Below are 112821 nucleotides of genomic sequence, written 5' to 3' on the forward strand. Positions count from 1 at the left end.
GCGGTCCTGTCCCCCACGCTCGTGTGCGAAATCGGCGCTGTATTCGGGGCGGCTAAAGTACGCCTGATCCGGGGACACATGCCGTTCAGTCATGTGCCGGTGTACGTGGTTGATGCGCCCTATTTCTATCGACGCAGCGGCAGTCCCTATCAGAGCAGCTCCGGAGTCGAGTGGCCCGACAATCTGCAACGTTTCGCCTTGCTCGGCTGGGTTGCGGCACAGCTTGCTGCGGGCGAGCTGGATGCGGGCTGGCTGCCAGACGTCGTCCACGCTCATGACTGGCATGCGGCAATGGCCTGTGCGTATATCGCCCAGCACTTGCCAACCCGAGCTGCCCGGGTGTTTACGGTGCATAACCTGGCCTATCAAGGCCTGTTCTCGCTGAACGACTTCCATTTGCTCGGTCTGCCGGGGCGCTTTGCCGCACCCAGCGCACTCGAATACCACGGCCAGCTTTCTTTCATGAAAGCCGGTCTGAAATTCGCGAACGCCATCACTACGGTAAGCACCAGTTATGCCCGCGAGATTGCTACGCCGGAGTTCGGCTGTGGTCTGGAAGGTGTGATCCAGAGTCGTGCCGGCTGTGTTTTCGGAGTACTCAATGGCGTGGACTACGCGGTATGGAATCCGGAACACGATACCGGCATTGCCGCGCCTTACTCTGCCGATCAGCTTGACGGCAAAGCCTTGTGCAAAGCCGGGTTGCAAGCCGAGATGGGGCTGACACAGGACGCAAAAGCACTCCTGTTTGGGGTCGTCAGCCGTCTGACTTCACAGAAGGGGCTCGATCTGGTCCTCGCCGCATTGCCAGCCCTGTTGCAGGCTGGCGCTCAAATTGTCGTGCAGGGGAGCGGTGACAGCGCGCTTGAGACCGCATTCATTGAGGCTGCCAAAAATCATCCGCGGCAGATTGCCGTACGCATTGCCTATGACGAGGCTCTGGCCCATCGCATTATCAGCGGCGCAGACAGTCTGCTCATGCCTTCTCGTTTCGAACCCTGCGGTCTCACTCAGTTATATGCCTTGCGCTACGGCTGCTTACCCTTGGTACGCCATGTAGGCGGCCTGGCCGACACCGTCGTCAATGCCAGCGCAGCCCATCTTGAAGCAGATCAGGCGACAGGATTCTGTTTTGTCGAAGCCAGTGCCCATGCCCTGAGTGTTGCCATGCACCAAGCAATCAAACTCTATCAGCAACCGGGTGTCTGGCAAAAAATCATGCGTCGGGCGATGCAGCAGGAGTTCTCCTGGGATGTGGCAGCCAGAAGCTATCTGGATCTGTACAAAAGACTGACAGAAACAATGCGATTGCCGGTCAGCCCATAGCCTTCATGAGGAGAGGCTCCAAGCATTGCAGCGCAGTGATTTGAAAACCGCCGCCAGCGGCCTCTTCACAAACATCGCTCTGGATGATTCGTAAAATGGAGGTTTGGGCCTGGGCCCATCCATCTTTCGCCTGTCACGGCGCTTTTCGAAGTCAGAAACGCAAAAATGCCGGTCATTGAAAGTGACCGGCATTTTTTTAGACAAACCCTTAAAGTACAAAGCAAAAAGCCCAGTCTTTCGACCGGGCTTTTTACTGAAGGTATTGGGTTGCGGGGACAGGATTTGAACCTGTGACCTTCGGGTTATGAGCCCGACGAGCTGCCAGACTGCTCCACCCCGCGTCAGAGAAAGAAGATTATGCGCTACAACCTTCTAAAAATCAAGAACTAATTTGGTGCCGCTTGTCTGACTCGAACAGACGACCTACCGCTTACAAGGCGGTTGCTCTACCAACTGAGCTAAAGCGGCACTGCATGCCTGACCAAGGCAAAAACAACCAGAAGTCCAATCAGGGCGCGGATTATAGCTCATCTTTGGGATTCATCATGCACCTTCGCATGTTATCTTCGTCTCCTCTGAATCAGGAGATTCGATTTCATGTTGTCTGCGCAACGCTCTGCCCCTTTGCGCGTCCTGTTCGTTGAAGATGATGAGAACGACGCCCTGCTTCTTGCGCGCCATCTGCGCAAGGAGGGCTATATGCTGGAAAGCCGCCAGGTAAATGCCCTGGACGCACTGGAAAAAGCGCTCGGCGAAGCTGATTGGGATGTAGTGATATCGGATTATTCCTTGCCCGGTTTTTCAGCAGTGGAAGCCTTGAAGACGGTTCAGGACTACATGGCCGACATTCCCTTCATCGTCGTTTCGGGAATGCTGGACGAAGCAACTGCTTGCGCCATGATGCAGGCGGGAGCGCAGGATTATCTGAGCAAGGACAAGCTGGATCGGCTTGCTCCCGTAATTGACCGTGAACGCAGCGAAGCCCAGATCCGCCGCGAACGACGCATGGCACTGGAGGCCGTACGGGCCAACGACGAACGTTTCCGCGCTTTGGCCGCGAATGTCCCGGGGGTTTTGTTCCAGATGCAGGCCGCGCTGACGGGCAACCTGCGCTTTCTGTATGTGAGCGAAGCCAGCCAGATGCTGCTGGGAGTATCGTCAGAAGCACTTCTGTTGCGCCCGGATCCACTTCTTGGACTGATTACCGAGGATGACCGCGCCGGCTTCTGCTCTGCGCTGGAGCAGGCTGGTTCGCGCAGCGCCACCCTGAACTGGGAAGGTCGCGTACTGCTGCCAGGAGGTGATCTGAAATGGATCAACATCCGCTGCTCACCCCGCTATCTTGATGATGGCGTCACCTTGTGGGAAGGCGTGATGTGGAACATAACCCAGAGTCGTCGCGCCGAGGCAGAATTGCGCGACTCACGCGCCCAGCTCGCCGAACTGTCGGAGCACCTGCAACGCATCAAGGAAGATGAGCGGGATCGGATAGCCCGCGACATACACGATGTGCTCGGGGGTACCCTCGTGGGCATCAAAATATCGGCCAAGCTTTTGGCAGGCAAACTTGAACAGGACGAGGCTCTGAAAAAGCGCGTGCGCGACATCGAAACCATGCTGGACGAAGCCATCACAACGGCCGGCCGGGTTGCTCGCGAGTTGCGTCCAGGCATTCTGAAGGAGTTCGGGCTGGCCGCTGCAGTTGAAAGCTTTGCAGAAGACTTCACGCACCGCGCCGGGGTTCCCTGCGCGGTACTGTGTGCAGACCACGACATCGAAACCGATGAAGACACGGCATTGGCGCTGTTCAGAACCTATCAGGAGGCGCTGACGAATGTAACCAAACATGCCCAGGCCAGTCACGTTGAAGTGCGCCTGACGCAGGAGTACGACGAGATCGTGCTTGAGATCAGCGACGATGGTCGCGGGCTTCAGCCCGAGGATCTGCTCAAGCCGAAATCTTTTGGCCTGCGCGGCATTCGTGAGCGACTCACGGTATTGGGTGGCAGCATGGAATTAATGGTGCGGGAACCCCATGGCACAACCATGGTGTTACGCGCACCGCTAGGGGGGCGACGCCCTGAACTGGATGCGGACTCGGCCGCAGTTTCCGATAGACAGGCTACAGCCTGAAGGAATGGATGTCATGACAGAAAAGATTCGTGTACTGATTGCTGACGACCACGCCATCATCCGCCAGGGACTCAAACAGATTCTTTCGGACACCGAGGATCTGGAGGTTACTGGCGAGGCCGATGGCGGAGTCCCTGCGGTACAGATGATCCGCGAGCATCAATATGACGTGGTGCTGATGGATGTTTCCATGCCGGACCGCAACGGCATTGATTCGCTGAAAATGATCAGGAAGGAAAACCCGCGTCTGCCCGTGCTGATGCTGAGCATGCACCCCGAAGAGCAGTACGCCATCCGGGCGCTCCGCGCCGGGGCCGCCGGCTACCTGTCAAAGCAAGGAGCGCCGGAGCAACTGGTTACAGCCATCCGTCAGGTTGCCAGTGGCAAGAAATTCGTCAGTGCTGCCGTTGCCGAAGAACTCGCCAATTCCATCGGTGAAGACTTTGACAAGCCTGCGCACGAGAAGCTCTCTGACCGCGAATACCAGACCCTGTGCATGATTTCATCGGGCAAGACACTGACCCAGATCGCCGAGCAACTGAATCTGAGCGTCAAGACGGTCAGCGTTTACCGTGCCCGTTTGCTGGAAAAAATGAAGCTGCGCAACAATGCGGAATTGACCCACTACGGTCTCAAGCACGGACTGGTAGAGTAAATTGACTTTTCTGCGGGAACGCTGCTTTCTTCTGAGACGCGGAACTGGCAACCGGGACGCGCTCGACAACCATGGCTGACTTCACCTCTCCTTCTGAAATCGCTCGCGAAGTCTTTCGCCGCCTGACCGCACGCCGCATCCAGCCAACGCCTGAAAATTTCAGCGAGCTCTATCACCAGATCTCGGGCGTCCCGCCGGAAGAGCCCTTCCCGGACCGCCATCTGCGCCAGGTTGCAGCGGCCCTGCCCCGTGCAACCCCCGAACAATTGCGTCTGGCACGACAGTTTGAAACGGCTTTTTCCGAGCATAACTGGCAGTCGTTCAAGCAACAGCTGATCGTCCTGCTCTCCTCGCAGGAAACCGAACCACTGGCATGGGCAGCCCTGATTCGCGATCTGCAGGCCCAGTCCGAGCGCCGCCAGATGGGCCTCAGCAGCGTGACCAAGCACGAGGCACTGAACCGTGTTCTGGAGAGCAGCGCCAGCGATCAGGAGGCGTTGTTCTCCCGCCTGCAGGGTTTGGTCAAGGGCTGGGCTCAACTCCCCTCTGCAGGCAGCAATATAGAAGTCGACACGGAGTCCCCCACCCCTACGGTTACGGCCACAGCGCTCACCCAGAGAACTGTGCCGACCGATCTGACCCAAGCTCCCGAGCTGTGGCGCGACCTGATTGCCGATACGCTGGAGAGCGCGGTCGGCATGCTGCTCATTGACACGCCCGAACTCGCCAAGGAAGCCACTGCACTCGCAAAACTGCTGCGTGATCCGGCCACGGGCGAGAGCGAAGATTTTTCGGCGCGGCTGCGTCAGTTCTCCTACAAGGTGCAATGGGTCGCTCAGGATCAGAGTTACATCCGTAGCGCCTTGCTCAATCTGCTGCGCCTGATCATCGAGAACATCGGCGAACTGGTCATTGAAGACAAATACCTGCAGGGCCAGATGGCCGTGTTGATGGAACTGTTCTCACGCCCACTCGACAAGGGCGTGCTGGAAGAACTCGGCGAGCGTCTGCGCGACGTAATCTACAAGCAGGGCACCATCAAACGCAGCCTGAACGAAGCACAAAACCGTCTGCGCGACATGCTCGCGCATTTTGTCGAACGCCTCGGCGAACTCGCCGAGTCCACCGGCAGCTACCACGGCAAGGTCAGCGCTTTTGCCGAACAGATCACCAAGGCGTCCAGTCTGAACGAACTGGCCGGACTGGTTGACGAAATCGTCAAGGAAACGAAGCTGGTTGAAAACAGCGCCCGCCACTCACAGGAAGAGCTTCAGAGCCTGCGCATTACCGTGGATCAGGCCAACAAGGAAATTGCCCGCCTGGAAGGCGAGCTGGAAACGGCCAGCGAGATGGTCCGCCACGACCCGCTGACGGGCACGCTCAACCGCAAGGGTCTGGACGAAATGCTTGCCCGCGAAACGGCACGCATGCAGCGCCGCGGCAGCAAGCTGAGCCTGGCCCTGCTGGACGTAGACGACTTCAAGAAACTCAACGACAGCCTTGGTCACACTACCGGTGACGAGGCACTCAAGCATCTGGCACTGGTGATCCGCGAAAACATCCGTCCGCAAGACTCCGCCGGACGCTACGGCGGCGAAGAATTCCTGATCCTGCTGCCGGACACCGGCCTGGAGGACGGCATCACCGCCATGCGTCGCCTGCAGCGCGAGCTGACCAAACGCATCTTCCTGCACGACAACAGGAAGGTACTGATCACCTTCAGCGCGGGGGTCACCGAAATGCGTCCGGATGAAACCGTCCATACCGCGATCGATCGTGCTGACAAGGCCATGTACAAAGCCAAGAACGCTGGCAAAAATCGCGTCGAAGGAAACTAGACCAGGCCCGGAACCCGATTCTGGCATGGTTCTTCAGGCAGGCACTTCCAAGAACTGCGCACAGCAAGCCTCTTCAGGCTAGCTGCTCCATCAGCCTCGCCACGCTTGGCTCTGCAGCCCCCTCTATCCGCACGACCTTCTGTCGGGAGCTCTCCCCGCTCAGCAGCATCACCGCCGCTTTCGGCACCCCCATGAACTTCGCCAGAAACGCCAGCAGGCAGGCATTCGCCTTGCCGTCCACGGGCGGCGCAGCAAGCCGGATCTTCAATGCGTCACCGTGCAAACCAGCAAACTCGGTCCGCTTCGCACCGGGCTGCACGTGCAGGCTGAGCGTCAGCACGCCATCGGGCTGACGGCGAAGCGGATGCACAAAGCCACTCACACGAAGAGCAAGCGAGCGACCCCGCCCTGCAGATTGTTGAGCATATACAGCAGAATCTGCAGCACCAGCAGCAAGAGCAGCGGCGAAAGATCCACGCCAGAGATAGGCGGCAGGATGCGCCGGAATGGCGCCAGGAAGGGGCGTGTCAACGCATTGATCGGACCGGCAAAAGGCGAATACGGATTCACCCAGGACAGGATCGCTCCCAGCAGCACCACGCCAAGCAACAGATACAAAGCAGAACGCAGCAACTCGAAGGCTCCGATGATCAGAACTCCGGTCATCAGCGGCAGCGGCTGGCCGAGACTGTGCCCTCCCAGCAGCGCCAGCAGCAACGCCAGCAAAGCCTGCAGCAGCCAGGCTGGCAGCAGCGCACTCAGGTCCAGCTTGCCAATGCTTGGGACTATTTTCTGAAACGGCAACACCGCCCAGTTGGTCGTTGCCAGGACGAACTGGCCAAGCTGGCTGACGAAAGAAATACGCATGAAGCGCATTGCCGTGCGCACCAGCAGCAGCATGGTAAAAAACCCGAACACGGCACTCAGGATCATTGACAGGATATCCAGCAGCATACGTTCTCCTCAGGCCTCGTCGCGACCAAGCTGGTCGCCCATTTCCGCGCCGCGCGCCGCCGCAGCGGCCAGCGCACGCGCCACCAGCGCCGGAAAACCGTCGTCCGCCATGCTCTGCAGCGCCGCGGCCGTGGTGCCGCCCTTGGACGTCACCCGCTCACGCAGCACGGCAGGCGATTCCGGACTTTGCGCCGCCAATGCCGAAGCCCCGACCAGAGTCTCGATCGCCAGCTGCCGCGCGGTATCCGGCGGCAGGCCAAGTGCCTCCCCTCCGGCCTGCAAGGCTTCGATGAAGTGGAATACATAGGCCGGTCCGCTGCCAGAAAGCGCGGTTACCGCATCCATCTGGGCTTCTTCGCTCAACCAGACACTGCTGCCCACCGCCGCCATGATGCGGCTGACGGCTTGGCGCCCGGCCTCGGCCACGCTGGCATCCGCATACAGGCCGGTCACGCCCTGCCCGATCAGCGCCGGGGTGTTCGGCATCGCCCGCACCAGCGTGGTGTAGCCGCCCAGCCAGCGCGACAGATCGGCCAGGCGCAAGCCCGCCGCAATGCTCACCACCAGCTGGCGCGTCAGTTGCCCCGCAAACGGGCTCAGGGCCTCGCGCATCTGCTGGGGTTTCACCGCCAGCATCAGCACATCGCAATCCAGCGCGGCCGTGTCCAGCTGTGCCACAGCACGCACGCCGAAATCCGTTTGCAAACGGGTACGCGCCGCCTCATACAGCTCCACAACCTGAATGTCCGCCGCCGCAAAACCCTGCTTGAGCAGCCCGCCAATGAGCGCGGAAGCCATGTTGCCGCCGCCAAGGAAAGTGATTTTCATGTGTTGGTTCGTCAAACGAAATGAATGGAGTGAATCATCACGAAGCGGGCTTCGCCGGCCGGCCACCAAAGATGGCCGTGCCGACCCGCACCAGCGTTGAGCCTGCGGCGATGGCCTGCGCCATATCGGCAGACATGCCCATCGACAGGGTGCCCAGCGGCACATCCAGCTCTCGCTGCAACTGGTCGCGCAGCTCGACCAGCAGCCGGAACCGGCTGGCCAGCAGATGCTCATCCTCGCTCGGCTCGGGAATGCACATCAAGCCGCGCAGATGCAGGCGGGGCAAGGCCACCACGCCACGCGCCAGCGCCAGCAGATCTTCTGGAGCAACACCACTCTTGCTGGCTTCGCCGCTGACATTGACCTGCAAACACACGTTCAGCGGCGGCAGCTGCGCGTCACGCTGCTCCGCCAGACGCTGGGCGATTTTCAACCGGTCGATCGAGTGGACCCAGTGGAAATGCTCTGCCACCAGACGCGTTTTGTTGCTCTGCAAGGGGCCGATGAAGTGCCAGACAAGATCCGGCAGCTCCGTCAGTGCCACGACTTTTTCGACACCTTCCTGCACGTAGTTTTCGCCAAAATCGCGCTGTCCGGCAGTGTAAGCTTCGCGCACAGCCTCCGCAGGCCAGGTCTTGGAGACAGCCAGCAGATGCACAGAATCCGGATTTCGCCCGCTTTTCCGCTCGGCGGTGTCCATCTGGGCACGAACAGCTTTCAGGTTTTCGGCAATGCCGGGCATATAATTGGCTGAGTTAATCGGCGAAAAGGCCGAAAAAGTATAACAGTCCGCAGCAGACCCTCTTTGCCTCTGGAACCGTATTCACCATGGAAATCACCGAGCTGCTCGCCTTCTCCGTCAAGAACAAGGCATCCGACTTGCACCTTTCGGCCGGCCTGCCGCCGATGATCCGGGTCAATGGCGACATCCGCCGCATCAATCTGCCGCCGCTGGAGCACAAAGACGTGCACGCCATGGTGTACGACATCATGAACGACAGCCAGCGCAAGCAGTACGAGGAATTCCTCGAGTGCGACTTCTCGTTTGCCGTACCGAATCTGGCCCGTTTCCGGGTTAACGCCTTCGTTCAGGAACGCGGTGCCGGTGCTGTATTCCGGACCATTCCCTCCAAGGTGCTGACCCTTGAAGATCTGAACTGCCCGAAGGTGTTCAAGGAAATTTCCGACCAGCCGCGCGGCATCGTGCTGGTGACCGGCCCCACCGGTTCGGGCAAATCCACCACGCTGGCGGCGATGGTCGATTACGTCAACGAAAACCAGTATGCCCACATCCTCACCATTGAGGATCCGATCGAATTCGTGCACACCAGCAAGCGCTGTCTGATCAACCAGCGCGAAGTGCACCGCGACACCCACTCCTTCTCCAACGCGCTGCGCTCCGCACTGCGGGAAGATCCGGACGTGATCCTGGTGGGCGAACTGCGCGATCTGGAAACCATCCGCCTCGCCATGACCGCGGCGGAAACCGGCCACCTCGTGTTCGGCACGCTGCACACCTCCTCTGCCGCCAAGACGGTTGACCGCGTGGTCGACGTGTTCCCGGCGGAAGAAAAGGAAATGATCCGCGCCATGTTGTCGGAATCACTGCGTGCGGTGATCTCGCAAACCCTGCTCAAGACCAAGGACGGCACAGGTCGCGTCGCCGCCCACGAAATCATGATCGGCACCCCCGCGATCCGCAACCTAATCCGCGAAAACAAGGTCGCGCAGATGTACTCCTCGATCCAGACCGGCATGCAATACGGCATGCAGACCCTGGACCAGAACCTGCAGGACCTCGTGCGGCGCAACATCGTTTCTTCAGGCGAAGCCCGCGTACGCGCCTCCAACAAGGATCTTTTCCCGGGCGCCTGAGCTCTTCGACAACGCTTTGACTTGATGTCGGGCCATTCGGCCCGACAGTTACGGAGGCAGCATGGAACGCGACCAGGCACTCAAGTTTGTGCAGGATCTGCTCAAACTGATGGTCACCAAAAAAGGTTCTGACCTTTTCATCACCGCTGGCTTCCCGCCCGCGATCAAGATCGACGGCAAGATCGTGCCGCAATCCAATCAGATTCTCAGCCCGCAGCACACGCAGGACATTGCACGCGCAGTGATGAACGACAAGCAGGCGGCCGAGTTTGAATCCACCAAGGAATGCAACTTCGCCATTTCGCCGTCGGGCATCGGGCGTTTCCGCATGAACGCCTTCGTCCAGCAAGGCCGCATCGGCCTGATCGCACGGACCATCGCGGCGCGCATCCCGACTCTGGATGAACTGGGCATGCCACCGATTCTGCGCGAAATTGCCATGTCCAAGCGCGGTCTGGTGATCTTCGTCGGCGGTACCGGTACCGGTAAATCCACCTCGCTGGCTGCGCTGGTTGATTACCGCAACGAGCACACCTACGGCCACATCATCACCCTGGAAGACCCGATCGAGTACGTACACACCCACAAGAACTGCGTCATCACGCAGCGTGAAGTCGGACTGGATACCGAAACCTGGGAGGCTGGCCTGAAGAACACCCTGCGCCAGGCGCCGGACGTGATCCTGATGGGCGAAATCCGCGACCGCGAAACCATGGACTACGGCATCGCCTTCGCCGAAACCGGTCACCTTTGCCTGGCAACGCTGCACGCCAACAGCGCCAACCAGGCCATCGACCGGATCATCAACTTCTTCCCGGAAGAGCGTCGCGCACAGTTGCTGATGGATCTGTCGCTGAACCTGCGCGCGCTGGTTTCGCAACGCCTGCTGCCGCGCAAGGAAAGCAAGGGCCGCGTGCCAGCCATCGAGGTGATGCTGAATTCGCCACTGATCAGCGACCTGATCTTCAAGGGCGAAGTCACCGAGCTGAAGGATGTGATGAAACGCTCGCGCGAAATCGGCATGCAGACCTTCGATCAGGCCCTGTTCGATCTGTACGAAGCCGGCCTGATCAACTTTGAAGACGCGCTGCGCAATGCAGACTCGGTCAATGACCTGCGTCTGCAGATCAAGCTCAACAGCAAGCACGGCGACAAGGATCTGCTGGCTGGCGTACAGAATCTGGACATCATCTAGTTTCTGCCGCTTCAAAAAAGCAAAGGCCGCGCGGGCATCACCGCTGCGGCCTTTTTATTGGCAGGCTGAAAAAGCGCATGTAACGGATGTCTTCGGGCATGCCTCCCGGAAAGCTCCGCCCAGCGGTCGTTTCGAGCAAGGCTGCCTAGAGAAGTCCGCCCTATGCGGCTCTTCAGCCATCAAGCCTTTGCGTTCGTTCGCGGTTCTGCCCGGCCACAAGTTTGAATTCAAACACCCGGCAATCCAGATCGCCATTCATCAGCGGCGTGCGCTTGCTGGCCTTCAGGCCGATGAGCTTGGCCATCTCCAGATCGGCCGTAATGAAATAGGCATTCCAGCCGGCAAACCCGCGCTTGAGCGCATCACCCAGCTTGGGATAGAACTCGGCCAGCTCGTCGCCGGAAGACAGGCGCACGCCGTAAGGCGGGTTGCAGACGATCACGCCGGCATCGTCCGGCGCCTGCAGATCAAGCACGTCGCAAACCAGCAGTTCGACCTTGCCGGCCAGACCCGCCGCTTCCAGATTGGCCTCGGCACTGCGAATCTGGCGCGGGTCGATATCCGCGCCAAAAATCGGCAGCTCCGGCGCCTGCTTCTGGCGCTGCTGGGCGGCCTTGCGAATGCCCTGCCAGAGTTCGGCATCGAAATGACGGAATTTCTCGAAGGCAAAAGACCGACCCAGACCCGGCGCAATATCCAGCGCCATCTGCGCCGCTTCGATCAGGAAAGTGCCGCTGCCGCACATCGGGTCAAGCAACGTCTGGCCGGGCAGCCAGCCGCTGAGCTTGAGGATGCCGGCGGCGAGGTTTTCCTTGATCGAAGCCTCGACCTTGGCGCGCTTGAAGCCGCGCTTGTAGAGCGGCTCGCCGGAGGTATCCAGATACAGCGTGCAGGTATCCTCGGTGAGGAAGGCATGGATGCGCATGTCCGGCGACACCGTGTCGACATCCGGCCGGCCACCCTTGATAGCGCGGAAATGGTCGCAGATCCCGTCCTTGATGCGCAGGGTGACGAAGTTCAGGCTCTTCAGTGGTGACTTGATCGAGGTGACGTTGATACGGATCGGATTGATCGTGTCAAACGAACGCGCCCAGGTCACGGCACTGGCGAGACGATAGATTTCCTCCTCGCTGCGATAGCGCGTGAAGCCCACCTTCCACAACAGACGCGTAGCGAGGCGACTTTCGAGATTGACGCGATAGGCATACGCCCAGTCGCCCTCGCTGGCGACACCGCCGTGAGTGATGTCGACGCGGCTGGCGCCACAGGCCTGCAGCTCTTCGGCGAGCAGGTGTTCGAGGCCACGCGGGCATGGGGCGAAAAAGGTTTCGGACATATCAGATAGAAAGGCTAAAAATGGAGTGAAGTGAAACGGAACGGTTCTGGCAAGGCGCGCCGCCGCAGGCAGTACGAGCAGGTACGACAAGGCGGCGCAACGACGTCAGAAACATTTTTGGCCTTTCTAGAAAGGTTTGGTGATGACAAGAATCAGGATAGCGACGAGGAAAAACACTGGCACTTCATTGAACCAGCGATACCAGACATGACTGCGCGTGTTGCGGCGCGCGGCAAAATCGCGCAGCAGGCGCGTGCACCAGCCGTCGTAACCCGAAAGCAGAAGCACCAGACCGAGCTTGACCCACAGCCAGTGCTGCGACCACCAGAGTCCGGAATTATCCAGACCGTTCGAGAACGTGATCGACAAGCCCGCCAGCCAGGTGCCGACATGCAGCGGAATCGAGAAACGCTTGAGGCGTTGCGCCATGCCCAGCAGGCGGTCGTATTCCGCCACGCTGTCAGCCGGCACCGCGGCCAGATTCACATAGAGGCGCGGCAGGTAGAAGAGCGCCGCAAACCAGCTGATCACGAAAAACACGTGCAGAGCCTTGACCCACAGATACAGCATCATCGATTTCCTTGTTGTTGCAATCCAGCACGCGCGGCCCGCAAGCCATCGCGCACATCCGCGAAACGCGGCGTCCAGCGCAGTTCGCGCTTGATTCGTGCATTATCCAGCCGGCGCGATTCGCTCATGAAACTCATCGTCATCGGCGACAGGTGCGCCGTGCATTCGGCACGACTGGCACGCGGCGGACGGGGCAGCCCGAAGATATCCGCCATTGCGTCGTAGTAATCGCCCATCGCGAGGACCGAATCGTCGCACACATTGAACACGCGCAGGCGCGGTCCGCGAAACAGGGCCAAGCCACAGGCCCGGGCCAGATCATCGGCATGGATGTGGTTGGTGAACACATCATCCTCCGGCCGCAAGACCGGTTCGTCGCGCTCAAGGCGTGCCAGCGACAGGCGCTCCGCCGCATAGATGCCCGGCGCGCGCAGGATGCGCAAGGCGCAGCCCTGACGGATCGCAAAGGCCCGCAGGCGCAGCTCGGCCGCCACCCGCCGCTGGCCGCGGGCGCTTTGCGGGTGAACCGGACGATGCTCGGAAACCCGCGCCCCGCCACAATCTCCATACACCCCGCTGGTAGACACATACACGATGCGCCTCAGCGGGCCACCTGCCTGAAGAAGCATGCCCAGCAAGCGCTTCAGGCGCGGGTCATCAGCGCCCTCATTCGGCGGCGGCGCGCAGAGTAGCAAGGCTTCGGCCAGACCGGCGAGCCGGCGCAGACTGCCTGGCTCATCCAGATCACCCATGACCGGCACAGCCCCGGCCGCGCGCCAGGCCGCAGCCGCTTCGGCACGCCGCACCAAGGCGTATACGCGAAAGCGCTGCCGCAACCAGGGCATGGCGCGCCAGGCCACGTCGCCCGCACCGATGATGAGAAGTCGTTCCATGGCAGGATTATCCCATGACCACTCGTCCGGATTGACCCATCAGGCAGGGCTTGGGCGATAATCCAGCCCATTCCCGTTTCAGTGCATGCCCCATGTCCTTCAAGGTAACCCTGCAGCCCAGCGGCCGCCCTTTCACAGCGCAAGCCGATACATCCCTTCTGCAAGCGGCCCTGGATGCCGAACTGCTGGTGCCCTACGGCTGCCGCGACGGTGCCTGTGGCGCCTGCAAGGCCAAAATTCTCGAAGGCCAGGTCGACCACGGCAAGAGCCCCTTCACGACCCTGCCCGAAACCGACCGCGCTGCGGGCATGGCCCTGATGTGCTGTGCCCATGCCCGCAGCGATCTATCCATTGAATGCCGCGACGTACGCTCGGCGCACGACATCCCTGTGCGCAAGCTGCCCTGCCGCGTACAAAACCTCGAAAAGCTCGCCCCGGACGTGATGCTGCTGCGCCTGCGCCTGCCGCCCAGCGAGGTCTTCCAGTTCCTGCCGGGTCAGTACGTTGACTTCATGCTCGCCGACGGCCAGCGCCGCAGTTTCTCGATTGCCAGCGCTGCCCACGCCGACAACAGCCTGGAACTGCATGTCCGCCTGATTCCCGGCGGGCAGTTCACCAGTCATGTGTTCAGTGCCATGAAGGAACGCGACATCCTGCGTATCGAGGGGCCACTGGGCAGTTTTTCGCTGCGCGAAGACAATACGGCCCCCGTCGTGTTTCTGGCGGGGGGCACCGGTTTCGCGCCGATCAAGGCCATCATCGAAGACCTGATCGCCCGCGAAATCGAGCGTCCCATCACCCTGTACTGGGGGGCGCGCGAGCGCAGCGGCCTCTATCTGCATGAGCTGGCTGAACGCTGGGCACGGCAACGCGCAGATTTCCGCTACGTCCCTGTCATTTCGGAGCAACCGCCGGAAGGCTGGTCCGGCCGGACCGGACTGGTGCATCATGCTGCCATGCAGGATATCCCCGACATGTCCGGCCATCAGGTGTATGCCTGCGGCGCGCCGGCCATGATCGATTCTGCAAAAAAGGATTTCAGCGAACGCTGTGGATTGCCGTTAAGTTCCTTCTATGCAGACGCTTTCACCTTTTCCGCCAATAACCCGGTCTGACAGGGAGTCACACTCATGAGTACCGGAGTCCTGATCACCCGCGAGCCCGTCGTCAACCAGCAACGCGCGATCACCGCCAACCGCCTGATCGTGCACGCACCGAACATCGCTACCGCCCTCCAGACGTTGGAAGGCCTGCGCCCGCACTGGCCGACCGTGCATCCGGTCTTCATCAGTTTCGGGCGCCTCGTGCCCACCGCCGAACTGCTCGCATGGCAAGCCCCCGAGAGCGCCCTGATCGAGATCCCCGCGCCAGCCCTGCAGTACCCGCAGATTCAGGAACTGGTCGGCCAGCTCAATCAGGCAGGCGTACCGCTGGCACTCTCCTGGTATCAGCCAGGCGCCCAATGGCCGGCCGAGGTGGACTGCCGCTTCTCGCTGGCAGACTCCAACAAGGTCAGCTCTCCAATGGGCGCGCCGGGGCTGCCACTGGCCTGGGGACTGGCCGATGTACCGGCTTTTGAAAAAGCCGTGCTGCAGGGTTACACCGGCGCGGCCGGTTGGTTCTTCCTGAAGGGCGTCACGCCCGCCAAACAGCTCGCGCCCTCGCACGCCCAGATCGTGCGTCTGCTCAATCTGGTACGCAACGACGCAGACATCACCGAGATCGAAACAGCCCTCAAGCAGGATGTCTCCCTGCCCTACAAGCTACTGCGCTACATCAACTCCGCCGGCTTCGGCCTGATGGTCGAGGTGCAATCCTTCCGCCATGCCGTCACCATTCTCGGCCGCGACAAGCTCAACAAGTGGCTGTCACTGCTGCTCGTCTCCGCCAGCAAGGACCCTGCGGCCCCGGCCGTGATGCAGGCGGCGATTGCGCGCGGGCGGATGATGGAAATTCTCGGAGCGCATTTCTTCGACAAGGCCCAGCTCGACAACCTGTTCATCACCGGCGCCTTCTCCCTGCTGGATGTGTTGCTCGGCACCGGCATCGACACCGTGCTCGAACAGATGACCCTGCCCGAAGCTATCGGCGAAGCCCTGCTGACCGGAGAGGGCGTCTATGCGTCACTGCTCAAGCTGGCGATCACGTCTGAATCCTTCCTGCCTGACCAGATGCGCGCCCAGACCGATGCACTGGGCCTGAGCGATCAGCAGGTTTCAGAGGCCCTGCTGCAGGCGGTCGCATTTGCCGATGCGCTGAGTTTTGGCTGATTTCCCTCTGCCAGCACGACAAAGGGCGCCACGGCGCCCTTTTCTTTGCCTGCCTGAAGAGCCGCATGCAGCCTTCCTCCGCGGCACACCCGCCTGAAGAAGACCGCGGCTAGCCAATCTTCGGCTCGCCATGCTGGAGATCCGCGCTGGATGAGGCTTTTCAGGCCTTCATGGGTAACCATCCGGATTCGCGCTCTGCCAGCGCCAGGAATCCGCACACATTTCCTCAATCCCGCGCTCGGCGCGCCAGCCCAGCTTGTCGGCCGCCATCGCCGGGTCGGCATAACACTGCGCCACATCACCGCTACGCCGGGCAACGATCTCGAAAGGCACCGGCTTGCCGCTGACCTTCTCAAACGCCCTGACCACATCGAGCACCGAATAACCCATGCCGGTGCCGAGATTGACGGTCAGCACGCCCGGGTGCTGCGCCAGATAGTCCAGCGCCTTGACGTGGCCGATCGCCAGATCGACAACGTGGATGTAGTCGCGCACGCCGGTGCCGTCCGGCGTCGCGTAGTCGCCGCCGAAGACCGAGAGCTTCGCCCGCTTGCCCACCGCAACTTGCGAGACGAAGGGCATCAGGTTGTTCGGCATGCCGTTCGGGTCTTCGCCGATGCGCCCCGAAGGATGCGCGCCGACCGGGTTGAAGTAGCGCAGCAGCGCCACGCGCCATTCCTTGTCCACTGCGGCGAGGTCGCTCAGCACGAACTCCATCATCCACTTGGTGCGGCCGTAGGGATTGGTCGGGCCGGTCGGGAAGTCCTCGCGAATCGGCACGCTGGCCGGATCGCCATACACCGTCGCCGAAGAGCTGAAGACCAGCGTCTTCACGCCCGCCTCGTTCATCGCCTCGGCCAGCGCCACCGTACCGGCAATGTTGTTCTCGTAATACATCAGCGGCTTGGCCACCGACTCGCCGACCGCCTTGAGCGCCGCGAAATGGATCACCGCGTCGATCTTGTGCGCGGCAAACACCTCGCGCATCGCCACGCGATCGCGCACGTCGACCTGATGGAAACCCGCCAGCTTGCGCCCGGCCAGCTCCTCGACACGGCGCAGCGATTCGGCCTTGCTGTTGCACAGGTTGTCGACCACCACCACCTCATGGCCGCTGGCGAGCAGCTCGACGCAGGTGTGGGAGCCGATGTAGCCGGCGCCGCCGGTGACGAGAACAGTCGTCATCGCTCACATCCTTCAGGCGTAGGATTCACACTGCACGAACTTCTGCCCAACTTGGTCCTTGGCCGAGAGCTGCGGGGTGATGCCTTCGAGCGGCCAGTGCACGCCGACGATGGGGTCGTTCCAGGCGAGGCAGCGCTCGTGCTCGGGCGCGTAATAGTCGGTGGTCTTGTAGAGGAAGTCGGCCGTTTCGGAGAGCACCACGAAACCATGTGCAAAGCCGGCCGGCACCCAGAACTGGCGATGGTTCTCGGCGGAGAGCTCGACGCCCTGCCACTTGCCGAAGGTGGGCGAACTACGCCGCATGTCCACCGCCACGTCCCACACCCGGCCCGCCACCACGCGCACAAGTTTGCCCTGCGCCTGCTGCAGCTGATAGTGCAGACCGCGCAGCACGCCGCGCTGTGAGCGCGAGTGATTGTCCTGCACGAAATTGACCTTCACGCCGGAGACCTCGGCAAAGGTCTTCGCGTTGAAACTTTCCATGAAGAAGCCGCGTTCATCGCCGAAAACCTTCGGCTCCAGAATCAGCAGGCCTTCGAGTTCGCCCTTGATGACGTTCATGTTCTCATTTCCTTAAAACAACCATGGTTCGGCCATGCGCGGCACCTGGTCGCGCAAGGTGCCGATATGCTCTTCCCACCAGCCACGTGTATTGAACCACGGAAAGGCCACTGGAAAAGCGGGGTCTTCCCAGCGCCGCGCCAGCCACGCCGCGTGGTGGATCAGGCGCAGGGTGCGCAGGGCTTCGATCAACCCGACCTCTCGTGGATTGAAGTCGGCAAAGTCTTCGTAGCCGGCGACCAGATCGCAGAGCTGGCGGGTCATCTCGCCACGCTCGCCAGAGAGCAGCATCCACAGATCCTGCACCGCCGGACCCATGCAGCTATCGTCAAAATCGACGAAGTGCGGGCCGGCGTCGGTCCACAGCACGTTGCCCGGGTGGCAATCGCCGTGCAGGCAGAGCTGGCGGACCTCGCCGGCGCGCTCGAAGCTGGCGCGCACGCCGTCCAGCGCGCCGGTCAGCGCAGCACGATAGGCTTCGCGCAGATCCGCCGGCAGGTGCGGGCTGGCCAGCACGAATTCACCGGGCATGTCGCCCCAGTTCGCCACGTCCAGCAGGAGTCGATGCTCATAGGCGCGCGTGGCCCCCTGGGCGTGAATGCGCCCGATGAAGCGGCCCAGCCATTCGAGCACTTCGGGATGATCCAGCTCCGGCGTGCGCCCACCGCGCCGCTCGAACACCGCAACGCGAAAGCCGCCGGCATGCGCCAGGGTGTCGCCGCCGGGCAGGCACATCGGCGGCACAGCCGGAATCTCGTGCTCAGCCAGCAGTTGCGTGAAAGCATGCTCTTCGCGGATTGCCGCGTCAGACCAGCGCTCGGGGCGGTAGAACTTGGCGACGACGAAGCCGCCCTCCTCCAGCCCGGCCTGATAGACGCGGTTCTCGTAGCTGTTCAGCGCCAGCAGGCGCCCGTCGGTGCGGAGCCCCGTCGCATCGATAGCGTCCAGCACCCGATCCGGCGTGAGCGTGGAGAAAGGATGAGCGCTCAATGGGCAACCTCGCTGAAGGCGATGTCGGGCTTAATTGCGCACCTTCTCAGCCTCGAGAAATATCTCGCGATAAGCAACATGAGCAGACGTGAACACCAGCGCAAGTATAGGAATCGAGATCAATGCCACGAGACAGGCCGACAGTAGTTTCGCAACGCCGGCAAGCAGCGGCGACATCGACGCCAAGTAAGCCAGCAAGTCGCTTGCTTCGTAAAAAATAAGCGTGCCAAGAAAAATCGCCGGAGCAATAACAAGAAAAACCGCAGTCAGGCCGGGTTTGATGTTGCGCCAGGAACCCGATCTAGCACAGAACAATGCATCGCCAGGCGATAAGCCGTGAAGCATCACCAGTGCCTGACCAAACAGAAAAGCTTGGCAGGAATAGACGGCCCCGGCCGTGAATAGTGCCAAACACAGGAGAAGGCCAAGTGGAGTGGTTAACACAACAGAGGGGTCAACCAGAGCGGCTCTCGGGAAGAAAAACCGCCCGAACAAAAGCATGAAAACGGCAAAGCCAAACAACAGCAACAGAACACGACCTGCGTATCGAACGCCAAACCCGAGTTGTTTTCCCCGACAACGCCAAGGCCCGGAAAACAACAGACGTAAATCCAGAGTCCCGTAGCGACCAAGGTTTTCACTTGCCAACACCACGCCTCCCGTCAGCAACAACAGCAACACAATTTGCATGAATAGGGGAACGACCATCGGTAATGCATCTTGCAAGAAAAGCACTAGCAACCAAGGCAAGACACTGACGCCCACATACATCAACAGCATGAGCAGCCATCCGCCTGGCTGCACAGCAAACAGGCGCCACGCGGTGATGCACCAGCGAACACCCCGCCAGGCGGGCCACGCATTCCCGCGCGGAATCAGCGTCCCCTGAACAAACAGTGGCTCAATCTCATCCTGCAGACTGGCCGTGGGTGGCAGGTAGGGATTGCGAAGATGCTCTTTCATTTCGAAACCCTTTACTCGGACAGGAAGAAGGCCGCCAGAAAAACGACTCACCCGCGCGCATCACCCCAGCGCAGCGGGCAGCGGTCATCGCCCACGTAGACGGTGTGGCCGGTGCGGTCGACGTAGTAACGCGCCGACACGATCATCTCGGCAAAGGTCATGCTGGCGCCGATGCGGGTGTACTCGAAGAGCACGCTGCGCACCACCGTCGCGCCCTTGCGGATGTGGCTGCCATGGCCGATCCAGGTCGGGCCGATGATGGTGGCGCCTTCCTCGATTTTTACGGAAGAGCCGATGTAGACCGGGCCTTCAATGTTCACCTTGTCCCAGTCGATGTGGGTGTTCAGTCCGACGAACACGCCCGGGCGCACTTCCTTGCCGGGCATGTCCATCTGCGCCACTTCGCCGCGCAGCACGCGTTGCAGCACGGTCCAGTAGTCGGTAACGCGACCGATGTCGATCCAGTTGAAGAAGCGGTTCTGGGCGAAGAAGGGCTTGCCCTGTGCCACCAGCGCGGGGAACAGTTCGCTGCCGATGTCATACACCTTGCCGGAGGGCACCATGTCCATCACGGCCGGTTCGAAGATGTAGATGCCGGTCGAGGCCAGCGTGCTTTTGGCTTCTTCGGGCGCAGGTTTTTCCTGGAAGGAGATGATCCGGCCGTCTTCGTCCGACACGACGATGCCGTAGTTCTTCACTTCGGACAGCGGCACGTCCAGCGTCACCACGCTGGCAATCGCCCCCTTGGCCTTGTGCTCGGCCACGGCGGCGGTGATATCCAGATCGATGATCGCGTCACCACACAGCACCAGCGTCGTTTCGTCGAAGAAGCCGGAGTTGTCTTGGATGTGCTTCATGCCACCGGCCGAGCCAATCGGGCGCGGCACGATGTCGCCGTGCTCGTAGGCCCCCTCGTACGAATAGCCGATCTCCACGCCCCAGCGGTGACCGTCACCGAAGTACTCCTCGATCTTGCGGTGCATGAAGGCCACGTTGATCATGATTTCGCGCACGCCATGGCGCGCGAGGTGCTCAATGATGTATTCGAGCACCGGCTTGCCGAGGATGGGAATCATCGGTTTTGGGATGTCCTTGGTCAGCGGACGCACGCGGGTGCCCTGCCCTGCCGCCAGAATCATTGCCTTTGCCATCGTTTTTCCTCCGTCTTCTGCTTTTGGGTGTCAGTGCGGCCAGCATCCTGAAGAGCCGCACCCCGCCTTGTTCTTCAGCCGGCATGCCGCAAAAGGCATGCCGGACAACACGCTACAGCCAGGATGCCTGAAGAAGCACGCCACAAGCGGCTCTTCAGCCGGCTAAATCCGTCTTATGCTCCACCAGATAATCAGTGATCCGCACGTAATCCTGCACGCTCAATGTTTCACCCCGCGCCTGCGGATTGATGCCCAGCGCGGCAAAGTCCGCGTCGCTCACATGGTCGCGCAAGGTATTGCGCAAAGTCTTGCGGCGCTGACCGAAGGCGGCCGTCACGATCTTGCCAAGGAGCCCTTCATCGCGGCAGCTGCATTCGCTGGCCGGCCGGGGTTGCATGTAAACGATCGCCGAAGTCACCTTGGGCGCCGGCTTGAATGCGGTGGGCGGCACATCGAACAGGCTGGCCATGTTGAAACGGTACTGCAACATCACCGAGAGCCGGCCATAGGCTTCCGAATCCGGCTCGGCCACCATGCGGTCGACCACTTCCTTCTGCAGCATGAAAGTCATGTCGCGCACGCGCTCGGCGTAGCTGGCGAAATGAAACAGCAGCGGCGTGGAGATGTTGTAGGGCAGATTGCCGACCACGCGCAGCGGCGCCGGAAGCGTGCCGAAATCGAATTTCAGCGCGTCGCCTTCGTGAATGGTGATCTGCGCCGGCGACCAGGTCTGCTTGAGCTTGGCAATCAGGTCGCGGTCGATTTCCACCACATGCAGGTGCCCGCAGGCCGCCTGCAGCGGCACGGTGATGGCACCCAGACCGGGACCGATCTCGACAATCGCCTCGCCCGGCTTGGGCGCAATGGCATCGATGATCTGGCGGATGATGCCGGCATCGGAGAGAAAGTTCTGCCCGAAACGTTTGCGGGCGATATGACCTTGAGGCATGCATTGGCGCGTGCAGTTATTGGCTGCGCGCGGCGATCTTTTCCTTGATTTTCGGGATGGCGGCAAAACCGGCCTGCTCGCCGCGCAGAATGGCCTCGTGGCGCTGCTGGAAATTCGCGGCAGGCAGACCATTGGTGTCGGGATGAATCACGATGTCGGCGTCGCGCAACTCGAACGCGCCGATGGTCGTGCCCATGATCGCGATGGTGTCGAGCATCAGATCGACGCTGCCCTGATTGCGCTTGCCGGAGGGGCGCCCGGAGATATCGACGGCAATCACGATATCGGCTCCGAGCTGGCGGGCGGCGCGCACCGGGATCGGGCTGGTCAGCCCGCCATCCACGTACTCACGCCCCCGGATCAGTACCGGCGAAAACACCGCGGGAATCGATGACGAGGCACGCACCGCGGTGCCGACATTGCCTGCCGTGAACACGGCGGGCTGGCCATCGGCCAGATCAGTCGCCACCACCGCGAACTTGCGCTTGAGCCCTTCGATGGGTTTGCCCGCCACTTGCTGATTGATGAATTTCTCCAGTGCCTCGCCCTTGACGAAACCACGCTCGAAAATGGCCCAGTCGGTCAGCGCACTTTCATCGAGCTGGAAAGCCTGTTTCTGCAAGGCAAAGGCATCGTTGCCCGCCGCGTACAGGGCGCCCACCACGCTGCCGGCGCTGGTGCCCACGATGATGTCCGGCACGATGCCGTTGGTTTCCAGCGCCTTGATCACCCCGATGTGGGCAAACCCGCGTGCCGCACCGCCCCCCAGCGCCAGCGCAATTTTCGGTCGAGGTTTCTGCACGACCGGCTGAACAAGCACCGGGACTGGTTTGACGGGTTCAGGCTCGGGTTTGCTGCCGGAAAAGAAGCAGCCGGCGAGGCATAGCGGGATCAGCAGGACAAGGGAGCGAAAGATTGGCATGGAAAAAGGTCAGGCTTGTGGCGCAGAGCCACTCAGCATGTTGAGAGCACATTCAATAGCGGCATGCAGACTGCCCGGATCGGCTTTGCCCGACCCGGCCAGATCCAGCGCCGTGCCATGATCGACCGAAGTACGGATGATCGGCAGACCGAGTGTGACGTTGATGCCGCCACCGAAAGTGGCAAACTTCAGTACCGGCAAGCCCTGATCGTGATACATCGCCAGCACCGCGTCACCTCGGACCAGCTGGTGCGGCGTAAACAGGGTGTCGGCCGGCAAGGGACCGATCAGTTGCATGCCTTCGGCACGCAATCTGGCCAGCACCGGTTCGATTACGTCGATCTCTTCGCGCCCCATGTGCCCGCCCTCACCCGCATGCGGATTCAGCCCCGCCACGAGAATGCGCGGTGCCGGCAATCCGAATTTGTCGCGCAGGTCTGTGTGCAGGATGCGCAGCACGGCTTCCAGTTCGTCGGCGATGATAGCCGCAGGCAGGTCCTTGAGCGCCAGATGGGTCGTCGCCAGAGCCACGCGCAACCAGCGTTGTGGCTGACCATATTCGCCCGCCAGCATCATCACCACGCGCGGGGTGGCTGTGCGCTCGGCCAGATATTCAGTGTGGCCGGTAAAGGGAATTCCGGCCTCGTTGATGATGCTCTTCTGCACCGGCGCCGTGATCATCGCCGCAAACTCACCCCGCATGCAGCCATCAATGGCGACATCCAGGGTGCTCAATACATAGGGCGCATTCGTCGCATCCAGCCGGCCAGCTTGCGCGGGAGCACCAAGCGGTACATGCCAGACCTCCAGCGAGCCGGGTGGAGGTACGGCATCGGCACGGTAGTCGACCAGCGTCACGGCTTCGCCGATCAGCCGGGCACGTTGTGCCAGCAGTTCGCGATCGCCGATCAGCACCAGCCGCGCCGGCCACGGCTTGCGTGCCAGCATGGCACACAGCTCGGGGCCAATCCCGGCGGGCTCGCCAGAAGTGATAGCCAGGACAGGCAACATGGACGCGGGTCTTCAGGCAGGTGGCAACTTATTCGGGCTTGATTTCCACCCAGGCGGCGTCGCGCAGCTGGCGCAGCCAGTCCTCGAAGGCTTCATCGATCTTGCGTTCGCGCAGTGCTTGGCGAGCTTCCATCTTGCGACGGTCCGCCGTGACATCGACTTTCTTGCGCTCCAGCACCTGGATGATGTGCCAGCCAAAGGGAGACTCGATGGCCGCACTGATTTCGCCCGGCTTGAGTGCATTCATCGCACGCTCGAATTCCGGCACTGTGTCTCCAGGCGACAACCAGCCCAGATCGCCACCCTTGGCCGCCGTGATGTCGGAAGAATGAACCCGGGCCATCTCGGCAAAGTCCGCTGCGCCGCCGCGAATGCGGATGGCGATGTCATCGAGGCGCTGCCGCGCCTTGTCGGCGGAGCCGGCAGCATCTCCGCGAACCAGGATGTGGCGCGCCCGCGTCTGCTCGACCTCAACCTTGCTCTCAGCGGCATCACGCAAATCCATCAGCTTGAAAACATGCAGACCCGCAGCACTGCGCAGGGTCTTGCTGACCTCGCCCTTGCGCATGCCCGGCAAGAGTTCAGCGAAAATCGCGGGGACACGCTCCAGCGGGCGCCAATCAAGCGAGCCCCCCTGCATGGCATCCTGCGCCGCAGAATAAGAAGCGGCCAATTTGGCGAAGTCCTCGCCCTGACGGATCTGCCGCTGCAGTTCTTCGGCACGCAGGCTGAGTGCATTCAGCTGATCCGGCGTGGCGCCTTCGGGCGCCCGCAACAGGATATGGGAAACCAGATATTCACGCGCCTTGGGAGCCGTGGCGCCGGCGGCCAGCAAGGCATCCACCTCTCCCGGGCTGATCGTGATGCGGGCGTCGACTTCGCGTTCACGCAGTCGTGACATCAGGATTTCATTGCGGACATTGTCGCGGAACTGGTTCCAGACAATTCCCTCCTGCGCCAGAGCCTTGGGCATATCGGCCACCGCCAGCTTGTTCTGCTCGGCAATGCGTTGAATGGTGCGGTCCAGCGTCGCATCATCCACACTGAGTCCCCGCTGCTTTGCAGCCTGCAGTTGCACGCGTTCAATCACCATGCGGTCAAGCACCTGCCCCCGCAGCTGGCTGGCGGAGGGCTTCGGAGTGCCTTGCGCGGCCAGCAGACGCTCGGCCTGTGCGATCCGGGTATTGAGTTCGGACGCGGTAATGACCTCATCGTTGACCACCGCAACAACGCGATCCAGTTCGGCGGCATGCACGCACACCGGCAGGAGCAGGATGGCCAGCAGGCTACGGGTCAGACTCTTCATCATGGTTGCAACAGACATGGTTTGTGAATTTACGGTAGGTAATCAGGGCTGGGTGCTATCGCCGAACATCGGATCGCCCACGCCAGGCTCATTGATCTTGCCATATCCGCTCACGCTGCGCTTGAGCAGATTGACCGGATTGGAGCCCAGCGAAGCAAGGCCATTGAATTCAAGCTGCAGGAAGAAGGAATTGTTGCGCGTCTGGCCGGAGGTCTGGGCAGTGGTACGCATTGTCTGCCACACCCCGCGCAGCACCCAGCAGTCGCCTTTGTATTCGAGCCCTGCAATCGCTTCGGTCAAGCTGTGGTCCCGCAGGTTCAGGTTGTAGCGACCCACACCATACCAGCCGCCCCACAGGGGCCATTGTGCCGAGAAATCCAGGTCCCGGAACTGGTCACGCTGGTAGCGATAACTGACCGAGGCGACCTTGGAAAAATCGGGCTGGTAACGCAAGCCGGTCGTCGCACGCTGCCACAAGCCGGTGCGATGGTCGTACTGCAGGGCATTGTCAACCCACAGGTCGCGATGCACCCGTCCCGACGCTGCACCCAGAATGTTGGCGACCCGCCCGGTACGCTGGGTTTCGCCCGGCATGGTCACGCGCTGATCTTCAAAGTAGTAACGCTGCGCCAGGGCCAGACGCAACCATTCTTCGCCGGATGCGCTTTCGATCATGCGCGACTGCAAACCCGCGGTCATCTGATGGGAGTCCGCAATGCGATCCTGTCCGACGTAGCGGTTTTCGGAAAAAATCTGGGCGAAATTGAAATCCGCCACGCCAGAGTCGAAAACCGGAATCTCGCTCTGGTCACGGTAGGTGGACTTCACGAAGTAGAGACGCGGCTCCAGCGTCTGGATCTGTGCCTTGCCGCCAGAGCTGGTCTCGCGCTCAAAGATCACGCCGGAATCGAGTGACACAATCGGCACACTGCGGCCGAAATTCGACTCGCCCTCAGTCGAACTGCGTCGGTTGATGTTGTAGCGCGACAGATGCACCCCGACCTTGGGCGTAAGGAAGAAGGCCGAACTCTGCATCGGGTAGGAAACCTGCGGATACAGCGTGGTGCGCCGCCCCTCGTCCAGAGTAGGGTGCGCAAAGTCCGTGTACTCCATCGGCATGCTCAACGCCAGGCCGTGGAAATCCGACTGCTTCGCCAGAGCCGTGATCTGCGGCATGCGGTTATACGGAGCATCGCCAGTCAGCACCTGATAGCGCTGCGCAAGAACGCCCGCAGAGAGCCAGGTTCCGCTGTTGTAGTTCAGATTGGCCTGCTGGTTGAGCGTCGACTGCGAGGTCGAGGTGATCTTCGAACTGAGATCCGAGAAATAGGTCTTGTCGGTCACCTGGGTGGCATCCACCGAGCCGCTCAGGCCATAGCCGAAATTCTGGTTATGCTTCCACGAGTACAGGGCTCGTGAATCCTTTGTGACCTTGTCTTCGCTCAGATACTCGCCACGGAGACTGCCACTTTCCATGGGGGTCAGGTAACGCGCCTCGCCGCCAACCTGCATCCCGCGCCGGCTCATCCAGCGCGGGGCCAGCGTCGCATCATAGTTCGGAGCGATATTGAAGTAATACGGCACGGTGGCATCAAAGCCGGTGCTGTTGGTCGCACCGATGGTGGGCGGCAGAAAGCCCGACTGGCGCCCGCCATTGAGCGGAAACTCGGCCCACGGCATGTAGACCACCGGCACCCCCTTGAATACCAGGGTACTGTGGGTCGCCTCGCCTTTGTCGCGGTCAAAATCCAGCTCCAGATCACTCATGCGCAGATACCAGGAAGGGTCCGGTATCGGGCAGGTGGTATAGGTCGAATTCTTCAGGCGGTAATGGTTTTCGCCTTCGAGCTTGAGCACATCTGCATGGCCCGAGCCAGACACCATTTGCGTCATCGGCGCCACCGGTCGACGGGTACTGGACCATGCATCGCCGCTCAGCTGGCGCTCGCGCTGCAGTTGATAGCTGGGCGTGTCGAATTCGCCGAACCAGGTATCCAGGTTCATCTGGGCCCGGGGCCCTTCAATGGAGTCCGCCCCCCGCACCAGCTTCACATTGCCCTGAGCCTGGATTTCGTTGGAGACCTGATCGTAGTAAAGACGATCACTGGTCAGCACCGTGTCACCGCGCTCCAGACGCACATTGTTCACCGCGGTCATGTCGACCTGGTCGCGTCCGTCGATGCGTCCGGCCTCCACTGTCGTAACACGCGGATCGCGCGGCGGCGCCTTGCCACCTACCGAAGGAACCACCACCAGCGCCTTGTTGCCCGTCACCGCGACACCGGGCTTGCTGGCAGCAGGCTTGCTGACGGCCGGCGGCGCAGCGGCAGGCGTGCTTTGGTCAGCCTTGGGTTCGCCCAGCAGGCGAGCATCGACCTGCAGCGAAGACTGGGCCAGCAAAGTACCAGGCAATGCCGCCAGCACGGCCAGGACAAGCAGTCGCGGGCGGGCGGGATAAGCGTGACGCAGGGGGCGGATTCGGTTCATGAGAGCCTTGCTGAACAGATCAAGGAACGGCAACGCCGTGGCGCCAGCCGGGTTTGGTAAGATTGCCGGGCATTTTACATGAGCGCAGCACTACAACCGGAGCATGTCTTGGAACGTCAGCAACTAATTCACACCTGGCTGGAAAAAATCCTGCCCGACAGCCCTTTTACGCTCGCTCCGGCCTCGGCCGACGCCAGTTTCCGCTGTTATTTCCGTGCCAGCTTCGCCGACGGCAGCACCCGCATCGTGATGGATGCCCCGCCGAGTCACGAAGACTGCCGCCCCTACCTGCATGTGGCCGAGCTTTTTCACGCCGCCGGTGCGCATGTGCCAGAAGTCTTTGCGCATGATCTCGAACAAGGCTTCCTGCTCCTCTCCGACCTGGGCAGCACGACTTACCTCGCCGCCCTGACCCCCGACAACGCCAACGATCTGTATGCCGATGCGCTGGGCGCCCTGGCCGCGATCCAGCAAGCCAGCCGTCCCGGCCAGTTGCCCGAATACGACCGGGCGCTGCTGCTGCGCGAGATGATGCTCTTCCCCGAGTGGTACGTGGCGCGCCACAAAGGCGTCACACTGACGGACGCGGAGATGGCCGAACTGCTGTCCGTCTTCGAATCCATCATGGCAGTGAATCTCGCCGAACCACAGGTTTTCGTGCATCGCGACTACCACTGCCGCAACCTGATGCTCAGCCATCCGAACCCCGGCGTGCTGGATTTCCAGGATGCCGTATATGGCCCGATCACCTACGACCTTGCCTCGCTGTTCAAGGATGCCTACATCCACTGGGAAGAAGAGCAGACGCTGGACTGGCTCGTACGCTACTGGGAAATCGGTCGCCAGATCGGCCTGCCGGTGCGCGCCGACTTCAACGATTTCCACCGCGACTACGAATTCATGGGCGCCCAGCGCCACATCAAGGTGCTCGGCATTTTTGCCCGCCTGTACCATCGCGATGGCAAGGACGGCTACCTGAAAGACATGCCGCTGGTCATGCACTATCTGCGCAGCGCCTGCGCACGCTACGGCGAATTGCGCCCGCTGCTGCGTCTGCTCGACCGCCTGGAGCCGGAAGGAGTGCAGATTGGTTACACCTTCTGAGGAACGTCTCGTCGACACCGCGCAGCTGGAAACAGTGCTGGCAGCGTTTGCCCGCGCGCGCGACTGGGACCGCTTTCACAACCCGCGCAACCTGCTCCTGGCACTGACCGGAGAAGTGGGCGAGCTGGCCGAAATTTTTCAATGGAAAACCGACGCCGAAGCGGAAACCATCATGACTACCGACGAGGCCGAACACGTCCGCCAGGAGGTCGCCGACGTATTTCTCTACCTGATGCGCCTGGCCATGGTGCTCGGGATCGATCTGGATGCCGCCGTGCGCAACAAGATCGACATGAACGCGCGCAAGTACCCGGCGGCAGAATAGCTGAAAGCCCAGCAACACCCATCTGAAGACCCGCTTCCGGCAAGGATCTTCAGCCTCCCTGCCCGGGCAGCCTTTCTGGAAGCCGATCAACAGCACGGCTTGCTGAAGGCCCTTTCCAGAAGCGGCTCTCAGACAAGGTTCGCGCACGCCTGAGGTGATCAGGCGGCAAATCCACCATCCCGCCACGCGCCGCCCCCAAAGGCGGCGCAATGGCTTTTCTGTTAAGGTGCGCCCACCTTTCAACGCCTCGCCGCCGCGTGTGCCATGACCCAGAAAAAGAGCTTTCCGCCCGTCAAATCCGGCCTGCATCCGCGCAATCTGCACCGCGAGCGTTATGACTTCCCTGCCCTCATCGCCGCACACCCCGCGTTGTCGGCCTTCGTGCACACCAATCCGCACGGCGATGCCTCGGTCGACTTCGCCAACCCGGCGGCCGTGAAGGCGCTCAATGCCGCGCTGCTCGCGCACTTTTACGGTATTCAGAACTGGGACATCCCGCCCGGCTACCTGTGCCCGCCGATTCCCGGACGTGCCGACTACCTGCACCAGCTCGCCGATCTGCTCGCCATCTGCAATCGCGGAAACATCCCGCGTGGCCCGCACGTGCGCGGGCTGGACGTGGGCTGCGGCGCCAACGCCATCTACCCGATGCTCGGCCACACGCTCTACGACTGGTCTTTCGTCGGCACCGAGATCGACCCGGTGGCGCTGAAGAATGCCGAGAAGATCTTTGCGAGCAACGCCAATCTCACCAGCGCGCTCGAAATGCGCCTGCAAGAGCACCCCGACGACATCCTCGCCGGCGCCATCAATTCCAACGAGTATTTTGAATTCACCCTGTGCAACCCGCCTTTCCACGCCTCGGCCGAAGAGGCCGCCGCCGGCAGCCAGCGCAAGCTGCGCAATATCGGCAAGGAAGTCACCGCCAAGCCGCGGCTGAACTTTGAAGGCTTGAGCCACGAACTGTGGTGCGAAGGCGGCGAGCGCGAATTCATCCGCCACATGATCAGCCAGAGCCGGCCGCTGGCCGACAATATCCTGTGGTTTTCCACGCTCGTCTCGAAGCAGGACAACCTGCCCCAGATCTACGCCCAGATCGAACGCATCGGCGCACGCAACATGCGCACGCTCGACATGGCCCAGGGCCAGAAAATCAGCCGCGCTGTCGCCTGGAGTTTTTACCGTACGGCAGACATGGAGAAGTGGGCACGCAGCCGCTGGAAGGCCTGATGTCGCGCAGTCGGGCTTTCAGCCGAAAGCGCTCATTGGCAGAACGCATCCAGAGCCGCGCCCATCGTCACGCTCGAAAGTCATGATGGACTGCCTGCCGCCTCCGGTCTGCCCTGCGCAAGCGCATGAGACCTTTTGCGGCCCCGATCACTCAGTCCGCGCTTGTTCAGAGGACGGCGTAATGGCGGAATACTCCCCAAAGCCATCCGGCCAAGGCGTAAGGATATCGAAGCCGCTGCGGGTAACCGCCACCATGTGCTCCCACTGCGCGGAAAGCGAACGATCCTTGGTAACGACAGTCCAGCCATCCACGAGATGCGCTATTGCAGCCCGCCCCGCATTGATCATGGGCTCAATGGTGAACAGCATGCCCGCCTCAAGCCTCAAGCCCGTGCCCGGCCTTCCGTAGTGAGGGACATGAAGCTCGTCGTGATAGACCGTTCCGATCCCGTGACCACCGTACTCGCGAACAACACTGAAGCCTTCTCGATGGGCAACGGTCTGGATGGCGTGACCAACATCCCCAAGCGTGGCGCCAGGCCGGACTTGCTCAATGCCCGCGCGCATGGCCTCGTATGTCGTGCGCACCAGTCGTTTCGCCAGGGCATCCGGCTCTCCGACAAAGTACATGCGACTTGTATCGCCGAACCAGCCGTCTTTGATGACCGCGACATCGATGTTGAGAATATCTCCGCTCTTCAATTTCCTTGCGGAGGGGATTCCATGACAGACAACATGATTGACCGAGGCGCAGATGGTTTTTGGATAACCGTGATAGCCGACGTTTGCCGGAATCGCCCGCTGCACATTGACGATGTAGTCATGGCATAGCTGGTCCAGTTCGTCGGTCGTAACCCCGGGTTTCACATGACCGGCAATCATCTGCAGGACATCGGCAGCCAACATGCCGGCATGCCTGGCCATGGCCAGTTCAGCCCCGGATCTTATGGGCACCCGTCTGGCGTTGGTCATGCAGCACTCTCCGATAAAGCCGCCGTGACACTCACCGCGTCCGTGAGTTGGCGCTCGGTCTGGATGAGCAACTGGCAGATTTCTCCGTACCGAAGGTTCGGATTCAGCTCCGACAGCATGCCAACGCGAAGCCAGTGTTCTGCCTGGGCGTTGATCGAACGGCTCAGCGCCCCGCTGGCCAGACGCAGGTTTTCATGCATGTGTTCGGAGATTTTGACGATTCCCATAGCGCACCCTGAATATACACTTCATAGTCAGAGCATATACTACCAAGACGCATCAAAAATCACCACAGTCCTTCGCCTGCCGGAGACCTGCCCATTTCTCCCGAGCCCCTGCTTTCAGGCCGGAGCACGCAGCACAGACGCAAAAAAGCCGACCCCGAGAGGTCGGCTTTTCGCATCTGCCGGCGCAGATCAGGCAGCCAGCACGCCCTTGACGTAGGCGGTGATGGCTTCGTCCTGGCTGTTGGCGAAGAAGTACTCCTGGAACTTGTCGCCAGCGATGGCGGCCTTCACGAGGTCCTGATCGATTGCCTTCAGGGCGCTCACGATGTCCTTGGTGGTGGCAGCCTTCACATCCTTCAGGATGCCGCGGTTCTTGGCCATGATGGCAGCGCGCTCTTTCGGGTAGCCCAGACCACGCTCGCCGTCGAACAGCTTGCGGTACACGTCTTGCAGGTTCAGTTCAGCAGCCCAGCCGAAACCCTTGGCGTAGGGCATGGAGATGGCGTTGCCGTCGTTGATCTGGCCGAACAGGAAAGCGTCGGTCGGGTCGATCACCAGGCCGCAGAACACGCCCGGGAAGGAGTTCAGGGCCAGCATGGCGCCCATACCCGTGCCGCAGCCGGTGACGACGAAGTCAGCAGCCTTGGAGTTCAGCAGGATGGCGGCCAGGACACCGTTCATGACGTAGGTCAGCGAAGCCTTGTCTTCAGCCGAGTACATGCCGTAGTTGAAGACGGTGTGGCCCAGGGGCTCGGCAACGGTCTTCAGTGCGTTTTCGATAACACCGTTCTTGGCGGCCTGGCTGTTTTCGTTGATCAGTGCGATTTTCATGACTTGTTCCTTTTGAAAAAAGAGGGTGCTGCGAGATCTGGAAACTTCAATTTCTTGTTGCTGCAATTACCGCAAATTTGAGGCTGCCCGGACGACATGACAGCAGTTCGGGCCCAACTCAATAAAACCTGTCCCGAGGACCGGCTTTTTGTTTTCATCAGTGCCCGCGAGCCGGGCGTTGGCAGAAAACGTAGCGAGCGGGTTGCGATTGAGGCGAGAGACACTGCCGTATGCTTATACGGCGAGCATCACAGCCTCAAGCCCGGCCCGCGCAGTAGTTTTATGCCAGTGCCCCGTGACACTGTTTGTACTTCTTGCCTGAACCACACGGGCACGGATCGTTGCGCCCAACCCGCAAGCCGTTGTTCTCGAACGGCATCTGCTTCTTTTCGGTGGTTGCGGCGGCCGCCAGTGCCTCGTCGTAGTCGGCGTGCTGGTATTGCACGTTGTCGACACCCGGATGCACTTCGGCAGCTTCTTCGATCTGTTCTTCGGAGCGGATCTGCACGGTCATCAGCAAACGTACAACTTCCGTCCGCACGCGGTCCAGCAGCGCCTCGAAAAGCTCAAAAGCCTCGCGTTTGTATTCCTGCTTGGGATTCTTCTGCGCATAGCTGCGCAGATGCACGCCCTGACGCAGGTGATCCAGCGCAGAGAGATGCTCGCGCCAATGCTGATCCAGGCTGTTGAGCATCACGTTGCGCTCGAAACCAGCCCAGGCATCGTGGTTCACGTCCTTGACCTTGTCGGCATAGACCTGATCCGCCACTTCGAGAACCTTGATGAGCAGGTCTTCGTCGGAGAGCTTGCTGTCGTTTTTCGCCCACTCGGCGACGGGAACGTCCAGACCATACTCGGCCTTGAGCTCCTTCTCGAAACCGGCGAGGTCCCATTGCTCCTCAACCGACTCGGCCGGCACGTGAGTACGGAACAGCTCGGCAATCACACCCTGGCGCATCGCCGTGATGGTCTCGGCGATATCGGCCGTTTCGAGCAGTTCGTTGCGCTGATGATAGATGACCCGACGCTGGTCGTTGGCAACGTCGTCGTACTCAAGCAGTTGCTTGCGAATGTCGAAGTTGCGCTGCTCGACCTTGCGCTGGGCGGATTCAAGCGAACGATTGACCATGCCAGCCTCGATCGGCTCGCCTTCAGGCATCTTCAGGCGAACCATGATCGAGTTGAGACGATCACCGCCAAAGATCTTCATCAGCGGATCTTCCAGCGACAGATAGAAGCGCGAGGCGCCGGCATCCCCCTGACGGCCTGAACGACCGCGCAACTGGTTGTCGATGCGCCGCGACTCGTGACGCTCGGTACCGATGATCTTGAGACCGCCAGCGGCCAGCACCTGCTCGTGCAAACCTTGCCACTCGCTGCGCAGCGTTGCTGCCTTCGCGGCTTTTTCTTCGTCGGAAAGCGCTGCGTTTTCCCTGACCAGCGAGATCTGCTTGTCGACATTGCCGCCGAGCACGATGTCGGTACCACGACCGGCCATGTTGGTGGCGATGGTGATCACTCCGGGACGACCGGCCTCAGCCACGATCTCGGCTTCACGCGCATGCTGCTTGGCGTTGAGCACGTTGTGCGGGAGTTTCTCGGCGTCGAGCAGGCCGGACAGCAACTCGGAGGCTTCGATCGAGGTGGTGCCGACCAGTACGGGCTGACCACGCAGATGGCAATCCTTGATGTCGGCAATGATCGCGGCGTGCTTCTCGTGCGCAGTGCGGTACACCAGGTCGTTCATGTCCTTGCGGATCATCGGCTGATTGGTCGGAATGACCACGGTTTCCAGCCCATAGATGGAGTGGAATTCGTAGGCTTCCGTATCGGCCGTACCGGTCATGCCGGCAAGCTTGCCGTACATGCGGAAGAAATTCTGGAAGGTGATCGAGGCCAGGGTCTGGTTCTCGGAATTGATCTTCACACCTTCCTTGGCTTCCACGGCCTGATGCAGTCCGTCGGACCAGCGGCGCCCCACCATCAGGCGGCCGGTGAATTCATCAACGATGATGACTTCGCCGTTCTGCACCACGTACTGCTGATCCTTGTGGAACAGCGAATGGGCGCGCAGCGCGGCATACAGGTGATGGATCAGCAGGATGTTGGACGGCTCATAAAGGCTGGCACCTTCGGTGAGCAGGCCCAGGCGCACGAGGATTTCCTCGGCGTGATCGTAGCCCTGCTCGGTCAGCAGCACCTGATGCTGCTTGAGGTCGATGGTGTAGTCGCCCGGCACGATAACCGGATCGGTTTCGGTGCCTTCACCCTGCTGAACGGTCAGCAGCGGCGCGACGGCATTGATCTTCACGTACAGATCGGTGTGGTCTTCGGCCTGACCGGAGATGATCAGCGGCGTACGCGCTTCATCAATGAGGATCGAATCCACTTCATCGACGATGGCGAAATTCAGGCCGCGCTGGGCGCGCTGACCGATCTCGTACACCATGTTGTCGCGCAGATAGTCGAAACCGAACTCGTTGTTGGTACCGTAGGTGATGTCGCAGGCGTAGGCGGCAAGCTTCTCTTCCTGCGGCTGCTGGGAGTAGATCACGCCCACACTCATGCCGAGGAACTTGTAGATACGCCCCATCCAGTCGGCATCGCGACTAGCCAGGTAGTCATTCACGGTCACCACATGCACGCCCTTGCCGGACAGCGCATTCAGGTAAACCGGCAGGGTCGCGGTCAGGGTCTTGCCCTCACCTGTGCGCATTTCGGCAATCTTGCCGTTATGCAGCACCATACCGCCGACCATCTGCACATCGAAGTGGCGCATGCCATGCACACGCACACCCGCTTCGCGCACCACCGCGAAGGCTTCGGGCAACAGCGCGTCAAGCGCCTCGCCGTTTGCCAGTCGCGCCTTGAATTCATCCGTCTTGCCACGCAGTTGCTCATCGCTCAGAGCCTGAATCTGCGGCTCCAAGGCATTGATGGCACGCACTTTCTGCATGTATTGGCGAACCAGCCGATCATTGCGGCTACCGAACACTTTTTTGAGCAGGCCTTGGATCATTTTGAATTAATTGAGGAAACGCGGCAAAACGGGCATTCTAACACGCCGCCCAAACACGCCTGACGGGGAATTCCGAAAGGCAAGCTCTCTTCGTTGCTTGCTTGCGACAGCGCAAACCGGCAAACCTGAACTTTCTTCATGTTGGGCCACACACCATGGCAACAAGCCCCATCAACAAATTTTTCATCAAGTCAGACGTTCTTTCCCGCCTGCAGGATCACGCCAACCACCTGATCCGCCTGCAGCGCAAGCTCGACGCAGCCCTGCCGGCCGCCTCGCGTGGCGCGGCACAGGTGGCCAACCTGCAGGACGGCGAACTGATCCTGCACGTCACCTCGCCGGTGATGGCCACCCGCCTCAAGCTCGGACTGGAAAGCCTCAAGGACAGCCTGCAGGCGGCCGGCGAGCCGGTCCGCAGCATCACGGTCAAGGTCCGGGTCAGCCCGTTCCAGGGCACCGGCCGGGAGGAAGAGGCCGAAGTTCGCCCGATCGGGGCCGGTGGGCGCGAAGCCCTGCAACATCTGGCCGAGGAGCTGAAACCGGATGATCCGCTAGCCAGGGCGCTGAAGCGCATGGTGGAGCGGAGCGCGAAGGAATAGCTCGGAGGCGCCGGAAAGAATGGCCGGAGACCCGCCTCTGCAAAGGATTTCCGGCACGCACTCCTGAAAACGCGCACCAGTAAAGGCGCTCCAGCACACCGACCCGAAGAAGGCCATCAACCGCGGCTCTCCGGGCATGTCTTGGAAATCGACGCTCAGATGATCGGCGCGATCAGCCGTTCGAGGATGAACAGGGCCATGAAGATCAGGGCCACGACCACGCCATAACGAAACAGGCTCCAGGCCCAGCGAAAGTAATGCGGCTGCCGCGACAGCATCCCCAGCCCGACGCATACCGCAATGGCCAGCAGCAGAAACAGGCCGAGCGCACGCAGGATGAACATCAGGCAAAGGCCATCTGGGTCGCCAGCTGGCCGCGCAAGGTTTCGGGAACGGCCTGATCGTCTTCGAAGCTGACGATCTCCCAGGCATCCTTGTCCTCCAGCAGCACGCGCAGGATCTGGTTGTTCAGCGCATGACCGGCCTTGTTGGCGACGTAATGCGCGAGCAACGGGTGGCCGCACAGGTAGAGATCGCCAATGGCATCGAGCACCTTGTGCTTCACGAATTCATCACCGTAACGCAAGCCGTCGGGATTGAGCACGCGGTATTCATCGAGCACGATTGCATTATCAAGACTGCCGCCCTGCGCCAGCCCCATGCCGATCAGCACTTCCAGATCCTGCACGAAACCGAAGGTACGGGCTCGCGCAACATCGCGCGAGTAACTCTGGCTGGCAAAGTCGATGGTCACATCCGTCGCCGTGTTGTCGATAGCCGGATGATTGAAGCGAATCGCAAAGCTCAGCTTGAAGCCATCGTAAGGCAGCAAGCGCACCGACTTATCGCCCTCCACATACTCGACGGCCTTCTTGACACGCAGGAAGCGCTTGGGCGCATTCTGCAACTCGAAACCCACCGATTGCAGCAGAAACACGAAGGGAGCGGCGCTGCCATCAAGAATCGGGATCTCCGGCGCGTCGACATCGACATAGCAGTTGTCCACGCCCAGCCCGGCCAGCGCGGACATCAGGTGCTCCACGGTGCCGATCTTGGCAGTCCCCTTCTGCAACCCTGAACACATGCGCGTGTCGACCACGGCATACGGATCGGCCGGCATATCAACCGGCGGATCGAGATCCACGCGGCGGAACACGATGCCGGTATCCGGCGCGGCCGGGCGCAGGGTCATTTCCACGCGCTTGCCGCCATGCAGCCCGACGCCGGTCGCCTTCACCACAGCCTTGAGGGTTCTTTGCCTGATCACGGTCGATATCCTGTTGTTCGCATGACTGAATTTGCGTCGATTCTAACATTGCGATGCGGACTGCCGGGCAGACGGACAGGGCATTGCACCCCTTTGGCTACCTATAATCAGAATAGTCTGACTCTCTCGCCCGATCATGGCCAACCAAGCTGTCCGCCCCGCTGCCGTCGCCGGTCTGTTCTATCCGGCGGATCCGCGCACGCTTGCTGCCCAGGTGCAATCACAACTGAGCCAGGCGGAGCATCCGGCAAGCCTGACGCCCCCCAAGGCATTGATCGTGCCGCATGCCGGTTACATCTACTCCGGCCCTGTCGCCGCCAGCGCCTACGCCCTGCTTGAGCCGCTGCGCGACAAGATCCGCCGCGTCATCCTGCTGGGGCCCAGCCATCATGTCGCCTTCGCCGGCATGGCCTTGCCTGGATGTTCAGCTTTCGCCACCCCGCTCGGCGAAGTCGAGATCGACAGCGAAGCGGTCTTCGCCATCGCTCAGCGCCCGGGGGTGACTTTCGACGACCGGGCGCATGCACAGGAGCATGCGCTGGAAGTGCAACTGCCCTTCCTGCAAACCGTCCTCGAACATTTCCGCATCCTGCCGCTGACCCTAGGCATGATCGAGCCTCACGCGGTGGCCGACCTGCTCGACACCCTGTGGGGTGGGCCGGAAACCCTGATTCTGGTGAGCTCCGACCTGTCGCATTACAACACCTACGCCGTCGCCCAGCGCGACGACCGCAGCAGCGCCGAACAGATACTGGCCCTAGCGCCACTCAATCACGAGCATGCCTGCGGTGCCTGCGGCATCAACGCCCTGTTGCTGGCGGCACGCCGCCATGAACTGACCCCGCAACTGCTGGATCTGCGCAATTCCGGCGACACGGCCGGTGACCGTTCGCGTGTCGTGGGCTACGCCGCCATGAGCTTCACCCCTGCGCAACGCAGTACGCACTGACGCTCCTGGAGGAAAACATGCCGGACCGACCTGCCGGGCCGAATCCTGAACACGACGCCGAGCTTGGCGCGACACTCCTCGCCCAGGCCCGCGCCGCAATAGCCACGCGGCTCGGCTTGCAGGCCCCGGACGTGCCGGATCATCCAGCCCTGCATGCTCCCGGCGCCAGCTTCGTCACCCTGACCCGGCACGGCCAGCTGCGCGGCTGCATCGGCCATCTTGAGCCCGTGCAGGCACTCGGCCCGGATGTGCGCGAAAACGCGCTGGCCGCAGCGTTCCGCGACCCGCGGTTTGCGCCACTGAGCACGGCCGAATGGCCCGGCATCGCAGTTGAAGTTTCGGTGCTCGGCCCTGCCACCTTCACTCACTGCCCGACCGAAGAAGACTGCCTGCGTCAGGTCGTACCCTTTGAAGATGGCGTCATCCTGACCAGCGGTTCATGCTGCGCCACCTTTCTGCCGCAAGTCTGGGAACAGCTCCCCGAGCCACAGGAATTCATCGCCCATCTGCTGCAGAAGGCCGGCCTGCCCGTCGCCCTGTGGCCTTCGGACATGCAGCTCGGGCGCTACCGGGTCAAAAAATTCAAGGAAGCATGATGAATCACCCTGCGCGCTGGTGGCACACGCTTGAAGACGGCCGCATCCAGTGCGATCTGTGCCCGCGTGACTGCCATCTGCACGCAGGCCAGCGCGGCGCCTGCTTCGTCCGCGAACGCGTCGGCGAAGCCATGATCCTGAACACTTATGGCCGCAGTTCCGGCTTCTGCATCGATCCCGTCGAGAAAAAACCCCTGAACCACTTCTACCCCGGCAGTTCGATCCTTTCCTTCGGCACGGCCGGCTGCAATCTGGCCTGCAAGTTCTGCCAGAACTGGGACATCTCGAAGTCCCGCGACATGGACCGCCTGATGGACAATGCCTCGCCACTGACCATCGCGCGGGCAGCACGCAGCATCGGAGCCACCTCGGTGGCATTCACCTACAACGACCCGGTGATCTTCGCCGAATACGCCATCGATATCGCCACGGAATGCCATGTGGAGGGCATCAAGACCGTCGCTGTCACCGCAGGCTACATCCACCCGGAACCCCGCCGCGAATTCTTCGCCGTGATGGATGCGGCGAACGTCGACCTCAAAGGCTTCAGCGACGACTTCTACGTCAGGTTCTGCGGCGCACACCTCGCCCCGGTGCTGGATACGCTGGTCTGGCTGAAGCATGCAAGTCAGACCTGGCTGGAAATCACCACCCTGCTGATCCCCGGCGCCAATGACAGCGATGCCGAAATTGCCGCGCTCAGTCAGTGGATTGGTCGCGAGCTCGGGGCGGACGTACCCCTGCATTTCACGGCCTTTCACCCCGACTACAAGCTCACCGACCGACCGCCCACGACGCTGGCCAGCATCCAGCACGCCCGCCATATTGCGCGCAGCGAGGGGCTTCAGCACGTTTACACGGGCAACGTGCACGACCCGGCCGGTGCCATCACCCATTGCGCGGATTGTGGTACGGCCTTGATTGCGCGCGATGGCTATGCAATCCTCAACTACCGGCTCACCCCTGATGGTCATTGCCCCGATTGTGGCGCCCCGCTGAGGGGGCACTTTGCGACGCAGGCCGGCAAGTTCGGCAACCGCCGCATTCCGATCCAGCTCGCCCCGCAAACATGAAACCGCTGCAACTGCGCCATACCGACATCCGCATCCAGGCCGAACGTGCCTGGCTTGATGCCCTGCTCTCCTTCGCTCCGGACGTGCGCGGTCTGATCATCTGTGCCGCGCCTTACATCGGCCATCTGCGCGACTCGCGCGACAACTACGCCGCCGGCATCCTGCGGGACGCCGGCTATGGCACGCTGATCGTGAGCATGCTCACACCCTACGAAGAAAGCCGCGACCCCGACGTACGCTACGACGTGGCACTGCTCGGCAACCGTCTGCAGGCGCTGCTCACCTGGATCGACCAGCAGCCATACCTGGCCGGGCTGCCGCTGGGGCTGCTGACCACCGGCACAGTTGCCGCCGCCGGCATCCGCCAATTGGTGCGCGAACCTGAGCGTGTCGGTGCCCTGGTCAGCCGTGCCGGCCGTGCCGATCTGGCCGGCGCCGAGCCTTTGCGCCAGCTGACGGTCCCCATCCTGATGCAGGTGCCCGGCGAGGCGCGTGAGCTGAGCAAGCCCAGCCTGCAAGCCTACAGCCTGCTCCGCGCCACCAAGCAATGGCACGAAATCAGCAACGCCAGCCTCAGCTTCATCGAGCCCGGCGTGCTTGAGGCCATCACCCGCGAAGCTTGTGAGTGGTTTGCGCTGCACCTGCCCGTCCGCAATCTCCCGCCGCCTGAAGGCCCCCCGCCTGCCTGAAAACCTGCCGCACCCTGTCCGCAAGGTCAGAGCTGACCTAGGCTGAAACAGGTGTTGTGCGGGGGGTCGGCATGATCTCCACGGTTTCGTCGTCAATGACCATCGGTTCGCTCTACGCGTCTGGCTCCGGGCGGGGAGATGCACGCGCCAGCGATGCCGCCGGATCAGACAAAAGCCAGGCCTCATCGGCCGAGAAAACCGCCTCACAGCAGAAAGCCGACGAACGCACGATTGCCGAACTGGCGGCCACGGACCGCAAGGTTCACGCTCACGAAGCCGCCCACCTCGCTGCAGCCCAGGGACTGGCCATCAGCGGCGCAAGCTTCAGCTACACCACCGGCCCGGATGGCAAACGCTACGCCGTAGGTGGCGAGGTCAACATTGACACCAGCGAAGCCAAGACCCCTGCCGAGACCATCATCAAGGCTGGCCACATCCGTCGCGCCGCGATGGCCCCGGTCGATCCTTCCGCCCAGGACCGCTCGGTTGCCGCCATGGCCGACCGCATGGCCGCCAATGCCCGCCTGGAACTGAACCGCGAACAGGCCGCCAGCTACACCCGCAGCAACACCCCGGCGCTGGGTTCGCAGGTGGATATAGCGGCCTGAAGAGCCGCTCCGGGCGGGTCTCTCCGGCATGCCTGTGCGCACAGCGCCAACGGGTGCGCCTGTGCGGCAAGGATGGCTGCAGACGTCCGCCACATGCGGCTCTCCAAAGCCCCGCCTGATACCGGGAACAACAAGCCAGCCAGTAGGCCCGCGAATGGCGCTATCCTCACGGCTTTCGTCTCACCGGAGCCTCCCATGTCCTTCACGCGCCGCAGCTTCCTCGCCCACGGCGGACTCACGCTTGCCGCCCTGTCCCTCGGGGCCTGTGCCAGCGCCCCGGCCAAACCCAAGGACCGCCCGGACGCCATTGTGGACGCCAGTTTCAGCGGCAAGCCGGGCAGCCTCGTTGCCGGCACGCCCACCTACAAAACCGTACAGGAAGCGCTTGACGCCACTTCAGCCTTTGGCAACTGGTGGATTCATCTCAAGCGCGGGCGCTACGTTGAAAAGCTCACCATCATGAAGTCCGGTTTGCGCCTGAGCGGCGAAGACCGCGACAGCACCGTCATCAGCTTCAATGCCTACGCCGGCCAGATGAAACCCGGCGGCGGCTTCTGGAACACCGACGGCAGCGCCACGCTGAGCGTACGCGTTGCCGATTTCAGCGCGGAAAACCTGAGCATCGAAAACAGCTTCGATTACCTCGCCAACATGGCCCGCGACCGCAATTCGCCCGACTTCATCCGTGCCGGTCAGGCCCTGGCGGTGTACCTGGGCGGTCAGGCCGACCGCTGCAGTTTCCGCAATGTGAAACTGCTCGGCTATCAGGACACCCTCTGCCCGTTTGTGGGTCGCGCGTATTTCGAGCACTGCGTCATCGCCGGCAATGTCGACTTCATCTTTGGCGGCGGCCAGGCCTGGTTCGAGGAATGCGAACTCCTCAGCCGCCCGGCCGGCTACGTCACCACCAAGGCCGGTTACGTCACCGCCCCCAGCACCCACATCAGCAAGAAATACGGTTTCGTCTTCAAGCGCTGCAAGCTCAGCCGCGAAGCTGGCGTGCCGGATGCCAGCGTGGCCCTCGGGCGCCCCTGGCACCCCAATGGCGCAGCGGACGCCATCGGCCAGTCCGTCTTCCTCGACTGCTGGATGGACGCCCACATCACCGCCGACGGCTGGGATTCGATGAGTAACACAAACAAGGCCGGCGAGCGCGTCACCTTCACCCCTGAAGACTCGCGCTTCTTCGAATCCGGCAGCAGCGGCCCCGGTGCAGCCACCGGCCCGAAGCGCTTTCAGCTCAAGGAAGCCCAGCGTGGCGACTTCACGCGCGACAAGGTGCTGGACGGGTGGAGGCCGTGATTGCCGGCGGGCCGGGACGGGATGCGCGCCCTGCCCGAAGAGGCATGTCTGGCACCCGCGAACCCCGCTAGACTCGGGCCGCCGTTTGAACAGGCTGGTGCTTTCAGCGCATCCATACATATAAAACACACACGGGGGAAAACATGAAACTGCAGGGACTCCTGTCAGCACTGATCATTACGTGCTGCATGACGATGCACGGAACAGCCAACGCCGCTCTGTCCTACATGACCAGCGGCGACATGCTGAAAGTCTGGGGCAAGGCAGAAATCGGCGACGTGGAGAAGTTCTCCGCCAAGCTGACAACGGACATCAAGACTGTCGTGCTGCAAAGTCCGGATGGCCCGAACTGGAGCCTGGCCCGTGATCTGGGAAAACAGATCGAAGAGCGCAAGCTGACCACCGTGGCGCACGGCGCCTGCAACACCTTCACCTGCGCCATGATGTTCCTGAGTGGCTCCCAGCGCATGTTCAGCGGCGCAGGTCGCGGCGAAATCCATTACGTGATGCTGAGTTTCTGGGAGGCCAACACGGGCAGCAATCACGGAGTAACTCCAGACGGGAGCACGATGGATGACGTACTGACCTGGTGGTCCAGCCACACCAGGCTGAGCGGCAGCGATCTGCGGGTGTACCACGAGTCGATGTTCTACAGCCGCGGCGGGGAATTCCGCTACGACAACAAGGTGTTTTTCCCGATTGACGCCAAGGTTTCGCCTGCCACGGCCCTGCACTGCTCGGGCGAAAAGGAAGGCAAGCTCGGACGCGGGCTCTATTTCTCGGAGTGCATGCCCGTCAAGGATGCCAGCGCACTGTCCAAGGGCATCGTGACCACAAACGAGCGCTTCAGCCATCCGGAACTGACCGCCCCGGCAGATATTCAGGCGCCCGGCCCCAGCAATTTTGCCAAGCTTGAGACGCCTCTCACTCTGCCGCTCAACGACAAATGCAAGGAAAACTACGCCCTCTTTCTGGCGCTTGATGCGCCGCGCGCCTTTGTGGTCGGCAGCGGTGGCGCGTGTACCATGCGCAATGCACAGTCACTCCGCCCCAACCACTTCGCCATGGATGCCTGCAAGAAGGCTGAAGGTGCCGGCGAGTGCCGTTTCTACGCAGTAGACGATCAGGTTGTCTTCACCCCATTTGGCCAAGCACTCCCTAAAGCCCCACAGATCAACACGACATCCACGCCGATGCCGGCCCCGACACTAAAGCCCGAACACGCGAGTCTGGCGCTGGCCAGGAATTATTCAAAGGAAACCGGCCTGACAGGCATCGCGGATCAATTCACACTTGAAGGCAAGATCGTGCTGTTCAGCACCTTCCGCTGGGAGCAGGTGGACTGGGCGCCGGGGCCACAAATCATGGAAGTCAAATGGTTCATCAATGACAAGCTGGTTCACACCTCTCGCAACTCAAAACTCAATTTCCAGAAATCTCCTTCGACTTTCTGGACGGCGCCGATGACGATCGAACTGGGAGCGGGCAAAGGCCGTGCGGACCTGTACGCTAACGGCGTCCTGCTCGGCAGCAAGCCTTTCATCATTACCGCCAACTGATTTGCCACGACAGCGACGCCAGCGGGCAGCCAAGGCTGCCCGTTTTCATTTTCTCCCGCACAATATCCGGAACCTTATTCCCCTCTAACAGCATGATCCCCTGCCTGAATCCCGAGCGCCCGCCCGCCTTTCCACCCGCGCACAAGGCGCTGCGTGACCCGGACGGCTTGCTGGCGGCAGGCGGGCTGCTGACGCCGGAGTGGATCCTCACCGCCTACCGGCAAGGAGTCTTTCCCTGGTTCTCCGCGGGGGATCCGATCCTGTGGTGGAGTCCGGACCCGCGCATGGTAGTGCAACCCGATGCAGCACGCCTCAGCGCCTCGCTGCGCAAGACCTTGCGACGCGGGCAATTTGAAGTGCGCTGCGACACAGCCTTCGCCGAGGTCATCAGCGCTTGCGCCGCGCCACGCTCCTACGCCGATGGCACCTGGATCGTGGACGACATGCGCGAGGCGTACTGCGCACTGCATGAACTGGGCTGGGCACACAGCATCGAAACCTGGGTCGATGGTGAACTGGTCGGCGGCCTGTACGGCATGGCGATTGGCCGGGCCTTTTTTGGTGAATCCATGTTTCACCGTGCCACCGATGCGTCAAAAATTGCGTTTGCCCATCTGGTGCGGCTGCTGGCACGCGAAAATTTCGCCATACTGGATTGCCAGATGAGTACGGCACATCTGGCTTCGCTGGGCGGATTTGAAATGCCGCGCAACGAGTTCGTCGCCGGGCTGACTGCGTGGACACGCAACGCCACCCCCGGCAAGTGGTTGTCAGATTTCGCGCAAACCCGTTGGAGCAGTTGATGTCGCAGTTGCAGGACCTTCCGTATTCATTGCTGCAGTTCTACGCTACGGCCCCCTATGAGTGCTCCTACCTGCCGGAGCGCGTGGCCCGCTCGCAGGTCGCCACCCCGGGCCACCTGATTGACAGCTTGCTGTATGGAGAGCTGGTGCGTGACGGCTTTCGCCGCAGCGGCGTCTACACCTATCGCCCTTATTGCGACCAGTGCCGGGCCTGTGTGCCGGTGCGCTTGCCGGTGGAGCAGTTCCAGGCCAACCGCAGCCAGGCCCGCGCCTGGCGCAAACATGCCGGACTGCAAGCACAGGAACTGCCACTGGAGTTCAGCGACGAGCATTACGCACTGTATCGCCGCTACCAGCACGCCCGTCATGCCGGCGGCGGCATGGATCAGGACGGGCGCGACCAGTACACGCACTTCCTGCTGGAAAGTCAGGTCGACACCCGCCTGGTGGAGTTTCGCGAGAATGGCGAATTGCGCATTGTATCGATCATTGATTGCCTGCCCGACGGGCTCTCCAGCGTCTATACCTTCTACGATCCGGATATCCGTGGCGCGGCCTACGGCACCTATAACGTGCTGTGGCAGACAGCCGCCTGCCGACAGATCGGCCGCCCTTACCTGTATCTGGGTTACTGGATCCGCGACAGTGCCAAGATGAATTACAAACAACGCTTCAGTCCGCTGGAGGGACGCGTCGGCGACCATTGGCAGATTCTGAGCGAAGAAGATTTCAGGAACCTCGGATAGCCGCTTCTGGCGGGCATCTCCCAGCCCCTGTCCTGCACAGCCTTTATTGAAGGGCCTCTCCGGCACGCCTACTCGCACAACCACGCCAGGAGCGGGTTTTCGGGTTGCCGAGTCGCATCGCCCCAGAACGACAAAAGCCACCCGAAGGTGGCTTGAGCCGCTTGGTGGAGGCGGCGGGAATCGAACCCGCGTCCGCAAGACTTCCACAACTGGATCTACATACTTAGCCGATCAATTTTTGTTTAACCCTGTGCTTAGCCGACCGGCAGGCCGACACAGAGCGAGTCACCTTGGTTTTAGCTCCGTCTCAAGTAACCCGAAACGGCACGAGTCCCTGTGAATGACACTGCTGTGGGTTTGACCCCACCTGACCCAGAGACCGATCAGTGCAGCGGCTTAGGCCTTAAGCGGCCAGAGCGAATTGCTCGTCGTTGGCGAGTATAGATTTCCAGATGGATTTACGAGGTGACTGGCCCTCGGTATGCACCACGTCGCTTCTTGACCCACGTCGAAGCCAGGTCGCCCCCAGCCCGAAACCGGTGTCAACGCACACCGGGAAAGCACTGTGATTCTAGCGGTTAAGTCCCCGCATGTCTTGGCCCGGACAAAGAAAAACCCCGCTCCTTGCGGAAGCGGGGTTCTGCTTGCAGCACCTCGATGCAGGGATTACATCCCCTTGGCCAGGTGTGGCAACCACAGCGACAACGCCGGGATATAGGTAATGACCAGCATGGTGATCACCAGCGATCCGTAGAACGGCCAGATGGTCCGCATGACTTGGCCCACAGAAATTTCGCCAATCGCGCAGCCAACAAACTGTGTGGTACCAACCGGAGGCGTATTCAGCCCGAGCGCGCAGTTAAGCAGCATGACGATGCCGAACTGGATCGGGTCCATGCCGAACTTCTCGCAAATCGGCATGAAAATCGGGGTACACACAAGAATGGTCGGGGCCATATCAAGGAAAGTACCGAGGATGAACAGCATGACGTTCACCATCAGGAACACAATCCACGGCTCAGCCGAAACAGAAGCCATCCATTCGCCCATGATATCCGGCACTTCATAGAAAGCCATGAAGTAACCGAAAGCGGCCGAGATCCCGATCAGCAGCAGCACGATGCCTGTAGTCTTGACCGACTTGGCCAGTGCGGCGATGAAGTTATCCCAGCTCAGGGAGCGGTATACCAGTCCCGTCAGCAAGAGCGAGTAGAGCACCGAAATGGAAGCAGCTTCCGTTGCAGTGAAAACCCCCGAAACGATACCTGCAAGGATGATGATGACCACGAACAAGCCAGGCATGGCCTTCACGAAAGTCGTCCATACGGCACCCCAGCCTTGCCATGCTCCTGTCGGGTAACCACGCTTGACAGCCACCCAATAGGCCGCAATCAGGTTACACACGGTCAGCAGCACGCCAGGGATGATACCCGCCAGAATCATGTCGAACACAGAGGCGGAGCCACCGGCAGCCAGTGTGAAGATGATGATGTTCAGGCTGGTCGGCATCAGCACGCCAACCAGTGCAGCGTGCGTCGTAACGTTGACTGCGTAGTCAGCATCGTAGCCTTCACGCTTCATCACCGGGATCAGCACAGCCCCCATGGCCGAGACGTCAGCCACGGCGGAGCCGGAGATACCACCGAACAGGGTACACGCCACCACATTGGTCATACCCAGACCGCCGCGCACATGTCCGACAAGCGCCTTGGCGAAATTGACGATACGGTCGGCAATGCCGCCATACAGCATCAACTCACCTGACAGGATGAAGAAGGGAATGGCCAGGAACGAAAATACCTGCATGCCGCCAACCATCTTCTGAAACACGACTGCTACAGGCAAGCCTTCGTAAGCAACCGTGATCAGCGAACACAGACCGATGGAAAATGCGACCGGCACCCCAAGAATGAGGAGCAGGAAGAAAGAAAGGGTCAGAATTGTCAGTGCCATGATGGTTCTACCTCGGTGCCTTTGATCAGGGCAATAATGTGCTCAATCGAGAACAGCACCATCAGGACGCCGCAAATCACGATCGGAATGAATTTGGTACCTTCCGGGACCCCAAGCAACGGCAATTTGATTTCCCAGTTGGTATGGGCAAGGAAAGTGCCGTAATAAGCCATGCAGGCGCCAAACACGGCCAGCAAAGCGTGAATCAGAACCTCAAGCTTGTGTCGCAGCCACTCAGGCGCAAGCACAAGGAAAGACTCCAGGCCAATGTGACCGGCGTCACGAACGCCAACCGCACAGCCCATCATGGTGACGTAGAGCACCAGCAGCATGCACAACGCTTCGGCCCATGTAGGAGTGTCGTTCAGAATGTAGCGGCCGAAGACCTGATACAGAACGGCAATGATGATCACGGCCAGACCTAGCACTGCAATTTGCAGGCAAAGCTTGGAGATGGCCGCGCAGAATTTTGTGTACATCTGGTATTCCTTTGCAACAGGGGGTGATACACCCCGGCACCCTGCGGCACCGGGGGTCATCAACGATTACTTCAGGTCTTGAATGGCCTTCAGCAACGCTTTCTGACGATCCGTCTTGATGTACTTGTCATACACCGGCTTCATTGCATCCTGGAACGGCTTCTTGTCAACTTCGACAATTTGTGCGCCAGCAGCAATAACCTTCTGCATCGAGAACTTGTCCTTCTCATCCCACTTCTGACGCATGTAGGTGGTGGAGTCCTTGGCAGCCTGACGCAGGATCTTCTGGTCTTCCTTGCTCAGTTTGTCGTAGAGCACCTTGGAGAAAGCGATGACTTCCGGAGCCATGGCATGCTCAGTCTTGCTGTAGAACGGTGCCGACTCGTAGTGCTTCCAGGATTCATACGATGGGTAGTTGTTTTCTGCCGCATCGATCAGGCCGGTCTTGAGCGCGGTGTACACTTCACCCATGGGCATCGGCGACGGGTTTGCACCCATAGCGGCGAGCAGGTCAACCCACAGATCGGATTGCTGCACGCGAACCTTGGCGCCCTTCATGTCAGCCAGAGTCTTGAAAGGCTTCTTGCCGTACATCGAGCGAGCGCCCGAATCGTAGTAAGCCAGCAGGACATAGCCTTGCGGCTCGCAGGAAGCGAGGATTTCTTCACCAACCTTGGAGTCCATGAACTTGCGCACGTGCTCGGTGCTGCGGAACAGGAACGGCATCGTCGGCACAATGGTGTCCGGACAGATGTTGTTGAACGGGACGATACTCACGCGGGTCATGGCCAGCGCACCAATCTTCACTTGCTCCATGGCTTCCTTTTCGGAACCCAGGGCGCCATTGGCAAACACCTTCAGCGACAGACGGCCGTTGGTGCGTTGTGCCAGCAGCTCACCCATGTGCTTGACACCACGCACGGTGGGATAGTCATCAGGGTGAATGTCGGACGATTTGAATTGGATCTTTTCTTGCGCAGAAACAGCACCAATAGCACCCAGCGCCATCAGAGCAACAGCCAGTTTTGAAGCACGCATCATCTGTGTCTCCCAGTGTGAAACCAAAAAAACGATCCATCAGCGGATGCCGAAGAATCCTCTTGATAAAACAACCTCCGATTACAGACTTGATCTGACAAATCAGCAATTAGCGAAAACCCTTTGCGACCTGTGATCAAGGCCCTTTCGACGATACCACCGCCTGCATGGCGTGACCGCTACCATGCCCTTCCGTGATTGGTGCGCTGTTGCTTTAAGGCGACAACCGGCACGCCAAACTTGAAACCTGATTACTTCTGACTCGGCCCTTCAAACAGTCGCCGCCGTGCATTACCCAGATGGAAGCGCATGGCTTCGGCTGCATCCACCGAGGACCCCTTCTCGATGGCAGTCATGATTTCACGATGTTCAATCTGCACCATTTCGCGCCATACCCGTTCGCGCTCCAGAGAGAGATTCAGCGCCAAGCGCATACCGACCCGCATCTGCTCGATGATCAACTCCAACGCAGTGACAAAAAATACGTTCTGCGAGGCACGTGCGATCATCAAATGAAACTGCAAATCGTGTTCAACAAAACTGGCGTTGTCATCTGCGTTACGCGCCAGCTCCATTTGATCAAATGCAGCATGAATTTCTTCCAGATCGCGCGTACTGCGCAGATCGGCAGCCAGACCTGCTCCTGCAGACTCCAGAGCCACCCGGAAGGCGAAGCAGCGCTGAACATCCGCAATGCTTTCTATCGGGGCGAAACGTTTGATGTTGCGATCGGGGCGACGCAGCACATAACTCCCCGATCCACGTCGCGATGCGATCAGACCATCCAGACGCAATCGCGACAGCGCTTCGCGCACCGTCGGGCGCGACACTCCATAGCTTTGCGCCAGCTCCGTTTCGGTGGGCAAGCGCCCGCTTTCCGGGTATTCGCCGCTCGACATGGCCTCAACAATGCCGGCATACACGGCATCGACACGATTGCCACTGACTGCCCTGACTTTCTTTTCAGGCTGATTGTCAGCCATGTGGTTTCCTCCCGAAGTGAGCGCATTTTGCCTTACATCTTGTCGATGTTGTAAAGGGGTTGCGCGCAGGTTGCAAAAATTCCCGCAATCGTTTGATCTACAACGAATTCAATGGGGTTTACCCGAAATCAAAAACACAGGGAATACCCTAACTTGTCAGACAGCTTTTAAACAAAATCCACAAGAAGGACAGCCCGCAAAGATCGGAGAAAGCCCCCCGCTCCAGCAGCCGCTATTCCTTGAGTCTCAACGCGTGCTCGTAGAGTGTGTTTTTGGCCACGCCCGTGATCTCGGCAGCCAGCTTGGCCGACGTTTTCAGGGGCAGCTCAGCCAGCAACAGCTTGAGCACACGCTCGGCTTCGGGCGAAATGCCTTCGGCCTGCGGCGCGGGGCCTACAAGGATGACAAACTCGCCACGCTGACGATTCGGGTCAGCAGTAATCCAGGCCTGTGCTTCGCTCAAGGGCATGCGCGCGATCTGCTCGAAGAGCTTGGTCAGCTCGCGGGCAAAGACGATTGCGCGTTCGGGTTCGAACACCGTAACCAGATCTTCAACGGTCTCCAGCACCCGGTGCGGCGCTTCGTAGAACACCAATGCAGCATCAATGCCACGCAACTTTTCCAGTGCGGCCTTGCGGGCCGTGGGCTTCGGCGGCAGGAAACCGTGGAAGTGGAAATGGGCGGCAGCCAGACCCGAGGCGGACAGCGCCGCAATCACGGCGCTGGCGCCAGGTACCGGCACAACCGGATAACCGGCTTCCTGCACCCGCGCGACTAGGCGTGCGCCAGGATCGGACACGGCAGGAGTGCCGGCATCGGTGATCAGGGCAACATGCTGGCCGGATTCGAGCAAGGCGATGATGCGCGTCGCTCCTTCCTGCTCGTTGTGTTCGTGCACCGCCAACATCCTTGCGCTGATGCCGTGTGCATCGAGGAGCTTGAGGCTGTGGCGCGTATCCTCGGCCGCCACGGTGCCAACAGACTTCAGCACCGCAAGCGCACGCAGACTGATGTCCAGCCGGTTCCCCAGTGGGGTCGCGACTACATACAATGCTGGCGAGGCGTGCAGCGGGTTTTCATCTGACAAGAGGATGGCCATGAGCGTGTGGAGCGACTGGAGCGCGAGGTTCAGAAAGGTGGCCGATTGTGTGCTGCGAAGCCGCGTCCGGCAAGCGTCTCCAGCCGTGCAACCTGCGGGCGCCCGCGCAGAGCGGCTTGCCGAGCAGCACCTGATCGCCCACGGCGCAAAGATCCTCGCCCGTAATACACGCTACAAGGGCGGCGAAATCGATCTCATTGCCGAGCATGCGGGCCATATTGTTTTTGTGGAAGTACGCCTGCGCAAGAACAGTGACTTCGGTGGAGCCGCCGCCAGCATTACGCCCGCCAAACAGCACCGCATCGTGCTCGCCGCGAGGCATTGGCTGCAAGGCGCGGGCAGCGCCTACTCCCGGCGTCCCTGCCGCTTTGACGCCGTATTGCTTGATGCACTGGATGACAAGCGCGCAGAGTGGCTGCAGGCGGCCTTCTTCATGGATGGCTTCTGAAATGCCGCGCCAGTGGCTGCTCTGCAGCCTGCTCCTGTTCGGAGGCCTCGCCCAAGCAGAGGCGCCACGCCTGATCATTCAGCGCGTCCCATTAGCCGGTTTCACGTATCACACAGGTCCTGCAATCTGGCCGCTGCTGCACGAAGGTGACACACTCACGCTGATCCGCGAAGCAAACAATCCGCACGACAGTCTGGCGGTTCGCGTAGATTGGCGAGATCAGAAACTGGGTTACCTGCCTCGCACGGATAACGGTGCAGTCGCCCGCGCACTGGATCGCGGCACACCATTGCAGGCACGCATCAGCCGGCTGCGTGAGCATCCGGACCCACGCCAGCGCATCGAGGTGGAGGTCTCGGCCCGACTCCGCTCCGGGCCTTGATCCTGCGCAAAAGAGCCGAGGCTTGCGAGCCCTAGGTGGCCTATCGCAAGTGTCAGTCCTGATAGATTCGGGTAAACTCGAAGCACTCCTTGTGCAGCCTGCTACACTTGCGGGTCCGGTTCTGGCGCCGGAACCGGAAAGCCGTACCAAAGGCGCCACGGGTCACCAAACAGCCCTTCCCCCTGCGAACGGGCTTTTTCATTATCGGGAGAGTTACAGAATGAGCAATCCGTTTGATCTGAAGGGCAAGGTCGCCCTCGTTACCGGCGGCGCACAAGGCATTGGCGCTGCAATCTCGGCCAAGCTGGCTGAAGCAGGCGCCAACGTCATCTGTGCTGACTTCGCACCGATGGCCGCCGAATCGACCGCCGCCATGGACGCCGCTGTCGCCAAGACCGGTGGCAAGTGGTGGTACCTGCAAGCCAACCTGACCGCCAAGGGCGCTCCCCAGAAGGTGATCGACGAAGCCGTCGCACTGGCTGGTCAAGTTGACATCCTCGCCAACGTGGCTGGCACCATCCGCCGCGCTCCGTTCCTCGAGCACACCGAAGAAGACTTCGACTTCGTCATGCAGATCAACCTGTATGCACCGATGTACCTGTCGCAAGCCTTCTGCCGCCACGTGGTTGGCCGCAACGGCAAGGGCAAGATCATCAACATCTGCTCGATGCTCTCCTATCAAGGTGGCATCCTGGTTCCGGGTTACACCGCCTCCAAGCACGGCATCGCTGGCATCACCAAGCTGATCGCCAACGAAATGGGCGCCAAGGGCATCAACTGCAACGGCATCGCTCCGGGCTACATCGCAACCGCGAACACTGCTCCGATCCGCGCTGACGCCGCCCGCAATCAGGCCATCCTGGATCGCATCCCGGTCGGCCGTTGGGGCGAGCCGGAAGATCTGGCCGGCACCGCCGTGTTCCTGGCTTCCTCCGCTTCCGACTACGTCAACGGCGCCATCGTGAACGTCGACGGCGGCTGGCAGGCTCGCTAATCATTGCCTTGCCGCTCCGTCACGGAACGGCAGCATTGATCGCGTACAAACCCCCTCCGAGTGATCGGCGGGGGTTTTCTTTTGAACCTCTCGTTTACAATCCGCTCTGACGCAACAGGTATTCCCCAGAGGCACCCATGACTTACAAGATTTTCATCGACGGCCGTCACGGCACCACCGGACTCAAGATTGACGAGCGGCTCGCTGGTCGCACAGACGTAGAAGTACTGACAATCCCGGAGGACAAGCGCAAAGACCCGGCGGTGAAAGCCGAGTACATCAACGCCGCCGACGTAGTCTTTCTGTGCCTGCCCGATGCCGCTTCGAAAGAATCTGTCGCGCTGCTGAAGCCAGACAATACCCGTACGCGCTTTCTGGATGCCAGCACCGCACACCGCACCAATCCCGACTGGGTCTATGGCCTGCCCGAGCTGCTTGGCCAGCGCGAGCGCATCCGCACGTCCCAGCGCATCGCGGTGCCGGGCTGCCACGCCACCGGCTTCATCCTCTCCGTCGCCCCGCTGGTGGCAGCCGGCCTCGTGCCCGCCGACTATCCACTCACCTGCACCTCGCTTACCGGCTACAGCGGCGGCGGCAAGGAGATGATTGCGGACTACGAAGGCCAGGGCGCCCTGCCGGACCACATGCTCAGCCCGCGCATCTACGCGCTGGGTCTGGGTCACAAGCATCTGCCGGAAATGAAAGTGCTCACCGGCATTGCCCACGCGCCCGTATTCAGCCCGGTAGTCGGCCCCTTCGCGCAAGGCATGCTGGTCTCGGTGCCGCTGCTGCCGCGTCTGCTGAACGGCCTCACGCCGGAAGCGGTGCATGCCGAGCTGAGCCGTTACTACGGCGACGAAGCCTGTGTGAAAGTAATGCCGCTGGGCGGCGGCGAGGTGGTCGAAGCCGGTTTTCTGCCCGCCACGCGCTGCAACAACACCAATCGCGCCGAGCTCTTCGTCTTCGGACATGCCGAACAGATCCTGCTCGTCACTCGCTTTGACAACCTGGGGAAAGGCGCTTCCGGTGCGGCGATCCAGTGCATGAACATCGCGCTGGGCTGCAACGAACTCACCGGCCTGGCGGTCTGAGGCATGGACCTGATCTCTCGCATCGCCCTGCACTTCGAAGACAGCGCCCAGACCAAGCTGGCCTGCGCCGAGGCGCTTTCCATGCCGATTCTGGAAGCCACCGAATCGATGGTCCGCGCCCTGTTATCCAACGGCAAGATTCTCGCTTGCGGCAACGGCGGCTCAGCTGCCGATGCTCAGCACTTCACCGCCGAACTGCTCGGTCGCTTTGAACGCGAACGCCCGGAACTGGCTGCCATAGCCCTGACCACTGACACCTCGGCCATTTCGGCCATCGCCAATGATTACAGCTGGGAACAGGTCTTCGCCAAGCAGATCCGGGCACTGGGCCAATCCGGCGATGTGCTGCTGGCCATTTCAACCAGCGGCGAATCACCCAATGTACTGGCTGCCGTAGAAGCAGCCCATGAACGTGACCTGCGCGTAGTGGCACTGACGGGCAAAGGCGGCGGCATGCTCGCCGAAATGCTCAAAGAGGGGGATGTACATGTTTGCGTACCGCACGATCGGACGGCACGCATTCAGGAAGTTCACATACTGGCCATCCACTGCATCTGCGATGGCATCGATTGTCTGCTGATGGGAGAAGAAACATGACGCACCACACTTCACTGCGCACGCTGGTCACCATATTGTCTGCAGCCGCATTGCTTCAAGCCTGTGTGCCGCTGGCGGTTGTCGGCGTAGGCACGGGAGTCACCTCAACCCTTGATCGTCGCACTTATGGCGAACAGATCATGGATCGCGAGATCGAGGTCAAATTCAACCGCAGCTTCCCTAAGGATCTGGAAGCCAGAACTGCAGCACAGGCGACCTCATTCAATCGCTGGGTTCTGCTGACCGGGCAAGCCATCGACGCCTCCAGCCGCAGCGAAGTGGAGAATCTGGCCCGGGGGCTGGCCAATGTACGCGAAGTTTTCAACGAGATCTCGATCGGCTACCCGGCATCCTTTTCGAGTCGCAACAATGATTCATTCCTTACCACCAAGGTCAAGGCACGCCTCTTCGACTCTCCCTACATCTCGGGCCACCACGTAAAAGTCGTAACCGAGTCGGGGATCGTTTATCTGCTCGGCGAGGTCACAGCAGGCGAAGCACAGGCTGCCACCGAAGTCGCACGCAACACCTCAGGTGTGCAGAAGGTGGTCAGCATGTTCGAAGTCATCTCGCCCGAACGCGCCAAACAACTCAACGCCCTGCCCGAGCAGTCCTCCAGCAGCAAGACGGCCCCGGCAAGCGCAGAGTAATCAGGGAATGGAAAATCCTCGCGAGCAGATGCCGCGAGGATTTCATGCCAGGCGTTCAGGCGCGGGGGAGCGTCAGGCGCAAGATGCACCCTCGCCCACTCTCCGAGCTGATCGACAGATGCCCCCGCATCAATTCCGTCAGGCGACGGGCCAGCACCAACCCAAGGCCCCGGTCTGCCAGCTGCTGACCATACACCGAGCCAGGCACGAAAACCGCAGGCAACTGCTCGGCAGGAATGCCTTCGCTGCTATCCCAGACTTCGATCACCACGACATCGCCACGCAGGCGGCTTCCCAGCACAACCCCGCCCTCTTTGGTGATGGTCAGCGCATGCGCAAGCATGCGATCAATCACCCGCAGCAGAAGGGTCTCGTCAGCCAGCACATGCCGCCGAGTCGTCACACGGCGCAGGTGCAGCTGCCGTTCATGTGCCTCGTCCAGCTGATTGGCAACAGCATGCGAGAACACCTCATCCAGCGCTACAGGCCCCAACTGACAGTCGACCCGGCCTGCCTCAGCCTTGGCGATGTTGAAGACCGCTTCAAGCTGCTCGGAAAGCTGCTGCACGGCCGACTCAATGCCGGCAACCAGCTTGCGCGAAGAGTCCGGCAGGGGATGCGCAGACAAGGTGGCCGCAAACAAGGCAATGGCCTGAGCGGGCTGGCGCAGATCATGCCCCATTGAGGAGAGGAATTCGCCTTCACGCTGCTGCGCGGATACCGGCATCACAGCTGTGTCTGTCGCCTCCGCATCCGCTTCCAGGCAAGCCCGGTAACGACTCAGCAGTACCCAGATCAGGGCCAGCGCTCCCCAGGTAGCCACACACCACAAGACACCAAAAACACTCAGCCCGGCAGCCAGGAGAAAACCCAGGCTGGTAATGAAAATGGCCGAAAGCGCGACACGAATCGTGGAGAGCAGCCTCGCGGAGGAAACCGTGTTGCGCTCAAGCATCTTCCGGCGGCATTGAGAGATTCAGGGTCTGGCCAACCAGAATCGCCTGCGAGCGGGTATTCACACCCAGCACGTGATACACGGAGGTCAGGTGCATCTTCACCGTCCGTTCGGAAAGATCCAGACGCTGGGCGATTTCCTTGTTCGACAGGCCTTCCATCAAACAGCACAGCACACGTTCCTGCTTCGGGCTGAGCTTCGGGCGCGGGCGGGTCTCGCCGGCCTGCAGGGCACGCCCACGCTCCAGCTGATCGTCATAGAAACGACGACCGGACAACAGCGTGCGCACACCATCGATCAGTGCGTTCGGGTCCAGCGACTTGGAGAGGAAACCATCGGCATCCGCCTCACGCGCCAGCTGGCGATAGATCGGAGCGTCCTGACCGGAGAAGATCGCTACCGGCACGCCCGGCACCTCGCGACGCAACAGGGTCATCAGCCGCAGACCATCACTGTCAGGCAGCTTCAGATCCAGCAACACGAGATGAAAAGTCTTGCCGGCTCGCAGAGCAGCGACGGCATCCTGAGCCGATGCAGCACAGACAATCTCGCCTCCTGCCAGCAATGGCTCAAGCATTGACTTGAGTGCATGCTGCAGAAGCGCATGATCGTCGACCAGAAGAACGTTGCGCGCAAAGACATTCATGTTTGTCCACCCGTCTGTGCGGCCGCTTGCCACGGCCTTGTTGGATTCTCGGCAAAAGAGTACCGCAAATCCAGACGGCGCAACATCGGCGCATCACACGGCGCGCAATCTCCGGTAGATCCCCCGCAATGCCCACCCCAGCACGGGAATCCCCATGAACAGGGCGCTTGCCGGGTCCCAGTAATCCTGATGGATGCAAACCTGCCCTTTCGGGTCAAAGCGCAGATGTGTTGCGCCAGGCACCACATGGCGCGTGTCACCTGAGCGGAAACTGAACTCCCAGACCAGCATGGCCTGTTCGCTTCCGCTACAGACATCCTTGACGAGAAAACGTGGATTTTCCACCTGCGTAAACATGTGATGGAAAATTTTCTCGATGGCAGCCACGCCACGCACATCGTTGAAAGGGTCGACGAAATGCGCGTCCGGCGCGTAGAACTCGCCCACCCGCCCGACGCTCTCCAGCGTCAGCGTCTGGTACCAGTCGATCAGGCCTTGCAGGGTGTCATTCATGGTTTTGCGGTGCGGGAGACAAGCGCGAAATACAGCCGGTTCGGCAGCATCTGCAGCATTTTCAGGAATCGCGAAAAGCGCTTCGGGAAATGGATTTCGAATTCGCCGCGGGCGAGCCCCTTGAGGATTTCGCCAGCAGCCTGCTGCGCAGTGATCAGCGCCGGCATCTTGAAATCATTCTGAGCCGTCAGCGGTGTCGCGACGAAGCCGGGGCTGACCAGACTCACGCCGATGCCACGCGGCGCCAGATCCATGTAGATCGACTCGGCAAAGTTGATCAGCGCAGCTTTCGATGCGCCGTACACCGCAGCTTTGGGCAAACCACGGTAGCCCGCAACGCTACCCACAATCACCAGATGCCCTTGCCCGGCGACGAGCATGCCGGGTAACACGGCGGCCACACCATCCATCACACCAAGCACGTTCAGGTTCAGCGTCGCCCGGATGTTCTCCGGCGTCAGCTCCCAGGCCCGCAACGGCTGGTAGGTGCCTGCATTGAAGATCACCACATCCAGCCCGCCCAGAAGCCGCGCTGCTTCTTGCGCTGCAGCCTGCATGGCTGAAGAGTCGCTTGCATCAAGCCTGAGCGCGATGGCCCCCTGAAGATCGGCCACCAGAGCGGCCAGACGCTCGACGCCACGTGCCGACAATACCTGCCGCGCGCTGCGCGCCGCCAGCTCACGCGCCAGCGCCTCACCGATGCCGGTCGAGGCGCCGACGATCCACACCCGCTTGCCGCGCCAGTCCGTGATCTTCGGGTTCAAGGGTTTCATCACGCCTCACTCCTCACGCTTCACTCTTTGGTGAACGACAAGGTGACCTGCCCCAGATCGATACCGAACTTGCTCATGAAAGAACGATTGAGCATCACCTTGTCGTCGATGAGGAACATCCAGTCATCGAAGTTCACTTCATAGACCTTGCCATCCACTGGCAGGGCCAGCACGTAGCGCCAGCGCAGAGCGTTACCGGAGAGTTCGCCGCGCGCCTCGCCGACCACATCCGCTGCCCGCCCGATGTAGTTGCCATCCGGCTGACGCGTCAGCGTCCAGATGCGCTTCTGCGTCGTGCCATCCGAATAGGTGAAGTCCTCGTCCAGCGTCCCCACATCGCCCTGCCAGCTCGCCTTCATCGCCACATGAAAGCGCTTGATCACCTTGCCAGAGCGGTCCTGGAACATGCCCCAGGCATCCAGCTTGCCGTTGAAGTACTGGCGCAGATCAAGCGCTGGTTCCTCGGTTCGATAATCACTCACCTCCACACTAGCACAACCGCTCAACAGCATCAGCAGACCGGCACACACACTCAGGATTCTTTTCATTTTCAAACTCCTCGGATTCACGCGGATTCAATCGCCACTCGCTGCCGCCACAACAGCGCCAGCGCCATGCATTTCAAGATCGCCGGCACCCCGGCATACACCCAGGCCAGCGCCACATGCCCTTGCGCGTCCGTGCTGCCCGGTACATAGCCCAGCCAGGCCAGCAAGGGCAGACTCAGCCCCGCAGCCAGCGCCAGATTCAGCTTGGATACGAAATTCCACCAGCCGAAATAGCTGCCCGCACCACCGCCTTCGCGCTCGATCACATCGGCCAGCGCAGAAGGCGGCAGGGCCAGATCGGCGCCCAGAGCCAAGCCAGACAGCGCACAAATCACGCCGAACGGAATCAGGTCGCCCGCGCCCAACGTGCCAGCCCACACAAACACCAGAATCGACAAGGCCATGCCCGCACCCCAGGCGCGCAGCTTGCCGATGCGCCGGGACAGCCAGACCCACAGCGGCAGGCCCGCCGCACCCGCGACGAAATACAGCGCCAGATAGCCGCCGGAATACGCACCGGCCTGCAGCACATCGGCCACGAAAAACAGCACCAATGACGCCGGGATGGCTGCTGCAATACCGCTCAGGGCGAATACGCCGAGCAGGCGCAGAAAACGCCCCTTGAACAAAGCCTGGATCAGCGTCCCACGCAGCGCCGGAGCATTGCTCACCGGCGCCTGCGGCACGGCAATCAAAGCCGCGGCCGACAACAACAAGATCACCACAAACAGCCAGGACAAACGCCCCAAGCCTTCGGCCAGCGTCGCGCCCATGAATGAAGGCAAAGCCGCAGCCAACACCACTCCAAGCAGCGCAAAGCCCTCGCGCACGGCCACGATGCGGGTCCGCAGATGCGTGTGCGACGAGAGCTCGGCCCCCCAGGCGTGGTGATTCACCGCGGCCAGCGAATAACCCAGATACACGATCAGCAGCATGCCCAGGAGCCGCGCTACGCTTGCCTCTCCAGCTGGGGGGTGGAGCAGACCCAGCAGCCCTGCGGTGAGCAGCGGCACGGCCGCAAAGATCGCCGCGCGACGCAGCCCCCAGCGATCCCCTAATGCACCAATCAGCGGATCAATCACAGCATCCCAGATCCGTGCCAGCAGAAGCACCGCTCCGATGGCCGACAGCGACAAGCCGAAATCCGCGTAGAGCTTGGGTACATGCACGTAGATCGGCAGCGCGACGAAGGCCAGCGGCAGGCCAAGCAGACCGTAAGCGCCGAGTAAGGGCAGCGATCCCTCGCTCAGCGGCGCAGGTGCGGCAAGCGCTGCCTGAGTCATCTTGCCTGTCCCAGCAACTGCAGCCGCAACGTCGGCTCGCGCGTGCGCGCATCCAGCCAGATGCCGAAGAAAGCTGTGGCAAAGGCCGGCTCATTCACCTCGCCCAGCAAAGCCTCGCCCCGGTAGAAGGCCACGCCCTTGCCGGGCAGATTCACCCCCGTGAGCGTGTCGCCTTCGCGCACGTCCGGAAACAGCCTGTCCATGTGAGCTTTCCAGCGCGTCAGCAGCGCCTCGTCATTGATGCCGATGCGGCGCATCTCATCCACGCTGGCGCTGGCAATCCGCACGCCGGAAAAAGAACGGGCGTAGGTGAGCTTGAGCGCAAAGGGACTTGCCGGGTCATACACCGGCCGGCTGCTCCACAGCTCGGCGGTATAAAGCTGCAGCCCGAACCAGCGCATCGTGCCCTGCCCAAGCGCACGCCAGCCCCCTGCCTGCTCACGCACGACATCGGGAATGGCTTGCGCTGCGTGCAGAACACACATCAGCAGCAGACTGAGGCCCAGGCCTTTCATGATCAGGCTCCGCGATGGCTCAGCACGAACTGATACACGTCGGTACTCCTGGCGCGGAAACCGGCTTCGCAATAGGCCAGATAGAACTGCCACATGCGCACGAAGCGCTCGTCAAAACCTTGTGCGCGCACCGTGTCGAGTTTGGCGTTGAAGCGCTGCAGCCACTCGTTGAGGGTGCGGGCGTAATCCAGCCCGAAGGCGTGGGCCTTGTGCACCACCAGCCGCGCCTTGTCGGCTTGCTGATGAAAGATCTGCGGCGAGGGCAACATGCCGCCGGGGAAGATGTAGCGCTGGATGAAATCCACATCCTTGCGGTAATGCGCGAAGAGCTCATCCGCAATCGTGATCGCCTGCACCACCACCCGGCCTTCGGGTTTGAGCAGCGCTCGCAATTGCGAGAAATACGAAGGCCAGTAAGCCTCGCCCACCGCCTCGATCATCTCGATGGAGACGATATGGTCGTACTGCCCGCGCTCGTCGCGATAATCACGCAACACGAACTCCGCCTTATCGGAAAAACCATTCTTCACTGCCCGCTCACGCGCCCAGGCCAGTTGCTCGTGCGACAGGGTCAGGCCGGTCACGCGGCAGCCAAATTCCAGTGCCGCCACCTCGGCAAATCCGCCCCAGCCGCAGCCCACTTCCAGGATATGCTGGCCGGGTTTCACTTCCAGTGTGCGCAGCGCGTGGCGATACTTCTCCAGCTGCGCTTCCTCGAAGCTCTGTTCCGGCGTGGCATACAGCGCGCTGGAATAGCTCATCGATTCATCCAGCCACTCGCGGTAAAAATCATTGCCCAGATCGTAGTGCGCTTCGATGTTCTTCTTCGAGCCGCGCTTGCTGTTCGGGCGCAGGCGGTGCCACACCCAATGCATCGCCAGGCGCAGCGCATTGCCGTGAATCGCCCGCTCCAGCGCCGGGCGGTTCTGCGCCAGCAGGGTCAGCAAGGCCGGCAAATGATCGGTGCTCCACAAGCCCGCCATGTAGTCTTCGGCAAAGCCGATCGAGCCGTGGCTGATGATGCGCTCGAAGACTTGCCAGTCATCCACATGCAAGGTGGCTTGCAGAGGCCCGTTGCCAAGAACGCGTTGCGAGGCGTCCGGCAGGCGCAGCACCAGACTGCCGCCCTCGATGCCCTCCAGCATACGCAATACCAGGGTGGCTGCGCGTGGCAATGCGGTGGCGTGAATCGCGGAAAGGGAATGGCTGTTCATGTTGTTTCCTCTCTGGGGGCTTGAGGTTTTGTGAAGAACTGCACGCGTTTGGCGACAAGCCGCAGCGCCTGCCAGTTGATGCGATACACCACGCCCAGCGTCAGGAGCGGGCAGCGCAGCCAGGCGCGCAAGAGATTGCTGGCGCTCAGCGCTTGCTCCGCGCCGATCAGGCGGGTGGTCAGTTGCTTGTTGCCCTCATCGAAGAGGTCGATGCCCACCGTCAGGCGCTCACCACGCCGGACGAAGTTGAAGTGGTACTCCCCGCGCACCGGGAAGAAGGGCGAGACGTGAAAGACTTTCTGCGCCACCAGCACATCGTCCGGCCCGATCACACGCCGGTCGGCATGCGCGACGAGGTAGTTGTGGTGCTCACCGAAAGTGTTGTTCACCTCGGCAAGCACCGCACGCAAACCGCCCGCCCGGTCGTGGCAATACCAGAAGCTCACCGGATTGAAGACAAAGCCGAAGAGGCGCGGCATGGTCTGCAGCACGATTTCGCCATCGCAGACTTCCGCCAGCCCTTTGTCATGCAGGATGGCGCGGACCCACGGCAGCAGCGGCGAGCCATCGCGCGCGCCATGGTCACGGTTGAAAAAGGAGAACAGGCGGAATTTCTCGATGCCCAGCACGGCCGAAGCAGCCTCGGCCAGTTGCGACAGCGGCAGCCACAGCGTGAACATGGCGTAGCTGAAAGCGTTGCTGGCCGTGGCATGGCGGGCATGCACGACGGAGCCGTAGAGCAGGCGCGGCTTCACACGGGCTCCTTCTGAAGATCAAGGCTGCGCGCCCGCCACGGGGCAACCGCCCCCAGCATCGCCGCGACTTCCACGCCAGACTTCAGCCCGTCTTCGTGGAAGCCATAACCCGTCCATGCGCCGGCAAACCAGGTGTGCTGCTGCCCCTGCAAAGCAGGCAGATACGCCTGCGCGTCGATAGCAGCCTGATCGAAAACCGGATGGTCGTATTCAAACTCCGCCAGCACCTTGGCCGGATTTGCTTCGCGGAAAGGATTCAGCGACAACACCACCGGCGATTTGAATGGCAGCGGTTGCAGCTTGTTAAGCAGGTAAGACACGCTCACCGGGCGCTGATCGGGACTGCCCTCGCCCGCCAGATAATTCCACGCCGCCCAGGCCTTCTCGCGGCGCGGCAGCAAGGTGGCATCGGTATGCAGCACCGCGCGATTCGGCTGGTATTTCACCGCCCCCAGCACGGCGCGCTCGGCCGGTGTGGCCGCATCGCCCAGAATACGCAGGGTCTGGTCGCTGTGGCAGGCAAAGACGATGGCGTCGAAATTCTCGACACCATGGCGACTCTCCACCTGCACGCCTTGCGCATCACGCCGCACCGACAGCACGGGCGAGGCCAGACGCAGATCCGGAATTCCCGGCAACATGCGTTTGACGTATTCGCGCGATCCGCCCAACACCGTCAGCCACTGCGGCTGGTCGATGATCTGCAGCAGGCCGTGGTTGTGGCAGAAGCGCAGGAAGGTGGTGAGCGGGTAGGCCAGCATCTGCTGCGTGGGGCAGGACCAGATCGCCGCCGCCATCGGCAGCAGATACCAGTCGCGAAACGCCGCACCGTAGCCGTTTGCATCCAGATAGGCGCCCAGCGAAACATCCGGCGCTGCGTGATCTCGCGCCAGCCGCGTCGTCTCGCGATTGAAGCGCAGCAGATCGCGCAGCATGCCCCAGAAAGCCGGACGCGCCAGATTGGATGTCTGTGCGAACAAGGCACCGAGGCCCGAGCCGGACCACTCGATATCGCGTGCGCTCAGGCTCACCCCGAAAGACATGCTGCTGTCGAACACAGGCACTTCGAGTTCCCGGAACAGACCGCACAGATTCGGATAGGTGCGCCGGTTGAAAACCAGAAAGCCTGTGTCTACCGGATGCGTGATGCCGTCCACGCTCACCTCGACGGTATTGGCGTGGCCGCCGGCATAGTTGCCCGCCTCGAACAAGGTCACCGCATGCTGGCGCCCGAGCAGCCAAGCCGCGCCAAGACCGGCGATTCCGCCGCCGACCACGGCAATCCGGCGCCGGCCGGAAGAAGCAGAGGGCGCGGGGAAACGTTTTTTTTCGGGTGCATTCATGTTCAAGCTCCAGCAAAGAAATTGATTATTTGTCCAGGACAACATGCAGCGCTTGCGGCCAGATTGTCGAAACTGAGTTGCGATGCAGAATCCGCAACATCAACTCCGCATCCAGATCATCAGAAGCCACATCCGGCCCCTGCGCAGCCACCCCCTGCCCCACCATGAATGCAGAGAAAACCAAGGCGGCGCCAAGAATCCCGGCCATGGATACAAACAACTTCGGCAGACTTCCAGCCATCTTTCCGGCCGCAGATCTCGCTTCACGCAGATTGGTTTTCATTGTGCTTTGTCCTGGACAATTCAAGCTCATGTAGCTACCATAGCCATTAGATTGATCCACGTCAACGTTTTGTCCAGGACAAAATGAACAAAACAGAAATCATCCCGGCAGGTTTGCCGATTGCCGCCGTTGAGCGCGATACAGGTCTGCTCAAGGACACCTTGCGTGTCTGGGAGCGCCGCTACGGCTTCCCGCAGCCGCTGCGCGACGCGAACGGCGAACGCCTGTACCCGCCCGAGCAGATCGCCCGGCTCCGCCAGATCAAACGTCTGATCGACCAGGGCATGCGCCCCGGCAAGATTTTCGCGGCTGACGACGCCACGCTTGGTGAATGGCTGGGCAAAGAAGAAAGCCGTCAGGCCGCGCCGGCTCAGTGCGCCGAGCTGATCGCTCTGCTGCAAGCACAGCGCAGCGAGGAGCTGCGCAGCGCCCTGCAGCAGAACCTGCTCCGGCATGGCTTGCAGCGCTTCGTGGTTGAGCTGGTGGCACCGCTGAATATCGAAGTCGGGCTGGCCTGGCTGCGTGGCGAGATCACGGTGGGCGAAGAGCACCTGTACACCGAGCAATTGCAGAACGTGTTGCGCGGTGCCGTACACGCCCTGCGCATTCCGGGGGCACAGCCGCGCATTCTGCTGACCACCCTGCCCGACGAATTGCACAGCCTCGGCCTGCTGATGGCCGAAGCCCTGCTCGTGCCCGAGGGTGCGCACTGCACCTCACTCGGTACCCAGACCCCGCTGGGCGATATCGTCAGCACGGCCACGGGCGGCGCGTTCGATATCGTCGCGCTCTCCTTCAGCCCCCACTACCCAGCCCGTCAGGCCTGGGCCCACCTTGCAGAGCTGCGCCGCCTGCTGCCGGCCAGCATCGCCCTGTGGGCCGGCGGCCGCCATCTGTGCGAACGAGCACCCGCCATCGAAGGCTTGCGCTATCTCGCCGAGATTGACGAAGTGCTGATCGCGCTGGAGGCGTGGCGAGCGCCCGCCTGAAGAGCCGCACCGGACAAGGCTCTCCAGCAAGGCATCCTGCACAGGCAAGCGCAACAAGCCTTTTCAAGGTTTGTGACTGAAGAAGCTTGCCAGATGCGGATCTACAGAAGAGGAATCAGAGACGCTTGAGCGCCTCGCGCCGGGTCAGGCCGGAAACCTGATCGGCATGCGCCGCCAGCCATTCGCGCACCCAGTCCGGATCAGTACGGGCGAACTGGCGCAGCGCCCAGCCCATCGCCTTGCGAATGAAGAAATCCGGCTGATCCAGATTGGCGCTCAGGATCGCCGCGAGACGCGCCCTGTCCGTCTCGCCGGCATACATGAGCTGATGCAGGATCGCCACCCGCCGCAACCACATATCCTCGTGCGTGGCATACGCATCCAGCCGTACACGCAGCGACGGCGCGCGGCGACAAAGCCCGCCATACACATGCGCCGCCAGCAGATCGACCGAATCCCACCAGGCCTTCGCCCGCACCAGCGCCGCCAGTTGTGGCTCATGCCGCGTCTCGAAGCGCGCCGCAAACTTCACCAGCAGATCCACCGCCACATACTGACACTCGCGCTCATCAAACGCCCACAGCGCTTCCGCTACCGCCAGCAGCCAGTCCGCCTCCGGTGCCTTGCCCAGACTCGCAAAAGCCGGCTTCACCGCCGCGCGCCGGGCTGGCGTCGGAATGCCGAAAAACGCGAAACGCTGCTTCATGTAAGCCGCCATCGGTGCGGCGCGCGCAGGATCAGCCTGCGCCGCCAGCAGCAGGCGCAGATCGGTGGCGAATTGCTCCGGCAAGGGGCTGCTCATGGCGGGGATGATGACATGCGCAGCCCTCTCTGCCCGGCAGGATTACTCGAAGAACGCAGGCGCAAACAGCGGTCCGATCGTGCCGAACAACGCCAGGGCCCAGAAAATCACCCCGAGGACGATCCACACGATATTGGCGCCGGAAAACTCCTTGTTGCTGAGCCCCTGCGGATCCTTGCAGGCAGCATTCACTGCGCCTTGTGCAAGATTCAGGAGCGCTGCCATCACGAACAGCGTGGCAAGGGAGATCAGCCCGGTCCAGGGTTCGCCAATATCCTTGGCGGACAGACGATCCGCCACGTTTGAAATGAGCGTGATGATGACCAGCGGCGTCGCCACCGATCCGGCATTCCAGGCGTAGCTCAGGCCGTTGCGGCGCAGCCCATCGCTGATGGCGCGGAACAGCGAATGAATGAAAAACACCTGAAAGATCGCTCGCGGCAGCGGCCAGATGGACAAGCCATGCGCCTGCTTCTGCTGCTTCCAGTTGCGGTAGTACCAATAGATGCCGTAAAGGCCCAGCGTCGACAAATACAGCGTCAGAAACTTGCTCTTCGAGACGACGTAAAACTCTTCCAGCACCCCATCGTCAATTTCCAGATCTGCCTTGGGTGGTGCGTAAACATCTGCGTCCATGCCGAAACTCCCTGATGCAAAATGACTCGACTATACCGCCTGCAGACACCTTCCTGAAGAGGCGCATGCAGCCTTGATCTGCGAAGCACATGCCTGCAGGCCCAACGAATAAAAGCCTCTGCAGACAGGGTAGCTGCAGAGGCTTGCCGGATGCGGCTTTTCAGGCAACGATCAGCTGGAAACCTGCGGCAACAGGCTCAACGCCATCGCCAGTTCCTTCTCGTCGTAATCCTGATCGACCAGCTTGCCGTCGAAGTAAGCCTGATAGGCGGACATATCCATATGGCCGTGGCCGGACAGGCAGAACAGGATGGTTTCGGCCTTGCCCTCGCGCTTGCAGCGCAGAGCCTCTTCGACCGCGCCCTTGACGGCATGCGTGGCTTCCGGCGCCGGCACGATGCCCTCCGTGCGGGCAAACAGCACGCCGGCCTCGAAGCAGGCTTTCTGCTGATAGGCCTGCGCCTCGATCAGGCCAAGGCTGGCAATGTGGCTGACCATCGGCGCCATGCCGTGGTAACGCAAACCACCGGCGTGGAAGCCGGGCGGCGTGAAGGTCGAACCGAGGGTGTGCATCTTCACCAGCGGGGTGAGATGCGAGGTGTCGCCGAAGTCGTAGGCGAACTTGCCACGCGACAGGCTCGGGCAGGCGGCTGGCTCCACCGCGACGAAACGGCGCCTGGCATGCTCGCCACGCAACTGCTGGCCCATGAAGGGAAAGGCGATGCCGGCGAAATTGGAGCCACCGCCGGTGCAGCCGATGATCACGTCCGGATCATCGCCGGCCATCTCCATCTGCAGGATGGCTTCCTGACCGACGATGGTCTGGTGCAGCAGCACATGATTGAGCACCGAGCCCAGCGCGTACTTGGTATCTTCATTCTGCGCGGCGACTTCAACCGCCTCGGAAATGGCCAGCCCGAGCGAGCCCATGAAATTGGGGTCTTTCGCCAGCGCAGCACGGCCGGCTTCGGTGGTATTCGATGGCGAGGGCAGGCACTGCGCGCCCCAGGTTTCCATCATGGCGCGACGATAAGGCTTCTGGTCGTAGGACACGCGCACCTGGTAGACCGTCACGTCCAGCCCGAAGAGTCCGCCAGCGAAAGCCAGCGAGGAGCCCCACTGGCCCGCGCCGGTCTCGGTGCACAGCTTCTTCACCCCTTCCTGGGCGTTGTACCAGGCCTGCGGCACGGCGGAGTTGGGCTTGTGGCTGCCGGCGGGCGACACGCCTTCATACTTGAAATAGATCTTCGCCGGCGTGCCGAGCGCCTGCTCCAGGCGACGCGCGCGAAACAGCGGGGCGGGCCGCCACATCTTGAATACCTCGCGCACCGGATCGGGAATCTCGATGTAGCGCTCCTGCGACATCTCCTGCGCGATGATCGCCTTGGGGAACAGCGGCGCCAGATCGTCGGGCCCGACCGGCTGACCGGTTACCGGATGCAGCGGCGGCGCCTGCGGCACCGGCAGGTCGGCAGCGATGTTGTACCAATGACCCGGCAGGCGGGCCTCTTCAAGCAGATAACGATTGCGATCGGGCATTACATGTCTCCAGCGTGGTGTTTCAGGGAAAACCACAGCCTAAGCGAGCCGCTCACGAACGCCAATGACCTGTGCCAAACGCCCACCCATTACCCCTCCCCCACAAGGCTCGCCGATAGTGCCTCACACGCTCCACCTCAACACCCGAACCCGCCCCGGCAAGCACACAACAGGTGCATGAACCCGGAGCACGCACAAAGACAGCGCATCAAAATACCTTTGCATGCCGGACGCACCCACCCAAGCCATTGATTCAATTGAAACTGAAATTTGGCTCGCTTCATGCTTAAAGCTCCGCCATTGTGCAAAACGGAGTCCAAGATGGAGCAGTTCAAAACTTCCACTGACGTGTTATTCGTGCTTCTCGGCGCCATCATGGTGCTGGCCATGCACGCCGGCTTCGCCTTTCTGGAGCTGGGCACGGTGCGTCGCAAGAATCAGGTCAATGCCCTGGTCAAGATCCTCGCCGATTTCTGTGTCTCGACCATCGCCTATTTCTTCATCGGTTATGGCGTCGCCTACGGCATCCATTTCTTCGACGGGGCCCCGGTATTGAATGCCAACGAAGGCTACGGCCTGGTCAAGTTCTTCTTCCTGCTGACCTTCGCCGCCGCCATTCCCGCCATCATCTCCGGCGGCATCGCCGAACGCGCACGGTTTTCCCCGCAGATGGCGGCGACCTTCGCACTGGTCGGGCTGGTTTATCCCTTCTTCGAAGGCATCGCCTGGAACGACAACTTCGGCATCCAGCCCTGGATCGAATTCGCCTTTGGTGCAAAATTCCACGACTTTGCCGGCAGCGTCGTGGTGCACGCCGTCGGCGGCTGGATTGGACTGGTTGCCGTCGTGCTGCTCGGAAACCGCCGCGGCCGCTACAACAAGGATGGCGGCATCTCGGCCCACCCGCCCTCAAGCATTCCCTTCCTGGCGCTTGGCGCCTGGATCCTCACCGTCGGCTGGTTCGGTTTCAACGTGATGAGTGCGCAGAAGCTCGAAGCCATTACCGGCCTGGTCGCCGTCAATTCGCTGATGGCACTGGTGGGCGGCACGCTGGCCGCACTCGTGCTGGGCAAGAACGACCCGGGCTTCGTGCATAACGGTCCGCTCGCTGGGCTGGTCGCCGTGTGCGCCGGCTCCGACCTGATGCACCCTCTAGGGGCACTGGTGGTAGGCAGCGTTGCCGGTGCCTTGTTCGTCTACATGTTCACGCAAGTGCAGAACCGCTGGAAGATCGACGACGTACTCGGCGTCTGGCCCTTGCACGGCCTTTGTGGAGCCTGGGGCGGAATCGCCGCCGGCATCTTCGGCCAGAAAGCTCTCGGCGGCATGGGAGGCGTAAGTTTCTGGGCACAAATCCTCGGCACGCTTGGCGGCATCACCGTCGCAGTGATCGGCGGCGGCATCGTGTACGGCACAATCAAGAAGACGACCGGCCTGCGCCTGGATGCCGAAGAGGAATTCAACGGGGCTGACTTGTCCATCCATAAGATCAGCGCTACACCCGAGCGGGAAACCAACTGGTAACAGTTGTGTTAGGTAGGAATAAAGTCTGTCGGGCTGAAATAAAGTCTGTCGGACTTTTTGCCAACCTCAGAAAAAGCCCACGACAAATGTCGTGGGCTTTTGTTTAGTCGTGCCTTTACAGGTTTGCTTGCACTTTGACTGGCCGCGGAGGGGCAGTCATTCGGCCTAAGCAGTCGGTCGCCACATCCATCTCAAACGACTGATGCTGCGTAGCAAGCAGACAATGTCTTTCCAATGGCTGTTATCTGAGTGCCGCCGCGTCTGGTTCGCCTGGCTGCCAGCCGCCGCCCAGCGCCCTGAAAGCCGCGACCGCTGCGCGCGCCGATTCGGTTTGCGCCTGCACCCGCGCATCGGTGACGCGCAACAGGTTTTCGTCGGCCAGCAGCACTTCGATCAGGCTGACGACGCCCTTCTGGTACGCGGCAAACGAGGCGCCGCGCGCGCGGCCGAGCGAATCCACACCCTGAGTCAGTTCGGCCGTTTGCGCTTCGCGCTTGACCAAGGTCGACAAGGCGTTTTCTACATCCTCCGCCGCCCGCAGCACAGCCAGCCGATAAGCCGCCAGGATTTCGGCCTCCTGCCCCTTAGCCTGCTCGATCTGCGCGTTGATGCGGCCGAAGTCGAACAGACGCCAGCGCAGACCCAACATGCCGGAAGCCTGGTTGGCGCCAGTGGTGAACAGATTGCCGCTCGATACCGTTGTCGCGCTGCCGACCAGCCCGCTCAGCGAGAGCTTGGGGTAGTACTCGGCGATGGCGACGCCGATGCGCGCGTTCGAGGCGGCCAGGCGACGCTCTGCCACGATCAGGTCGGGCCGGCGGCGCAGCAGATCGCCCGGCGAGCCGGTGGCGGTGATCTGCGGTGCGGCCGGGATGTCGGCGCTGTCGTTCAGCTCGGCGCGATGCGTGCCGGGCGGCGTGCCCAGCATCACATCCAGCGCGTTCATGGCCACCTCCAGACCCGCTTCCAGCGCGGGGATCGACGCCCGCACCTGGGCCAGCGCGCCTTCGGCCTGGCGCACCTGAAGCTCGGGCGCCAGGCCCTTGCCGTAGAGCAGCTTGATGGTGGCGAGCAGGTCCTGCTGCGTACGCTCCTGGCGGCGCGCGACATCCAGACGGGCCTGCAGGCCGCGAATGCTGATGTAGATGTCGGCGGTCTGGGCCGCCACGGCCAGCCGCGTGGCGACTGCGCCAGCTTCCGAGGCGCGGTACTCGGCCAGTGCGGCTTCGCGCCCCCGGCGCAGACCGCCGAACGCGTCGAGCTCCCAGCTCGCGCTCAGATTCATTTCATATGAATTGCCGTAACGGTCGAAGCCGGGCGTTGAGTTCAGCACCTGCCCCAGCGGCGTTTCCACCGACTGGAAAGCGCGGGCCGCCTGGCCGCTCACCGTGCCGGAAGGCAGCAGTGCGGCATTGGCCGCGCCCAGCCCGGCACGCGCTTGCGTCACGCGCGCCGAGGCTTGGGCGAGATCAAGATTCTGTTCCAGCGCCAGCGTCACGAAATGCGTCAGTTGCGGATCGCCGAACCCCGCCCACCAGGTGGCGAGCTCGGCGCTGGCTTTCGCCGGCCGCTGATCCACCGCCGCCTGACCCTGGAAGTGGCCGGGCAAGGGCGTGTCGGGGCGGACATAGTCGGGACCGACGGCGCAGCCGGCCGACAGGCCGGCGACCAGCAAGGCGATGAGCGTGAGTTTGGGCGACATGGGTTTCTTTCTAGGGGCAGATGAGTGACCATAATACCAATCGGTCACTAGTTGTCTAGTCTTTCCCGCTGGCGTAAGCTGGCGCCCATGACGAAAACCAGTACCTATGCCGCCTCGGCGCGGGGCCCGGCCGACCACGAGGTGCGCGGCCAGATCGTGCTCGCCGCCACCGAGCACTTCAGCCGCTACGGCTACGAGAAGACGACCGTTTCCGATCTCGCCAAGGCCATTGGCTTCTCGAAGGCCTACATCTACAAGTTCTTCGAGTCCAAACAGGCGATTGGCGAAATGATCTGCGCCAACTGTCTGGGCAAGATCGGCAACGACATTAAGGCCGCCATCGACCAGGCCGACCGACCGCCCGAGAAACTGCGGCGCATGTTCAAGGCCATCGTCGAATTGAGCCTGCAGTTGTTCTCCCAAGACCGCAAGCTGTACGAGATCGCGACCTCTGCCGCCACTGAGCGCTGGCAATCCACGCTCGCCTACGAAGAGCAGATCCGGACCTTGCTGAGAGGCATCCTGGAAGAGGGGCGGCAGAGCGGGGATTTCGAGCGCAAGACGCCTCTGGATGAAACCGTGATGGCGATCTATCTGGTGATGCGTCCCTTCTTGAACCCGCTGATCCTGAAGCACAGCCTGGACTACACCGAAGACGCGCCGGGCCAACTTTCCAGCTTGGTGCTGCGCAGCCTGTCTCCGTGAAATAATGCAAAATCAACAGTGACTATTGACTAAATTGGTCACAAGAATGATGATGAAGGTCCCGATCACTTCGCCAAAGGGACTTTCATGCTCCGGCTCGCCACTCCTTTATTCATTTGCGCCTTGCCCCTGGCGCTGGTCGCTTGCGGCGAACAGGCTCCGGCCGATCCGCGCACCGGACAGCCCCTGGTGCGTACCGCCATCGCCCGCGAGGCGGGTGCGGCTTCACGTTCCTTCACCGGGACCGTAGCGGCCCGGGTGCAGAGCGATCTCGGCTTCCGCGTTCCCGGCAAAGTGCTGGAGCGTCTGGTGGATACCGGGCAAAGCGTCAAGCGCGGCCAGCCGCTGATGCGCATCGACCCGGTCGATCTGAAACTGGCGGCGCAAGCCCAGCAGGAGGCGGTGGCCGCCGCGCGGGCCCGTGCCCTGCAGACGGCGGAAGACGAGACCCGTTACCGCGATCTGCGCGGCACCGGCGCCATCTCGGCTTCAGCGTATGACCAGGTCAAGGCAGCCGCTGATGCCGCCAAGGCGCAACTCAGCGCGGCCGAAGCTCAGGCGGATGTCGCCCGCAATGCCAGTCGTTACACCGAGCTGCTGGCCGATGGCGACGGCGTGGTCATGGAGACGCTGGCCGAACCCGGCCAGGTCGTCAGCGCAGGGCAGGCTGTGATGCGCCTGGCCCATGCCGGTCGCCGCGAAGCGTTGATCCAGCTGCCGGAAACGCTGCGCCCGGCCATCGGCTCGGTGGCGCAAGCCACCTTGTTCGGCAAGGAAGGCACGGCCGTTCCGGCCAGGCTGCGCCAGCTTTCCAATTCGGCGGATCGCCTCACGCGCACCTTCGAGGCGCGCTATGTGCTGGAGGGCGAGCTGTCGAACGCGCCGCTGGGTACCACGGTAACGATCCAGATTTCGGAAGAGTCGTCTTCAAAACAGGGCAGTCGGCAGGCTGCCGGTCTGCATGTGCCAATCGCAGCCCTGTTCGACCCGGGCAAGGGCCCTGGGGTGTGGGTGATCCAGGGCGAGCCGGCGAAGGTGTCCTGGCGGCCGGTCGCGGTTCAGCGCATCGACGACGCCGGCGCCTATGTTTCGGGCCCGCTCAAGCAAGGCGAGCGGATCGTTGCGCTCGGCACGCATCTGCTGCGTGAAGGTGAAGAGGTCCGCGTAGCGGGTCTTGCCTCCGGCAAGGCGACGGAAGGAGCGCGTCCGTGAGCGAGAGCCGTTTCAACCTATCTGCGCTCGCGGTCCGCGAGCGCGCCATCACCCTGTTCCTGATCTTCCTGATCTCGGCCGCGGGCATTCTCGCCTTCTTCAAACTGGGGCGCGCGGAAGATCCGCCCTTCACGATCAAGCAGATGACCATCATCACCGCCTGGCCGGGCGCAACCGCGCAAGAGATGCAGGATCAGGTCGCCGAGCCGCTCGAAAAGCGCATGCAGGAGCTGCGCTGGTATGACCGCACGGAAACCTTCACCCGCCCGGGTCTGGCCTTCACCATGGTGTCCTTGCTCGACAGTGCGCCGCCTGCGGAGGTCAAGGAAGAGTTCTACCAGGCGCGCAAGAAGATCAGCGACGAGGCCAAGAAGTTGCCTGCTGGGGTCATCGGCCCGATGGTCAACGACGAATATGCGGACGTGACCTTCGCGCTCTTCGCCCTCAAGGCCAAGGGCGAGCAGCAGCGCTTGCTGGTGCGCGACGCGGAAGCACTGCGCCAGCAACTGCTGCATGTCGCCGGCGTGAAGAAGGTCAACATCATCGGCGAGCAACCCGAACGCATCTTCGTGTCCTTCTCGCACGACCGTCTGGCAACGCTGGGGGTCGCGCCGCAAGACATCTTCGCCGCGCTCAACAGCCAGAACGTGTTGACGCCCGCCGGCTCGATCGAGACCAAGGGCCCACAGGTCTTCGTGCGCGTCGATGGCGCCTTCGATACGCTGGAGAAGATCCGCCAGACCCCTATCGTTGCACAGGGGCGCACGCTGAAGTTGTCGGACGTGGCCAGCGTCGAACGCGGTTATGAAGACCCTGCCACCTTCCAGGTCCGCAACGGCGGCGAGCCGACGCTCTTGCTCGGCGTGGTGATGCGCGACGACTGGAACGGGCTGGACCTGGGCAAGGCGCTTGGAGCGGAAGTCACCAAGATCAACGCGGAACTGCCGCTGGGCATGACGCTGACCAAGGTGACCGATCAGGCCGTCAACATCAGCTCGGCGGTGGACGAGTTCATGGTCAAGTTCTTCGTCGCCCTGCTGGTGGTGATGGTGGTGTGTTTCGTCAGCATGGGTTGGCACGTTGGCATCGTGGTGGCGGCAGCTGTGCCGCTGACGCTGGCGGCGGTGTTCGTGATCATGGCGGCCACCGGCAAGAACTTCGACCGCATCACGCTCGGCTCGCTGATTCTGGCACTGGGCCTGTTGGTGGATGACGCCATCATTGCCATCGAGATGATGGTGGTGAAGATGGAGGAGGGTTATGACCGCATCGCGGCCTCGGCCTACGCCTGGAGCCATACCGCGGCGCCGATGCTGTCCGGCACGCTGGTCACGGCCGTCGGTTTCATGCCCAACGGCTTCGCGCGTTCCACCGCCGGTGAGTACACCAGCAACATGTTCTGGATCGTCGGTATCGCACTGATCGCCTCCTGGGTGGTGGCGGTGGTGTTCACCCCCTACCTTGGTGTGAAGCTCTTACCAAACTTCAAGAAAGTCGAAGGGGGTCACGCGGCCATCTACGACACGCCGCGCTACAACCGCTTTCGTCAGCTGCTGGGGCGCGTCATCGCCCGCAAGTGGCTCGTCGCCGCTACGGTGGTCAGCTTGTTCGTGATGGCGGTGCTGGGCATGGCCGTAGTCAAGAAGCAGTTTTTCCCGACATCCGACCGGCCGGAAGTGCTGGTCGAGGTGCAACTGCCTTACGGCAGCTCGATCGAGCAGACCAGCGCCGCAACGGCGAAGGTCGAAGCCTGGCTCGCCAAGCAGGCGGAAGCCAAGATAGTCACCGCCTACATCGGTCAGGGCGCGCCTCGCTTCTTCCTGGCCATGTCGCCGGAGCTACCCGATCCATCCTTCGCCAAGATCGTGGTGCTCACCGGCAACGACAAGGAACGTGAGGCCCTCAAGTTCCGGCTGCGAGAGGTGATCGCCGAGGGCCTGGCGCCCGAGGCGCGGGTGCGCGTCACTCAGATCGTGTTCGGGCCGCCTTCCCCCTTCCCGGTGGCCTACCGCGTCACGGGACCGGACCCGGTCAAGCTGCGCGAGATTTCCGCCGAGGTCGAGGCCGTGATGCATGCCAGCCCGATGATGCGCACGGTCAACACGGACTGGGGTCCGCGCGTCCCGACCCTGCATTTCACCCTCGACCAGGACCGGCTCCAAGCCGTGGGGCTGAGCTCCAGTTCGGTGGCCCAGCAGTTGCAGTTCCTGCTGAGCGGCGCGCCGCTGACCGAGGTGCGCGAGGATATCCGTTCGGTGCAGGTGGTCGGTCGCTCGGCCGGCGACACCCGTCTCGACCCAGCCAAGATCGCCGGCTTCACGCTGGTCGGCTCGGCCGGACAGCGCATTCCGCTGTCGCAGGTGGGCAAGGTCGAGGTGCGCATGGAAGACCCGATCCTGCGGCGACGCGACCGCACACCGACGATCACCGTGCGCGGCGACATCGCCGAAGGCCTGCAGCCGCCGGACGTGTCGACGGCTATGACCCAGCAGCTGCAGCCCGTCATGGCCAAGCTGCCGAGCGGCTACCGCATCGTAGAGGCCGGCTCCATCGAGGAAGCCGGCAAGGCGACGGTCGCCATGCTGCCGATCTTCCCGATCATGCTGGCGGCTACCCTACTGATCATCATCCTGCAGGTGCGCTCGATCTCCGGCATGGTCATGGTCTTCCTGACCAGCCCGCTGGGGCTGATCGGCGTGGTGCCGACGCTGCTGCTGTTTCAACAACCCTTCGGCATCAACGCGTTGGTCGGCCTGATCGCGCTGTCCGGCATCCTGATGCGCAACACGCTGATCCTGATTGGCCAGATCCGGGAGAACGAAGAGGCCGGGCTCGATCCCTTCCGCGCGCTGGTGGAAGCGACCGTGCAGCGCGCGCGGCCGGTGATCCTGACCGCGCTGGCCGCGATCCTGGCCTTCATCCCACTGACCCATTCGGTGTTCTGGGGAACGCTGGCCTACACGCTGATCGGCGGCACGCTGGCCGGCACGGTGCTGACGCTGGTGTTCCTGCCGGCCATGTATTCCATCTGGTTCAAGATCAGGCCCGTGCCTTCGCAGAGCTGAGCCTTTCACCCCAAGTCACCCATACAAAAAAGGATCTACCATGTCTAATTCAAAAGTTGTCGTTGTGACCGGCGTATCGTCGGGCATCGGGCGCGCTGCCGCCAGCCAGTTTGCCCAGCAGGGTTGCCGGGTCTTCGGCACCGTGCGCAATAAAGCCAGCGCGCAAGCCATTCCGGGCGTCGTACTGGTCGAGATGGATATCCGCGACGAAGCGTCCATCGAGCGCGGCATCCAGACCGTCATCGGCCATGCCAGGCGCATCGACGTGCTAGTCAACAGCGCGGGCGTGACGCTGCTGGGCGCGACCGAGGAAACCTCGATCGACGAAGCGCGGACCTTGTTCGACACCAACCTGTTCGGCCTGCTGCGCACGATCAAAGCCGTGCTGCCCTACATGCGCGGTCAGGGCTCTGGGCGCATCGTCAACGTCAGCTCGGTGCTGGGCTTCCTGCCTGCGCCGTACATGGCGCTTTACTCCGCCTCCAAGCATGCGGTGGAAGGCCTGTCCGAGACGCTGGATCACGAGGTGCGCCAGTTCGGCGTCCGCGTGGCGCTGGTCGAGCCTTCCTTCACCAAGACCAACCTGGATCTCAACGCGCCGCAGACCGTCGCCAGAATTCCGGCCTACAGCAAGGAGTTGGGCGTCGTGTCGCAAGCCATCCAGAACAACGTGCAGAAAGCGCCGCTGCCCGATGGCGTCGCCAAGACGATTGTCGACGCCGCCCTGGGGCCTTGGAAGACGCGTCACACGCCCAAAGGCGAAGCGTCGCTGCTGGCCAAGCTGCGCCGTTTCATGCCCGCTGGTCCGGTCGGGAAGGGCATCAGGAAAACCTTCGGTCTCGCCTGAATCGCAGCCCCACCTACCCCGTCAATCGCCAGCACTCGAAGAGCACCATGAGCCCCCCTGACAAGCAGAGCATCCTGTCTTCGCCTGCTTTCATGGGGCAGGCCTCACCATGGCCGGTGTTCTGGGTAGCCAGCATCGCGGTGTTTCTGGTGTCGATGGACGGCACCATGCTGTTCGCCGCCTTCAGCGCCCTGCGGGCCGGTTTTCCGCAGGCCACGGCGGCCGATCTCTCGTGGGTGCTGAACGCCTACACGGTGGTGTACGCCGCGATGCTGATCCCCGCCGGCGGACTGGCCGACAGGCATGGGCGCAAGAAAGTGTTTCTGCTGGGCGTGGCGCTGTTCCTAGCGGCGTCGGTGGCCTGTGGTCTGGCACCGAACGTAGCCTGGCTGGTCGCGGCAAGAGCGCTGCAAGCTCTGGGCGCCGCGTTGCTGACGCCGGCTTCGCTCTCGCTCGTGCTGGCGGCCTTCCCGGTCAACAAACGTGCGGTGGCGGTCAGCTTGTGGAGCGCGGTCGGCGGTCTGGCCGCCGCCGTGGGCCCCAGCCTAGGCGCCTTCGTTGTGGCCTCGCTCGGCTGGCAGTGGGCCTTCTACCTGAACCTGCCGCTGAGCATGTTCGCCATCTGGCGCGGCGTCACGCTGCTGACCGAAGCAAAACAGCCCAACAAGGGACGGCCACTCGATCTGGTGGGCATGGGCCTGCTGATCGTCGGCATCGGTGCCCTGTCGCTGTCCATCGTGCAGGCCGAGTCGCCCGACTGGTCGCGCCCCGAGTTGCTGGAAGTGGCCGGGCTCGGGCTCGCGAGCATCGCCGGATTCATCGCCTGGGCGCGGCTTGCCCGCGCGCCACTGGTAGACCTAGGCCTGTTCCGCAACGCCACCTACCGCTATGTGAATCTCGCGAGCCTGAGCTTCGGCATTGCGTTCTCGATGATGTTCTTCGCCTTCTTTTTCTACATGAAGTCAATCTGGCACTACTCGCTGCCCTTGGCTGGCCTGGCGATCACGCCTGGCCCATTGTTGGTGACCCCGGTGGCCGCGCTCTCGGGGCGGCTCGCCAGTCGCCATGGCCATCGTCCGCTGCTGCTGGCGGGGAGTTTGATCTATGCGGCGAGCGGACTATGGTTCTTGCTGGTGCCAGGCACCGAGCCTGCCTATCTGACGCAATGGCTGCCGGGCGCGTTGCTCAGCGGCATGGGCGTGGGCATGGTGCTGCCGTCATTGTCGGGCGCGGCTGTCAGCCACTTGCCCGCACAGCATTACGCCGTCGGCAGCGCCATAAATCAGGCAATACGTCAGATCGGTTCGGTCATGGGCGTTGCCCTGACTGTGGTGCTGCTAGGGAGCAGCACGTTGCAGCGTGCGGACTTCAATGCCGTCTACCTGTGCCATATGGGTCTGGCACTATTGACCGCTGCGCTGTGTCTCCCGGTCAAGACCCGGCCGGCAAGCGCTGCCAGGAAATCGTGAGCCGCCCCCAAGCCCAAACCCCCTGCATCAAGTGGCATTCACCAAGCGGAAAGATCATTGAAATGGAAAAAATTCAATTGACTGGACAAGCCAGCATTCGGACGCAATTCAACGCATGCGCGCTGGCGGGGGAGCGCCCGGTCTGGCGCGAGCGGAGCAAATTGCCGGCAAGAGCGGGCGAGCCATTCTCGAAGCCATGTTGTCTGGCGAGCTACCTGTTACCACACGAACCTTGCTGGATTTTCTGCTTAAGGACTTGGCGCACTCGCAGGAATATGATTGGGACGCGCAGGGAAACAACCAAAACATGTCGTAATGACAGGCTTTGCCGCGGAGATTGCAGTCTTCCAGCAGTGGAATTCCTTGCACCGGCCCAAGCAGGTGTTCCAGACGTGCACGATCAGGATGTCTGCTGGATCGGCGTCGTATTCATTCAGTAACTTGAAGCCGGCCAGAACGCCCCTTGAATGGCCGCTCTACTTTGCGGGCTCAACTGACGGATGCAACACACTTTGCATAGCGTCGGCAGCATTCGCCAATGCGAAGCCTGGACACAGCCCCTATGGGGAACCGCATGTGGCGGACTTCTCCGGCATGGTACGCTGAAGAGGCAGGCGCAGAGCGGCTCTTCAGGCAACACCGGATCAGGGGCGTGGCAGCATCAGGCAGGCCGTCACCCCTGATCCGGCGTCACTCTTCAGAGTGAGCGTGCCGCCGTGCGCTTCCGCAATGGCCTTGGCGATCGGCAGGCCCAGCCCGGTGCCGCCAGTGTGACGGGCACGTGAAGCCTCAAGACGGAAGTAAGGCTCGAAAACCTTGTCGAGCTCGCCAGCCGGAATGCCCGGGCCCTTGTCGCGGATGCTCACCTGCACGGCGTGGCCCAGGTCTTCGACCTGCAGATGGATGGCTCCGCCTCCGTAGAAACGGGCATTGTCAAGGAGGTTGGCGATACAACGACGCAGTGCGTGCGGGCGCGCCTTGATTGACTGAGCACAGCGGCCCTGACGGATAATCGTGGCGCCGAGCTCCTCCATGTCCTCAACCAGACTGTCGAGCAATGCGTCGAGGTTCACCGCAACCAGCGCTTCCGTGTTCGAGCCGGCCCGCAGGAAATCCAGGGTGTGGCCGATCATCGCGTCCATCTCGGCCAGATCACGCTCCATCTTTTCCTTCAGCACCGGTGCAATGTCACCTTCCAGGCGCAGGCGCAGGCGGGTGATCGGTAAGCGCAGATCGTGTGAAACAGCCGACAGGGCCTGGGCGCGAGTATCGACGAGGCGCTTGATGTCACGCTGCATGGCATTGAAGGCCTGAGCAGCCAGACTCACCTCCTGCGGTCCTGCCTCAGGCAGGGGTGGCTGGTTGAGATTGCGGGCAAGCCCGGCCGCTGCACTGGCAAAATTGGCCAGCGGTCGCGTCAGCCGGCGCACCGTCCATATCGACAAGGCCGTGGTCGACACCCCGAGCAGCAGCAACAGGGCAATCAGGCGATAAGGCAGCGCTGTCGCGGGGACCGGCAAGAGATGGTGGAAAGTCACGACCGTACCGTCCTGCAGCCGGATCTGCGCAACATAGGTGCGCGCAAACAGTTTGCCGCGCGGTGGATCGTCATGCTCTCGATCCTTGTCGTCGTCATCCTTGTCGTGCCGGAGAATGGGTGGCGGATGCAGGCTCAGCAACAGGGGATCCACCCGTTCCAGCGCAAGCATCTGAACCTCCAGCCCGCGGGCAAGCTGTCGTCTTGCTTCCATGGCAAAGCCCTGTGCATCCAGCGAGGTATCAATCTTCTGCGTCGCCCAGGGCAGCTCAAGCGTCAGCATGGTTGGCTGCACACTCAGGGCCTTCACCAGTAGCGGGCGTTCGGCCGGCTCGGCGTTATCCAGCACCGTGGCAATCCCGGCCATGCGCTGTGCGGCATATTCGGCAAGCAGCTTGTAGTTGAGGCGGCCACGATCATCGAGCAACAACCACAAGCCAGCCAGTTGCACCACCAAGAGCACCGCAAACAGGGCCGCGGCGATTTGCCCGAACAGGGTGCGAGGCCACCATTTCATGAGCGTGATTCCACGCGCGCGACGAGCATGTAGCCCTCGCTGCGTACGGTCTTGATGAGCTGCGGGTCACGCGCATCATCGTTGAGACGACGACGCAGACGGGAAATCATCACATCGATGGTGCGATCGAAGGGGCCGGCATCGCGCCCCGCCAACGCATCGGTCAGCTGATCACGCGAGAACACACAGTTGGGCGTTTCCGCCAGCACATGCAAGAGACGGAATTCACCGGTCGACAGCGCGATGACAACACCATCAGAGCCGATCAGGTTATGCGCCGCCAGATCCAGTGTCCAGCCTGCGAAGTGCAGCAGCGTGGAGGCGCGACCGCGCGATTCGTGATCTTCGGCACGGCGCAGGATGCTTCGCACCCGGGCCAGCAACTCGCGCGGATTGAAGGGTTTGGGCAGATAGTCATCGGCCCCCATTTCAAGACCAATGATGCGATCCATGTCATCGCCACGCGCGGTCAGCATGAGAATCGGCAGACGCGAGGACGCACGCAGATTGCGACACAGAGAGAGACCATCTTCCCCCGGCAACATCACATCAAGGATCAGCAGATCCGGCACGAAACCATCTATCAGCCCACGCATGCTTTTGCCATCACAGGCTGTCTCGACAATGTAACCATTGCCACCAAGGTAGCTGCGCAACAGCTCCGTCAGTTCGGGATCGTCATCAACGACGAGGATCTTCTTGCTCATGGGCCGGGCTCATGTTTTCCAGACCCAAGAATAGCCCGGATTTCATGTCAGGAAAGCATTGTGAATACACGCTTACACCCATTCACAAGCCATTTACAAAACCCCCTGCAAATCCAATACCCGGTTCACACGTCCGGGGTTCAATGCGGTCACACCAATGCAGCAGGACCTGCATGGACAACCTACAGGAAACAGAAAAGTGAAGCTAGGCAACAAGCAGCCAGAGTCGCTGAAAAGTCAGGATACAGCACCTCTGCGTCGGGCCGCGTGGATGCGCACGCTCACCACCTGGCACTGGATCAGTTCGGCGCTGTGTCTGGTCGGCATGCTGTTCTTCGCCAGCACCGGCATCACCCTGAACAATGCCGAATACTTCGAGAGTACAACGCCGGCGACGACCCGCCATGAAGGCATCCTGCCCGTCGAGGTTCTGAACGAACTCAACGCAACCGAGGCGACAGGAGGCGATTTGCCAGCCTCCCTGCACCGCTGGATCAGACTCACATGGGGGCTGACGCTTTCGCCGAAGGCGACCGAGTGGCAAACAGCCGAGGTCTACGTCGATCTCAAACGACCGGGTGTGGATGCCTGGCTCAGCGTAAAGCGCAGCACCGGCAGCATCCAGTACCAAGCGGACGACCACGGCTGGGTGGCGTATTTCAACGACCTGCACAAGGGCAAGAATGCCGGCCGCGCCTGGAGCTGGCTGATCACGGCATTCGGTATCGGCTGTGTCGTCTTCAGCGTAACCGGATTGCTGATCCTGCAGATACATGCCCGATCACGCTGGAAAGTATGGCCAATCACCGGCTTGGGCCTTGTGATCCCGCTCGTCCTGATCCTGCTTTTCGTTCATTGATACCCACATGGAAAGGAATATCGTGAAAATCCGTATGATCTCCTCCGCACTCTCCCTGATCGGTCTGGGAGCCAGCGCCCCCGGCTTCGCCGCCGATGCCCAGCTGGAAATCAATATCCCTTCGATGGGAAAGCGCCCGTATGTCGCCGTCTGGCTGGAGAAAGCCGGCAGCCACGAGTTCGCCGGCAACATCGCCGTCTGGTATGACATGCGCAAGCCAAACAATATCGGTGCCACCAAGTGGCTGCCTGACATGCGCGAATGGTGGCGGGTCAGCGGCAGCCAGGCAAGCTTTCCGATTGATGGCGTCTCCGGCGCTACCCGGCCGGCCGGCGAACACACGATCGATATCGGTGCATCCGGAGCGGCAAAGAAGCTGCCCCCTGGAAACTATGAAGTCGTGATTGAAGTGGCTAGGGAAAAGGGTGGCCACGATCTGGTACGCCTGCCCTTGCAGTGGCCTCCGCGCAGTGCAGCTACAGCGGAAGGCTCCGGCAAGGCTGAGCTTGGTCAGGTACGCCTGACGAGTAAACCATGATGGCAAATGCTCCAGCTGCCCGGGTCCTGATTCCGGCGCGACTCAGCCCAGACTTCAGTACGCTGGATGGTGATTTGCGCCAGCTGGCGGGCCAGTGCATGGGAACGAGCTGGAGCGTTCGCGTGGTATGCCCGGACGATTCCCGGTTTGCGCGGCTGGAGGCTGACATTTCGGGCATTCTCGACACCATCGAGACACAGATGAGTCATTTCCGCCACGATTCAGACCTGTGTCGATTCGCCCGGCTGAATGCTGGCGAATGGCTGGAGATGCCGGCAGAGTTTGCCCACGTCATGCGTGCCGCGCTGGAGGTGGCAGGTCTCAGCAACGGCGCCTTTGATCCGGCCATCGCCGCAGCGGTCGATGCCTGGGGCTTCGGCGCACGCCAGGCTTATACCGCGCCCGGGTTCAAACCACCGGCCACCGTGACCACCCAGGCACACTCCGGCTGGCGAGAGCTTGTGATCGACGATAACAGCCGTCTGCTGCAGCCCGGAGGGGTTTCACTGAACTTCGCCGCAATAGCCAAAGGTTTTGCGGTCGATGCGCTGTCGGAATATCTCGCCCGGCTCGGTCTGCACAACCATCTGGTCGAAATCGGTGGGGAGCTGCGTGGCGCAGGAGTGAAACCGGACTACCAGCCCTGGTGGGTTGCGCTTGAATCGCCTGAGACAGACTGCCCCCTTCCCGCCACCCGCATCGCGTTGCACGGACTGGCAGTGGCGACATCGGGCGATTATCGCCGGCGCTATCACGCGGGTGATCGATTCGTGCAGCACACCATTGATCCGCGTACCGGCGCACCGGTTTTGCACGCTCTGTCCTCCGTCACGGTCATTCACACGGAATGCATGCTGGCCGATGCCTGGGCAACCGCGCTGATGGTTCTTGGTGCGGAGGAAGGGCTCCGGCTGGCCACCCGGCAAGGGCTGTGTGCCCTGCTGCAGTGGCGTGACGCACGAAGCGTCTGGCGCGAAGCCGCCAGTCCGGCATTTCAGGAATTAGCGCCGTAAGAATCATATGGACCTGACTACCTATCTTTCCGGCGATGCCTGGCGACTCTGGGCCGCCCTGAGCATCACCTTTGCCTACACCCTGTTCTGTTACGTCCTCTTCCATCGCGCACGCAATGCAGGACAGATCACCGTCATGCAGCAGGGCACGGGCAAGCCTGTTCTGGTCGTTTACGCCAGCCAGACAGGTCAGGCCGAATCAATCGCTCGACATACAGCCAGTGAGCTGTCCGGCAACGGCACTCCGGTGCATCTCAGCCGCATCGACCAGCCCTGGCTGGAGGATGCCGCCAGTGCAAGCCGCGTGTTCTTCATCGTCAGCACCGCAGGCGACGGAAGCTCGCCCGATCACGCTCTCGGTTTCGTACACAAGCAGCTGGACAAACCATGCGCTGGACTGCAAGGCGTACGTTTCGGCCTGCTCGCACTGGGCGATCGCAACTACCCGGATTTCTGCGCTTTCGGCCGCAGGCTCGATCAGTGGCTTCAGGCTTGTGGCGCACAACCCGAATTTTCCCGTATCGAAGTCGACAAGCTGGAGGGCCAGGCCTTGGCGGCATGGAACGGGCACCTGCAAGGTTTTGGCACAAAGATCCAGGCCGGAGCGCCTGCTGCCACGGAGCCGGATGATTATGCCGAATGGCGCCTGCTCAGCCGTTGCTGTCTGAACGCGGGCAGCCCCGGCAGCTCGATGTGCAAGGTTGTGCTGCAGCCGGTATCCGGCGGCTTGCCGCAGTGGCATGCCGGCGATCTCGCCGACGTTCTGATCCCCGGAGGAGATGGCAAGCCACGCTCCTATTCGATATCCAACCTGCCGGATGACAACCGGATTGAACTCATCGTGCGCAGCGTCGTGCGCGAGGATGGCACGTCCGGACAGACTTCCGGCTGGCTCAACCAGCACGCCCAGCCAGGCGATGCACTGAAACTGAGAGTTCGCTCGAATCCAGGCTTCAATCTTGGCGCCGATCTGAGCAAGCCCCTGATCCTGATCGGCGCCGGAACTGGCATTGCCGGACTGCGGGGTCATTTGCAGGCCCGGGCGAAGGCCTTCTCAGCATCCGCTCAGCCGGCGCCCGAACACAACACCTGGCTGCTGTTCGGGGAACGCTCCGGCCGGCATGACCGACCCTGTCATGCGGAAATCGACAAGTGGCAACACACCCGGCTGCTCACCAGGCTGGATCTGAGTTTTTCACGCGATGATCCACGTACTCCTTACGTACAGCACCATCTGCAGGAGCACGCGAAAGAATTGCAGGAGTGGGTTGAAAACGGCGCCAATATCCTTGTCTGCGGTTGTGCAAAAACCATGGCGCGCAGCGTTGATCAGAGCTTGCGCAACATTCTTGGTGATGCGTCGGTAGACGATCTGCTGATGTCCGGACGGATGCGCCGCGACATCTTCTGAACCCACCGTCTGATAGCAGAAATAAAAGCGGCGGACGCTGAAGAGCCGCGCTCCGCCTGCCTGCCTGCGCAGCCATGCTGGCTGGAGAGCAAGGCGTGGAGGGCCTCTTCAGCCAGCATAAAATCAATCTGAAATGGCTCCTCGAATATAGCCGTCAGCTCACCCAACGAGGGGCGCTCATACGGCAGGTGGCACATCCTTGCGTCAAAGACCGGCACCTCCATCAGGCGTTACGGCATAACGCCGACACATTGCGCGATGGAACCCAAGCCTATGCGTTCAGCCTGCTGCGCGACATTCGCCGGGAGCACAACCTGATCCAGATCGAAAGAACCAGTTTCATAAGCTTCATTTTTAATGTATCTTATAAAAAGATTCATCAAGAAAGAATCTAATCGCCATTCCTTCTGCCCTTCGGGAGAACCTCTCATGCATTCATCAAGACGCCTCTGGCGCTGGCTCGCCGCCGTTTTTCTTCTCTCATTCGCCGTTCTCGGCTGGATGGGCCGCGAGATTTACCTCGCAGCACCACCAATCCCACAAAAAGTCCTGTCGGCAGACGGCTCGGCGGTATTCGGCCCTGATCAGGTCATGCACGGCCAGCAAGCCTGGCTGTCTGCCGGCGGCCAGCAGCTTGGCTCAGTATGGGGTCACGGCAGCTATGTAGCACCAGACTGGTCCGCCGACTGGCTGCATCGTGAAATCGTAGCGTTGCGTGAAGCGCTGGCACAGAAACAGTTTGCCCAATCGTTCAATCAACTCGACAGTGGTCAGCAAGCGCTGATCGGGCAGCGGGTCAAAGAAGAGCTGCGCAGCAATAGCTATGACGCGGCCAGTGGCACACTCACCCTGAGCGTGGAGCGCGCTGCCGTAGTACGCCAGCTGGCCACTCACTATCAGGGCTTGTTCGGTGATGACAGCGCGCAGGACGCATTGCGCGAGCAGTACGCAATGGTCAAGGCCACTCTGAAGGATCCTGCCGATCTGCAGGCTCTGCCCGCGTTCTTCTTCTGGTCCTCATGGTCCGCAGCAACCGACCGGCCCGGCGAAACGAATCTCTCCTACACCAGCAACTGGCCACATGAACCACTGATCGACAATGTACCAACGCCCGGCAACGGCATCTGGTCCATCGTCAGTGTAATCCTGCTGATCGCAGGTATCGCCTTCATGATCGCTTGGCATTCTGCGGCCAAGGAAGAAGCCGATCCGGTGCCACCAGCTCAGGACCCGTTATTCGAACTCAAGCCCACCGCTTCAATGCGGGCGACCACCAAATACTTCTATGTGGTGATCGGCCTGATCCTGCTGCAGGTGGTCATGGGCGTAGTGTCTGCCCACTATGCTGTAGAAGGTCAGAGCTTCTTTGGCATCCCGCTAGCCGAAGTACTGCCCTTCACAGTCAGCCGCACCATCCATACTCAACTCGGCGTACTGTGGATCGCTACTGCCTGGCTCGCCACTGGCCTCTACATCTCGCCGGCCCTCTCCGGACATGAACCGAAGTATCAGGCCTTCGGGGTAAACGTCTTGTTCTACGCGCTGCTGTTGATCGTGGTCGGCTCGATTGCCTGCGGATGGATCGGCTCCCTGCAGCGCCTGGGCACCAACTTCGCTTTTTGGCTCGGCAACCAAGGGCTGGAATACACCAGCATGGGACGCATCTGGCAATACGGCCTGTTTGCCGGCCTGATGATCTGGCTGGGCCTGATGGCACGCGGCTTGTGGCCAGCGTTGCAGAAGCCATCCGAATCACGCGGGCTGATCGCCATGGTCTTCCTGTCGGCCACCTGCATCGGCGCCTTCTACGCCAGCTCTCTGATGTGGGGCCAGCGCAGCCACTACTCGATGATCGAATACTGGCGCTGGTGGCTGGTCCACCTGTGGGTGGAAGGCTTCTTTGAAGTATTCGCCACCGCAGTGATCGCACTGATCTTCACACGCCTTGGTCTGATCCGTACCGCCTCAGCCAACGCAGCCATCGTCATGGAGACCATCGTGTTCCTGTTTGGTGGCATCCTGGGCACGCTGCACCATCTTTACTTCACCGGTTCGCCAACGTCGGTAATTGCCGTCGGCGCGGTATTCTCGGCGCTGGAAGTGGTGCCACTGGCTTTGATCGGCTTCGAAGGTTATCGCAATTATCAGCGCAGCCAGGCGGCCCCTTGGGTAGCAAGCTACCGCTGGATCATCTTGTGCTTCGTTGCCGTCGGCTTCTGGAATTCGGTTGGCGCGGGCCTGCTTGGCTTCTCGATAAACCCACCGATCTCGTTGTACTACCTGCAGGGCCTCAACATGACTCCGGCCCACGGCCACGCTGCGCTGTTCGGGGTGTATGGCATGCTCGGCATCGGCCTGATGCTGTTCTGCCTGCGTGGCCTGATGCCACGCGAGAACTGGCAGGACGCTTGGCTTCGCCGCATGTTCTGGGCACTCAACATCGGATTGGCCATGATGGTGTTCATGTCGTTGGTGCCAGCAGGGATCTATCAAGCCTGGGCCAGCGTCAGTGAAGGTCTGTGGTTCGCTCGCTCACCGGAGATTGTACAGTCCACCGTGATGCGCACTCTGGTGTGGCTGCGCGTGCCAGGCGACATCGTGTTCTCCATCGGCGTACTGTGTCTGGGAGTGTTCGCCCTGCGTCTGCTTGGCAAACGGCGCAGCACAGTAGTCAATGGCAAGATCCAGACGGCGGAACGCTGAATCAACCCCCGCTACTCGCCCGCGCGAATGCGCGGGCGTTTTTTGCAGATCAAGCATGAGCTACCTTGCGCCGTATTCATAGCCGCCTTGCTCTGCATGGGCTATATCGTTCTGGTGGCCAGAACGCTCGGCCCCGCCGGGCCTGCTGACTGGAGCCTGAAGACATGACCAAGAAGTTTCCGCTTCATCCCAAGCACCCCGAACGCATCTGCTGGGGTTGCGACCGCTATTGTCCTACCGATGCGCTGGCCTGTGGCAACGGCTCGGGCCGCACTCTGCACCCATGTGAAATGCTTGGAGACGACTGGTACCTGCACGGCGACTGGGGGCTCGACATCGAAGCCTCGGAAGCAGCAGGCAGCGCCCGATCGACCAATTTCGATCCAACGGATCCCGCAGATGACGAGAAGAGATCACAATAAACAACCTAACCAAACATTCAGCCACCTCAACCCCCTATGCGACTGACCAGCTTCACCGACTACACCCTGCGGGTGCTGATGTATCTGGCACTGAACACCGAACGGCTCGCCACGATCCAGGAAATCGCGCAGTCTTATGGCATTTCAGAAAGTCATCTGACCAAGGTCGTTCACCATCTAGCCAAGACAGGGGATGTCGAGTCCGTGCGCGGCAAGGGTGGCGGCATTCGTCTGGCGAAACCGGCCAGTGAGATTCGCATCGGGGAGATCATCCGACGGGCTGAAGGCGACGCCCCGATCGTCGAATGTCTCCAGGAAGGCGGCAACTGCAGGATTACCCCTGCCTGCAAATTGGCAAAAATTCTCGAAGACGCATTCAATGCGCTTTTTGCCCGCCTCGACGAGTACACCCTGGCGGACCTGACGGTAAAGCCGCAGGCGTTGGTGCGTTTCCTTGCACGTGACGGTAGCCGCATACAAGAGCATTCGGGAAGCAACAGATAGAGCAGACCCGAAGAGCACAATCCGGTCGCACCAAGCTTGGTATATGCCGCCTGATCCATGTCGAGGGGTGGCAGGCCCCATCGCAGATTTCCTGCGGCAAAAAAATGTGGTCGAAGAACTACACCACACGCAGGCTCACCCTAAGCTTCACGCATACACGCTTCAAACGCAGGAAAAAACTCGCGCTCTTCGAAGCGCACGTGTTGCTGCAACAGATAAGCAAAATCCTTCAGACACTGCCGGTCACCCGATTCAATTCGCAGCAGATAATCGCGCAGGGCACGATGCTCATCGTTCAGGCGCAGGGCGAGGCCGGGACTGCGCTGCATCACGGCAGGCGACAAGCCCTCCTCTTCTACCCGAAAATGCGCAAGGATCTCTTGCGTGCGTTGCATCACTTGCGCATGCAGGATTTCAACATCATCAGTTTGCACAAGAATGCGGCGTGCGAGAGACAGCGCGGTGTGGTGCTCACGCGACAACGGCATCAGTTCAGCGCTACGTTTCATTGAAAACTCACCAGTAATTCTCGAACAGCATGCTGCCGACCAGACCGCGTCTACAGGGCTGAAACCCCCGTACCGACAGAAATTTGCGCATGTCGGCCGTGAAATCAGGGTTGCCACAAACCATCACGCGGCTATGTGCAGCCTCCAGCGCCACGCCTGCCTCGGCCTGAAGCTCGCCAGAGCTCAGCAGTGCGGGAATCCGCCCCTGCAACGACGTAACGCCCGGGTCGCACGTTACGATAGGCAGGTAGCGCAGACGCCCACCCGAAGCCCCCGCCAGCGCATACAGCTCATCAGCATAGGCGAGATCTGCCGCATGACGGACAGCATGAACCAGCACCAGGCGTGAAAATCGCTGCAAAACACCCTCCGTGCGCAGCAGCGAAACATAAGGTCCCAGCCCAGCGCCAGTGGCAAGCATCCACAGATCCTCACCCGAGCTCAGTTGCGAAACCACGAAGAAACCCAACGCTGCAGACTCCAGCGCCAGCGACTGGCCGACCGCGCAACTTGCGAGCTGGCTCGTGAAAGCACCACCAGGCAACAGGGTGATCAGAAAATCCAGCCCATCATCGGCTGCCGCAGACACGATGGAATACGGCCGCCAGATGGTTGTGCCCGGTTTTTCTGCATCGTGTATCGACAGCCCCAGACGCGCGTAATGACCGGGCTGGAATCTGAAACCCTGCGGCCGGGTGATCCGCAGCGACCACAAGGTAGGGGACCAGTATTGCAGGCGCTCGATACGCTCGACGGTAAACTGCCGTTGCAGGGGCTCAGGTGATGTGAGCACGCATCTTCTCCTTGGACTGACGTCCCGCCTGCAGGCTCTCCAGCACCATTACCACAAACAGCAGCAAGACCAGTGCATTACCAAGCCCACCCCACTGCCTCCAGGCAAATTCGCCACTCCATACACTCAGCACACGCAAGGCCAGACTGCCGTGCAACAAAACCAGTGGCAGATAGAAGCCCGCATGCCAGCGCAGGCGTAGGCGGGTCAGCGCCGGCACGATGACAGGGGCGTGGCCAAACACCATGGCAAAGACGAACCCCAGTAGCAAGGCATGCAGCGCAGCATCACGCAGCAAGCTGCCGCTCGCAAGGCCACCGGCCAGGCCCAGCACAGCGGCAACACCCAGCCACAGATAACCGGAAAGCAGACAGACCGCCATGTAGCGGGTCAATCCTTGCATGCGCACAGTCCGGCGCGCAATGTCATAGCGTAACAACCAGCCAGCCAATAACAGCAGAGCCAGTGCGTACGTGTTCAAAGCTTCCGGATATATCCCTGCCGCCGTCGCACTTAGCAAGAGCAGAGTGGTAATGGCGCCAAACGCGACGCGCGAAGCATGCGACGTCGGCACGAAGCGCGACAGTTCAAGCCGCTCGCCCGCAATGGTCAGGATCAGAAAAGCAGACCAGGCAGGCACGGCCGCAATCAGGCTGCCGCTGCCCCACCACAGCAAGTTGCCCAGCAACCAGGCTATAGCCGCGATGGCAAGCGTAGCCAAGTGTGCTTCGCGCCGTCTGATCCAGACGTCGATACAAGCGGCACTCATGCACAACGCGGCCAGCGCCAGCAGCACCGCCCCCAGATTTCACCGGGCCAGACAAGCAGCGTCATGGCTGCAATACCCGACAAGAATGGAGCGAGATAAGGCCATCCGCGCCCCAAGGCGACCGCACGTTCGAGGCCAATCAGCGTTCCAAAGAAGCCGCCCACCATCAGCGCGCCATGCACGCCAACCAGCATCACGAAGAAAGGGGGCATCGCAATCCCGAGCCGCGCCAGCCCGGACAGCACGCCAGCCACCAGCGACAGCACGGCGGGCAGGATCAACGACACCCGCAAAAGGGAGAAAGCCATCGGCACGTCACTCGCCCCAGCCAAAATGCTGACGCGCCTCTGCACTCATGCGTTCGGGACTCCATGCCGGCTCCCACACGAGTTGAACGGTCACCGACTGACCAGGCCGAACACTATCGGCCAGAACGGCTTCTGCTTCGGCAACGATCATTTCTCCCATCGGGCAAGCCGGCGAGGTCATGGTGAGATCGAGCTCGACACCGCTTTCGCTTGCTTCGAGCCGATACACAAGCCCCAGGTCGACTATGTTCATCCCGACTTCGGGGTCGATAACCCGGCGCAAAGCCGTACGCAAGATGGTTTCGATTTGAGCAGATTCGGAAAGCATGGTTTGACAACCAATAAGATTCATTAACAATGTATCTTAACTGTAGTCTCCCTCGCTTTTGAATGCAACGTGTGCAGATGTCACACAGGGCAAACCAGCCTACTTTGGCGAACAGCCCTGCCACAGAATCAGACAGTGAAACCATTCAGATCGTCGCTCCGCTATCATCCACGACAGGCAGATAGACAGGCAGATCATCAGCCTCCATCCGAAAATTTCTCGACAAAATATCGGGTCATTCACGAGCACCTGTCCGGCCAGTTTGATTACTCCGCCGGGCCTTACCACAAGCGTGGCCATGGCTGCATGCTTGGCGGAGCGTACTGGCTGAGCAACAACGTATACGTATGACGCTCTGGCGAAGACAGATTGGGAACGCAATACGTTCATTGCGGGCGAAAAAGGCGACACCAAGGCCGGATCAAAGACGCACCCAAACGGGTTGATGAGCACAGCACCCGCTTCGGCATCGTCAAGGAGTTCTGATCAGTCCTGAGCTGCTGAGCAAGACCTGAGGAGTACCATGACTCCGCTATTTTTCCGGCACCTCACCCGGTTTATAGCGGAGTCGCTTTTTGTGGATCACGCTTTCGGGAGTCTTTCCATGCAACGTCGCAACTTCGTCAAAAGTCTTGTCTCGACTCCATTTGCTCTCGCGGCAACATCCAGCATCGCCGCAGACGCACGCCCACTTCAACCAGGCAATCTGCGCAACGGCGTACTCAACGCAATGCGCCGCGCAGTGCAGCACATGGATGAAAAGGTTTCGTTTCGCGGAGGCTACGTCTGGGCTTATCTGCCGGACCTCACGGTTACCTGGGGTGAAATGGAGGCCAAACGCAGCATGTGCTGGATCCAGCCCCCCGGCACGCCGACCGTTGGCCATGCGTTCATCGATGCCTGGAATGCTACGGGAGAGGATGTGTTTTACGCGGCAGCCGAGCGTACGGCTCTTGCGCTCATCGAAGCACAGCTTCCTTGCGGCGGCTGGAATTACATCCACGACTTTGCAGGAGAAGAATCACTCAAACACTGGTACGAGACCATCGGCAGGAATGGCTGGCGACTCGAGGAGTTTCATCATCATTACGGCAACGCCACTTTTGATGATGCAGGCACGGCCACCACAGCGCAGGTATTGCTGCGCATGTATCTGGCAAAACGCGATGAGCGTTTCCGTGCCCCGCTTTATCGGGCCATCGATTTTATCCTGCAGGCCCAGTACAAGGGCGGCATGGCGGATGGCGGATGGCCGCAGCGCTGGCCACATTTCAGTGGTTCAACGGCCCACATGCCGACACCACCTGGATTGCCTGACGGCGCGAGGCATGGCATGGAAGATGGTGATTACACCCCGCATGTCACCTGGAATGACGACGTAGCCGGCGAAAACGTCAAGTTCCTGCTGCTGTGCGTAATGGGGCTTGGCGAAACCCGCTTGCTGCCTGCCGTCAAACGGGCCATGGACTGCATGCTGCGCATGCAACAGCCCGCCCCACAAGCCGGCTGGGGACTACAGCACCTCGCTGCACCAGCCCAAAACCGTCCTGCAGGAGCTCCCGCAGGTGCCCGCAGCTATGAGCCACGCGCGCTGACGACCCATACAACAGCAACAAACATCCAGCAGCTTTTCCACTATTTCCGTCTGACCGGAGACCGCAAATACCTCGCCCGCATACCGGAAGCCATTAGCTGGCTGAAGACCTGCACACTCAGCGAGCAGATGCTCGCCGAGAACCCGCTGTTACGCGGACGCACTCATGCCACATTCATTGAGTTGGGCAGCAACCGGCCGCGCTTCGTGCACCGCTATGGCTCCAACGTGCACAACGGCGCCTATTACACGGATCATGATCACCGCGACACTCCCAGCCACTATTCGGCTGGCCGGACCGTGAATACGGACGCCTTGCAGGCCGAATACGAAACCCTGATGGGGCTGCCCGCTGCGGCAGTCACCGAAATGCATTCCCGCTCGCCCCTTGCTCTCACGGCGCCAGTCGCACTGCCGCACTATTTCTCGCTCCGTGAAGTGGATTTCCCCGACCTGTTTGCCGGCGCCAGAATTTCAGCACCTGCCGTCAGCGAAGGTGAAGCGGGACAACTCATACAGGATCTGGGTGACAAGAATTACTGGGCCACACCACTACCCGCCATCACCAATCCATATCGGGGTGACGGGCCACGGGCAGCGCATGCCGGGCGCGAGTACATGAGCCGCAACGTGGGCGACCGTTACGACACCTCGCCCTACGATCCACGCATCCCGCCTGACATTGCGCCCTACACAAAACAAGACCGCCCACTCGGCATTACGACTTCGTCTTTTGTCAGCAAGCTCGGCAAGCTGATCGCGTTCTACGCGCCCGAAAAAAGCTGAGGCTGAAATTCAATCAAAAAAGCCCGGCAATGCCGGGCTTTTCAAGTTGGCTCAGGAAAAGATTTATTTGCCGGTCTTGGCCTTGCTCTCTGCCTCGCTGATCGCCTTTTCCAGTTCTGCGGGCGGCAAATAACCGCCCAGACGACTACCATCCGCAAGGAACATGGTTGGCGTTCCGGTGATCCGGTATTTCCGCGCCATCTCGGCATTCTTCGTGATCGGGTTGTCGCACTGCGCATCCACCGGGGCTTTGTTCTCGGTCATCCAGTCATTCCAGGATGCGGCGCGATCCTTGGCACACCAGATGTTGCGGGACTTGTCCATCGAGTCAGGCGTCAGGATCGGAATCATGAAGGTGTAGATGGTCGTATCCTTCAAGTCCTTCAGTTCCTTTGCCAGCTTCTTGCAGTAGCTGCAGTTCGGGTCTTCAAAGGTGATCAGGGTCCGCTTGCCGCTGCCGCGCACCTGTTTCACTGCCTGATTCAGCGGCAGTTCGGCGATATTGACGCGACTGAGCTCGCTCTCGCGTGCCGCCGTCACGTTCTTTTTCGTCTTCAGATCCACGATCTGCCCCATGAGCAGGAAGCTGCCCTTGTCGTCGACGTAGACCAGATCGCCGTTCGAGAGCACCACTTCATAGAGGTTGCCGTAGGACACCTTCTGCAGGCTGACGATCTTGCCTTCTTCACGCATGATGTTGCCAAGCGCCTTGCGTACTTCTGCTTCACCCGCCAGGGCAGGCAGGCTGAGGGCGGCGATGCTGGCGGCCACGAGGGCGCGCCGGAATGAACTCTTCAAAGTATTCTCCACGCAACAAAGGCAAGAAGTTAAAACAACCCTGCCGCATAGCGTGCCATCACGCTGCGCAGCGGTGAAATCGCACCGACCAGACTCATGCCGGCATTGCGTACAAAACCCAGCGGAGCCAGATCCGCCTTGAAAAGACGCTGCAGTGCATCCGTCGTGCCCCGCACCAGCAGCGTTTCTTCGGCCCGCGCCCGCGCATAGCGCTGCAAGGCCGACAGATCACCGCAATCGCGGAATTCCGGCAGCGCCAGCAGCATCTCTACCAGCGCCTGCGCGTCCTGGAAGCCCAGATTGATGCCATGGCCCGACAGCGGATGCACAGCGTGCGCCGCGTCGCCAATCAGGGCAAGGCGCGGCGCAACAAGCGTGTCCGCTTTCATCCAGCGCAGCGGAAAACCCGCAGGCGGCGTAATCAATTCCAGCTCACCCAGCTGCAAACCACCCGCTTCGGCAACCTTGGCACAGAACGCCTCCGGGGTCAGCGCCAGCAGTTCCTGCGCATGCGACTCGGGGGTAGACCACACAATCGAGATCTGGTTTCCCAGCAAGGGCAAATAAGCCAGTACGCCATCCGGACGAAACCACTGAAACGCGGTGCCGAAGTGCGGTTTCTCGCAGCGAAAATTCGCCACCACACCCAATTCGCCGTAGGGGCGCATTTCGGCCGCAATGCCGGCCTGCGTGCGCACCCAGGAATTCACCCCATCTGCAGCGACCACCAGCGAGGCCGTTATGTGGCGGCCATCTTCAAGCACCACCTTTGCAGAGGCGCCATCCACGGCCATCTCCACAGGGGATGCCGGGCAAAGCACGCTGATATTGGGTTGGCGACGGGCGGTCTGCCACAGCTCATCCGCCATGCGGCTGCTTTCGACGATCCAGGCCAGCGCCTGCAAACCACTCTCGTAGGCCGAAAACGCCAGTTTGCCGCCTGCGTCGCCACGTACATCCATCTTCTCGACGGGCACGATGCGCTCGCGCGGCAAGTGCTCCCAGGCACCGCAGTGCTGCAGGAATTCAACATTCGCCGGGCTGATCGCGTAAATGCGTGCATCCCAGCCTTCCGCCAGAGGCAATGAGGGCGGCTGACGCTCCAGCAGCCCCACGCGGAAGCGGCTGCCGCGCAGCGCACAGGCCAGACTCGCTCCGGACAGGCCGGCGCCAACGATCAGGATGTCGAAATGGGTGCTGCTGCTCATGCGCGAAAGCATTGCGTGCGGATCAGAAAGCCGGATTCTGCCACGCCAGCGCCTGCCTGATATGCTCCGTGTGACCAACGCATCAAGGATGAGCCCGTGCACACCCTGCGCATCGCCAGTTACAACGTCCAGAATCTCTTCGCCCGCCCCGCCGCGCTGAGCGCCGACAACAGCAGCGAAGTGCTGCGTGAAGGTGCCGAGCTTGCCGCCCTGCTGGACCACCCCCGTTACGACGGCCCGGTTGGCGAACGCATTCTCAAGCTGGTGCGCAAGTACAGCCTGCACCGCCGCGATGCAGAACACCCCTGGTTCGAGCTCAACGAGATCCGCGGTGGTCTGCTCGCGCAGAAGGATGGCCGGCTGTTCGGTCTGCGCGCCAAAGGCAACGCGGACTGGGTTGGCTGGCTGCAATGGAAGCAGGCGCCAGTCGAAGAGCTCGGCGTGCGCAACACCGCGCGGGTCATCGGCGAATTGCGCGCCGATGTGCTGGCACTGACCGAAGTCGAAAGCCGTCCCACCCTGCAACATTTCAATCAGGGCGCGATTGCCGAATTCCTGCCGCCCTACCCTTACCAGATGTGCATCGATGGCAATGACGCACGCGGCATCGATGTGGCCATGCTCTCGCGCCTGCCCCTGGTGTCCATGCGCACCCACATCTTCGACAGTTTCACCTCGCCACGCACAGGCTTGCCGCACGCCATCTTTGCACGCGACTGCCCGGAATATGAGCTGGCCCTGCCAAACGGCCAGTCGCTCTGGCTGCTGGTCAACCACTTCAAGAGCCAGGGGCCGGGTCGCCCCAGCGACCCGGCCCCCGAAGACGAATGGCGCCGCGTGCAGGCCGAGCGCGTCGCGGCCATTCTGGATCGCTTCGACCTGCACAAGGACTGGGTCGTCGTCGCGGGCGACCTGAACGAAGACCCTTCGCGCGGCAATCTCTCAGCCCTGCTGAACAAGCCGGGGCTGACCGACGTGCTCACCACCGACAAAGCACCCGCCGAGACCTGGACGCACCGCTTCCGTGACGAGCGCAGCCGGCTCGACTACCTTCTCGTGTCCGAACCGCTGCGCACACGCCTGCAGGCCACCGGCATCGAGCGGCGCGGCATCTTCTCACCCTCGGGCCGGCAGGACGAGCGTTTCCCGGAAGTGACCGACCGCGCCACCCAGGCCTCCGACCATGCCGGCATCTGGGCGGAGTTCGACCTGAAATGAAGCGCCTGATCCGCGTCCGGGGCCTCCCCGAGCCGACCCCGAACCACCTCACGCACCTGCTGGCTGCAGTGTTCATGACCCTGAGCCTGGCGGCGCAGGCAGCCCCGGCTCCGTGGTTCTGGTGGGAGAGCAAAGCCACAGGCCAACGTACATGCAGCCAGACCTCGCCCGGCGAAGGCTGGCTGCGTGCCGGCGGGCCTTTCAACAACTCGCAGTGCAAATCCTGAGCCACCTCTGCAGAGCCGCACGTTGCCTTGCTCTGCAGTACGGCAGGCTGCAGAGCGCCGTCCGCAGCGGCTCTCCAGCCATGCCTCAGCGCAAGGCAAGCGTCATGCGCTTCCACGACGGGTCCTGCCAACGATAGAAGGGCGTCAGCGACTCGGGCTTGTCGGCCCAGCGCTCGACCTGCAGGCTGTCCAGACTCATCAGCTCGAAGCTCCTTTTGTAGCGGCCGTCGACGCGCACTTCGCGAGCCGTGAGCATCTGTTTGCCGCCCGGCACCCAGCCGGCGAAATCGATGTAGCCGATGTCCGGACCGTTGGCTGAAGGCGGAATCACTTCGACATACCAGCCATCTTCCCCTTTGCGGAACAGCCACAGCTCGCGCCAGGTATCCAGCGTCTGCACCGCCAACGCAAGCATCGTGTGCTGCGGGTTCGGCGCAGCGGAAGCCGGATACACGAAGCCATAGGTACAGCGCTCGAAGAGCGGGGCCTTCTGTTTCGCCTCCACGAGTTGCACGCAGGTCTCGCCGGGCTGGCCGGATCGGGTCGTCACCGCGAGCGTGGACACGGCACGCACCGCATCGCTGGCGGCCCAGCGCACCACGCCGGCCCGCGTGGCGGCGTCGTTGTAGCTGTAGGTGTCGTCTTCGGTCAGCTCACTCTTGTTGATCGCCGCCAGATTCTCGATAGCGCGGTTCGCGGTTTCCTGCGGTGCTTCGCCCCGGCGCTGCTGCTGGTAGGCGATGCTCGCCAGCACCCCGACGCGGCGCATGAAGATGCGGTTCTTCACATGCTCCGGCAGCTTGCCGGTGTCGACGCGGCCGAGCACCTCGATGCGCCAGGTATCCAGCGTGGCGCGCTGGGTGGGCGTGAGGTCGGGGCTGACGCATTCGTGGCGAGTGAGCGCCAGCGCAGCCCGCGCCTTGAGCAGCGGAGCGCTCTGCGGCAGGGCCAGCACGCGGCGGAAGGCTTCGCCGTCGTAGCAGATCTGCACGCGGCCCTCGCGCTCGAAGCTCGTCATGCCCACACCATAGGCGGCGGCCACCTCCAGCTGCGCGGCGGTCTGCGCGTCGCGGGCCTTGTCGCCACGACTCGCCGAGGCACGCCGCGCCAGCCGGTCGGCCATGGTGCCCAGTGCGTCGAAGGCCTCCGGGCTGATCTGCTCGGCCGAAGCGGCCTTGAGGAAGGCGGCGGCGTAACCGATGCCCAGCGCCTCCTGCCCCGGGGTATCGCGCACGAACTTCATCACCGCCAGCATCTGCGGCGCATCGGCCGGCGTCATGTCCATCTGGCGCGCCTGACTGCTGCGGATATAGCCGCCACGCTCGCGGCGGTGATCCCACACCTGCAGGAAGTCGCCCTTCTCACCGCGCACCTCCAGGCTGTCGCCCTGCCAGAGCTGGGCCTGTTGCTGGGCGGAGTCACGCGGCGCGGCGCGCAGCGCCACCTGATCCTGCGTCACGATGGCGAGCACCAGTGCGGTAGCGGCAAGCATCATTCGCCTCCTTCTTCCGCAACTTGCGGGGCTTGTTGAGTCTGGGCGGGCTGGGCGCTGCCAAGCAGGTTGGCACCGATGAAACCACTGGTGTTGGGCGGAGCGATGATCACCTGGATCTTGTCGGAGAGCTTGTCAGCCATGGTCTTCTGGATCAGCAATGGGTGTTTGCTGATCAGCGCACCGTCGCGCTCCAGCTGCGCAGTGGAAGCCTTGCCGATTACCTCGACGCGATAGGCTTCAGCATCCGCCAGCTTCTGGCGCGAGGCGGCTTCGCCACCAGCCTCGATCTTGCGCGCTTCGGCGTTCGCCTCGGCGCCCTTGATACGGCTGATCTTCTCGGCATCGGCTTCGAGCTGGCGCTGCTGGATCTGCTTCTCCTTGAACGGCAGCACGTGCTTCATGGACTCGGCCTGCGCCTTGGCGGCGATGATCTGCTCGTTGCCGGCCGCCTCGGCCGCCTTCTCACGACGCACCGCGTCGGCCTGGCTTTCCAGCTCGGTCTGCTTGACCCGCTTTTCCTTGAGCTCGAGCGTGTAGCGCATCTTCTGGGTTTCCAGCTCCTCGCTCAGCAACTGGTCCAGCCCGCGCCGGTAATCCGCCGGCAGATCCACCTTGCCCATCATCACGCCCTTGAGCAGGATGCCGTCGGCAGCGAGCTTGGGCTTGAGCTCGGTCTCGATCGCCTGCTGGATTTCGCCGCGCTTGGTCGAGAAGATTTCGCGCACCGTGTAGCGCGTGAAGGTCTTGTAGATCACCCCCTGCACTTCCGGCTCCACTACTTCGCCACCGATGTCTGCCGGCAGATTGCGCACGGTGCTGGCAAGCTTCGCCGGGTCCAGCGCGTAGCGGATCGAGATTTCCACGCCCAGCGACATGCCCTCGACCGACTGGAACGGTGCCGGGCCATCGGCCTGCGCACTGCGCACCGCGCGATACATCTGGTCGTGCAGCGGATACGTCTGCAGGCGATGCAGACCGGGGATGACGAGGATGGAGCCATCGGTGATTTCGGTGACCGCGCCGGTGAGCTGATTCACGCGCAGACCGGCCTCACCGCGTGCCACCGTGCCGATCGGCGGATGCTTAACGACGGCATAGCCGGCGAGGCCAACTGCGCCAACGATGAGCAGCGGGCGGACTGCGCCACGCATGTTCCGCCCGGCGCCCGCAACAGCCGGGCCTGCCTGACGGGAGAAGCGGGAAAAGGCGATGCGCAGGCTGCGGGTCAGATTGTTCAGGCGGGGCAGTTCCATGATGTCCTCCAGAGTGGCTTGAATGGTGGCGGCAGTACTTGTGCCGTGGTGTCATCATGGTTGCGGGGGTGACGAGCACTCAATCGTGCCGCCGGGCCTCTTGCTTCCGGCCTCGGAAGAAATCTTCACAACCATGCTCGCGGGGTGGAATGCAGGGATAATCGCCACAGTGCCTGCGCAGCGGAGAAGCAGATGTTCAAAGTAGCCGTCATCGAAGACGACATCCCGACCAGCAACCAGCTCAAAAGCTGGATCGAGGCGGCCAAGCCGGAGATCCGCGTCGATCAGTGGTTCTCGCGCGACGAGGCGGAGGCGGCAATTGCCCGCGAGCATTACGACGCGGTGGTGCTGGACATCGAACTGGGCCGCGAACGCCATGCGGGGGTGGCCATCATCAATGCCATCAACAAGGCGGGCGGGGATTCCCAGGGCACTCCCGTGCTGGTCGTCTCAGCGATGCCTGCGGCGATCTATCGCAGCATCATGAAGGCGCTGGACGCGTGGGATTACCTGCAGAAAACCAGCTTCGGGGAGAGTGACTTCATCGACACCTTCCTCGACATCCTGCGCACCGTGAAAGCACGCAATGGCAGGGCTGAACCCGCAGCCACCAGGCCGTGCGATGATCTGTCCATCGACCCGCTGCGCCAGGGTGCCACGCTGTGGCGCGGCCAGCGCGTGAACCTGCCGCTCACCGCGCAGCGCATCCTGCTGGCGCTGTACGAGCACAAGGGCCAGGTGGTGTCCTACGAGCAGCTCTTCGAAGTAGTGAAGAGCGGGCGCAATCGCGACAACATCCGCAAGCATGTCAGCACCATCCGCGAAGCCTTCCGCGAACTCGACGAGAAATTCGACGCCATCGAAAACGTGCCGATGCGCGGCTTCCGCTGGGCCACCGAGGAGCGCGGCTGATGGCGCGCCTGTTTGCATGGCTGGCGTCGTTCAGGCTCAGAACGCTGTTTCGTGCCATCTTCCTGCTGCTTGCCGGTGCCACGCTGGCACTGGCGCTGGCGGTTCTGCGCGAGGAAAAGCAGCAGAGCTTCGACAACTACCGGGACAGTTTCGCCAAGACCCGCGACCAGATCGCCGCACGACTGCGCCACCCCACCGGCCAGCTGGCGCTGCTCAATCCGCAATCCAGCGGCCAGCAGGTCACGCCGCTGCGCCCGCTGTTGCTGCCCTACGCCGCACTGGACGTGGACGAGCAGAACAAGGTGCGCAACGCTGTCGACATGGCCGGCTGCGCGGTGCACTACCCGAATGACGCCAGCCTGTGCGTGGCCGTCGGCAGCAATCCCTGGGCCGGCGCCTTCGTGTATGCCGCCGGACGCTTCGCCAGCTCGACGCTGGTGCCGCACGAACACGGTGATCGTTATCTCACGGGAGCCCATCGTCTGCGCATCCAGCTTTCCCTGCGCGGGCAGGATTACCGCTGGCTCGCGCCAGTGGAACTGGAAGGCGGTGGCACGGCTCAGCCCGGCAAACTCTTGCGCGGGCGCCTCACCGGCTTCACCGAAATCCCTGACGGCGATTACGTATTCACCCGCCCGCAACGCGAATTCCGCGGCTGGATCTGGCAATCCGCGGCCTGCCTGCCGGGCCGGACCGTGGCGCCGGACTGCGAGCGCGAGGTCTTCTACGCGATCCGTCTGCCGGTGGAGCTGCTGCGCGAAGAGCTGATGGACAAGCGCCGGCCGGTGTGGCCACCCGCCGACATGAATGACATCCGGGTTCAGCTGCAGGTGTTCGCACCGCAAGCAGACAAGCCCATGTTCGACAGCAACAGCGCCGACGCGCGGGCGCCCTTCCTGCTCGCCGACCTGCAAAGCCTGCTCCTGCCCGGCGAAACCCTGCGCATCCGCAAGGCCGGTGATGATCACGCGCCGGACCTGCTGCACATGCTCGGCGAGGAGGCCAGCAGCGAGCCGATCTCGCCGCTCCTGCTTGGCCTGATCCGCCGCCTGCCGGTGGATAGCAGCGCCTTCCCGCTGGAGACCCGTGAAGAGATCGCCACGCCGGTCGGCCGCTTCGAGCTGATCCTCACGGGTGACGCACGCAGTGCCAACCGCATCCTCGCCCGCGCCGCCACCCGCGTCGCATGGTTCGTCGCTGCCATGCTGGGGGCCATCTTCCTCGCCTGGTTCGCCATCGAACTGGGCATCATCCGGCGCATCGCGGTACTGACGCGCCGGGCACAATCGGTGCACAAATCCATCAGCGCCAGCGAAGGGCTGGAGCAGCTCAACGTGGCCGATCTGCGCAGTGGCGACGAACTGGGGATTCTTGCCAGTTGTCTGCACGAGTTGCTGCGCCGGGTACGCGAGGACATGGCCCGCGAGCAGATCCGCGCCGCGCAGGAGCGCGACATGTGGCATGCGGTCGGCCACGAAATCATGTCGCCGCTGCAATCCCTGCTGGCCCTGCATCCTGGCAGCAGTGATCCGGAGCAGCGCTATCTGGCGCGCATGCAGCAGGCGGTGCGCGTGCTCTATGGCGCAGCCTCGCCCAGCGAAGCCTTCGAGGTCAGCCAGTTGCAGGTGGCCAGCGTTGATCTGGATGCCTTCCTGCAGGCTGTTGCGCACAACGCTCCGGGCGTCGGCATCACCGACGTGCACTACACGCCGGCCGCGAAACCGATCGCCGTGCGCGCCGACGAATTCGCCCTGGAAGACGTGGTCACCCACGTGCTCAACAATGCCCAACGCTTGCGCACACCGGGCAGCCCGATCAGCCTGGGCCTGGAAAGCGGAGAAACGTCAGTGCGCGTGTGCATCCGCAATCAGGGGCCGCAGATTGCAGCGGAGATGCTGGAGAAGATCTTCGAGTACGGAGTCTCGGATCAGGCCGAGGCCGGTGCTGCAGGCAGCCGCGGTCAGGGCCTGTTTGTGGCCCGCACCTACATGGCCAAGATGGGCGGCACGATCAGCGCCCGCAACACGGCCGACGGAGTCGAGTTCGTGCTGGAACTGCAGCGGAGTTGAATTCAAACTGCCTGAAGAGCCGCCTGCAGCGGACCTCTGCAGCCACCCTGCCGGCAGAAGCAGGAGGGGCGGGCCTGTACACCAGACCCGCCCCAAGAGGCACTACACACGCGGGTCTTCAGCCCATGCCGAACAGCCCGTCAGCCCGCAACGCTGCTGCGGATCAGGTGATCGAAGGCCGACAGCGACGCCTTCGCGCCCTCGCCCATGGCGATGATGATCTGCTTGTAGGGCACCGTCGTGCAGTCACCGGCCGCGAACACGCCAGGCACCGAGGTCTGGCCCTTGGCATCAACTTCGATCTCGCCGCGCGGTGACAGGTTCACCACGCCCTTGAGCCAGTCGGTGTTCGGCACCAGCCCGATCTGCACGAAGATGCCTTCCAGCTCGACGTGCTGCACGTCACCGCTGACCCGATCCTTGTAGTTCAGGCCATTCACCTTGTCGGTGCCGGTCACCTGCGTGGTTTGCGCCGAGGTGATGATCGTCACGTTGGGCAGGCTGCGCAGCTTGTTCTGCAGCACAGCATCGGCGCGCAGCACGCTATCGAACTCCAGCAAGGTAACGTGCGCCACGATGCCGGCCAGATCAATCGCCGCTTCAACGCCGGAGTTGCCACCGCCGATCACCGCCACGCGCTTGCCCTTGAACAAGGGACCGTCGCAGTGCGGGCAGTAAGCCACGCCCTTGGTGCGGAACTCGGCCTCACCCGGCACGTTCATGTTGCGCCAGCGCGCACCGGTACTGAGGATCACGGTCTTGCTCTTCAGGACCGCACCATTTTCCAGCGTGATCTCCACGCCGCCCTCGACCGGCTTGAGCGCCTGCGCCCGCTGCAGGTTCATGATGTCGACACCGTATTCCTTGACGTGTTCCTCCAGCGCCATCGCCAGCTTCGGACCTTCGGTGGCCTTCACCGAAATGAAGTTCTCGATGCCCAGCGTGTCCATCACCTGACCGCCGAAACGCTCGGCGACCACGCCGGTACGGATGCCCTTGCGCGCTGCATACACCGCCGCCGCCGAACCGGCCGGGCCACCGCCCACCACCAGCACGTCGAAAGGCGCCTTGGCGTTGAGTTTCTCGGCGTCCCGCGCGGAGGCGTTGGTATCGAGTTTGGCGAGGATTTCTTCCAGCGTCATGCGCCCCTGGCCGAAGAGTTCGCCGTTCAGATAGACAGCCGGCACGCCCATGATCTGGCGCGCTTCGATCTCGGACTGGAACAGCGCGCCATCAATCATCGTGCTGCGGACATTCGGGTTCAGCACCGCCATCAGGTTCAGGGCTTGCACCACGTCCGGACAGTTATGACACGACAGCGAGATGAAGACCTCAAAGTCGTAGTGGCCCGGCAATCCCTTGATCTGCTCGATGACCTCCGCTTCGACCTTGGGCGGATGGCCGCCTGCCTGCAGCAGCGCCAGCACCAGAGAAGTGAATTCATGGCCGAGCGGAATGCCGGCAAAGCGGATGCCCATGTTCGTGCCGACGCGCTGCACCGCGAAAGAGGGCTTGCGCGGGCTGGAGGCCGGGTCTTCGCGCAGGCTGATCTTGGCGGACAGCGACGCGATCTCTTCGAGCAGTGCGCGCACCTCGGCGGACTTGGCGCTCTCGTCCAGTGCAGCGACGAGTTCGATGGGTTGTTGCAAGCGGGTGAGATAGCCTTGCAATTGGGTCTTGAGGGTGGCGTCCAGCATGGTCAGCTCCGATCTTCAGTGAAATTCATCATGCCTGCTCTGGCAACGTGGTTTTTTCGCGGCAAGCCATCCAATGTCTCAGCCGGCTTGTGTGAAAGCAGGCTCAGAGATGGGATTTCCAGGGAATTTGCGTCAAAGGTGCTGGCCGCACCCGCTCAGACGAGAGAGGGTGCCGTCGCGAAGCGCGGCCAGCGGGACTGCTCTTTAGATCTTGCCGACGAGGTCCAGCGAAGGAGCGAGGGTCGCATCACCTTCGTTCCACTTGGCCGGGCAGACTTCACCCGGGTGGCTGGCCACGTACTGGGCGGCCTTCACCTTGCGCAGCAGCTCGGAGGCGTCACGACCCACGCCACCAGCGTTGATTTCGACGATCTGGATCTTGCCTTCCGGGTCGAGCACGAAAGTGCCGCGATCAGCCAGACCGGCTTCCTCGATCATCACGCCGAAGTTGCGGGTGATGGTGCCGGTCGGGTCGCCAATCATCGGGTAGTTGATCTTCTTGATCGTGTCCGAAGTGTCGTGCCAGGCCTTGTGGGTGAAGTGGGTGTCGGTGGAAACGGAATACACCTCGACGCTCAGCTTCTGGAACTCCGGATACACGTCAGCCAGGTCGCCCAGCTCGGTCGGGCAGACAAAGGTGAAGTCAGCCGGGTAGAAGAACACGATCGACCACTTGCCCTTCAGATCGGCGTCCGAGACGGGCACGAACTTGCCGTTGTGGTAGGCGGTGGCATTGAAAGGCTTGACGCTGGAATTGATGTAGGACATGGCTCTGGGCTCCTGAAATTGAATGTTGTCGGAAGCGACAGGAGCCATCCTACGGACAGCTCTGCGATAGATCCAATTTAACAACACAAGAATTGCCATAGCCAAACACTATCATCACCTCGCACTACTCCAGCCATTTCCTCTCAATAGCATCAAAGGTTGCCGCAAAAAGTCGACACGAACGCCTGTATGATGCAAAGACCCTACAGACAGACCCGTTTCAGGCTTCCAGATGCTTAAAAAGCACACTGCCTGCATCCTTCGTGTTGCGCTATTCGCCGCGTTCATCAACGTGCTGGCGCCCACCGTTTCCTACCTCCTTGCTGCGTCTGCCGGCAAGCAGGTGGTTGAGATCTGCACGTCTTTCGGTCTCAAGAAAGTTCTTGTTGATCCCGCCTCCGGGCATTCCGATCATGGGCACGGACAGAGCGCACGCTGTCAGTTCTGTCTTGCCAGTCAGGATGCCGTCGCGTTCATCCTGCCTCCGTCCCCCGCCCTTTCCGTCGTGCCGAAGCCCGGTGCGCCGATCAGCACCTCCGCGACACCTACTGATGTCCGCAAACGCTGGGCAGAGGGTCGCCCGCGAGCTCCACCAGCCATCACGGCGTAAGTCCTCACTGCATTGACGCGTGCCCGGGCCTGCCCACGCACGCGTGTTCTGCCCTGCACATCGCCGGCGCTCAGCGCGATGTGTCAGGCGGCTTATTCGCGAAGGACCCGGAATGACACCAACCCAAGATGATCTGCATTCGGAAAGCGGAGCCACCGCGCCCCGCCGGAAAACCTGGCGCTCACCGCTCAAGCGCGAAATTGCGCTGGCCCTGCTGCTCAAGCTGGTCCTGCTGATGGGCATCAAGACGATGTTTTTCAGCCACCCAATCGGCAAGCAGGAAGCGGCTCAACGTCTGGGCGCCATGATCGACGGTGGCCGTGCGCCTGCCACCCCGGCTTCTTTGCAACTTACTGACAAAACGGAGCAAAAATGATTGAAGAATCCGTTGTAAGCCTGTCGCGCCTGCAGTTTGCGGCGACGGCGTTCTATCACTTCCTGTTTGTCCCGCTGACGCTCGGGATGTCCTTCCTGCTGGCCATCATGGAGACCGTCTATGTGATGACCGGCAAGGAGATCTACCGGGACATGACCAAGTTCTGGGGCAAGCTTTTCGGCATCAATTTCGCGCTCGGGGTAACCACCGGACTGACCATGGAGTTCCAGTTCGGCACCAACTGGGCTTACTACTCGCACTATGTTGGTGACATCTTCGGAGCTCCGCTGGCGATTGAGGGACTGCTGGCCTTTTTCCTGGAGTCAACCTTCGTTGGTCTGTTCTTCTTTGGCTGGGATCGCCTGAGCAAGGTTGGCCACCTGACGGTGACCTACCTCGTGGCCATCGGCTCCAACCTCTCGGCGGTGCTGATCCTGATCGCCAATGCCTGGATGCAGAACCCGATCGGTGCCGATTTCAACCCGGTTACGATGCGCATGGAGATGCTCAGTTTCTGGGATCTGATTTTCAACCCGGTCGCACAGTCGAAATTCGTGCACACCATCAGCGCGGGTTACGTCACGGGTTCTGCCTTCGTGCTGGGGGTGAGCGCCTGGTATCTGCTCAAGGGGCGCGACGTGGAGTTCGCCCGCCGCTCCTTCCGCATCGCGGCCTCCTTTGGTCTTGCATCAGCCCTGTCGGTGATCGTGCTGGGAGATGAGTCCGGCTACCACGCGGCCGAGACCCAGGAAACCAAACTCGCGGCCATGGAAGCCATGTGGGAAACCGAGCCTGCGCCAGCCGGCCTGACCCTGTTTGGAATCCCGGATGAAAAGAACCGCACCACCCATGCCGAGATCAAGATCCCGTACGTAATGGGCCTGATCGGCACACGCAGTACCGACAAGGTGATTCCGGGCATCGACGAGCTGGAGAAGAAGATCGCTGCGCGTATCGACAATGGGGTCCTTGCGGTCAAGGCGCTCGAAGCATTGCGGAAGGACCCGAAAAACACCGAGTTGCTGGCGCGCTTCACGGCAGTGAAGGCGGATCTGGGCTATGGCCTGCTGCTCAAGAAGTATGTCGCCGATGTCAGCCTGGCCACCCCGGAAATGAAGGCCCGCGCGGTGGATGATGCTATCCCCGCAGTGGCACCGCTGTTCTGGAGTTTCCGGGCCATGGTGGGTTTGTCGCTGGTGTTCCTGAGTCTCTTCGTGCTCTCGTTCTGGTTCGCCGCGCGCAACACCTTCATGCAGAAGAAGTGGCTGCTGAAATGGGCCGTGTGGGGCATCCCGCTGCCCTGGATTGCCTGCGAACTGGGCTGGTTCGTCGCGGAATATGGCCGTCAGCCCTGGACCATTCACGGCGTACTGCCGACCCATCTTTCCACCTCGGCTCTGTCGGCGGGCAGCCTGTGGTTCTCGCTGTCGGGCTTCCTGGCGTTCTACACCCTGTTGCTGATTGCCGAGCTGTATCTGATGTTCAAGTACGCGCGCCTCGGCCCGGCCAGTCTGGGAACCGGGAGTTACCACCTCGAAAATGCTGCTGAAGCGAAGGGAGCCTGAACATGATCGACTATGAAGTTCTGAAGCTCATCTGGTGGTTGCTCGTCGGCGTCCTGCTGCTGGGCTTCGCCATCATGGACGGGCATGACATGGGAGTGGGAACGCTGCTGCCCTTCGTTGGCAAGAGTGACGACGAGCGCCGCGTGATCCTCAACAGCGTTGGCCCTCACTGGGAAGGCAATCAGGTATGGTTCGTCACCGCCGGCGGAGCCATCTTTGCCGCCTGGCCGCTGGTGTATGCCGCGGCGTTCTCCGGCTTCTACTTTGCGATGTTGGCGGTGCTGTGGGCACTGTTCTTCCGCCCGGTCGGCTTTGATTACCGCAGCAAGGTGGCGGACCCGCGCTGGCGTAATTTCTGGGACTGGGGAATCTTCGCCGGCAGTGCCGTGCCTGCGCTGGTCTTCGGCGTTGCTTTCGGCAATGTGATCCAGGGCGTGCCCTTCCACTTCAGCGAAATCATGATGCCCTATTACACCGGCAGCTTCTGGGCGCTGTTCAATCCCTTCGCACTGCTGTGCGGGGTGGTGAGCCTGACCATGCTGGTGGCCCATGGCGCCAACTATCTGGCGATCCGCACCGAGGGCGAGATCCAGCAGCGTGCGCGCAAGGCGTCGGTGATCTTCACTGTGCTTATGCTGGCGGGCTTCGCCATCGGTGGCGTGATGGTGGCTGACATGCCGGGCTATGTGATCACCTCCGTCGTGGAGCCTGCCGCTGCGCAGAGCCCGCTGGCAAAGACGGTGATCCAGCAGAATGGTGCCTGGCTGCTCAACTACAAAGCCTATCCGCTGACCCTGGCACTGCCTGTGCTCGGCTTTGTGGGCGGCCTGCTGAGCCTGCTGGCGATCCGCCTGAAACGGGATGGTCTGGCCTTCATCTGCACTGCGGTGGCCGAGCTGGGCATCATCTTCACGGCCGGGGTCTCGATCTTCCCCTTCGTGCTGCCTTCCAGCAGCCAGCCCGGCAGCAGCCTGACCGTGTGGGACTGCGTTTCCAGCCAGCGCACGCTGGGCATCATGTTCTGGGTGGCACTGATCATGACGCCAATCATCATCGTCTACACCAGCTGGGCCTACCGCGTGATGCGCGGCAAGGTCACCGTTGAACACATCCAGGCCAACAAGCGTTCGGCCTACTGAAAAAGGAGATTCATCATGTGGTATTTCAGCTGGGCACTGGGCACAGGCTTCGCCGTGCTGCTTGCGGTAGTGAACGCCTTGTGGCTGGAGTCACAGGACGAGCGCAACAACGCCGAGTAATGTGAAAGGCTGGCGGGTTCGCCCGCCAGCTGCAGGAGAACGAATCATGCAAGAGACATCCGGATCAGCCGAACGCCAGCTGGCGGCCGGCAATCTGCTCTATCAGGCAGGCCAGGGAGGCAACGCGTGGCTGTTACTGGAAGGCAGCATTCGCCTTGACAGGCCCGAAGTCCGCGACGAATCAGGATTTGCCGGAATCGCCATCAAGGGCGACATCCTTGGCGCCGAAACCATGCTGCTGGGCAACTACACCTACACCGCAACAGCACTCACGCCTTGCAAGCTGACACGCTGGCCGGAGGGAAGCTCGCAACCTGAGCCTGCGGCTTTGCTCAAGGCACTCAGCAGTGCAGAACGAAGAGGCGCTGATGCCGTCGCAATGCGTTGCGGCGAGGCCGCCACGCGCGTACGCCGGCTCATTGCATTAATGGCCGCCACATCATCGTCACGCCAGCTCTCACGCCTCATGCTTCCCGCTCTGCGCGACATGGCAGAGATCACCGCACTCACCATCGGTACAGTTTCCCGGATTCTCGTTCAGCTACAGGCGGCCGGTGACCTTGCCCGCAGCGAAACCCGACGGGGCAGGCCGCGCAACACCGCTCTCGCCAAGCCGAACTTTCTTTAATGCAGCTCGCAAAGCCTGACACCTACTCCGAAGCGGCCGTGCGCAAGATCACCGGCAAATCCGACAAGGTCAGCGACCTCATCAAACGCTACAAGAACGAGCGCTAAGTCGTACCGCTTCGGTCGGCTATGTCGTAAAGATGGGCAAACCAATGGCCACTAGCTAGGACTTTGTGAATTGGGTCTGCACAGAAGCGATCGACCCAGATTGGCTGAAATGGCTTTTTGTTGCAGAGACGGAAGCCCTGCCGAAATTTGGGAAGGGCTCCACTCACACGACCATTTATTTCCCGGAAATGATTGCGCTACACACCGCACTCCCTCCGATTGAAGAACAACACGAAATCGTCCGCCGAGTAGAAATCCTCTTCGCTTTCGCCGACCGTCTCGAAGCCCGCCTCGCCACTGCCCGCAGCGAAGCCCCCAAGGCCAAGCGCGGCAGGAAGGCCACAATGTAGGGCATCAATCGCCCGCAGGGCATTGCGCCGCAGGCATGCTCGCAAAGCCTCGCCCGGCGGGCTTCTTCAGGCATGCATGCTGAAGATGTCGATAACAAGCGCCTCTCCACCCCACCCTGCCGCAGATCCTGACCAGAGGCCGCTTTCCGGCCCACATCCGGCGCAATGCCGCTGCGCGGCGATTGACGCCCTACAAACAAAAACCACTCCGCTCATCGCTCCAGCCATTCGTACAGCGTGCAAAAAACAATGCGCTCGCGCATAATCAACAAATAATTGTTGAAATGGCGCGAGAAAACAAAATGCTTCACTCCCTTCGCTTCTCGAACTTCTTCTCCTTCGCGGACGAAACCGAGGTTTCTTTCGTCCTCGACGCCCGTTCGAACGGCACGGAGAGCAGCTTCGCCTCCACCGCCACGGACCGGCGCCTGAGCAAGCTGCTCGCCGTGGTGGGCGCCAATGGTGCGGGCAAAACGAACCTGATCAAACCGCTGGCCTTCATTGGCTGGTTCGTCTCGCAATCGTTTTTCCTTGGCGACAACCGCACGACCACAGTGCAACCGCACATCATGAGTAACGATCAGGTCAGCCGGTTCTCGCTGGAGTTCGAGATCGGCGGCAAACTGTATCGCTACACCCTGCGCCTGACCCAACAGCGAGTGTTGTTCGAATCACTGGAACTCAAAACTAGTCGACTGTTCAGCACGCTGTTCACGCGCCAATGGGATGAAGTCGCCGGCAAGGAAAAAATCGTGCAGCGCGGCTTTAGTCTGCCGCAAAAGCAGGCCGAAAAGGTCAAGCCACTCGCCGCTCTGATATCCACCGCTGCGCAGTACAGTGTCCCTGTCGCGCAGGAGATCGTCACAAACCTCGGCAGACTCTGGTGCAATGTCGGCGCACTTGGTCGTCAGGCGTTCGCAGGCCAGCGTGACATCCGTGCTGCGGCCGAGTTTTTCGCCGAAAACGAAGAACATCGCAAACAGATGGCCGCACTGCTGCGGCAATGGGATTTCGGACTGGCAGACGTAGTGCTCAGGCAGCAAAGAATCATTTCTTCAGACGGTCGCGAGGAAGATGTTCTGATGCCTTATGGCGTCCATCGCGCCGAGAACGTCGAGATGCAGCTGCCCATGCTGATGGAATCGAGCGGCACGCAAGCGGCCTTCAGCCTGCTGACCTCCCTGCTCCCTGCCCTGACGCACGGCGGCTACGTGGTGTTCGACGAACTGGAATCCGACCTGCACCCGCTGATGCTGGAGCCGATCCTGAATCTATTCATCAGCCCGAAGACCAACCCGCATAACGCCCAGCTGATCTTTACCTGCCATTCGGTGGAGATCCTGAACCTGCTCAAAAAGGGCCAGATCATGCTGGTGGAGAAGAACGAACGCTGCCGCAGCGAGGCCTGGCGCTTGTCGGACATGGAAGGTGTACGTGCGGACGACAATTTCTACGCCAAGTACATGGCCGGTGCCTATGGCGCCGTGCCCATGCTGTGAGGCGTACACATGGCCAAGCGCCCGCACCGCAAGACCAACCGGACCGTGCTGATCGTGGTGGAGGGCGAGACCGAGGAGGCCTTCGTCGCCCATCTCAAAAGCCTCTATTACCAACGCGGCATGCGCTTGTCCGTCAGCATCAGGAATGCTCACGGGCATGGCCCCCAAGGCATCATCGACAAGCTGAAATCGGTCGCCCAGACAGCAGATTTTGAGCACCGCATTGCGGTGCTGGATGCTGACATCCCACTGACTGCAACTGAAACCAAGTGGCTGCGCGGTGCAAAGGTCGAGCAAGTGGTTTCCGTGCCCGCCATCGAAGCGACGCTGCTGGCGATCCTTGGCAAGCATGCCCCGGACATGACGGAGGCCTGCAAGAACGAGTTGCAGAAGCATGCGCCGGGCGACCCCACGGACGTTCGCTACTACGCAAAACATTTCCCGCTCGAAGCGCTTGAATTGGCTCGCGGCAAGGTTCCGGTTCTCGACGCGCTGATTGCGGCCGTCAGCACAGAGTAATTTCTGAAAGCCCTCTCATGTTCAAACGCATCCTCTCGGCCCTGACCGGCAAGAACGAGTCTCCCGCTCCTGCGCCGGCTCAGCCTGCCAGCCCGTCGAAAGAAGAACTCATCACCGTCTATGACGCCTATGGCCGCGAGTTGCAGATCACACGCAGCGACTGGCGCGAGAAAATGCTGCAGCCCAACCTGGAGCTGAAGTGGGACAAGCCGGACGAGCTCTACACCATAATCGTCTCGGCGCTGAACGATGGTTTTGCGGCCGACCTCGTGCCGGCGGCCGATCGCCTGCTGGTCATCGACACTATCCCGGAGCGCAGCCACACGATTCACGGCATCGTGCTGATGAAAAACGGCCAGCTCGATGCGGCGGAAGCCACGCTGCGCGCGGGCATGCGCAAGGTGGGTGAAACCAGCACGCTGCTGACCAACCTCGCCAAGGTGCATGCCGAGAGTGGCGACGAAGCGCGTTCTCACGAAGTGCTCTGGCAGGCTGTGCAGGCCGACCCGAATCAGGACAACGGCCTGCTCTGGTGGGCCACCATCCAGCGCGACCGTGACGGAGAGGCCGGCTATCTTCAAGCCCTGCGCACCGCCGCCACCCTGCCCGGCAGTTGGCGCGCGCAGCTGTGGCTGG

General features: G+C 61.6%; 113 protein-coding genes, 2 tRNA genes and 1 other RNA gene (2 of these 116 cut by a window edge). 57 read left to right on the forward strand and 59 right to left on the reverse strand.

The features are described 5' to 3' along the window. Positions 1-1326, forward strand: partial view of a glycogen synthase GlgA gene (gene glgA, locus Q9Q94_RS01040; protein ID WP_305978166.1) — the 3' portion only. It extends 147 nt beyond the left edge of the window; the window shows 1326 of its 1473 coding nt (coding positions 148-1473); its start codon lies off the left edge, out of view; it ends in the stop codon at positions 1324-1326. Positions 1327-1593: 267 nt separating this feature from the next. On the opposite strand, the gene Q9Q94_RS01045 is transcribed toward glgA, so the two are convergent. Both Q9Q94_RS01045 and Q9Q94_RS01050 read right to left on the reverse strand, forming a co-directional pair. Further along, positions 1594-1667 (reverse strand) — tRNA-Met (locus tag Q9Q94_RS01045). Positions 1668-1718: 51 nt separating this feature from the next. Next, positions 1719-1794: transfer RNA gene (locus tag Q9Q94_RS01050), tRNA-Thr, on the reverse strand. A gap of 129 nt (positions 1795-1923) precedes the next feature. Between Q9Q94_RS01050 and Q9Q94_RS01055 the strand changes: the two genes are divergently transcribed. The 3 genes from Q9Q94_RS01055 (at position 1924) to Q9Q94_RS01065 (ending at position 5952) form a co-directional block, all read left to right on the forward strand. Next, the gene (locus Q9Q94_RS01055; protein WP_305978167.1) at positions 1924-3459 is read left to right on the forward strand and encodes a histidine kinase; all 1536 of its coding nucleotides are present in this window, start codon (positions 1924-1926) and stop codon (positions 3457-3459) included. Positions 3460-3472: 13 nt separating this feature from the next. Next, positions 3473-4114 (forward strand): response regulator transcription factor, encoded by a 642-nt coding sequence (locus tag Q9Q94_RS01060; RefSeq protein ID WP_305978168.1) that lies wholly within the window; start codon positions 3473-3475, stop codon positions 4112-4114. Positions 4115-4185: 71 nt separating this feature from the next. Continuing rightward, on the forward strand, positions 4186-5952 hold the full coding sequence (locus tag Q9Q94_RS01065; protein ID WP_305978169.1) for a diguanylate cyclase: 1767 nt from the start codon (positions 4186-4188) through the stop codon (positions 5950-5952). A 73-nt stretch (positions 5953-6025) separates the two neighbouring features. Here the strand turns inward: Q9Q94_RS01065 and Q9Q94_RS01070 are convergent, their stop codons facing one another. Genes Q9Q94_RS01070 through Q9Q94_RS01085 form a run of 4 tightly spaced genes read right to left on the reverse strand, consistent with a single transcriptional unit; the run spans position 6026 to position 8476 of the window. Beyond that, positions 6026-6292, reverse strand: a complete 267-nt coding sequence (locus Q9Q94_RS01070) for a DUF167 domain-containing protein (protein ID WP_305978170.1) — start codon at positions 6290-6292, stop codon at positions 6026-6028. Between the two features lie 38 nt (positions 6293-6330). Continuing rightward, on the reverse strand, positions 6331-6906 hold the full coding sequence (locus Q9Q94_RS01075; protein WP_305978171.1) for a YggT family protein: 576 nt from the start codon (positions 6904-6906) through the stop codon (positions 6331-6333). A gap of 9 nt (positions 6907-6915) precedes the next feature. Beyond that, positions 6916-7734: a pyrroline-5-carboxylate reductase gene (gene proC / locus Q9Q94_RS01080; RefSeq protein ID WP_305978172.1), complete on the reverse strand. Its 819-nt coding sequence runs from the start codon at positions 7732-7734 to the stop codon at positions 6916-6918. A 37-nt stretch (positions 7735-7771) separates the two neighbouring features. Continuing rightward, positions 7772-8476: a YggS family pyridoxal phosphate-dependent enzyme gene (locus Q9Q94_RS01085; protein ID WP_305978173.1), complete on the reverse strand. Its 705-nt coding sequence runs from the start codon at positions 8474-8476 to the stop codon at positions 7772-7774. A gap of 86 nt (positions 8477-8562) precedes the next feature. Here Q9Q94_RS01085 and Q9Q94_RS01090 point away from each other — a divergent pair, with 86 nt between their 5' ends. Together Q9Q94_RS01090 and Q9Q94_RS01095 are read left to right on the forward strand one after the other, a co-directional pair. Continuing rightward, positions 8563-9609 carry a type IV pilus twitching motility protein PilT gene (locus Q9Q94_RS01090; protein WP_305978174.1) on the forward strand — a complete coding sequence of 349 codons (1047 nt, stop codon included), beginning with the start codon at positions 8563-8565 and terminating at the stop codon, positions 9607-9609. A gap of 61 nt (positions 9610-9670) precedes the next feature. Beyond that, complete coding sequence (locus tag Q9Q94_RS01095; protein ID WP_305978175.1) at positions 9671-10804, forward strand: PilT/PilU family type 4a pilus ATPase; 1134 nt, start codon at positions 9671-9673, stop codon at positions 10802-10804. Positions 10805-10976: 172 nt separating this feature from the next. Here the strand turns inward: Q9Q94_RS01095 and Q9Q94_RS01100 are convergent, their stop codons facing one another. From Q9Q94_RS01100 to Q9Q94_RS01110, 3 genes are all read right to left on the reverse strand, one after another. Then, positions 10977-12140 carry a class I SAM-dependent RNA methyltransferase gene (locus Q9Q94_RS01100; protein WP_305978176.1) on the reverse strand — a complete coding sequence of 388 codons (1164 nt, stop codon included), beginning with the start codon at positions 12138-12140 and terminating at the stop codon, positions 10977-10979. A gap of 126 nt (positions 12141-12266) precedes the next feature. Continuing rightward, on the reverse strand, positions 12267-12710 hold the full coding sequence (locus Q9Q94_RS01105) for a CopD family protein (protein WP_305979460.1): 444 nt from the start codon (positions 12708-12710) through the stop codon (positions 12267-12269). Continuing rightward, positions 12710-13603, reverse strand: a complete 894-nt coding sequence (locus Q9Q94_RS01110; protein WP_305978177.1) for an NAD-dependent epimerase/dehydratase family protein — start codon at positions 13601-13603, stop codon at positions 12710-12712. The genes Q9Q94_RS01105 and Q9Q94_RS01110 overlap by 1 nt, the downstream gene beginning before the upstream one ends. A gap of 92 nt (positions 13604-13695) precedes the next feature. Here Q9Q94_RS01110 and Q9Q94_RS01115 point away from each other — a divergent pair, with 92 nt between their 5' ends. Beyond that, on the forward strand, positions 13696-14718 hold the full coding sequence (locus Q9Q94_RS01115) for a CDP-6-deoxy-delta-3,4-glucoseen reductase (protein ID WP_305978178.1): 1023 nt from the start codon (positions 13696-13698) through the stop codon (positions 14716-14718). A gap of 15 nt (positions 14719-14733) precedes the next feature. After that, positions 14734-15873: an EAL and HDOD domain-containing protein gene (locus Q9Q94_RS01120; protein WP_305978179.1), complete on the forward strand. Its 1140-nt coding sequence runs from the start codon at positions 14734-14736 to the stop codon at positions 15871-15873. Positions 15874-16041: 168 nt separating this feature from the next. On the opposite strand, the gene galE is transcribed toward Q9Q94_RS01120, so the two are convergent. The 10 genes from galE to Q9Q94_RS01170 form a co-directional block, all read right to left on the reverse strand. Then, entirely contained in the window at positions 16042-17058 is a 1017-nt protein-coding gene (gene galE / locus Q9Q94_RS01125; protein WP_305978180.1) for a UDP-glucose 4-epimerase GalE, read from the reverse strand. Between the two features lie 12 nt (positions 17059-17070). Next, positions 17071-17619: a dTDP-4-dehydrorhamnose 3,5-epimerase gene (rfbC, locus tag Q9Q94_RS01130; protein WP_305978181.1), complete on the reverse strand. Its 549-nt coding sequence runs from the start codon at positions 17617-17619 to the stop codon at positions 17071-17073. A 12-nt stretch (positions 17620-17631) separates the two neighbouring features. Beyond that, complete coding sequence (locus tag Q9Q94_RS01135; RefSeq protein WP_305978182.1) at positions 17632-18609, reverse strand: serine/threonine protein kinase; 978 nt, start codon at positions 18607-18609, stop codon at positions 17632-17634. Positions 18610-18639: 30 nt separating this feature from the next. Continuing rightward, the gene (locus Q9Q94_RS01140; protein ID WP_305978183.1) at positions 18640-19572 is read right to left on the reverse strand and encodes a hypothetical protein; all 933 of its coding nucleotides are present in this window, start codon (positions 19570-19572) and stop codon (positions 18640-18642) included. 47 nt (positions 19573-19619) lie between these two features. Continuing rightward, on the reverse strand, positions 19620-20723 hold the full coding sequence (locus tag Q9Q94_RS01145) for an NDP-sugar synthase (protein ID WP_305978184.1): 1104 nt from the start codon (positions 20721-20723) through the stop codon (positions 19620-19622). A 154-nt stretch (positions 20724-20877) separates the two neighbouring features. Beyond that, positions 20878-21672: a 16S rRNA (adenine(1518)-N(6)/adenine(1519)-N(6))-dimethyltransferase RsmA gene (rsmA, locus tag Q9Q94_RS01150; protein ID WP_305978185.1), complete on the reverse strand. Its 795-nt coding sequence runs from the start codon at positions 21670-21672 to the stop codon at positions 20878-20880. A gap of 16 nt (positions 21673-21688) precedes the next feature. Beyond that, positions 21689-22594: a patatin-like phospholipase family protein gene (locus tag Q9Q94_RS01155; protein ID WP_305978186.1), complete on the reverse strand. Its 906-nt coding sequence runs from the start codon at positions 22592-22594 to the stop codon at positions 21689-21691. Positions 22595-22603: 9 nt separating this feature from the next. Further along, the gene (pdxA, locus tag Q9Q94_RS01160; protein ID WP_305978187.1) at positions 22604-23605 is read right to left on the reverse strand and encodes a 4-hydroxythreonine-4-phosphate dehydrogenase PdxA; all 1002 of its coding nucleotides are present in this window, start codon (positions 23603-23605) and stop codon (positions 22604-22606) included. 28 nt (positions 23606-23633) lie between these two features. After that, positions 23634-24929, reverse strand: a complete 1296-nt coding sequence (locus Q9Q94_RS01165) for a peptidylprolyl isomerase (protein WP_305978188.1) — start codon at positions 24927-24929, stop codon at positions 23634-23636. A gap of 24 nt (positions 24930-24953) precedes the next feature. Then, positions 24954-27398, reverse strand: a complete 2445-nt coding sequence (locus Q9Q94_RS01170) for an LPS-assembly protein LptD (RefSeq protein ID WP_305978189.1) — start codon at positions 27396-27398, stop codon at positions 24954-24956. 108 nt (positions 27399-27506) lie between these two features. Here Q9Q94_RS01170 and Q9Q94_RS01175 point away from each other — a divergent pair, with 108 nt between their 5' ends. The 3 genes from Q9Q94_RS01175 to rlmF all read left to right on the forward strand — a co-directional run bounded on the left by Q9Q94_RS01175 (position 27507) and on the right by rlmF (position 30057). After that, positions 27507-28502 carry an aminoglycoside phosphotransferase family protein gene (locus tag Q9Q94_RS01175; protein ID WP_305978190.1) on the forward strand — a complete coding sequence of 332 codons (996 nt, stop codon included), beginning with the start codon at positions 27507-27509 and terminating at the stop codon, positions 28500-28502. Then, complete coding sequence (locus Q9Q94_RS01180) at positions 28486-28827, forward strand: nucleotide pyrophosphohydrolase (protein WP_305978191.1); 342 nt, start codon at positions 28486-28488, stop codon at positions 28825-28827. The genes Q9Q94_RS01175 and Q9Q94_RS01180 overlap by 17 nt, the downstream gene beginning before the upstream one ends. A gap of 264 nt (positions 28828-29091) precedes the next feature. Then, on the forward strand, positions 29092-30057 hold the full coding sequence (rlmF, locus tag Q9Q94_RS01185; protein WP_305978192.1) for a 23S rRNA (adenine(1618)-N(6))-methyltransferase RlmF: 966 nt from the start codon (positions 29092-29094) through the stop codon (positions 30055-30057). A 147-nt stretch (positions 30058-30204) separates the two neighbouring features. On the opposite strand, the gene map is transcribed toward rlmF, so the two are convergent. The 4 genes from map to secA all read right to left on the reverse strand — a co-directional run bounded on the left by map (position 30205) and on the right by secA (position 35106). Next, complete coding sequence (gene map, locus Q9Q94_RS01190) at positions 30205-31029, reverse strand: type I methionyl aminopeptidase (RefSeq protein WP_305978193.1); 825 nt, start codon at positions 31027-31029, stop codon at positions 30205-30207. Continuing rightward, complete coding sequence (locus tag Q9Q94_RS01195) at positions 31026-31256, reverse strand: ParD-like family protein (protein ID WP_305978194.1); 231 nt, start codon at positions 31254-31256, stop codon at positions 31026-31028. The genes map and Q9Q94_RS01195 overlap by 4 nt, the downstream gene beginning before the upstream one ends. A 189-nt stretch (positions 31257-31445) precedes the next feature. Further along, positions 31446-32087, reverse strand: coding sequence for an RpiB/LacA/LacB family sugar-phosphate isomerase (locus Q9Q94_RS01200; protein ID WP_305978195.1), 642 nt, complete (start codon positions 32085-32087; stop codon positions 31446-31448). Between the two features lie 280 nt (positions 32088-32367). Beyond that, positions 32368-35106 (reverse strand): preprotein translocase subunit SecA, encoded by a 2739-nt coding sequence (secA, locus tag Q9Q94_RS01205; protein ID WP_305978196.1) that lies wholly within the window; start codon positions 35104-35106, stop codon positions 32368-32370. 155 nt (positions 35107-35261) lie between these two features. On the opposite strand from secA, the gene Q9Q94_RS01210 reads away from it, so the two are divergent. Beyond that, positions 35262-35705, forward strand: a complete 444-nt coding sequence (locus Q9Q94_RS01210; protein WP_305978197.1) for a DciA family protein — start codon at positions 35262-35264, stop codon at positions 35703-35705. Between the two features lie 155 nt (positions 35706-35860). Here Q9Q94_RS01210 and Q9Q94_RS01215 read toward each other — a convergent pair whose 3' ends face one another. Then, entirely contained in the window at positions 35861-36049 is a 189-nt protein-coding gene (locus Q9Q94_RS01215) for a hypothetical protein (RefSeq protein ID WP_305978198.1), read from the reverse strand. Next, the gene (gene lpxC / locus Q9Q94_RS01220; RefSeq protein WP_305978199.1) at positions 36049-36972 is read right to left on the reverse strand and encodes a UDP-3-O-acyl-N-acetylglucosamine deacetylase; all 924 of its coding nucleotides are present in this window, start codon (positions 36970-36972) and stop codon (positions 36049-36051) included. Before lpxC ends, Q9Q94_RS01215 begins: the two co-directional genes overlap by 1 nt. 136 nt (positions 36973-37108) lie before the next feature. On the opposite strand from lpxC, the gene amrB reads away from it, so the two are divergent. The 9 genes from amrB (at position 37109) to Q9Q94_RS01265 (ending at position 45297) form a co-directional block, all read left to right on the forward strand. Further along, the gene (gene amrB, locus Q9Q94_RS01225) at positions 37109-37921 is read left to right on the forward strand and encodes an AmmeMemoRadiSam system protein B (protein WP_305978200.1); all 813 of its coding nucleotides are present in this window, start codon (positions 37109-37111) and stop codon (positions 37919-37921) included. A gap of 17 nt (positions 37922-37938) precedes the next feature. After that, positions 37939-38517, forward strand: coding sequence for an AmmeMemoRadiSam system protein A (gene amrA / locus Q9Q94_RS01230; protein ID WP_305978201.1), 579 nt, complete (start codon positions 37939-37941; stop codon positions 38515-38517). Further along, positions 38517-39590: an AmmeMemoRadiSam system radical SAM enzyme gene (gene amrS / locus Q9Q94_RS01235; protein WP_305979461.1), complete on the forward strand. Its 1074-nt coding sequence runs from the start codon at positions 38517-38519 to the stop codon at positions 39588-39590. Before amrA ends, amrS begins: the two co-directional genes overlap by 1 nt. Beyond that, complete coding sequence (locus tag Q9Q94_RS01240; protein WP_305978202.1) at positions 39587-40279, forward strand: alpha/beta hydrolase; 693 nt, start codon at positions 39587-39589, stop codon at positions 40277-40279. The genes amrS and Q9Q94_RS01240 overlap by 4 nt, the downstream gene beginning before the upstream one ends. 71 nt (positions 40280-40350) lie before the next feature. Beyond that, complete coding sequence (locus Q9Q94_RS01245; RefSeq protein WP_305978203.1) at positions 40351-40887, forward strand: putative metalloprotease CJM1_0395 family protein; 537 nt, start codon at positions 40351-40353, stop codon at positions 40885-40887. A gap of 195 nt (positions 40888-41082) precedes the next feature. Next, positions 41083-42189, forward strand: coding sequence for a pectinesterase family protein (locus Q9Q94_RS01250; protein ID WP_305978204.1), 1107 nt, complete (start codon positions 41083-41085; stop codon positions 42187-42189). A gap of 143 nt (positions 42190-42332) precedes the next feature. Next, positions 42333-43748, forward strand: coding sequence for a hypothetical protein (locus tag Q9Q94_RS01255; RefSeq protein WP_305978205.1), 1416 nt, complete (start codon positions 42333-42335; stop codon positions 43746-43748). Positions 43749-43840: 92 nt separating this feature from the next. Then, positions 43841-44551, forward strand: a complete 711-nt coding sequence (gene aat, locus Q9Q94_RS01260; RefSeq protein WP_305978206.1) for a leucyl/phenylalanyl-tRNA--protein transferase — start codon at positions 43841-43843, stop codon at positions 44549-44551. After that, positions 44551-45297 (forward strand): arginyltransferase, encoded by a 747-nt coding sequence (locus Q9Q94_RS01265; protein ID WP_305978207.1) that lies wholly within the window; start codon positions 44551-44553, stop codon positions 45295-45297. Before aat ends, Q9Q94_RS01265 begins: the two co-directional genes overlap by 1 nt. Positions 45298-45459: 162 nt before the next feature. Here the strand turns inward: Q9Q94_RS01265 and ssrA are convergent. The 6 genes from ssrA to rsmI form a co-directional block, all read right to left on the reverse strand. After that, positions 45460-45824: a transfer-messenger RNA gene (gene ssrA / locus Q9Q94_RS01270) on the reverse strand. A gap of 139 nt (positions 45825-45963) precedes the next feature. Beyond that, entirely contained in the window at positions 45964-47250 is a 1287-nt protein-coding gene (locus tag Q9Q94_RS01275; RefSeq protein WP_305978208.1) for a TRAP transporter large permease, read from the reverse strand. After that, positions 47241-47789 carry a TRAP transporter small permease gene (locus tag Q9Q94_RS01280; RefSeq protein WP_305978209.1) on the reverse strand — a complete coding sequence of 183 codons (549 nt, stop codon included), beginning with the start codon at positions 47787-47789 and terminating at the stop codon, positions 47241-47243. Before Q9Q94_RS01280 ends, Q9Q94_RS01275 begins: the two co-directional genes overlap by 10 nt. A 6-nt stretch (positions 47790-47795) precedes the next feature. Beyond that, positions 47796-48770: a TRAP transporter substrate-binding protein gene (locus Q9Q94_RS01285; protein ID WP_305978210.1), complete on the reverse strand. Its 975-nt coding sequence runs from the start codon at positions 48768-48770 to the stop codon at positions 47796-47798. 248 nt (positions 48771-49018) lie between these two features. Further along, a complete protein-coding gene (locus Q9Q94_RS01290) occupies positions 49019-49750 on the reverse strand; it encodes a FadR/GntR family transcriptional regulator (RefSeq protein ID WP_305978211.1) in 732 nt (243 codons plus the stop codon). 232 nt (positions 49751-49982) lie between these two features. After that, positions 49983-50849: a 16S rRNA (cytidine(1402)-2'-O)-methyltransferase gene (rsmI, locus tag Q9Q94_RS01295; RefSeq protein ID WP_305978212.1), complete on the reverse strand. Its 867-nt coding sequence runs from the start codon at positions 50847-50849 to the stop codon at positions 49983-49985. Between the two features lie 85 nt (positions 50850-50934). On the opposite strand from rsmI, the gene Q9Q94_RS01300 reads away from it, so the two are divergent. The 6 genes from Q9Q94_RS01300 to Q9Q94_RS01325 all read left to right on the forward strand — a co-directional run bounded on the left by Q9Q94_RS01300 (position 50935) and on the right by Q9Q94_RS01325 (position 55011). Beyond that, the gene (locus tag Q9Q94_RS01300) at positions 50935-51297 is read left to right on the forward strand and encodes a YraN family protein (protein ID WP_371929807.1); all 363 of its coding nucleotides are present in this window, start codon (positions 50935-50937) and stop codon (positions 51295-51297) included. After that, complete coding sequence (locus tag Q9Q94_RS01305) at positions 51287-51679, forward strand: HIRAN domain-containing protein (RefSeq protein WP_305978214.1); 393 nt, start codon at positions 51287-51289, stop codon at positions 51677-51679. The genes Q9Q94_RS01300 and Q9Q94_RS01305 overlap by 11 nt, the downstream gene beginning before the upstream one ends. Before the next feature lie 220 nt (positions 51680-51899). Further along, positions 51900-52673, forward strand: a complete 774-nt coding sequence (locus tag Q9Q94_RS01310; RefSeq protein ID WP_305978215.1) for an SDR family oxidoreductase — start codon at positions 51900-51902, stop codon at positions 52671-52673. 137 nt (positions 52674-52810) lie between these two features. Further along, positions 52811-53764, forward strand: coding sequence for an N-acetyl-gamma-glutamyl-phosphate reductase (argC, locus tag Q9Q94_RS01315; protein WP_305978216.1), 954 nt, complete (start codon positions 52811-52813; stop codon positions 53762-53764). A gap of 3 nt (positions 53765-53767) precedes the next feature. Then, positions 53768-54361, forward strand: a complete 594-nt coding sequence (locus Q9Q94_RS01320) for a phosphoheptose isomerase (protein WP_305978217.1) — start codon at positions 53768-53770, stop codon at positions 54359-54361. Further along, on the forward strand, positions 54358-55011 hold the full coding sequence (locus Q9Q94_RS01325) for a BON domain-containing protein (RefSeq protein WP_305978218.1): 654 nt from the start codon (positions 54358-54360) through the stop codon (positions 55009-55011). Before Q9Q94_RS01320 ends, Q9Q94_RS01325 begins: the two co-directional genes overlap by 4 nt. Before the next feature lie 55 nt (positions 55012-55066). Here Q9Q94_RS01325 and Q9Q94_RS01330 read toward each other — a convergent pair whose 3' ends face one another. From Q9Q94_RS01330 to Q9Q94_RS01380, 11 genes are all read right to left on the reverse strand, one after another. After that, a complete protein-coding gene (locus Q9Q94_RS01330; protein ID WP_305978219.1) occupies positions 55067-55966 on the reverse strand; it encodes a sensor histidine kinase KdpD in 900 nt (299 codons plus the stop codon). Continuing rightward, on the reverse strand, positions 55959-56612 hold the full coding sequence (locus tag Q9Q94_RS01335; RefSeq protein WP_305978220.1) for a response regulator transcription factor: 654 nt from the start codon (positions 56610-56612) through the stop codon (positions 55959-55961). The genes Q9Q94_RS01330 and Q9Q94_RS01335 overlap by 8 nt, the downstream gene beginning before the upstream one ends. 93 nt (positions 56613-56705) lie before the next feature. Then, entirely contained in the window at positions 56706-57125 is a 420-nt protein-coding gene (locus Q9Q94_RS01340; RefSeq protein WP_305978221.1) for a nuclear transport factor 2 family protein, read from the reverse strand. After that, on the reverse strand, positions 57122-57898 hold the full coding sequence (locus Q9Q94_RS01345) for an SDR family oxidoreductase (RefSeq protein WP_305979462.1): 777 nt from the start codon (positions 57896-57898) through the stop codon (positions 57122-57124). Before Q9Q94_RS01345 ends, Q9Q94_RS01340 begins: the two co-directional genes overlap by 4 nt. Before the next feature lie 20 nt (positions 57899-57918). Continuing rightward, positions 57919-58446 (reverse strand): DUF3833 domain-containing protein, encoded by a 528-nt coding sequence (locus tag Q9Q94_RS01350; RefSeq protein ID WP_305978222.1) that lies wholly within the window; start codon positions 58444-58446, stop codon positions 57919-57921. A 17-nt stretch (positions 58447-58463) separates the two neighbouring features. After that, positions 58464-59729 (reverse strand): MFS transporter, encoded by a 1266-nt coding sequence (locus tag Q9Q94_RS01355; RefSeq protein ID WP_305978223.1) that lies wholly within the window; start codon positions 59727-59729, stop codon positions 58464-58466. Then, positions 59726-60244, reverse strand: coding sequence for a chalcone isomerase family protein (locus tag Q9Q94_RS01360; RefSeq protein ID WP_305978224.1), 519 nt, complete (start codon positions 60242-60244; stop codon positions 59726-59728). Before Q9Q94_RS01360 ends, Q9Q94_RS01355 begins: the two co-directional genes overlap by 4 nt. 2 nt (positions 60245-60246) lie before the next feature. Beyond that, a complete protein-coding gene (locus Q9Q94_RS01365; protein ID WP_305978225.1) occupies positions 60247-61458 on the reverse strand; it encodes a cyclopropane-fatty-acyl-phospholipid synthase family protein in 1212 nt (403 codons plus the stop codon). Beyond that, entirely contained in the window at positions 61455-62213 is a 759-nt protein-coding gene (locus Q9Q94_RS01370) for a DUF1365 domain-containing protein (RefSeq protein ID WP_305978226.1), read from the reverse strand. The genes Q9Q94_RS01365 and Q9Q94_RS01370 overlap by 4 nt, the downstream gene beginning before the upstream one ends. Continuing rightward, positions 62210-63556 carry an NAD(P)/FAD-dependent oxidoreductase gene (locus tag Q9Q94_RS01375; protein ID WP_305978227.1) on the reverse strand — a complete coding sequence of 449 codons (1347 nt, stop codon included), beginning with the start codon at positions 63554-63556 and terminating at the stop codon, positions 62210-62212. The genes Q9Q94_RS01370 and Q9Q94_RS01375 overlap by 4 nt, the downstream gene beginning before the upstream one ends. A gap of 25 nt (positions 63557-63581) precedes the next feature. After that, positions 63582-63839: a hypothetical protein gene (locus Q9Q94_RS01380; RefSeq protein ID WP_305978228.1), complete on the reverse strand. Its 258-nt coding sequence runs from the start codon at positions 63837-63839 to the stop codon at positions 63582-63584. An 83-nt stretch (positions 63840-63922) separates the two neighbouring features. Between Q9Q94_RS01380 and Q9Q94_RS01385 the strand changes: the two genes are divergently transcribed. After that, on the forward strand, positions 63923-64828 hold the full coding sequence (locus tag Q9Q94_RS01385; protein ID WP_305978229.1) for a MerR family transcriptional regulator: 906 nt from the start codon (positions 63923-63925) through the stop codon (positions 64826-64828). Between the two features lie 115 nt (positions 64829-64943). Here the strand turns inward: Q9Q94_RS01385 and Q9Q94_RS01390 are convergent, their stop codons facing one another. From Q9Q94_RS01390 to Q9Q94_RS01400, 3 genes are all read right to left on the reverse strand, one after another. Then, positions 64944-65630: a DNA alkylation repair protein gene (locus Q9Q94_RS01390; protein ID WP_305978230.1), complete on the reverse strand. Its 687-nt coding sequence runs from the start codon at positions 65628-65630 to the stop codon at positions 64944-64946. A 42-nt stretch (positions 65631-65672) separates the two neighbouring features. Beyond that, positions 65673-66266, reverse strand: coding sequence for a hypothetical protein (locus tag Q9Q94_RS01395; RefSeq protein WP_305978231.1), 594 nt, complete (start codon positions 66264-66266; stop codon positions 65673-65675). 171 nt (positions 66267-66437) lie between these two features. Next, entirely contained in the window at positions 66438-67805 is a 1368-nt protein-coding gene (locus tag Q9Q94_RS01400) for a TrpB-like pyridoxal phosphate-dependent enzyme (RefSeq protein WP_305978232.1), read from the reverse strand. Positions 67806-68126: 321 nt separating this feature from the next. Here Q9Q94_RS01400 and Q9Q94_RS01405 point away from each other — a divergent pair, with 321 nt between their 5' ends. Then, positions 68127-69329, forward strand: coding sequence for an ammonium transporter (locus Q9Q94_RS01405; protein WP_305978233.1), 1203 nt, complete (start codon positions 68127-68129; stop codon positions 69327-69329). Between the two features lie 241 nt (positions 69330-69570). Here Q9Q94_RS01405 and Q9Q94_RS01410 read toward each other — a convergent pair whose 3' ends face one another. After that, the gene (locus Q9Q94_RS01410; protein ID WP_305978234.1) at positions 69571-71031 is read right to left on the reverse strand and encodes an efflux transporter outer membrane subunit; all 1461 of its coding nucleotides are present in this window, start codon (positions 71029-71031) and stop codon (positions 69571-69573) included. 87 nt (positions 71032-71118) lie between these two features. On the opposite strand from Q9Q94_RS01410, the gene Q9Q94_RS01415 reads away from it, so the two are divergent. From Q9Q94_RS01415 to Q9Q94_RS01435, 5 genes are all read left to right on the forward strand, one after another. Further along, the gene (locus tag Q9Q94_RS01415; RefSeq protein ID WP_305978235.1) at positions 71119-71736 is read left to right on the forward strand and encodes a TetR/AcrR family transcriptional regulator; all 618 of its coding nucleotides are present in this window, start codon (positions 71119-71121) and stop codon (positions 71734-71736) included. A gap of 87 nt (positions 71737-71823) precedes the next feature. Continuing rightward, complete coding sequence (locus Q9Q94_RS01420; RefSeq protein ID WP_305978236.1) at positions 71824-72948, forward strand: efflux RND transporter periplasmic adaptor subunit; 1125 nt, start codon at positions 71824-71826, stop codon at positions 72946-72948. After that, positions 72945-76013, forward strand: a complete 3069-nt coding sequence (locus Q9Q94_RS01425) for an efflux RND transporter permease subunit (protein WP_305978237.1) — start codon at positions 72945-72947, stop codon at positions 76011-76013. Before Q9Q94_RS01420 ends, Q9Q94_RS01425 begins: the two co-directional genes overlap by 4 nt. A 40-nt stretch (positions 76014-76053) precedes the next feature. Next, complete coding sequence (locus tag Q9Q94_RS01430; RefSeq protein WP_305978238.1) at positions 76054-76860, forward strand: oxidoreductase; 807 nt, start codon at positions 76054-76056, stop codon at positions 76858-76860. A 47-nt stretch (positions 76861-76907) separates the two neighbouring features. Then, positions 76908-78329, forward strand: coding sequence for a DHA2 family efflux MFS transporter permease subunit (locus Q9Q94_RS01435; protein ID WP_305978239.1), 1422 nt, complete (start codon positions 76908-76910; stop codon positions 78327-78329). A gap of 644 nt (positions 78330-78973) precedes the next feature. On the opposite strand, the gene Q9Q94_RS01440 is transcribed toward Q9Q94_RS01435, so the two are convergent. Both Q9Q94_RS01440 and Q9Q94_RS01445 read right to left on the reverse strand, forming a co-directional pair. Further along, positions 78974-80383 carry an ATP-binding protein gene (locus Q9Q94_RS01440; RefSeq protein ID WP_305978240.1) on the reverse strand — a complete coding sequence of 470 codons (1410 nt, stop codon included), beginning with the start codon at positions 80381-80383 and terminating at the stop codon, positions 78974-78976. After that, positions 80380-81090 carry a response regulator gene (locus Q9Q94_RS01445; protein ID WP_305978241.1) on the reverse strand — a complete coding sequence of 237 codons (711 nt, stop codon included), beginning with the start codon at positions 81088-81090 and terminating at the stop codon, positions 80380-80382. The genes Q9Q94_RS01440 and Q9Q94_RS01445 overlap by 4 nt, the downstream gene beginning before the upstream one ends. A 199-nt stretch (positions 81091-81289) precedes the next feature. Between Q9Q94_RS01445 and Q9Q94_RS01450 the strand changes: the two genes are divergently transcribed. From Q9Q94_RS01450 to Q9Q94_RS01485, 8 genes are all read left to right on the forward strand, one after another. After that, complete coding sequence (locus tag Q9Q94_RS01450) at positions 81290-81949, forward strand: PepSY-associated TM helix domain-containing protein (RefSeq protein WP_305978242.1); 660 nt, start codon at positions 81290-81292, stop codon at positions 81947-81949. 22 nt (positions 81950-81971) lie between these two features. Beyond that, the gene (locus tag Q9Q94_RS01455; RefSeq protein ID WP_305978243.1) at positions 81972-82487 is read left to right on the forward strand and encodes a DUF2271 domain-containing protein; all 516 of its coding nucleotides are present in this window, start codon (positions 81972-81974) and stop codon (positions 82485-82487) included. Beyond that, positions 82484-83500: an FAD:protein FMN transferase gene (locus tag Q9Q94_RS01460; RefSeq protein ID WP_305978244.1), complete on the forward strand. Its 1017-nt coding sequence runs from the start codon at positions 82484-82486 to the stop codon at positions 83498-83500. The genes Q9Q94_RS01455 and Q9Q94_RS01460 overlap by 4 nt, the downstream gene beginning before the upstream one ends. 7 nt (positions 83501-83507) lie before the next feature. Then, entirely contained in the window at positions 83508-84911 is a 1404-nt protein-coding gene (locus Q9Q94_RS01465) for a sulfite reductase subunit alpha (protein ID WP_305978245.1), read from the forward strand. 74 nt (positions 84912-84985) lie between these two features. Then, positions 84986-85306: a hypothetical protein gene (locus tag Q9Q94_RS01470; protein ID WP_305978246.1), complete on the forward strand. Its 321-nt coding sequence runs from the start codon at positions 84986-84988 to the stop codon at positions 85304-85306. Between the two features lie 34 nt (positions 85307-85340). Further along, entirely contained in the window at positions 85341-87614 is a 2274-nt protein-coding gene (locus Q9Q94_RS01475) for a nitric-oxide reductase large subunit (RefSeq protein WP_305978247.1), read from the forward strand. A gap of 164 nt (positions 87615-87778) precedes the next feature. Continuing rightward, positions 87779-88036, forward strand: a complete 258-nt coding sequence (locus tag Q9Q94_RS01480) for a DUF3079 domain-containing protein (RefSeq protein ID WP_305978248.1) — start codon at positions 87779-87781, stop codon at positions 88034-88036. A gap of 36 nt (positions 88037-88072) precedes the next feature. After that, on the forward strand, positions 88073-88540 hold the full coding sequence (locus tag Q9Q94_RS01485; RefSeq protein ID WP_305978249.1) for an Rrf2 family transcriptional regulator: 468 nt from the start codon (positions 88073-88075) through the stop codon (positions 88538-88540). A 140-nt stretch (positions 88541-88680) separates the two neighbouring features. Here Q9Q94_RS01485 and Q9Q94_RS18005 read toward each other — a convergent pair whose 3' ends face one another. The 5 genes from Q9Q94_RS18005 to Q9Q94_RS01510 are packed head-to-tail and all read right to left on the reverse strand — an operon-like array spanning position 88681 to position 91271. After that, entirely contained in the window at positions 88681-89049 is a 369-nt protein-coding gene (locus tag Q9Q94_RS18005) for a hemerythrin domain-containing protein (protein WP_371929808.1), read from the reverse strand. A 7-nt stretch (positions 89050-89056) separates the two neighbouring features. Next, the gene (locus Q9Q94_RS01495; protein ID WP_305978251.1) at positions 89057-89842 is read right to left on the reverse strand and encodes a ferredoxin--NADP reductase; all 786 of its coding nucleotides are present in this window, start codon (positions 89840-89842) and stop codon (positions 89057-89059) included. Then, the gene (locus Q9Q94_RS01500) at positions 89826-90563 is read right to left on the reverse strand and encodes a hypothetical protein (RefSeq protein WP_305978252.1); all 738 of its coding nucleotides are present in this window, start codon (positions 90561-90563) and stop codon (positions 89826-89828) included. Before Q9Q94_RS01500 ends, Q9Q94_RS01495 begins: the two co-directional genes overlap by 17 nt. Before the next feature lie 44 nt (positions 90564-90607). Continuing rightward, positions 90608-90919, reverse strand: a complete 312-nt coding sequence (locus Q9Q94_RS01505; RefSeq protein WP_305978253.1) for a hypothetical protein — start codon at positions 90917-90919, stop codon at positions 90608-90610. 7 nt (positions 90920-90926) lie between these two features. Next, the gene (locus Q9Q94_RS01510) at positions 90927-91271 is read right to left on the reverse strand and encodes a metal-sulfur cluster assembly factor (protein ID WP_371929809.1); all 345 of its coding nucleotides are present in this window, start codon (positions 91269-91271) and stop codon (positions 90927-90929) included. A gap of 580 nt (positions 91272-91851) precedes the next feature. Between Q9Q94_RS01510 and Q9Q94_RS01515 the strand changes: the two genes are divergently transcribed. Continuing rightward, the gene (locus tag Q9Q94_RS01515; protein WP_305978254.1) at positions 91852-93627 is read left to right on the forward strand and encodes a pectate lyase; all 1776 of its coding nucleotides are present in this window, start codon (positions 91852-91854) and stop codon (positions 93625-93627) included. A 63-nt stretch (positions 93628-93690) separates the two neighbouring features. Here the strand turns inward: Q9Q94_RS01515 and Q9Q94_RS01520 are convergent, their stop codons facing one another. Beyond that, complete coding sequence (locus tag Q9Q94_RS01520; RefSeq protein WP_305978255.1) at positions 93691-94398, reverse strand: DsbC family protein; 708 nt, start codon at positions 94396-94398, stop codon at positions 93691-93693. Between the two features lie 56 nt (positions 94399-94454). Beyond that, a complete protein-coding gene (locus Q9Q94_RS01525) occupies positions 94455-95633 on the reverse strand; it encodes a UbiH/UbiF family hydroxylase (RefSeq protein ID WP_305978256.1) in 1179 nt (392 codons plus the stop codon). Positions 95634-95729: 96 nt separating this feature from the next. Between Q9Q94_RS01525 and Q9Q94_RS01530 the strand changes: the two genes are divergently transcribed. After that, positions 95730-96851, forward strand: a complete 1122-nt coding sequence (locus Q9Q94_RS01530) for an endonuclease/exonuclease/phosphatase family protein (protein ID WP_305978257.1) — start codon at positions 95730-95732, stop codon at positions 96849-96851. Then, entirely contained in the window at positions 96848-97078 is a 231-nt protein-coding gene (locus tag Q9Q94_RS01535) for a hypothetical protein (RefSeq protein ID WP_305978258.1), read from the forward strand. Before Q9Q94_RS01530 ends, Q9Q94_RS01535 begins: the two co-directional genes overlap by 4 nt. A gap of 85 nt (positions 97079-97163) precedes the next feature. Here the strand turns inward: Q9Q94_RS01535 and Q9Q94_RS01540 are convergent, their stop codons facing one another. Beyond that, on the reverse strand, positions 97164-98573 hold the full coding sequence (locus Q9Q94_RS01540; protein ID WP_305978259.1) for a hypothetical protein: 1410 nt from the start codon (positions 98571-98573) through the stop codon (positions 97164-97166). Continuing rightward, complete coding sequence (locus tag Q9Q94_RS01545; RefSeq protein ID WP_305978260.1) at positions 98570-99826, reverse strand: SPFH domain-containing protein; 1257 nt, start codon at positions 99824-99826, stop codon at positions 98570-98572. Before Q9Q94_RS01545 ends, Q9Q94_RS01540 begins: the two co-directional genes overlap by 4 nt. Before the next feature lie 192 nt (positions 99827-100018). Here Q9Q94_RS01545 and Q9Q94_RS01550 point away from each other — a divergent pair, with 192 nt between their 5' ends. Then, a complete protein-coding gene (locus tag Q9Q94_RS01550) occupies positions 100019-100738 on the forward strand; it encodes a response regulator transcription factor (RefSeq protein ID WP_305978261.1) in 720 nt (239 codons plus the stop codon). Then, the gene (locus Q9Q94_RS01555) at positions 100738-102807 is read left to right on the forward strand and encodes a sensor histidine kinase KdpD (RefSeq protein WP_305978262.1); all 2070 of its coding nucleotides are present in this window, start codon (positions 100738-100740) and stop codon (positions 102805-102807) included. The genes Q9Q94_RS01550 and Q9Q94_RS01555 overlap by 1 nt, the downstream gene beginning before the upstream one ends. Positions 102808-102947: 140 nt before the next feature. Here Q9Q94_RS01555 and ahpF read toward each other — a convergent pair whose 3' ends face one another. Then, positions 102948-104504: an alkyl hydroperoxide reductase subunit F gene (gene ahpF / locus Q9Q94_RS01560; RefSeq protein WP_305978263.1), complete on the reverse strand. Its 1557-nt coding sequence runs from the start codon at positions 104502-104504 to the stop codon at positions 102948-102950. A 204-nt stretch (positions 104505-104708) separates the two neighbouring features. Further along, positions 104709-105272, reverse strand: coding sequence for an alkyl hydroperoxide reductase subunit C (gene ahpC, locus Q9Q94_RS01565; protein ID WP_305978264.1), 564 nt, complete (start codon positions 105270-105272; stop codon positions 104709-104711). Positions 105273-105504: 232 nt separating this feature from the next. On the opposite strand from ahpC, the gene Q9Q94_RS01570 reads away from it, so the two are divergent. The 10 genes from Q9Q94_RS01570 to Q9Q94_RS01615 form a co-directional block, all read left to right on the forward strand. Further along, positions 105505-105882: a DUF2946 domain-containing protein gene (locus Q9Q94_RS01570; protein WP_305978265.1), complete on the forward strand. Its 378-nt coding sequence runs from the start codon at positions 105505-105507 to the stop codon at positions 105880-105882. 112 nt (positions 105883-105994) lie between these two features. Next, complete coding sequence (gene cydP, locus Q9Q94_RS01575) at positions 105995-106258, forward strand: cytochrome oxidase putative small subunit CydP (RefSeq protein ID WP_305978266.1); 264 nt, start codon at positions 105995-105997, stop codon at positions 106256-106258. Then, positions 106255-107823 (forward strand): cytochrome ubiquinol oxidase subunit I, encoded by a 1569-nt coding sequence (locus tag Q9Q94_RS01580; protein ID WP_305978267.1) that lies wholly within the window; start codon positions 106255-106257, stop codon positions 107821-107823. The genes cydP and Q9Q94_RS01580 overlap by 4 nt, the downstream gene beginning before the upstream one ends. Positions 107824-107825: 2 nt before the next feature. Beyond that, positions 107826-108962 carry a cytochrome d ubiquinol oxidase subunit II gene (cydB, locus tag Q9Q94_RS01585; RefSeq protein WP_305978268.1) on the forward strand — a complete coding sequence of 379 codons (1137 nt, stop codon included), beginning with the start codon at positions 107826-107828 and terminating at the stop codon, positions 108960-108962. Positions 108963-108977: 15 nt separating this feature from the next. Beyond that, positions 108978-109082, forward strand: a complete 105-nt coding sequence (cydX, locus tag Q9Q94_RS01590; protein ID WP_305978269.1) for a cytochrome bd-I oxidase subunit CydX — start codon at positions 108978-108980, stop codon at positions 109080-109082. A gap of 46 nt (positions 109083-109128) precedes the next feature. Beyond that, entirely contained in the window at positions 109129-109710 is a 582-nt protein-coding gene (locus tag Q9Q94_RS01595; RefSeq protein WP_305978270.1) for a Crp/Fnr family transcriptional regulator, read from the forward strand. A 172-nt stretch (positions 109711-109882) separates the two neighbouring features. After that, on the forward strand, positions 109883-110167 hold the full coding sequence (locus Q9Q94_RS01600) for a hypothetical protein (RefSeq protein WP_305978271.1): 285 nt from the start codon (positions 109883-109885) through the stop codon (positions 110165-110167). Positions 110168-110469: 302 nt separating this feature from the next. Continuing rightward, a complete protein-coding gene (locus Q9Q94_RS01605) occupies positions 110470-111666 on the forward strand; it encodes an ATP/GTP-binding protein (RefSeq protein WP_305978272.1) in 1197 nt (398 codons plus the stop codon). A 9-nt stretch (positions 111667-111675) separates the two neighbouring features. After that, the gene (locus tag Q9Q94_RS01610) at positions 111676-112185 is read left to right on the forward strand and encodes an RloB domain-containing protein (protein WP_305978273.1); all 510 of its coding nucleotides are present in this window, start codon (positions 111676-111678) and stop codon (positions 112183-112185) included. 17 nt (positions 112186-112202) lie between these two features. Beyond that, positions 112203-112821, forward strand: partial view of a lipopolysaccharide assembly protein LapB gene (locus tag Q9Q94_RS01615; RefSeq protein ID WP_305978274.1) — the 5' portion only. It continues 1346 nt past the right edge of the window; only the first 619 of its 1965 coding nucleotides appear in the window; it begins with the start codon at positions 112203-112205; the stop codon falls past the right edge of the window.

Origin of the sequence: Uliginosibacterium sp. 31-16 (genome assembly GCF_030730865.1) — a bacterium.
Lineage (GTDB): Bacteria > Pseudomonadota > Gammaproteobacteria > Burkholderiales > Rhodocyclaceae > Uliginosibacterium.

Bases quoted from the DNA above. Each gene is read 5' to 3' on its own strand.
- Q9Q94_RS01055 (WP_305978167.1), top strand. From the start codon at position 1,924: ATGTTGTCTGCGCAACGCTCTGCCCCTTTGCGCGTCCTGTTCGTTGAA.
- Q9Q94_RS01060 (WP_305978168.1), top strand. From the start codon at position 3,473: ATGACAGAAAAGATTCGTGTACTGATTGCTGACGACCACGCCATCATC.
- Q9Q94_RS01065 (WP_305978169.1), top strand. From the start codon at position 4,186: ATGGCTGACTTCACCTCTCCTTCTGAAATCGCTCGCGAAGTCTTTCGC.
- Q9Q94_RS01075 (WP_305978171.1), bottom strand. From the start codon at position 6,906: ATGCTGCTGGATATCCTGTCAATGATCCTGAGTGCCGTGTTCGGGTTT.
- proC (WP_305978172.1), bottom strand. From the start codon at position 7,734: ATGAAAATCACTTTCCTTGGCGGCGGCAACATGGCTTCCGCGCTCATT.
- Q9Q94_RS01085 (WP_305978173.1), bottom strand. From the start codon at position 8,476: ATGCCCGGCATTGCCGAAAACCTGAAAGCTGTTCGTGCCCAGATGGAC.
- Q9Q94_RS01090 (WP_305978174.1), top strand. From the start codon at position 8,563: ATGGAAATCACCGAGCTGCTCGCCTTCTCCGTCAAGAACAAGGCATCC.
- Q9Q94_RS01095 (WP_305978175.1), top strand. From the start codon at position 9,671: ATGGAACGCGACCAGGCACTCAAGTTTGTGCAGGATCTGCTCAAACTG.
- Q9Q94_RS01100 (WP_305978176.1), bottom strand. From the start codon at position 12,140: ATGTCCGAAACCTTTTTCGCCCCATGCCCGCGTGGCCTCGAACACCTG.
- Q9Q94_RS01105 (WP_305979460.1), bottom strand. From the start codon at position 12,710: ATGCTGTATCTGTGGGTCAAGGCTCTGCACGTGTTTTTCGTGATCAGC.
- Q9Q94_RS01110 (WP_305978177.1), bottom strand. From the start codon at position 13,603: ATGGAACGACTTCTCATCATCGGTGCGGGCGACGTGGCCTGGCGCGCC.
- Q9Q94_RS01115 (WP_305978178.1), top strand. From the start codon at position 13,696: ATGTCCTTCAAGGTAACCCTGCAGCCCAGCGGCCGCCCTTTCACAGCG.
- Q9Q94_RS01120 (WP_305978179.1), top strand. From the start codon at position 14,734: ATGAGTACCGGAGTCCTGATCACCCGCGAGCCCGTCGTCAACCAGCAA.
- galE (WP_305978180.1), bottom strand. From the start codon at position 17,058: ATGACGACTGTTCTCGTCACCGGCGGCGCCGGCTACATCGGCTCCCAC.
- rfbC (WP_305978181.1), bottom strand. From the start codon at position 17,619: ATGAACGTCATCAAGGGCGAACTCGAAGGCCTGCTGATTCTGGAGCCG.
- Q9Q94_RS01140 (WP_305978183.1), bottom strand. From the start codon at position 19,572: ATGAAAGAGCATCTTCGCAATCCCTACCTGCCACCCACGGCCAGTCTG.
- Q9Q94_RS01145 (WP_305978184.1), bottom strand. From the start codon at position 20,723: ATGGCAAAGGCAATGATTCTGGCGGCAGGGCAGGGCACCCGCGTGCGT.
- rsmA (WP_305978185.1), bottom strand. From the start codon at position 21,672: ATGCCTCAAGGTCATATCGCCCGCAAACGTTTCGGGCAGAACTTTCTC.
- Q9Q94_RS01155 (WP_305978186.1), bottom strand. From the start codon at position 22,594: ATGCCAATCTTTCGCTCCCTTGTCCTGCTGATCCCGCTATGCCTCGCC.
- pdxA (WP_305978187.1), bottom strand. From the start codon at position 23,605: ATGTTGCCTGTCCTGGCTATCACTTCTGGCGAGCCCGCCGGGATTGGC.
- Q9Q94_RS01165 (WP_305978188.1), bottom strand. From the start codon at position 24,929: ATGTCTGTTGCAACCATGATGAAGAGTCTGACCCGTAGCCTGCTGGCC.
- Q9Q94_RS01170 (WP_305978189.1), bottom strand. From the start codon at position 27,398: ATGAACCGAATCCGCCCCCTGCGTCACGCTTATCCCGCCCGCCCGCGA.
- rlmF (WP_305978192.1), top strand. From the start codon at position 29,092: ATGACCCAGAAAAAGAGCTTTCCGCCCGTCAAATCCGGCCTGCATCCG.
- map (WP_305978193.1), bottom strand. From the start codon at position 31,029: ATGACCAACGCCAGACGGGTGCCCATAAGATCCGGGGCTGAACTGGCC.
- Q9Q94_RS01195 (WP_305978194.1), bottom strand. From the start codon at position 31,256: ATGGGAATCGTCAAAATCTCCGAACACATGCATGAAAACCTGCGTCTG.
- Q9Q94_RS01200 (WP_305978195.1), bottom strand. From the start codon at position 32,087: ATGAAAATCGCACTGATCAACGAAAACAGCCAGGCCGCCAAGAACGGT.
- secA (WP_305978196.1), bottom strand. From the start codon at position 35,106: ATGATCCAAGGCCTGCTCAAAAAAGTGTTCGGTAGCCGCAATGATCGG.
- Q9Q94_RS01210 (WP_305978197.1), top strand. From the start codon at position 35,262: ATGGCAACAAGCCCCATCAACAAATTTTTCATCAAGTCAGACGTTCTT.
- Q9Q94_RS01215 (WP_305978198.1), bottom strand. From the start codon at position 36,049: ATGTTCATCCTGCGTGCGCTCGGCCTGTTTCTGCTGCTGGCCATTGCG.
- amrB (WP_305978200.1), top strand. From the start codon at position 37,109: ATGGCCAACCAAGCTGTCCGCCCCGCTGCCGTCGCCGGTCTGTTCTAT.
- amrA (WP_305978201.1), top strand. From the start codon at position 37,939: ATGCCGGACCGACCTGCCGGGCCGAATCCTGAACACGACGCCGAGCTT.
- amrS (WP_305979461.1), top strand. From the start codon at position 38,517: ATGAATCACCCTGCGCGCTGGTGGCACACGCTTGAAGACGGCCGCATC.
- Q9Q94_RS01240 (WP_305978202.1), top strand. From the start codon at position 39,587: ATGAAACCGCTGCAACTGCGCCATACCGACATCCGCATCCAGGCCGAA.
- Q9Q94_RS01245 (WP_305978203.1), top strand. From the start codon at position 40,351: ATGATCTCCACGGTTTCGTCGTCAATGACCATCGGTTCGCTCTACGCG.
- Q9Q94_RS01250 (WP_305978204.1), top strand. From the start codon at position 41,083: ATGTCCTTCACGCGCCGCAGCTTCCTCGCCCACGGCGGACTCACGCTT.
- Q9Q94_RS01255 (WP_305978205.1), top strand. From the start codon at position 42,333: ATGAAACTGCAGGGACTCCTGTCAGCACTGATCATTACGTGCTGCATG.
- aat (WP_305978206.1), top strand. From the start codon at position 43,841: ATGATCCCCTGCCTGAATCCCGAGCGCCCGCCCGCCTTTCCACCCGCG.
- Q9Q94_RS01265 (WP_305978207.1), top strand. From the start codon at position 44,551: ATGTCGCAGTTGCAGGACCTTCCGTATTCATTGCTGCAGTTCTACGCT.
- Q9Q94_RS01275 (WP_305978208.1), bottom strand. From the start codon at position 47,250: ATGGCACTGACAATTCTGACCCTTTCTTTCTTCCTGCTCCTCATTCTT.
- Q9Q94_RS01280 (WP_305978209.1), bottom strand. From the start codon at position 47,789: ATGACCCCCGGTGCCGCAGGGTGCCGGGGTGTATCACCCCCTGTTGCA.
- Q9Q94_RS01285 (WP_305978210.1), bottom strand. From the start codon at position 48,770: ATGATGCGTGCTTCAAAACTGGCTGTTGCTCTGATGGCGCTGGGTGCT.
- Q9Q94_RS01290 (WP_305978211.1), bottom strand. From the start codon at position 49,750: ATGGCTGACAATCAGCCTGAAAAGAAAGTCAGGGCAGTCAGTGGCAAT.
- rsmI (WP_305978212.1), bottom strand. From the start codon at position 50,849: ATGGCCATCCTCTTGTCAGATGAAAACCCGCTGCACGCCTCGCCAGCA.
- Q9Q94_RS01305 (WP_305978214.1), top strand. From the start codon at position 51,287: ATGGCTTCTGAAATGCCGCGCCAGTGGCTGCTCTGCAGCCTGCTCCTG.
- Q9Q94_RS01310 (WP_305978215.1), top strand. From the start codon at position 51,900: ATGAGCAATCCGTTTGATCTGAAGGGCAAGGTCGCCCTCGTTACCGGC.
- argC (WP_305978216.1), top strand. From the start codon at position 52,811: ATGACTTACAAGATTTTCATCGACGGCCGTCACGGCACCACCGGACTC.
- Q9Q94_RS01320 (WP_305978217.1), top strand. From the start codon at position 53,768: ATGGACCTGATCTCTCGCATCGCCCTGCACTTCGAAGACAGCGCCCAG.
- Q9Q94_RS01325 (WP_305978218.1), top strand. From the start codon at position 54,358: ATGACGCACCACACTTCACTGCGCACGCTGGTCACCATATTGTCTGCA.
- Q9Q94_RS01330 (WP_305978219.1), bottom strand. From the start codon at position 55,966: ATGCTTGAGCGCAACACGGTTTCCTCCGCGAGGCTGCTCTCCACGATT.
- Q9Q94_RS01335 (WP_305978220.1), bottom strand. From the start codon at position 56,612: ATGAATGTCTTTGCGCGCAACGTTCTTCTGGTCGACGATCATGCGCTT.
- Q9Q94_RS01340 (WP_305978221.1), bottom strand. From the start codon at position 57,125: ATGAATGACACCCTGCAAGGCCTGATCGACTGGTACCAGACGCTGACG.
- Q9Q94_RS01345 (WP_305979462.1), bottom strand. From the start codon at position 57,898: ATGAAACCCTTGAACCCGAAGATCACGGACTGGCGCGGCAAGCGGGTG.
- Q9Q94_RS01350 (WP_305978222.1), bottom strand. From the start codon at position 58,446: ATGAAAAGAATCCTGAGTGTGTGTGCCGGTCTGCTGATGCTGTTGAGC.
- Q9Q94_RS01355 (WP_305978223.1), bottom strand. From the start codon at position 59,729: ATGACTCAGGCAGCGCTTGCCGCACCTGCGCCGCTGAGCGAGGGATCG.
- Q9Q94_RS01360 (WP_305978224.1), bottom strand. From the start codon at position 60,244: ATGAAAGGCCTGGGCCTCAGTCTGCTGCTGATGTGTGTTCTGCACGCA.
- Q9Q94_RS01365 (WP_305978225.1), bottom strand. From the start codon at position 61,458: ATGAACAGCCATTCCCTTTCCGCGATTCACGCCACCGCATTGCCACGC.
- Q9Q94_RS01375 (WP_305978227.1), bottom strand. From the start codon at position 63,556: ATGAATGCACCCGAAAAAAAACGTTTCCCCGCGCCCTCTGCTTCTTCC.
- Q9Q94_RS01380 (WP_305978228.1), bottom strand. From the start codon at position 63,839: ATGAAAACCAATCTGCGTGAAGCGAGATCTGCGGCCGGAAAGATGGCT.
- Q9Q94_RS01385 (WP_305978229.1), top strand. From the start codon at position 63,923: ATGAACAAAACAGAAATCATCCCGGCAGGTTTGCCGATTGCCGCCGTT.
- Q9Q94_RS01390 (WP_305978230.1), bottom strand. From the start codon at position 65,630: ATGAGCAGCCCCTTGCCGGAGCAATTCGCCACCGATCTGCGCCTGCTG.
- Q9Q94_RS01395 (WP_305978231.1), bottom strand. From the start codon at position 66,266: ATGGACGCAGATGTTTACGCACCACCCAAGGCAGATCTGGAAATTGAC.
- Q9Q94_RS01400 (WP_305978232.1), bottom strand. From the start codon at position 67,805: ATGCCCGATCGCAATCGTTATCTGCTTGAAGAGGCCCGCCTGCCGGGT.
- Q9Q94_RS01405 (WP_305978233.1), top strand. From the start codon at position 68,127: ATGGAGCAGTTCAAAACTTCCACTGACGTGTTATTCGTGCTTCTCGGC.
- Q9Q94_RS01410 (WP_305978234.1), bottom strand. From the start codon at position 71,031: ATGTCGCCCAAACTCACGCTCATCGCCTTGCTGGTCGCCGGCCTGTCG.
- Q9Q94_RS01415 (WP_305978235.1), top strand. From the start codon at position 71,119: ATGACGAAAACCAGTACCTATGCCGCCTCGGCGCGGGGCCCGGCCGAC.
- Q9Q94_RS01420 (WP_305978236.1), top strand. From the start codon at position 71,824: ATGCTCCGGCTCGCCACTCCTTTATTCATTTGCGCCTTGCCCCTGGCG.
- Q9Q94_RS01430 (WP_305978238.1), top strand. From the start codon at position 76,054: ATGTCTAATTCAAAAGTTGTCGTTGTGACCGGCGTATCGTCGGGCATC.
- Q9Q94_RS01435 (WP_305978239.1), top strand. From the start codon at position 76,908: ATGAGCCCCCCTGACAAGCAGAGCATCCTGTCTTCGCCTGCTTTCATG.
- Q9Q94_RS01440 (WP_305978240.1), bottom strand. From the start codon at position 80,383: ATGAAATGGTGGCCTCGCACCCTGTTCGGGCAAATCGCCGCGGCCCTG.
- Q9Q94_RS01445 (WP_305978241.1), bottom strand. From the start codon at position 81,090: ATGAGCAAGAAGATCCTCGTCGTTGATGACGATCCCGAACTGACGGAG.
- Q9Q94_RS01460 (WP_305978244.1), top strand. From the start codon at position 82,484: ATGATGGCAAATGCTCCAGCTGCCCGGGTCCTGATTCCGGCGCGACTC.
- Q9Q94_RS01465 (WP_305978245.1), top strand. From the start codon at position 83,508: ATGGACCTGACTACCTATCTTTCCGGCGATGCCTGGCGACTCTGGGCC.
- Q9Q94_RS01470 (WP_305978246.1), top strand. From the start codon at position 84,986: ATGCTGGCTGGAGAGCAAGGCGTGGAGGGCCTCTTCAGCCAGCATAAA.
- Q9Q94_RS01475 (WP_305978247.1), top strand. From the start codon at position 85,341: ATGCATTCATCAAGACGCCTCTGGCGCTGGCTCGCCGCCGTTTTTCTT.
- Q9Q94_RS01480 (WP_305978248.1), top strand. From the start codon at position 87,779: ATGACCAAGAAGTTTCCGCTTCATCCCAAGCACCCCGAACGCATCTGC.
- Q9Q94_RS01485 (WP_305978249.1), top strand. From the start codon at position 88,073: ATGCGACTGACCAGCTTCACCGACTACACCCTGCGGGTGCTGATGTAT.
- Q9Q94_RS18005 (WP_371929808.1), bottom strand. From the start codon at position 89,049: ATGAAACGTAGCGCTGAACTGATGCCGTTGTCGCGTGAGCACCACACC.
- Q9Q94_RS01505 (WP_305978253.1), bottom strand. From the start codon at position 90,919: ATGGCTTTCTCCCTTTTGCGGGTGTCGTTGATCCTGCCCGCCGTGCTG.
- Q9Q94_RS01510 (WP_371929809.1), bottom strand. From the start codon at position 91,271: ATGAATCTTATTGGTTGTCAAACCATGCTTTCCGAATCTGCTCAAATC.
- Q9Q94_RS01515 (WP_305978254.1), top strand. From the start codon at position 91,852: ATGCAACGTCGCAACTTCGTCAAAAGTCTTGTCTCGACTCCATTTGCT.
- Q9Q94_RS01525 (WP_305978256.1), bottom strand. From the start codon at position 95,633: ATGAGCAGCAGCACCCATTTCGACATCCTGATCGTTGGCGCCGGCCTG.
- Q9Q94_RS01535 (WP_305978258.1), top strand. From the start codon at position 96,848: ATGAAGCGCCTGATCCGCGTCCGGGGCCTCCCCGAGCCGACCCCGAAC.
- Q9Q94_RS01540 (WP_305978259.1), bottom strand. From the start codon at position 98,573: ATGATGCTTGCCGCTACCGCACTGGTGCTCGCCATCGTGACGCAGGAT.
- Q9Q94_RS01545 (WP_305978260.1), bottom strand. From the start codon at position 99,826: ATGGAACTGCCCCGCCTGAACAATCTGACCCGCAGCCTGCGCATCGCC.
- Q9Q94_RS01550 (WP_305978261.1), top strand. From the start codon at position 100,019: ATGTTCAAAGTAGCCGTCATCGAAGACGACATCCCGACCAGCAACCAG.
- Q9Q94_RS01555 (WP_305978262.1), top strand. From the start codon at position 100,738: ATGGCGCGCCTGTTTGCATGGCTGGCGTCGTTCAGGCTCAGAACGCTG.
- ahpF (WP_305978263.1), bottom strand. From the start codon at position 104,504: ATGCTGGACGCCACCCTCAAGACCCAATTGCAAGGCTATCTCACCCGC.
- ahpC (WP_305978264.1), bottom strand. From the start codon at position 105,272: ATGTCCTACATCAATTCCAGCGTCAAGCCTTTCAATGCCACCGCCTAC.
- Q9Q94_RS01570 (WP_305978265.1), top strand. From the start codon at position 105,505: ATGCTTAAAAAGCACACTGCCTGCATCCTTCGTGTTGCGCTATTCGCC.
- cydP (WP_305978266.1), top strand. From the start codon at position 105,995: ATGACACCAACCCAAGATGATCTGCATTCGGAAAGCGGAGCCACCGCG.
- Q9Q94_RS01580 (WP_305978267.1), top strand. From the start codon at position 106,255: ATGATTGAAGAATCCGTTGTAAGCCTGTCGCGCCTGCAGTTTGCGGCG.
- cydB (WP_305978268.1), top strand. From the start codon at position 107,826: ATGATCGACTATGAAGTTCTGAAGCTCATCTGGTGGTTGCTCGTCGGC.
- cydX (WP_305978269.1), top strand. From the start codon at position 108,978: ATGTGGTATTTCAGCTGGGCACTGGGCACAGGCTTCGCCGTGCTGCTT.
- Q9Q94_RS01595 (WP_305978270.1), top strand. From the start codon at position 109,129: ATGCAAGAGACATCCGGATCAGCCGAACGCCAGCTGGCGGCCGGCAAT.
- Q9Q94_RS01605 (WP_305978272.1), top strand. From the start codon at position 110,470: ATGCTTCACTCCCTTCGCTTCTCGAACTTCTTCTCCTTCGCGGACGAA.
- Q9Q94_RS01610 (WP_305978273.1), top strand. From the start codon at position 111,676: ATGGCCAAGCGCCCGCACCGCAAGACCAACCGGACCGTGCTGATCGTG.